The following is a 115,343-nucleotide window of genomic DNA, read 5'->3' as shown; positions in this document are numbered from 1 at the left end:
GTCCTAGAATGCTACGGAGCGCGACAGGGGTGGAACGCGCCTCGCATGCGCCGTCACGGCCATCGACACATCATCAGGGAGAACGCCATGGATTTCGACAGACTACTGACCCGGATCAAGGGCATTTTGCTGCAGCCGAACCGGGAATGGCCCGTCATCGCAGGCGAAGCAGAATCCGTCGCCTCGCTGTACAAGCGCTACATCCTGATTCTGGCCGCCGTGCCGGTGGTCTTCGCGTTCATCAAGTCCAGCCTGATTGGCTATTACGCATTCGGCATGCACGTGCGCGATTCCTTCGGCCACGGGATTTGGCGACTGATGCTCGGCTATGTCCTCAGCCTTGTGCTGGTGTACGTGGTCGCCGCCGTGGTCAATGCGCTGGCGCCGACCTTCGAAGGCCGCAAGGACCCTATCCAGGCGCTGAAACTCACGGCCTATGCCTGGACCGCATCGTGGGTCGCCGGCATGGCCGTGGTCATTCCCTGGATCGGCTGGCTCGTCATGTTCGCCGGCGGCCTGTACGCCATCTACCTGTTCTACCTCGGTCTGCCGCACACCATGCAGTGCCCGGCCGAGAAGCGTCTCGGCTACACCGCACTGAGCGTCTTGATCGCGATCCTCCTCGGCTGGGTGCTCGCCGCGATCCTCGGCGCCGTGACCGGAGCCGGCATCCTGATGCATCGCCTTCACCACCACGCGGACCGCGCCGCGCAGGCGGATGTCGCCAGCGCGATGGCGCAGCTCGAAGACCGGAACAAGCGAGCGGACGACGCGGACAACAGCGACAAGACGGCCGCCGAGCACATCCAATCGATGGCCCCCGACCGCATGCGCGCCCTGCTGCCCGGCGGTCTGGACGACCTGACGCGCAACAACGCCCGCGCCAGCCGCCAGGACGTGATGAACATGCAGATCAGCCAGGCCCGCGCCACCTACCTCGGCGAGAACGGCCAGCGCGTCGATCTGACCATCACCGACACCGGCGGCGCGCGCTCACTGCTCGCGCTCAGCGGCATGATCACGCAAGACATGGAAACCGTCACCGACGACGGCTTCGAGAAAGTCCGCCACGACGGCGACCGCATCGTGCACGAACGCTGGAACGACAAGACCCGAAGCGGCGAATACGCCGTACTGGTCGGCGGCCGCTATGCGGTGCGCGCACAGGGCCATGCAAAGGATTTCGAGGTACTCAAGGATGCCGTCGACGCGGTGAACCTGGATGCGCTGGAAAAGCTGCGCGACGCGGGCGTCGGCGGGAACTGAAACGATAGCGCCCGCCGCCGGCTCACGACGGCGGGCGCCGTGGCAATCACTCGCCCTTCATCATCTTCTGCATCTTGGCGTAGGCTTCCGCGCCCAGCGCCTCGACGGTGATATGCACCTTCACCTCGTCGCTGACCATCGGCGCGTAGGCACCCACGCCGAAGTCGCTGCGCTTAAGCGTGGTGGTGGCGTCGAAGCCGGCCGCCGGCGCCTTCAGCATCGGCTGGATGCCAACCTTGTTGACGGTCACATGCAGCGTCACCGGCTTGGTCACGCCGTGCACGCTGAGGTTACCGTCGACCGTCAGCTTGTCCTTGCCCGCGGGCGTCACCTTGGTGCTGACGAAGTGCGCGGTCGGGAATTTCGCGACGTTGAAGAAATCGGCGCCCTTCAGGTGCTCGTCCAGCTTGGTGACGTGCGTGTCCAGCCCGGACAGCGGAATATCGACCTTCACCGACGACTTCGCCGGATCGGCGGCGTCGTACACCAGCGTGCCGGTGATGTGGGTGAAGTTGGCGTCCGGGTTGGAGAACCCGAAGTGATTCCAGACCACACGGATCTGGGTGTGGTTGGGATCGAGTTTGTAGGTGACCGGCTTGGCCATGACCGGCGCGGCGGATAGCAGACCGATCAGCAGGGTGGCGAAGAAAGTACGCATAGCATCAGACTCCATGAAGGTGAGGACGGGCCGAGGCCGCGCAGTCGATCCGCAACAGCCATGATTCGACATCGGCGTTTCCCAGTGTAGGGGTCCCGTGCGACCCTTCCACCCCCGCCACCGAGAACAGACTGTGCTCGAAAACGACACAAAACCCGTTTCCGGCACCGCACAACGTTGCTGGGTGCTCACCGACGGCGCGGCCGGCAACGAGCGGCAGGCACTGGCCCTGGCGCAGGCGCTGGAACTGCCGGCACGCAATCTCGTGCTGCCGCTGCGGCCACCCTGGTCATGGCTGGCGCCACGCAGGCTGCCCGGCGGCCGTCTCGCTGTGGACGCCGGACACCGGCACCACCTGGCGCCACCCTGGCCGGACCTGGCCATCGGCTGCGGACGCGCCGCGGCCTTGCTGACCCGCCTGCTGCCCGACCTCTCCGGCGGCACCACCCGCTGCGTGCAGATTCTCGATCCGCGCATCGACCCGAAGCACTGGGATGCCGTGATCGCACCGCAGCACGATGGGCTGACCGGCCCCAACGTGCTCAACCCGCTGGGTTCGCTGAATCCCATCGACGATGCCTGGCTGGCGAGTGGCCGCGAAGCCTTCGCCCACCTCGGCGAGCTGCCCGGCCCGCGTCTTGGCGTCCTGCTGGGCGGACCGCGGCGCGGCGCACCGCTCGACGAGGCCTGGACCAACCGCCTGGTCGCCCATCTCCGCGCGCGCCGGCAGCGAGACGGCGGCAGCGTGCTGCTGCTGGCCTCGCGTCGCACGCCGGACGCGCTGTTCGAACGCGTGCGCGACGCACTGGAGGGCGTTCCGGGTCTGCAGTGGCGCAACGTCGCGGACGGCCCCAACCCCTACCCCGGCGTGCTCGGCTGGGCCGACCGCCTGATCGTGACGCCCGACTCCGTCAACATGCTCTCCGAGGCCGCCGCCACCGGCGCGCCCGTGCACACCCTGGCTCCGGAGACGCTGCCGCCGAAGCTGGCGCGCTTCCATGCCGCATTGCGCCAGCGCGGCTTGCTGCACGACCTCGAAGACGAGGCCCCGACCACGACAGCCCCGCTCCGCGAAACCGCCGCCATCGCCGCCGAACTGCGCCGAAGACTCGGGCTCTGAGCATCAAAAGTACGCGCATGCCACGCCGCGGCGTGGCATCCTAGCGGTCCCATGCGTGGCCTGATTCCCGAAAGCTTCATCGACGACCTGCTTACCCGCATCGACATCGTCGAAGTGGTGGAGCGGCGCGTGCCGTTGAAGAAGGCCGGCCGCGAATGGACCGCCTGCTGCCCATTCCACGACGAGCGCACGCCGTCCTTCTACGTCAGCCCGCAGAAGCAGTTCTATCACTGCTTCGGTTGCGGCGCGCACGGCAGCGCGATCAAGTTCCTGATGGAGTACGAGCGCCTGGAGTTCCCCGACGCGGTCGAGGAACTGGCGCAGTCGGTGGGACTGGAAGTGCCGCGCGAGGGCGGCGACAACCGTCCGCGCGAGGACCGCAGCGGCTGGTACGAACTGCTCGACCAGGCCGCGACCTTCTACGAGAAGGCCCTGCGTGAAAATGCACCGGCCCGGGCCTATTGCGATCAGCGCGGTCTCGACGCCGACACCATCGCCCGCTTCCGCATCGGCTGGGCGCCGGGCGGCAGCAGCCTGCTGAACCGACTCGGCACCACGCCCGAGCGCAAGCAGTGGCTGGAGCAGGCCGGCATGATCTCGACCGGCGATCGCGGCAAGTACGACCGCTTCCGCGCGCGCCTGATGTTCCCGATCATGGACCGCCGCGGCCGCGTCATCGCCTTTGGCGGACGCATTCTCGACGGCGACGGTCCGAAATACCTCAACTCGCCCGAGACGCCGCTGTTCCACAAGGGCCGCGAGCTGTTCGGCCTGTGGCAGTGCAAGCAGGCCAACGCCTCGCTGACGCGGCTACTGGTGGTCGAGGGCTATATGGACGCCATCGCCCTGCATCAGGCCGGTCTGCCCATCGCCGTGGCCACGCTGGGCACCGCGACCACGCCCGAGCATACCGAGCGCCTGTTCCGCAGCGCGCCCGACGTGGTGTTCTGCTTCGACGGCGACCGCGCCGGCCGTGCCGCCGCCTGGAAGGCGCTGGAAGCCGCGCTGCCACGCCTGCGCGATGGACGCCAGGCGTTCTTCCTGTTCCTGCCCGAAGGCGAGGACCCGGATTCGCTGATCCGCGCCGAGGGCAAGGACGGCTTCGAGCGCCGTCTAGCCGACGCCACCCCGCTGTCGGAATACTTCTTCGATCACCTCGGCGAGGACATCGACCTGCGCTCCATCGACGGGCGCGCACGCCTGGCCGAACGCGCCCGCCCCCTGATCGCGCGTCTGCCCGACGGCGCGTTCCGCGACCTGATGGGGCAGGAACTGACCGCGCGCACCGGCGCGCAGACACGCTTCGAACCCGACGCGCCACCGCGCGCCGAGCGCCCGATGCAGTCGCGCAGCGTGCGCCGGACCCTGGTGCGCAGCGCCATCGCCCTGCTGCTGGCGCGCCCAAGCCTGGCCGAGGAACTGGAACCCCCGTACGGCTTTTCGCGCCTGGACAGACCAGGCGTACCACTGCTGATCGAACTGATCGAACTGATCCGCACCCGCCCCGGCATCCGCACCGGCGTGCTGCTCGAGCACTTCGCCGAGCGCGAGGAGGCCGCGGCCCTGCAGAAACTGGCCATGGCAGATGTCGTCGGCGACGCCGACATGCAGCGCAATGAATTCCTCGACGCGCTGACGCAGATGGAGCGGCAGGCTGACCTGCAACGCATCGAATTCCTGCAGGCGGCCTTTGCCCAGGGCCGCATCGACGCGGACGGCAAGAGCGAATTGCGCGCCCTGCTCGCTGCCAAGTCGAAGAAGGCCTCCTGACCGTGACGCGCGACCGCAGTCTTCGCTCTGTGATCGCACCGCGATCCATGGGAAGATCGTCGTTTCACGCACCGGACGGCCCCTGACGTCACGAATGGACCTGCTCACCCGCCTCATCACCTTCTTTGCCGAGAACGGCTATCTGGCCGTGTTCATGGCCTTGCTGGTATGCGGCATGGGCGCGCCGATCCCCGAGGACGTGACCCTGGTCGCCGGCGGCGTCATCGCCGGCCTGGGCTACGCCAACGTACACGTGATGTTCGCCGTGACCATGCTCGGTGTGCTGGTGGGCGACGCAGGCATGTTCCTGGCCGGTCACCACTACGGTGTGCGCCTGCTGCACAAGCGTCCGCTGAAATGGGTGCTCACGCCCAAGCGCTACAACGCGGTGCAGAAGCAGTTCGAACGCTACGGCAATCGGCTGCTGTTCACGGCCCGCTTCCTGCCCGGCATGCGCACAGCGGTATTCGTCAGCGCCGGCCTTACCCATCGCGTCTCGTTCACCCGCTTCCTGCTGCTGGACGGACTGGCCGCACTCATCAGCGTGCCGGTGTGGGTCTACCTGGGCTATTTCGGCGCCAACAACCACGAATGGCTGCTGACCTGGATACACCGTGGCCAGACCGGCCTGTGGATCGTGCTCGGCGCGCTGGTCGTCGGCATCGCCATCTACGTCTGGCGACGGCGCAAACGGCGTCATGCCGCTCCCGGAAACGTCGAGGACGAATCGGCCTGAGTTCCACCCGCGCATCAGGCACCTGCGGGTAGACTTCAGACATCGCCATCGCCTTCGCTTCGCACCGCCATCCGTGTGGATCGCGGACCGCCCGGGAACACGCATGTCCCATCCCCTGCTCCGCCGCCTCCGCCCGGACAACTTCTCCCTCGCGCTGATCGCCACCATCGTGCTGGCGTCGCTGCTGCCTTGTCGCGGCGGATTCGCACACTTCATGGATGTGCTCACGGACGCGGCCATCGCGGCACTGTTCTTTCTGCACGGTGCCAAGCTGTCGCGGCAATCCGTACTGGCCGGCGCTACGCACTGGAAACTGCATCTGACGGTGTTCGCCTGTACCTTCGTGCTGTTCCCGGTGCTGGGACTGCTGATCCGACCGCTCGGCGAATGGCTGCTGACACCGGGGCTGTACGCCGGCGTGCTGTTTCTGTGCACCCTGCCCTCGACGGTGCAGTCGTCGATCGCCTTCACCTCGATGGCGGGCGGCAACGTGCCGGCTGCCGTGGTCAGCGCCTCGACGTCGAGTCTGATCGGCGTGTTTCTGACTCCACTGCTGGTCGGACTTCTGCTGGCACAGCATGGTGGCGTGTCGGGGAAGGCCGTGGTCGACATTCTTCTGCTGCTGATGCTGCCGTTCGTGCTCGGCCACCTCTCGCGGCCCTGGACCGGCGTGTTCATGGACCGCCATGCACGCATGCTCAAGCTCAGCGACCACGGCACCATCCTGCTGGTGGTCTACACCTCCTTCAGCGCGGCCGTGGTCGGCGGTTTGTGGCACGAAACACCGACCAGCGCACTGATCGCGACGTTCGCCATCGACGCGGGCCTGCTCACGGCGGTCATGCTCATCAACGTCTTCGCCAGCGGCCGCCTGGGCTTTTCCCGCGAGGATCGCATCGCGATCTTCTTCTGCGGCTCGAAGAAAAGCCTGGCCAGCGGCATGCCCATGGCGCGCGTGCTGTTCGCCGGCCAGGCCGCGAGTTTCGGCGCACTGGTGCTGCCGCTGATGATGTTCCACGTCACGCAGCTGATGGTCTGCGCAGTCATCGCGCAACGGCTGGCGGCACGCGCCCGCGTTCGCTAACCCATCGGAATGCGATGCCGCAGATTGTCGCCATCGTACGGCCCCGGCGCGGCAATCAGCTCGGCGGCCGCATCGGTCTGGCCCCAGACGTTCCACAGCAGCACGCCGCACACGCGGCCGCCGTCCATGTAGTAGGTCACGCCGCGTTTGTAGGGCTCGGCCCAGTGCTCGACCACTTCCAGGTGCCGCGCGTCGAGATCGCCCACGGCCTCGTAGCCGAGATCGAACAGGTCGGAATAGAAAAACGGCTGCGTGGTGTAGGCGCGATCCTCGCCGGCCATGCCACACCCGGCGTGGTGGCCCATGCTGATGGCGGCATTCTCGTGTTCGACGCGGCGACGATGACCCAGCGCCAACGATGGGAAATTCGCCACATCACCGGCGGCCCAGATGGCCGGATCCGCCGTACGCAGGCGCGCGTCGACGATGATGCCGTTCTCGACCTTCAAACCGGACTGCTCGGCCAGTTCGGTCTCCGGTTCCACGCCCAGCCCGGCCGCCACCGCATCGACCTTCAGTTCGCTACCGTCCGACAGCTTCAGGATGACGCTGTCGTCGTCGGCCCGGCCATCCTCGACAGTCCGTCCGGGACGCAGGTCCACGCCGCGCTCACGGTAGTACTCGTTGAGGAAATCGCCCAGGCCGTCGGAAAATCGTCCGGCGCCGATCGCGTCGCCCGGGAAGATCATGCTGACCTTGCAGCCGGCATCGGTCAGCGAGGCCGCCAGTTCGGCGCCGATGAAGCCGCCGCCGACCACGGCGACGTGCGCGCCCTCCACCGCAAAACGACGCAGACGCAGATAGTCGTCCTGGGTGCGGAAATTCACCACTCGCTCGCCGGAAAACGGCAACGTGCGGGCACGCGCGCCGGTCGCCAGCAGCAGCTTCTCGTAGCGGTAGGTGTCGCCCTGGTCGTCGCGCACGACCCGCTCGGCGCGGTCCAGTGCGACCGCGCGACGGCCCAGATGCATATCCAGCGTGTGCCGGCGCGTGTCCAGATCGACAGATGCCACGTTCTTGTCGCCTTTCCACAGCGCCTTGCTCAGCGGCGGGCGCTCGTACGGCGGCTCGCGTTCGGCGCCGATCAGGCCGATGCGCCCCTCGGCGTCACGCTCGCGGATCGCGCTGACCGCGGCGTCCGCGGTCATGCCGCCGCCGATGATGAGGTACTCGTAGCGGTGTTCCATGTCGCCTCCACTGCTCGAAAAGAGATTGATTCATCTACGCTTTATGGTGGCATGTACGTATATCGCGGGGATGAACCCGACGTGGCTGGCCGATCCGGGCTCACCCTTGGCTCAGCATCTGCGACACGGCGTCGTACACTGACGGGCAACGCCCCGGAGTCCTCATGCCCGCTCAAGAAACCCTGCTGATCGTCATCGCCGCCGCACTCGGCCTCGCCGTACTGCTTCTGCTCGTGATCCTGTGGCGCCAGCGCGCTCCGCAGGCGCTGCTGAACCGCCTGGACGCTCTCAAGGGCGACGGCGAGCGGCTGGAACGCGTGCTGCGCGAGGAACAGCGCGGCGGACGCGGCGAGCTGGCACAGGCCTTCGAGCAGTTTCGCGGCCATGTGCAGCAGCAGCTAGACAGCGCGGGCGCGCAGCAGCGCGAGCGCATCGACGGCTTCGGCACCCGCCTGCAGCAGCTGACCGAGCGCACCGACCGCGGCCTGGAAACCCTGCGCAACGGACTCATCGAGGACGCCCGCAAGGCACGCGAGGAAGCCCAGACCGGCCAGCAACGCTTCGGCGAACTGCTGCAGCAGCGCCTGAACGAGCTGACCGAACAGAACGAGAAACGCATGGGCGAGATGCGCGGCACACTGGAAGCACAGATCAAGGCGCTGCAGCAGGACAATGCACAGCAACTGGACAAGATGCGTCAGACCGTCGACGAGAAACTCCAGTCGACCCTGGAAACGCGCCTGGGCCAGTCGTTCAAGCTCGTATCCGAACGCCTCGAAGCGGTTCAGCGCGGTCTCGGTGAGATGCAGAGCCTGGCCGCCGGTGTCGGCGACCTCAAGCGCGTGCTGACCAACGTGAAGACGCGCGGCACGTTCGGCGAAGTGCAACTGGGCATGCTGCTGGAACAGGTCCTGGTGGCCGAACAGTACGCGGCCAACGTCGCCACCGTGCCGGCCTCCAACGAACGCGTGGAATTCGCCATCCGCATGCCCGGCCAGGAAGCCGACAAGCCGGTGTGGCTGCCGATCGACGCCAAGTTCCCGCGCGAGGACTACGAACGCCTGCTTGACGCGCAGGAAAATGCCGACGCCGACGCCGCCAACGCGGCCGCGCTGGCGCTGGAACGTCGCGTGCGCGATGAAGCCAAGACCATCCGCGAGAAATACATCGCGCCGCCGCACACCACCGACTTCGCGATCCTGTTCCTGCCCACCGAGGGACTCTACGCGGAAGTGATCCGCCGCCCCGGCCTGTTCGAGCAGCTGCAGCGCGAACACCGCGTCACCGTGGCCGGACCGACCACGCTCAACGCCCTGCTCAACAGCCTGCAGATGGGCTTCCGCACGCTGGCCATCGAGCAGCGATCCAGCGAGGTCTGGGAACTGCTGGGCGCAGTGAAGAACGAATTCGGCAAGTTCGGCGGCATCCTCGATTCGGCCATCAAGCAAGTCGACACCGTGCGCAATACGCTCAAGCGCGCCACCGGCAAGACCACCACCATCACCCGCAAGTTGCGCGGCGTGGAATCGCTCTCGGGCGAGGACACTCAGCGCCTGCTCGGCGCGTCGCTGGACGCCCCCGAGTCCGATACGGACGACGGCTGAGCCGTCCGAATGCCGGGCACTCCAGCCGGTTCACGGTACACTGTGCGTCTGACCGCAAAGGATTCACCATGAGCGACCCGACCCATTCCGACGTCACCCGCGAACAGGCCGAGGACGCCGTCCGCGTGCTGCTGCGCTGGGCTGGCGAAGACCCTTCGCGCGAAGGCCTGCTGGATACGCCCAAGCGCGTGGTGAAGGCCTATCGCGACTGGTTCTCCGGCTACGAGGAAGATCCCGGCGAGTACCTGCGCCGTACCTTCGAGGAAGTCGAGGGCTACGACGAACTGGTGGTGCTGCGCGGCATCGAATTCGAGAGCCACTGCGAACACCACATGGCGCCGATCATCGGTCGCGCCCACGTTGGCTACCTGCCGGACAAGAAGGTCGTCGGCATCAGCAAACTGGCGCGCGTGGTGGACGGATTCGCGCGTCGCTTCCAGGTGCAGGAAAAGCTCACCGCGCAGATCGCCCACTGCATTCTGGAGACGCTGCAGCCGCGCGGCGTCGGCGTGGTCATCGACGCCAGCCACGAGTGCATGACCACGCGCGGCGTGCACAAGCGCGGCGTGTCCATGGTGACCAGCCAGATGCTCGGCACCTTCCGCGAGGACGCGCGCACCCGCGCCGAGTTCCTGCGCTTCATCGACATCGACGGACACTGATGCGCGGCCTGCGCCTGCTGCTGACGGCGTCGTTGCTGACGCCCGCGCTGGCGTCGGCCAATCCGCCCGCCACGCTCAACGCCTATCTGCGCATCATGGATCGCAACGGCGACGGCCGCGTCAGCCTGGCCGAATACCAGGCGCACATGAGCCAGGGCTTCCGCAGCATGGACCGCAATCACGACGACGTGATCGAGGTCGCCGAGCAGCCGCCCGGTCCGCGTCGCCACGGCGCGATCACGCTGGCGCAGTACCGCCATAATCTCGCCGCGACCTTCCAGCGCCAGGACGCCAACCACGACGGCTTTCTCGACGCGCGCGAACTGGCCGCACCACCACGATGAACACCGATGTCATCGTCATCGGCGGCGGCGCCGCGGGACTCATGTGCGCCCTCGTCGCCGGTCAGCGCGGCCGCCGCGTCACCGTGCTCGACCACGCCAATCGCGTCGGCAAGAAGATCCTCATGTCCGGCGGCGGGCGCTGCAACTTCACCAATCTTGGCGTGACGCCGGACAACTACCTGTCCGCCAATCCGCACTTCGCCAAGTCCGCACTGGCGCGCTACACACCGCACGACTTCATCGCCCTGGTCGAGAAGCACGGCATCGCCTACCACGAGAAGGAACGCGGACAGCTGTTCTGCGACATCTCCTCGAAGCTGATCGTGCGCATGCTGCTGGACGAATGCGCGCAGGCCGGCGTGGACATCCGCACGCGCTGCACCATCGAGAATGTGCAACGCACCGGCGAAGGTTTCGCGCTGCGCACTACGCACGGCCCGATGGCCTGCGCATCGCTGGTGGTCGCCAGCGGCGGACTGTCGATCCCGAGCATGGGCGCCAGCGGCTTCGGCTACGACCTGGCGAGACAGTTCGGGCACACCGTGCTGCCGACGCGAGCCGGTCTGGTGCCGCTGACGCTGAGCGGCAAGCACCTGGATCGCTATCGGGACCTGTCCGGCGTCGCCGTGCCCGAAGTCGAAGCGCGCAGCGAGCGAAAAGCCTTCCGCGCCGGCCTTCTGTTCACGCACCGGGGCGTGAGCGGACCGGCCATCCTGCAGGTGTCCTCGTACTGGCACCCCGGCGAGACTGTGCACCTCGATTTTCTTCCCGGCGAAGATGCTGAAGCCTGGCTCGCCGCCGAGCGCCATGCGCGCCCGGACCGCGAACTCAAGACCACACTGTCCGAACGCCTGCCCAAACGCCTTGCACAACGACTGTGCGAACTCGACTTCGGCAGCCGTCCGCTGCGCCAGTACCCGGCCGCGGACCTGCAGCGCATCGGCCAGCGCCTGCAGGACTGGCCCATCGTGGCCAGCGGCAGTGAGGGCTACCGCACCGCGGAAGTCACGCTCGGCGGCGTCGATACCGACGGTCTCTCGTCGAAAACGATGGCATCGCGCAGTACGCCCGGCCTGTATTTCATCGGCGAAGTCGTGGACGTCACCGGCTGGCTGGGCGGCTACAACTTCCAGTGGGCCTGGGCGTCGGGTCACGCCGCGGGCTTGGCCGTCTAGCGCGAGCTCGACCCGCTAGAGCCATCACTCGATCTTCCGATACACCTTCGGATGCGCAAACGCGTTGTATTCGTGCTTGGACAGCGAACCGTTGCCGTCACGATCGTACTGCCGGAAGTGGCGCCGGAGCCGGTGCATGTCATGCGGCACCTCCGAACGCATCAGACGGCCATCGTGGTTGCGGTCCAGCTGACTGAAGGACGGCGGCGTGGCGTGCTCGGACCGCGACGTTCCCGCACTGTCCAGAACCGGTGCGCTACGCACTGCCGTCGTCGAAAACGCCAACACGCCGAGTGCTGCCGCGACGATGATGCTGATTCGTTCCATTGCCATGGTGTCTCCTTTTTCGTGTAGCAGAATCCTTCAAACGATTCAGCATGAGGATAACGACCGAAAAGGCGACTGACCAATGACGATCACAGGTCGGGCAGATGCATAGCCTCGCCCGCATGCTCATCGGGATCCGAACCGCCGGTATGGTGATGCCACATTTCGTGCGCATCGATGCGCACCCGCGCGACACCCTCCAGCGCGTCGACCGCGGCTCGACGTTCAGCCAGCGCCGCATCGAGCGCCGTGCGACGAGCCGCCAGCAATTCGGCCAGACCGCTCTCACCCAATGCATAGGCGCGCTCCGCCTTGGCCGCACTGTCGTCAGCCGCCTTCAGCGCCTGCTCGCGGCTGCGCCAGACGGCACGCGCCGAGCGTGCGCGCGCCACCGCTTCGCGCGCATCGCGGGAGACATCGCGCTGCACCATGGCCGAGTCAGCCTGGGCGCTGAGCGCATCGGCCTCGGCGGCGGCCGCCTTCGCGCCTCGCTGCCGCACGCCGATGGGCATGCTGAAGACCAGGCCCACCGCACGCTCGCGCCCACCGAGATCATTCAGCACGCGCACCCCCACAGTCGGGTCCGCCAGGCGGTCGGCGCGAGCGCGGCGCGCTTCGGATTCGCGCATGCGCACCACGGCTTCCGCGGCGCCGATCTCATGACTGCGCTGCACGATGAGCTGACTCCAATGCAGATTCGTGCCGCTCAGCTCGGGAGGCATGGCATCCAGTCGGACGCGCGGCGGAAGCGGCAGCCCCGGAAAGGCGCTCTGCAGCATCCGTCGCGCCGAAGCCTCGTCAGCATCGGCTTGAAGCGCCGCGGCACGTGCCTGCGCCAGCGCGGCATCGGCAGCAACGCGGTCGCGCAACGCGGCATCGCCCAGTTCGACACGGCGGGCGATGGCCTTGCGATCGCGCTCCCACACATCAACCTGCAGGTGCTGCTGCCGCGCCGTCACGCTGGCGCGCTGCCACATAGCCCACAGCGCCAGCAACCGACGCGCACCGGCATGATGAGCATCGGCCAGATTCAACTGCGCCGCCTCCACGCCGTACTGACCGATCTCGCGGTCCAGCCGCGCCTTGCCCGGCCAGCGCACGGCACGACTGATTTCGGCTTCCCACTCGTTGAACGTGGGGCCTCCCTCGACACGGCGACGCTGCGGGATCGCGCTGAGCTGGAATTCGTGCGGCCCCACCCTGCGCAGGCGCGCATCGGCTTCCGCACGCGCCAGAGCCGCCGCGGCTAACTGCACTTCGGGCGTCCGTTCGATCGCGCGTAGCGCCAGGGAAGCCGGTGGCAGCGACGAAGGCTTCGCTGCGGACTCCTTATGCTGCGCCCAGGACGACACCGGAATCAGCGCGATCACGAACATCATTGAACACAAAAAGCTGCGCTTCATGCCAGTTTCCCCATCGCATCCACGGGTTCCACCCACCAGATGATGTCCGGATGCGGCATGCTCCGGCTCAACTGCGTGAGCGTGCGTTCCACGTCCTCTTCCGGCAGCACCAGCCAGACCATGCTGCGATCGATGCGCCCGCGCACCTGCTCCTGCGCACGCGCGCCCTCGAAACTCTCCCCGTGCCCGGAGACCGCCAGCGTGGTGAAACCCGGCAGTGCCGGTTGCATCTCCAGCAGCGTCTCCAGTACGGGATCCTCGAGATCCCGCGGCGACAGGATGGTCAAACGTTTCAGTTTCACGTTCATGCGTTCTTCTCCACCCGACGCGCCTCACCGAAGCGGCGGAACAGGGTCGGCAGCAGCAGAAGGGTCAATGCCGTGCAGGTCACCAGGCCGCCGATCACCACGATGGCCAGCGGCTTCTGCACTTCCGAGCCGGGACCGCTGGCGAACAGCAGCGGCACCAGACCGAGCGCGGCGATGGAAGCGGTCATCATCACCGGCCGCAGACGACGCAGCGCACCCTCGCGGACCACCTCGTTCATGGCCATGCCGGTGGCGCGGAGCTGATTGAAATAGGAGACCAGGACCAGACCGTTCAATACCGCAATGCCCAGCAGCGCGATGAATCCGACCGAGGCCGGCACCGAGAGGTACTGCCCCGAAAGCCACAATGCGACGATGCCGCCGACCAGCGCGAACGGCACATTGCAGAGGATCAGCACGGCCTGGCGAATCGAGCCGAACGTGGAGAACAGCACCAGGAAGATCAACGCCAGCGAGACCGGGATCACCAGCGTCAAGCGCGCAGCGGCCCGCTGCTGGTTCTCGAACTGGCCACCCCAGGTCACGCTGTAGCCGGTCGGCAAATGAATATCGCGCTCGACCGCAGCCCGCACTTCGTCGACGAAACCGACCAGATCACGCCCGGCTACATTGGCCTGCACCAGGGCGAAACGCGATCCGTTCTCGCGCCGGATCTGCACCGGACCCGTGGTCGCCTTGAGTGCGGCGATGCGATCCAGCGGCACCTGTCCGCCATCGGGGGTCGCCAGGTTCATGCGCTCGAACAGGGTCGGCGTGTCGGCCATGCGGGCGTCGCCGCGGACCAGAACCGGGACGCGACGCTGCTGTTCCAACACGGTCCCGGCACGCATGCCCTCCAGCTGACCGCGCAATTCGTCCTGGACCGCCGACACATCCAGCCCATGACGACCGGCCGCCTGACGGTCAATGCGCACGCCCAGGTAGCGCACGCCCTCCTGCGTCTGCGCGATCACGTCCTGACCGCCCGGCGTCTTCTGCAGCATCGCGGCAATACGGTTGGCAATCTGGTTGAGCGTGGACAGATCCGGACCGAACACCTTCACCGCAATGTCGCCGCGGCTGCCCGTCAGCATCTCCGAAACACGCATCTGGATCGGCTGGGTGAAACCGTACTCGATGCCGGGAAAATCCTTCATCACCGCGCGCAACTGATCTTCCAGCCAGACCTTGTCGGGCACGCGCCAGCTCGCCTTCGGCTTGAGCTCGAGGAACATGTCGGTCTCATTGAGGCTCATCGGGTCCAGACCCAGCTCGTCCGAACCCAGTCGGGCGACCACGTGCGCGACTTCCGGAATACGCGCCTTGATCGCGCGCTCGATGGCCATGTCCTGATCGCGCGATGCCTGCAGGCTGATCGACGGCTGCTTGGTCAGCTGCATCAGCACGTCGCCTTCGTCCATGGTCGGCATGAAGGTCTTGCCGGTACCGACATAGGCCAGCACACCGAGTACCAGCGCAACGCCGGCGATCGCCCCCATCCAGCGCGTGTGCTTCAGCGACCAGTCGAGCAGCGGCCGATAGCCGCGTTCGATCTGACGCATCAGCCACGGCTCCTTGTGCGGCCGCTCGCGCAGCAGCATCGAGCACAGAACCGGCACCACAGTCATCGACAGCAGCAGCGAAGCGGCCAACGCGAAAATGATGGTCATCGCCACCGGACCGAACAGCTTTCCTTCCAGTCCCTGCAGCGTCAGCAGCGGCATGAACACCAGGCAGATGATGGCAATGCCCGAAACCACCGGGCTCGCCACCTCACCCACCGCGCGATAGATGCGATGCGGTTTTGGCAACTCGCTGGCACTGCGTCCGGGCACCAGGTGGCTGACGGTGTTCTCCACCACCACCACCGCGGCATCAACCAGCAGGCCGATCGCGATGGCCAGGCCACCCAGGCTCATCAGGTTCGCGCTGAGACCGAACACATGCATCATCAGGAACGCGATCAGCACCGCCAGCGGCAGGGTCAGCGACACCACTACCGCAGCGCGGACGTCACCGAGGAACAGCAGAAGCAGGATCACCACCAGCACGGTGGCCTCGATCAGCGCGCTGCGCACGGTGTCCACGGCACGCTCGATCAATGCGCCGCGATCGTAGAACACTTCGATGCGCGCACCCTTCGGCAGGCTCGACTGCAACTGGTCCAGGCGCGCACGCACGGCGTCGACCACCTTCGAGGCATCGGCGCCGCGCAGTCCGACCACCAGTCCTTCCACTGCCTCACCGAGGCCATCGCGAGTGACTGCACCGTATCGGGTTAGACTCCCGTAACTGACGCGGGCCAGATCATCCACGCGCAGCGTCATGCCGTCCCGGGTCGCCACGACCACGCGCCGCAGATCGTCCAGGGTAGAAACCGCGCCCTCGGCACGCACGATCAGCGCATCGTCGCCATCGCGCAGGCGACCGGAACCGTCATTGCGATTGTTGCGTTCGATCGCATCGACCACATCGCGAAAATGCAGGCCGGCGGCGGACAGACGCGCGCGGTCCGGCGTCACCAGGAAGGTGCGCACCTTGCCGCCCAGCGCGTTCAGATCGGCCACACCCGGAATCGTCCGCAGCGCCGGACGGATGGTCCAATCCAGCAGCGTGCGGCGCTCGGCCAGACTCAGGCCACCGCCTTCGATCGTGAACATGAACATGTCCGACAACGGCGTGGCGATCGGTGCCAGACCGCCGCTGACATCGCCGGGAAGCTCTCCGGCCGCGGCCGCGAAACGCTCGGAAACCTGCTGCCGCGCCCAGTAGATGTCGGTGCCTTCGTCGAAATCGAGCGTGACATCGGCGATCGCGTACTTCGACGTCGAACGCAGCATCTGCGCATGCGGGATGCCCAGAAGCTCCATTTCCAGCGGCACCACCACGCGCGTCTCGACTTCCTCCGGCGTCATGCCCGGCGCCTTCAGAATCAGCTTGACCTGCGTGGGGGCGATGTTCGGATAGGCATCGATGGGCAGCTTCAAATAGGCCCACACGCCCGCACCGACGATCGCCAGTGCGCCCAGGAGCACCAGCAGTCGCTGCGACAGAGAGAATCCGATCAGGCGCTGCAGCATGTCACTCTCCCGCCACCAGCATGGCCTTCAGGGCGCCCGCACCCGCGATCACCACGCGGCTGTCCGCAGCCAATGCGCCGGTGACCACGCTGCGGCCCGCTCCAGTCTGTGCCTGCACCGCCACCGGCACGGCCTCGAAACCCGTACCCCTGTCGACGAACACGATCTTGCGGCCGTCGAAGTCGGCCACGGCGTCGGACGCCAGCGTCCAGGCGTGCGCCGGCGGCGGCAGCTGGATCGTGGCGCTGGTCTGCTGGCCGGGCAGCAGCATTTCGCCCTTCACGCTGGCGCGCACCAGCACCGTCTGACTGGCGCGATCGATCGCCGCGCCAATTTCGCTCAGCATGCCGGACGCACCGTCGGCGGTACGCACCGGCAATCCCGGTCGCAGACGCGAGGCGTACCGGGCCGGCACCTGCATTTCCAGCATGCCGCGGCCGGGCTCGGCGACCATGAACGCCTTGTCCAGCGCCGCAACCGGCTCGCCCAGGCGCAGACTGCGCTCGATGACACGCCCCGCCAAGGGCGAACGCAATTCATAGGTGCCCGGCGCCGCTCCGGCCGCCTTCGGCGCCATGGCCCGGGCCGCATTCAATTCCTGCAGGCGCGCCGCGGCCGCATCGCGACGCGCATCCGCGGCCTGCGCACGGCTCGAAGGGATGATGCCCTCGGCCAGCAGCTGGCGATCGCGCTCGGCCTGCGCACGAGCCACGCGATAGTCGCCCTGCGCCGAGGCCAGATCGGCGCCCAGTCGCATCGCCTCGCGGCTCTGAATGCGCGCCAGCGGCTGACCGCGCTCGACCTGCGCGCCCTCGCGCGCCAGCACTGCGACCGTGATGCCGGCATAGGGTGCCGTGACCACGGCACTCTCGTGCAGCGGCGCGCGTACCGTCGCCGGCAGGCCGTCCACCGGCACGTGTCCCGCCGCTTTCACCGCGGCCGTACGAATACCCATGGCCTGACGCTGCGAAGCGGAGACCTTCAACAGCGTCCCGGCCATCACGGGACTCGCGAAAACAGCCAGCAGCAGGCCGGCCAGCAAACCTCGACGCATGACGAACCTCGATATATCCATCCGTATGATCGAGGATCCGGAGATCGGCTTTGAACAAGCTTAAGATGCCGCCAAAGCCCTCAATCGGGCACGTCCAGACGATTCAGACCGCCCAGTTCGGCCCACAGCCAGCCGCCGTCCAGACGAAAATCCAGACGCAGCCCGAGCACCTCGGCCAGACTCTGCGCCAGCGCCAAACCCAGCCCTCCATGACGACTGGCCTCGCGCGCGGGCGACTTGCGCCAGAAGCGTTCGCCGAAACGCTGCAGATCGCCCGGCTCCAGGTCCGGCGCCGGATTGCCGATGCGCACATCGACGTGCGTCCCCGCACATCTCAGTCGCACCAGCACCTCACTGCCTTCCGGGGTGTAATCGGCGGCGTTCAACAACAGATTGTCGATCACGCGCTCGAGCAGCGCCGGGTCGGTCTGCGTCCAGCATTCGGGCGGCGCATCCAGATGCATGCGCACACGCCGCCGTTGCGCCGAGCTGGCGGCCAGTTGCAGGGAACGTTGCACCGACGCCGACAGGTCAACCGGCTCGAGCTGGGCTTCCTGCATGCCCGACTCATAGCGAGACAGGGACAGCAGACCGTCGATGCACCGGCTCATGCGCTCGGTGGAGTCCAGCGCCCCTTCCAACGCCGGCGACGCCTGCGCATCGCGGCGCGCCAGCTCCACCGCGGTACGGATTTCGGCCAGCGGCGTGCGCAGTTCATGCGCCACGTCGCGCGCGAAACGGCGCTCCCGCTGCAGCGCGCGACGCAGACCGCCGAATGCATCGTTCAGCGCATGCGCCAACGGACGCAGTTCGCGCGGCAGCGTGTCCGCCTGCAGGTCCGCCGACTCGGCCCCGTCCCGCGCCGCACCGCCGAACGCGAGCAAAGGGCGCAGGCCGCCGCGAACGGCCAGGAAAGCCAGCACCACGGCCATCAACGATGTCAGCATCACGCCGCTCACCAGCGCGACGTGCACCTGCCGCTCGAGCGCATCGACCTGCTCGCGCTCCTCGGCCACGGCGAGAATGGCGTCGCCGCTGCGCCCCTGCAGCGTCACACGCACAGCGATCGCACGGCCGTGATGCCCATCGGGAAGCACCAGATCGTAGTAATACGGCGCGTTGGCCGGCACCGCATCCGGCGGCGTCAGCTTGGCGTCGCGATTGCTCCCCGACGTCAGCAGCGTGTGTCCCGACGCATCCCACAATTGCAGAAAATCGGTATGCCCGCCGCCGGCGTACTCCGGACTCATCGCCTGCAGCTCCGCCAGCGCCTCCTGGGTCGGGCGCGATTCCAGCAGCACCGCGATCGCATGCGCGCGGGCTTTCAGACCTTCGTCGAGCCGTCCATAGATCTGCCGGTCCAGTCCGCGATCAAGCAACAGGAAAAGTCCGAGCATGACGATGCCCAGACCGGCGAAAAGAAACAGCAGCAGGCGCAGGCGAATCGAAAGCGGGCGCCGTTCACTCGACCACATAGCCGTACCCTCGACGGGTCTGGACCAGGTCGGTCACCCCGGCCTTGGACAGTTTCCCGCGCAGCGTGCTGACCAGCACCTCGATGACCTTGTCCGAGGATTCACTGCGCGCATCGTACAGATGCTCGAACAGCGCCGTCCGCGTCATGACCCGCCCGCGCTCGGTGCTCAGGGTCTCCAGCAAGGCGTATTCCTTCGGCGTCAGTGCCAGCACCTCGCCGTCCACGCGCACCTGCCGCGCGCGCGGATCGATCTCCACCGCGCCCAGGCGCAGCACGGGATCCGACTGCACGCTGCGCCGCGCCAGCGCCTGCAGGCGGGCGGACAGTTCCTCGTAGGAGAACGGCTTGACCATGTAGTCGTCAGCGCCCAGATGCAACGCCTCGATGCGATCCTCGACCTGATCGCGTGCCGACAGCACCAGAACCCGCGGTCGCGGCTCACGGCCGTTCAGCCAGCGCAGCACCCCCCAGCCGTCCACACGCGGCATCATCAGGTCCAGGACCACGGCGTCGTAGGCATAACTGGCCAGAAACTGCTGCGCCTGGGCGCCGTCGGCGGCGAGATCCACGGCATGTCCGTCCCGCGCCAGCGATTCGCGCAGGTCGCGTCCCAGGTTCGGCGAATCCTCGACCACCAGCAGACGCATGCCGTGCCTCCCTCGTTCAGTCCATCCTAGCCGGCCATCGTGCCCAGATGCACCATCGGGTCGACCAGCCAGTGATCGAGCAGCAGGAAGGCGAACAGCGCCATCAGGTAGGTGATCGAGTAGCGGAACACCTTCATCGGATAGAACTCGTCCGGCGGATTCATCAGGCGCACGGCGTAATACAGGAAGCCGCCGCCCAGCACCATCGCGCCGCCCAGGTACAGCACGCCGCTCATGCCGGTCAGCACAGGCAGCAGCGTCGCCACCACCAGCAGGATGGTATAGAACAGCACATGCCAGCGCGTGTAGTGCACGCCGTGCGTGACCGGCAGCATCGGCACCTGCGCGCGCGAGTAGTCTTCGCGGCGGAAGATCGCCAGCGCCCAGAAATGCGGCGGCGTCCACACGAAGATGATCAGCACCAGCAGCAGCGCATAGGCCCAGTCGCGCTCGCCGGTCATGCCGGTGATCGCCGACCAGCCCAGCAACGGCGGTGCGGCGCCGGCGATGCCGCCGATGACGATGTTCTGCGGCGTGGCGCGCTTCAGGAACGCGGTGTAGATCACCGCGTAGCCGATCAGCGAGGCGAAGGTCAGCGCCGCCGTCATCCAGTTGACCAGGAACACCAGGATCAGCATCGACACCACGCCCAGCGCAAACGCGAAGGCGAACACCTGACGCCCCCGCAGCTGGCCAGTCGCCAGCGGACGGTGCGCGGTGCGGCTCATGAGCTTGTCGATGCGCTCGTCGATGAGATGGTTGAAGGCCGCCGCCGACGCCGAGGCCATCCAGATGCCCAGCGAGCCGAACACCAGCGGCTTGAGCGGGGGCAGCCCGGGCACGGCCAGGAACATGCCGATCACGGCGCAGAACACCAGCAACGCGACGACGCGTGGCTTGGTCAGCTCCCAGTATTCGGCGAATGGCATCTTCACGGCGGCTCCGGTCGGCTTGCGGCGCGCGCAGCGGTCAGCGACCGTCACGCGCGAACCGCACAGTCTACACGGCTTCGAGCCGCTTCTGGGTCCGCGCCAGGGTCGCCAACAGGCTGAACAGCAGCAGCGCAGCCATGCCGTTGTGCGCGGTCGCCACCGGCAGCGGCAGACCGAAATGCACATTGCTGATGCCCAGAAGCACCTGCGCAATCAGGGTCGCGCCGATGGCGATGCCGAACCCGCGCAGACCGGCGCGGGCGACCTTGTGCGACAACCAGCCCAGGTACACAAACACCACCAGCGCGCCGATGCGGTGCGCCATCTGGATCGCGGTGCGCGCCGGCCCGTCGAGGATGCCGCCCTCGTAGTTCACCCCGATGCCGCGCCACAGGACGAAGCCCTGGTGGAAATCGGTCGCCGGCCACCACTGCCCCAGGCAATGCGGAAAGGCGCTGTCGCCCACGCCGCACGCCAGTGCCGCGTAGTTGGTGCTGGTCCAGCCGCCAAGGAAGATCTGCGCCGCCAGCAGCACGATGCCGACCGCCACGAACCGGCGCAGCCGCGCATGCTCCTCGCCCACGGCGCCGATCGGCGTCAGTCGAAGGGCGATGTAGCCCAGCAGGGCGAACGTCGCCATGCCGCCGAGCAGATGGCCGGTGACCACTATCGGCTTGAGCAGCAGCGTCACCGTCCACATGCCGAGCATGGCCTGGAAGATCACCAGCGCCAGCGCGACCACGGCGATGCGCCACGGCGGCGCACGGGTCAGCTTCGCCGCCACGAACAGCGGCGCGGCGATGGCGACCGCCGCAAGCACCGACGACACCACATGCTCGCCACCGATGTACATGCCCGTGCCCAGCGCCGCCGCGACAGCGCTGCCGATCACCGCCCAACGCGCCCACCGGCGACGCCAGACGGCCACCAGCGCCAGCGTCAGCACCAGCACGCCGAGCGTGCCGGCGATCATGCGATGGAACTGCTCGCGCCAGGGCTTGCCCGGCTCCACCGGTCGCTGCGGGAAGGCCGCATCGGCCTGCGCGACTTCATGCGCGTGGTGCGGCCAGGCGATCTGGCCATAGCAGGTCGGCCAGTCCGGGCACGACAGGCCGGCGTTGGACAGGCGCACGAAGGCGCCGAACATGACCACGCCGAACGCGAAGATAGCGGCGAACCAGGCCAGCCGCGCCGGCCACGAAAGACGGGAAATGACGCGCAGCATCAACGGATCACCTTCTGCAGATCTTTCTTCAGACCATTCGGATCGAAGCCGGCCCGGTACAGCGTCAATGCCGTGCCGTTGGACTCGACCAGAATCGCGGCCACGCTGTCCGGACCACGCGGGCGGAACGAGGCCAGCTTGTCGCCGACGTCGCTGCCGATCTGCCAGTCCCGCATCACCGCCGCCGCCTTCGGACCGTGCGGCGGCTCGCCCACGTAGAGCAGGCGCAGCCGGTCCGCGTTCTTGTTCAGGGTGATGCGCGCATTGCTCATCAGGTGCAACAGGCGCATACAGTTGTCCATGCAGTCGCTGCCGGGTAGCGCCAGCAATGTCATGCGCGGCTCGCTGTCCTTCCACGGATAGTTCTTGCCGTCGGCGAGACGGATGTCGATCTTGGCGAAGCTGCGCTGCGGCTTAATCGCCGCACCATGGCTGCTCGTACCCGGCTGCCAGCCGACCAGCGTCAGCACCATCGCGACCAGCAACGGTGCGGCGAACACCGACGCCACCAGCAGCAGCTTGATGCGACTCATCTTGCGCGCGTCGGCGCGGGGTTCATTCATCGTCGTCTCCGGTTTCGTCCTTCTTGCGATGAAGGATCACGAAGATCGCCAGCGCCGCGACGGCGAAGGCGAACCACTGGAAGGCATAGCCGTAATGCCGCGCCGGCGGCATGAAGCCCGGCGTCCACTCGCGCACGTAGGCCGCCGCCGGGTCGGGATCGAGCAGCAGCGCACGCGGATACAGTTTGGCGTCGAGATCCGTGGCAATCTGATTCAGGTCGATGTAGGTCGTCAGCTTCGGCCACGTCTGCTGTTTCTTCAACGCGTCGCCACCCAGCTTCAGACCCGCCGCCGGCGGCGGCACATAGATGCCACGCAACGTCGTTTCGCCCGGCTTGATCGGCGGCAGCTGCGGCAGCTTCAGGTCTGGGCCTTCGCGGGGCAGAAAACCCAGGTCGACCAGCACCAGGCGCGCATAGCCGTCGGGGCGGAACGGCGCATAGACCTGCACGCCCGGGCGATGCCCGTGATTCTGGTCGTCCAGCATGTAGCTGCGCCCAGGCACGAAATGCCCTCGTACCTGCAGATGCGGGTAGCGTTCGGGCAACGCCCCGCGCTGCACGGTGGAAAAATCCTGGATCGGTGCGGACGCCGCTGTGGCGAAGCGTCGCAGCAACACTTCCTTCTCGGCGGCGCGATGCAGCTGCCAAATGCCCAGTCGCACGAAAAACATCACACCGACCAGCGTCAGCAGCACGGCGAACCATGAAGGGCGGCGCAGACCCATCATGCAGCGGCCTGCAATCGCGGCGTTATACTGCAGAACTGGAGTCGCACTGGAATCATCCTGTGGAAACCGCAACCAAAGTGGTCATCATGATCGTGGTGGCCATCGTCATCTTCAATCTGGGCCAGGCGCTGTTCTTCATGATGAAAGGGTCCGGTGACAGCGACCGGGTCGTGAAAGCGCTCACCCGCCGCATCGCCCTGTCGCTGCTGGCGATCGTGCTGGTCATCATCAGCATCTGGGCCGGCTGGATCCATCCGCACGGCGTCGGCGGATAAGCCCGACATTCTACCGTCCCGCACGCCCGAACGCTCGCGGGGCGCGACAGTTGGTCGCGTAACCGCGACCGCCTGGCTTTCGCACCTACGAAAAACCCGCCATTCGGCGGGTTTTTCGTAGGTGCGGAAGCGTTCCGCTACATGATGTAGACGAACAGGAACAGGCACAGCCAGACCACATCGACAAAATGCCAGTACCACGCCACGGCCTCGAAGCCGAAGTGGTTCTCCTTGCTGAAGTGGCCCTTGGCGCAGCGGAACCAGATCACGATCAGCATGATCGTGCCCAGGGTCACGTGCAGGCCATGGAAGCCGGTCAGCATGAAGAAGGTCGAGCCGTACACGCCACTGTGCAGCGTCAGGTTCAGATGCTCGTAGGCCTCCATGTACTCATGCGCCTGGAAGTACAGGAAGGTCGCGCCCAGCAGCACAGTCAGCGCCTGAAACACCAGCAGCTGCTTGCGACGACCGGCGCGCAGCGCGTGGTGAGCAATGGTGATGGTCACGCTGGAGGTCAGCAGGATCAGCGTGTTCAGCAGCGGCAGGCCCCACGGCGACACCGTGCTGAACGGACCGCCGACATCGCCCGGGCCGTTGGTCGGCCATGCCGGCGCGTACTGATCCCACAGGTAGTGATGGGTGAAGAGGCCGTGTCCTTCGCCGCCCAGCCACGGCACCGAGAACACGCGGGTATAGAACAACGCGCCGAAGAACGCCGCGAAGAACATCACCTCCGAGAAGATGAACCACATCATGCCCATGCGGAAGGAAACGTCGACCTGGCTGTTGTAGTTGCCCTTGATCGACTCGCGGATCACCGAGCTGAACCAGCCGAACAGCGTGAAGATCACAACGGCCAGACCGATGAAGAACATCGGGCGACCAAGCGCACCCTGGTCGTTCAGCCAGTGCGCGGCGCCGAACATGGTGGTGAACAAGCCGACGGAGCCGACGATAGGCCACACGCTGTGATGCGGTACGTAGTAGGCGCCTTGCTGAGCCATGGTTTCAATTCCCGTGATGAACTTGGGTGGGGCAAGCCCCAATGCACTCGATCCGTTTCAGACGATGAACTGCAGCAGGAACAATCCGAGGATCACGACGATCACCGCGACCAGAATCCCCACCGTGCGGCGCACCGCAGCGCGCCGCTCGGCCGGATCGAACTGTGCCTGCTGCGGACGATTCATGCCGCTCAATGCGTCACGTCGCCGTGGGCCAGCTGGCTGTCATCGATCACCGGCGGCACCGCGAAGGTGTGATGCGGCGCCGGCGACGGCACGGTCCACTCCAGACCCTTGGAGCCTTCCCACACGCGGTCGGTCGCCTTCTTCTTGGCGAAGAACACACAGTGGATGATGACGCCGACGAAGATCAGCTGGGTGGCGCCGAACACGAAGCCGCCAATCGAGCTGATCATGTTGAAATCGGCGAACGCCACGTTGTAGTCCGGGATGCGACGCGGCATGCCGGCCAGACCCAGGAAGTGCTGCGGGAAGAACAGCACGTTGACCGAGACCACGCTCAGCCAGAAGTGGATCTTGCCCCAGCGCTCGGAATACATGTTGCCCGACCACTTCGGCAGCCAGTAGTACACCGCCGCCATGATCGAGAACGCCGCACCGGTCACCAGCACGTAGTGGAAATGCGCCACCACGAAATAGGTGTCCTGGTACTGGAAGTCGGCCGGCACCAACGCCAGCATGATGCCGCTGAAGCCGCCGATGGTGAACAGGATCACGAAGGCCACCGCGAACAGCATCGGGGTCTCGAAGGTCAGCGACCCCTTCCACATCGTGGTGACCCAGTTGAACACCTTCACGCCTGTCGGCACCGCGATCAGCATGGTCGCGTACATGAAGAACAGCTCGGCGCCCAACGGCAGGCCGACCGCGAACATGTGGTGCGCCCACACAATGAACGACAGGAACGCGATCGACGCAGTGGCGTACACCATCGCCTTGTAGCCGAACAGCGGCTTGCGGCTGAAGGTCGGGATGATCTCCGAGATGATGCCGAACGCCGGCAGAATCATGATGTAGACCTCGGGGTGCCCGAAGAACCAGAATACGTGCTGGAACAGCACCGGGTCACCGCCGCCTGCGGCATTGAAGAAGCTGGTGCCGAAGTACTTGTCGGTCAGCAGCATGGTCACCGCGCCGGCCAGCACCGGCATCACCGCGATCAGCAGGAACGCCGTGATCAGCCAGGTCCAGACGAAGATCGGCATCTTCAGCAGATCCATGCCCGGCGCACGCATGTTGAGGATGGTCGCGATGATGTTGATCGCGCCCATGATCGAGCTGATGCCCGACACGTGCACGAAGAAGATCAGGAACGCGATGGAATCGCCGCCCTGGATCGACAGCGGCGGATACATCGTCCAGCCACCGGCGGGCGCGCCGCCCGGCAGGAAGAACGAGGACAGCAGGATGGTGAAGGCGAACGGCAGCAGCCAGAACGACATGTTGTTCATGCGCGGCAGCGCCATGTCGGGGGCGCCCACCATCAACGGGATCATCCAGTTACCCAGACCGACGAAGGCCGGCATGATCGCGCCGAAGATCATCACCAGCGCGTGCATGGTGGTCAGTTCGTTGAAGAAGTACGGCTGGACCAGCTGCAGACCGGGCTCGAACAGCTCGGCGCGGATCAGCATCGCCATCGAACCGCCGATGAAGAACATCAGCAGGGCGAATATCAGGTACAGGGTACCGATGTCCTTGTGGTTGGTGGACATGAACCAGCGACGGAAGAACCCGGAGGGCGCCTCGTGATGGTCGTCGTGGTGGTCCTGGGAGGCTGCGTGCGCCATGACCTTCTACCTCTGCCTAAAGTTTGTCCGGTTAACCCTGGCTGTCGTCGCCGGGCGTGCTGTCGGCCTGCGCAGTGCGCGAAGCCTTGTCGAGCTGCGCGGCGCTCTCCTGAGCGGCCAGCCACTTCTCGAACTGCGCCTTCGGCACAGCCTTGACCACGATCGGCATGAAGCCGTGGTCCTGACCGCACAGTTCGGCGCACTGGCCCCGGTAGATGCCGGGCTTGCTGATCTTGGTCCAGGCGGCGTTGACGATGCCCGGGATGGCGTCCATCTTCCAGCCCAGATCCGGCACCCACCACGAGTGGATGACGTCGCCGCCGGTGATCAGGAAGCGGATCTTCACGCCGGCGGGCACCACCAGCGGATGATCGACATTGAGCAGATAGTCGTTGGTGCCGTTGGCGTCGACGACCGCCTTCGGGTCGAGGCCGGAGTCGAGCTGACGCGTGGCGTCGCTCTTCTTGTCCAGACGCGACATGAAACCGACCTTCTTCACGGTCTTGCCGTCGTAGTCGACGTAGTCGTAGCGCCACTTCCACTGATAGCCGGTGACCTTGACGGTCATCTGGGCGTCGGCGGTGTCGGTGGTCCTGACCAGGATCTTGGTCGCCGGCCAGGCGAGCCCCATCAGGATCAGCACCGGAATGATGGTCCAGACCAGCTCCAGCTTGGTGCTGTGCGACCACTTCTCGGCCACCGCACCCTTGGACTTGCGGAAGCGGAACATGGCGATGATCATCGCGCCGAACACGATCACGCCGATCACGACGCAGACCAGGAACGAAGCCATGTTCAGGTCCCACACCTCATGCGAGGTCTGGGTCACGCCCTTGGTCAGGTTCAGCTGCCACGGATGGGGATTGGCCCACGCCGAGCCACTGAGCAGCGCACTTGCCGCCACCGCCCACGTGGTCGCTCGTCCTCGAATGCCGCCAAATTTCATGTCTTGCACCCTGAAATTGAATTTCCGCCAGGCGAGACCGTGATCGTCTGCCGACCGGTTCGCGACGCAGCGCCGCTTCCCCCGTCCGGACCCGCACCGCTGCATGCTACCCCCGCTGCGCCACGGTCACCGAATCGCCGATTGTTCAGTTGGTGCGCCGCGGCGCGGTCTGTTGCGCCAGCAGCACACGCAATCTGTGCATCGCATCGACCCGTTCCTCTTCCCCCAGGAACGCACCGACTTCCACCTCGCCTCCGTGCGAAGTGAGAACAAGCCGTTGCCTGTTGCCGGACTCCCGCATGCGTACACGCACCCAGTAGGACTGGAACGTCGCGCGGCGATGCCCGGGCAGGCTCTCCACTTCCAGCGAACGTTCATCGATGGTGATGCGTTCGCTGCGACCACCGGCACGCCAGGCCAGCGTCAGGGCGTACACCACGGCGGCTGATTCGACCAGCGCGAACAGCGGGGCGTAGACATTGCCCGCACGCGCGCAGAGTGTCGCGACTGCAACCGTGACCCCCACCAGCACCGCGCTCCAGCGACGCAAACCACGCCGACTGAGCGAGCGATTCGGCCGCAGCCACATCGTGACGCGCGCCGCTTCCCCAGTGGTTGACTCGAGGACAATCATGCGTTCATGCCCTGTCCTGATTCGTCCAAGCATAGTGTGCCCCCTGCACAGGGGCAAGACTGTTTGCCGCACGCGGCATATTGTCGCAGGTCATGCGGCGGCATTCAGCACGGAACCGCTATCAGGCTGCGCCGCAAAGCGATCGGAACGGGGCCGAAAAAAGAGGTTGGATAGCCCCCTCCGCGGGGCATACAATCGCGCAATTCGCCCTCCGCCCTTATTAAGGTACGCGCACGCACGTGAACGCTCAGATCCTCAGCCCCGAACTCGTCGACGTCGATCAACCGGCGCGTCAGCGCATCACCGAAGCCTGGCTGCGCGACGAGTCCGAAACCGTCCAGGCCCTGCTGGCCGAAGCCGAACTGCCCGAAGCCGAGCGCAAGCAGATCATCGAACGCGCCACCAATCTGGTACTCCGCGTGCGCGAGCGGGCGGATGATCAGGACGCGATCGAAGCGTTCATGCGCCAGTACGACCTGTCCAGCGAGGAAGGTGTGCTGCTGATGTGCGTGGCCGAGGCATTGCTGCGCATTCCCGATACCGACACCATCGACATGCTGATCCGCGACAAGCTCGGCGATGCGGACTGGCAGAAGCACCTCGGCGGTAGCCACTCGGTGCTGGTCAATGCGTCTACCTGGGGCCTGATGCTGACCGGTCGCATGGTGCAGATGGCCGAAGACACGCGCACCGATGTGCGCGGCGCCATGCGCCGCCTGGCCGGCCGCGCCGGCGAACCCATGATCCGCGCCGCCGTACATCAGGCCATGCGCATCATGGGCAAGCAGTTCGTGATGGGCCGCCGCATCGACGAGGCCGTCGAGCGCGCGGACAAGAAGGCGAACCGCCCCTACCGCTACTCCTTCGACATGCTCGGCGAAGCGGCCCTGACGCAGCCGGATGCCGAGCGCTACCAGCAGGCCTACCGCAACGCCATCGTCGCACTGGGCAAGGATCCGGACGCCGGCAACCTGATCGAGGCGCCGTCGATCTCGGTCAAGCTGTCCGCCCTGCACCCGCGTTATGAGCACGGCAAGCGCGAGCGCGTGCTCGTGGAACTGACCGAGAAAGTGCTGGAACTGGCGCAGATGGCCAAGGAACAGGGCATCGCCCTGACCATCGACGCCGAGGAAGCCGACCGCCTGGAACTGTCGCTGGATGTCGCCGCCGAGGTCTTCGCGCATCCCTCGCTGGAAGGCTGGGACGGTCTGGGCATGGCCGTGCAGGCCTACCAGAAGCGTGCGCCCGCCGTCATCGACTGGCTGGCCGACATGGCACGCCGGCACAAGCGCCGCTGGTTCGTGCGCCTGGTCAAGGGCGCCTACTGGGACACCGAGATCAAGCGCGCGCAGGAACTGGGCTTCACCGGCTATCCGGTCTACACGCGCAAACCGAACACCGACGTCGCCTACCTGGCCTGCGCCAAGCGGCTGCTGGATGTCGGCGCGGACCTGATCTATCCGCAGTTCGCCACGCACAACGCCCACACCATCGCCTACGTGCACCACATCGCCGAAGGCCGCCCGTACGAATTCCAGCGCCTGCACGGCATGGGCGAGGACCTGTACGCGGAAGTGATCGGCAAGAACAAGCTGAACGTGCCGTGTCGCGTCTACGCGCCGGTCGGCAGCCACGAGGACCTGCTGCCGTACCTGGTGCGCCGCCTGCTCGAGAACGGCGCCAACACCTCGTTCGTCAACCGCATCTTCGACGAGGACGTCAGCATCGACGAGCTGGTGGCCGACCCGTGCGAAACCGTGCGCGGCTTCAAGACCTTCAACCATCCGCGCATTCCGATGCCGGTCGATATCTACGGTGAACAGCGAAAGAACTCCATGGGCGTGAATTTCTCCAACGAAGACGACATCCGGCAGCTGGCCGAGGACATCAACGCGCACAAGGGACCGTGGAAGGCCGCGCCGCTCGTTCCGGGCGCGAAGATCGGCAAGGAAACGGTGAAGGTCACCGACCCGGCCGACCACCGTCGCGTGGTCGGCGAATGGATCGGCGGCGACGAGAGCGTCGTCGACACCGCCATCACCAACGCTGTCGCCGCGCAGCCGGACTGGGACCGCGTGCCCGCCGAAAAGCGCGCGCAGATCGCCGAGCGCGCCGCCGAGATGATCGAGGCCAACCGCGGCGAATTCGTCGCCATGTGTGTGCGCGAAGCCGGCAAGACCCTGCCCGACGCCATCGCCGAAGTACGCGAGGCGGCGGACTTCTGCCGCTACTACGCCGGCATGGCGCGCAAGCTGTTCGGCCAGCCCGAAGACATGCCCAGCCCGACCGGCGAAACCAATCGCCTGTTCCTCAACGGCCGCGGCGTGTTCGTGTGCATCAGCCCGTGGAACTTCCCGCTGGCGATCTTCATGGGCGAAGTGATGGCCGCGGTGCTGGCCGGCAATACCGTCGTCGCCAAGCCCGCCGAGCAGACCTCGCTGATCGGCTACGCCGCCGTGAAGCTGCTGCACGAGGCCGGCATTCCGCAGCACGTGCTGCAGTTCATTCCGGGCGACGGTGCCAGCGTTGGCGCGGCCCTGACCCGTGATCCGCGCATTGCCGGCGTGGCCTTCACCGGCTCGACCGAGACCGCCTGGGTCATCAACAAGACGCTCGCCGCGCGCAAGGGTCCGATCGCCACGCTGATCGCCGAGACCGGCGGCCAGAACGCCATGATCGCCGATTCCTCGTCCCTGCCCGAGCAGCTGGTCAAGGACGTCATGGCCTCGGCCTTCGGATCGGCCGGCCAGCGCTGCTCGGCCGCGCGCATCCTGTTCATCCAGGACGACGTCGCCGATCGCGTGATCGAAATGCTCGGCGGCGCGATCGACGAGCTGAAGGTCGGCGATCCGGGGCTGCTGTCCACCGACGTCGGCCCGGTCATCGACCACGAAGCGTTGGAAGGGCTGCAAAAGCACGTCGACCGCATGAACCGCGAAGCGAAGCTGATCCGCAAAGCGACCGTCGACGCCGAGGTGGCCGAGCACGGCACTTTCCTGGCACCGCACGCCTTCGAGATCCCCTCACTGGACATGCTCGAGCGCGAGGAATTCGGTCCGATCCTGCACGTGGTGCGCTGGAAGGCCGGCGAGCTGGACAAAGTACTGGACCAGATCAACGCCACCGGCTACGGCCTGACCCTGGGCATCCACAGCCGCATCGACGACACCATCGCCTACGTGCAGAAGCACGCCCGCGTGGGCAACTGCTACGCCAACCGCAACCAGGTCGGCGCGGTGGTCGGCGTGCAGCCGTTCGGCGGCGAAGGCCTGTCCGGCACGGGCTTCAAGGCCGGTGGTCCGCACTACATGCTGCGCTTCGCGACCGAGCGCGTGCTGACCGTCAACACCACGGCGGCCGGCGGCAACGCCAGCCTGATGATGCTCGGCGACTGAAGCACGCCGCGGACACCGAGGCACAGCTCAAAGAAAAGCCCCCGCATCGCTGCGGGGGCTTTTTTGTTGCTCGTTGCCGACCGGCCCGCGCAAGGCGGGCCGTCGCGACCGATCAGAAGTGATAGGCCGCCGAGAACGCCAGCAGGTTGCCCTTGTCGCTGAAGTTGCCGACCAGACGGTCGCCCGTCGGGCTGAGGTTGTTGACGTGCGCATCGCTGACGAAGATGTGCGCGTAACCGACGTTCAGGTCCAGCTTCTGCGTGGGCTTGTAGCCCAGACCGACGCTGATCCAGCGACGGGTGCCGTCCGGCACGCGCGGATCACGATGCGCCTGCGAAGTCGGCGAGCCGTCCACGGCCACGCCGCCGCGCAGCGTCAGCTTGTCGTTGACGTAGTACTCGCCGCCGACCGAGACAAACAGGGTGTTCTCCCAGTCGAAGGTTTCCACCGAAGCCGGCTGCGCCGGGTTCGCGTAGTTCACGCGAAGCTCCTTGAAGGTGCTCCACTTGGTCCAGGTCACGTCCGCACCGACACCGTACTTCTCGCCCTGATGCCAGTAGCTCAGGTTGGCGAAAGCAGGCGTGGTGAACGGCGCGGTGCCCGTGGTGTTGCTGAATGGCACGCCGCCGGCACCCGCCAGCAGCGGCGCCACCGTCGGGCTGCTGAGCAGCGCGGCAACGTTGCTGGGCATGGTGAAGCGTGCGTTGCCTTTCAGCGTGTGCGAGATCTTGGAATGGTAGTCCAGCGCCAGACGGTCGCTGTCGGTCAGCTTCCAGAACGCGCCCAGCTGCCAGCCGTAGCCCCAGTCGTCACCCTTGATGCGCGCCTCGCCATCACTGCCCGGCGGCACCACGGCATTGATGGTCGACAGGTAGGTCGGCGCCGCGGCGGCCGGCAGCACGCCACCGGCGACGGCCTGCTGGATCAGTCCCGCGGCCACGCCGTTGTAGTTCACCGCCGAGGTCAGCTCCGCCTTGGTGTGCTGGGCGATGACGCTGGCACCGATGCTGAAGTTGTCAGTCAGGTCGTAGGACGCCGACAGCGTGGCGTCGAGCGACTGGAAATCCGACTTCAGCGCGTGATAGCGACCCACCCAGCCCGGGTTGTAGTTGGTCTTGAAGCCGAACGGCGCGGTGACAGCGAAGCCGATGTGCGTGCGGTCGTTGACCTGCGTGGACAGGAAGAACGCCGGCACCGGGATCGTGGTACCGCCGTCGCCGCCGTTGCCGCCACCCAGCGGACGACCAAAGGCATCGGTGCCCGTGCCGCTGAACTTGGTGCTGAAATTGATGGCCGTGACATCGGCCTGGAACACCGTGCCGGTCAGCATGGTCATCGCGGCCGGATTGTTGACGACGACCGAAGCGTCATCCCCCGCCGTGGCCGAACCCGCGAACGAGCGACCGAGCGCCTTGGCGCTGTTTTCCTTGAGCTGAAACGCGCTGGCGTGGGCCGCCTGCGGCATTCCCAGCGCCGCGGCTACGGCCACCGCCAGCACGGCGAATGCCGTGGGACGGGCAGCTTTGACAAACGAGTTTCTGATGGACATGTATACCTACTCCTGACGTTCGGACGCCTTCGAATCTGCGACCCTGAAACGGGCCCCTCCTCCATTCATACAGACGTTTGAAGCCTGTCGCGGCACTTTGACGAGAGCGCAGCGCGAATGCAAGTGCCTGCTTGCATGCCCGGCACTGACGACCGCGCCCCGAATGCGTATGCTGTGCAGCCCGCACCGTCTACGATCCATCATGCACTGCCACGTCTACGCCAGCCGCCGCAAAACCGAAACCTATCTCTGGCTGCGCGACCCGGAGCAACTCGAACACCTGCCCGAAGCGCTGCAGACGCTGCTGGGCGAACTGCGTTTCGTACTCGAGGTCGAACTGGACGCTGCGCGCAAGCTGCCGCATCAGGATACCGAGCAGGTACTGTGCAATCTCCGCGAGCAGGGCTGGCATCTGCAGCTGCCTCCGGGCGAAAACGCCTGAACGCCCGCTGACGTCCGCCACCCGATCTGTCCTGCCTCGTGCGCCCGAAGGTTTCGGGCGCACCGCACATGCGCGTAGTATCGTGACGCGCAAGCCCAATCCTCGCCCCGACCCGGATCGCACCGCCCGACATGTCGCCGACCAAACCGCGCCGCCGCACACCGCTGCAGACCATCCTGGTCTGGTTCCTGCCTGCTCTGGCCATGATCGCCGCCGCCGTCGTCGTCGCTTCGCCGACCGCCCTGATTCCGCTGCTTCTCGCCAACACGCTGATGCTGGGCGCCATGTGCCACGCCATCGGCTTCGATCCGGAACCCACCTTCACCCGCACGGTGCTGCGCCGCGGCGTGGCGCATCTGATCCTGTTCACGGCCTATACCGCGCTGGTGCTTGTGCTGATCGCATGGCCGCTGGTGATGCTGACGCAGACGCCCTCGCTGGCCAGCAGCATCGTGCTGTCGATCGCACTGGCCCTCGGTGCGGCCCTGCTGTGGCGGGCCTGGCCCGCCTTCGGCCTGGCGTTCCTGTGGGACGACGCGTTTCCGGGCAGCGCCGGCAAAGGTTCGCTGATCCGCGCGGCGCTGTCGCGCAGTCTGCAATTCGCCCGCCACCTGTCCGGCGAGGAACGTTTCTTCAGCCACTTTCTTCCCGTTTCGCTGTGCACGCTGATCGCCGCCTTCGGCGCGCTGGCGCTCAGTGTGCTGGTCGGCGTGGTACCCGATGAGCTGCGCACCGCCGGCGTGCTGTTGTACGGGCTGATCCTGCTGCCATTGTGCTGCCTGGTCATCACCAATCGCACGCTGCGCGCACTGCTCTACGAAGGACAACAGCGAGGCGGTGGTTCATCGACGACCGCCGAGCCGGACCCGGACCGGGAACGAAGCCGCGAACTCGATGAGGCGCCCGCCGCGAGTTCGCCGGAAACCGAAACGGGCGCGGCAAGCGACGATGACCTGCTGGAGGCCGTGCGTGCCGGCCGCATCGATGCAGCGCTGACGCTGCTGGAAGCCGGCGCCGATGCCGACGCCATGGCGCATCCATCGGACCGCGATCAGCGCTCGGCGCTGATTCTCGCCGCCCTGCTTCCGGAAACTCGGCTGCTGCGCGCAATGATCGCGCACGGCGCGGACGTCAACCGCGTCCAGGCCGGCCTGACGCCCTTGCTCGCCGCCACGCGCGACAGCTATCACGGCCGCGCCGAGGCGGTGATGACGCTGCTCGCGAACGGTGCCGACCCGTGCCAGGCCGATGCCGACGGCAACACCCCGCTGCACGGCGCGGCGCTGAGTGCCGAACCGACGGTGGCGGCCATGCTGATCGACGCCGAAGCCGACCCCAACGTACTCAACCGCCAGGGCCTCACGCCGCTCGCCGCTGCCTGCCGCGCCGCCAACTGGCCGCTGGCGCAGTTCCTGCTCGAACACGGCGCCAAGCCGGCGCTGGACAGCGGCGAACCCGCGCTGGTCGCCGCTGCCGGCATCGCCGAGGACGATCCGGAAGGCGTGCGCCTGCTGCTCAAGCACAAGGCCTCCGTGCACGCTGCCAACACGATTGGCCGCACCGCACTGATGGCCGCGGCACTGGAAGGTCACGCCGACATCGCCCGCGCGCTGGTTGGCGCCGGCGCCAAGACCGACGTCGTCGACCACCACCAGACCAGCGCATTGATGGAAGCGTCGCGCTCGGGCGCGCTGGGCGTCGTGAACGTGCTCGCCGCCGCCGGGGCGCGCGTCGACCTGCGCGACAAGCACGGCCGCGACGCGTTGATGCTGGCCTGCCAATCGCCGCGCACACAGGCCGGCATTGTGCGCGCGCTGCTCGATCTCGGCGCCGACCCGCGCGCCGTGGGCAACGACGAACGCAGCGCGCTGGACCACGCCGCCGCCACCGGCCGCTGGGACCTGGTCGCGCTGATGGACCCGCAGACGCCGCTGCCGGCCAATCTCGACATCGGCGCAGAACCGGAAGCCGGCGCGGACACACCCGAACACCTCGCCGACGCCCTGCGCTTCGGCCACTGGGCCATCGCCTCGACCTTTTCTCGACGCGCCCGCGAGTGGCCGCAACGCGATCTGGCGAACATGTATCGGCAACTGGCCGGGGATGCACCGGCCACCGCGCGCCGCTGGCTGCTGGAACATGGCCTGTCGCCACACGCCACGCTCGAGGACGGTCAACCGCTGCTGGATGCCTTGCTCGATGCGCTTCCAGACAGCGCCGATGCCGTTCACGACCTGATGGACGCCGGGGCCAGCTGTGCCGGCGCCGGGCGCATCGCACGCAGTCTGGACAACCTCGACAACGACGCCTGCAGCGAACGCCTCGTGCTGCGCATGCTCGACGCCGGCGGTGACCCGTTCGGCGCGCACCGCGACGGCATCACCCCCCTGCACCACGCGGCCGCCAACGGCCAGCGGACCCTGCTGCAGGTCTTGCTGAACCTGGGCAGCAACCCCAATGCGCAGGATGCCGCCGGACGCACACCGCTGCACGCCGCGCTGGAGCACGCCGATCCACTACCGCAGATTCGCGCCCTGATCCGCGCCGGCGCCGACCCGGAAGCCCCGGCGGCCAACAGCGAAACGCCGCTGGGCAGCGTGCTCGATCAGGCCGACCCGGAACTCACTCGCTGGCTGCGCTGGGACGAGCGCTGGCCGTTGCCGCGCCGGGCACTGCGCCCGCACGACCTTCCCGCCGCCGCGGCGACCGGCGACAACGAAGCCGTCTGCAAGCTGCTCGACCTCGATTTCGCCGTGGACAGCCGCGACAGCCAGGGTGCGAACGCCCTGCTGCGTGCCGCCGGCATGGGGCATACCGAAACCGCGCGACTGTTGATCGAGCACGGCGCCGACCTCACCCTCAGCGCCCGCTCCGGCGTGACCGCGCTGGCCGCCGCCGCCAATGCCGGGCGCAGCGACATGGTGGCGCTGCTGATCGAGAGCGGCACGCCGATCGACCAGCCGCTACCCGGCCAGGCCACCGCACTGATGCTGGCGGTGGCACGTGGACACGTCGATATCGCCGAGCAGATGCTCGAAGCCGGCGCCAACGTCCATGTGCGCGACATGTACGGACGCAGCGTGCTGCACCCCGCCGCGCAGCTGTGTTTCGCCGGCCGCGACAGCCTGCGTGCACGGCGTCTGCTCGATGTGCTGCTGAAACGCGGCGCCGATGCCAACCATGCCGACCAGGACGGTCGCACTCCCTTGCTGCTGCTGCTCGGCTCGCATGCCAAGCCCGGAGCGGACTGCGACAGCACCCACATCGGCGCGCTGCTGCCCGCGCTGCTGGACGCCGGCGCCGATCCCCGCCACGCCGACCGCCGGGGCGTCACGCCGCTGCATGCCTGCGCCATGCATATGCTGACCGCGCCGGCGCGGGTTCTGCTATCGCGCGGCGCGGCGCGCGACGCCGTCGACGAACTCGGTCGCACGCCGGCCGAGCTGGCCCGGGCGCTCGGCTACATCGATGTCGCCGTGGAACTGGAAGCGCGCGGACATGCCGTGCCCGGCGTGCACCAGACGCTGCGCCAGCCCGCGGCCGACTGACACCACCGATCCGCATCCAGCGCGGTGCACGATGGTTTCCTCGACGGCTTCGCCGCCTGCCTGGAAGCCTGGCTCGATGCCGGCCTGACCTCAGCGATCCTGCGCAACGGCGGCATGGCCTCACCCGCACATGCCATCGATGCGCTACACCAGACCGTGTCGAAGCAACAGCTTGCCACGCTGACAACCTGAAGACACCGAGCGAAGGTCGTCTTCAGATACGCTCGCCCTCTTCCTCGCTACCCGCATCGCGCTGCCCGCTGTCGGCCTCGAAGATGCGCTCCAGATCGGCCAGCGCCTCGCGTGAGGACTGTACCAGCGCGGTCTCGTCGTCGTAGACGAGATACTGGGTCTTCAGCAGCGCCTCGTCGTGCTCGCGGAAGCGCTCGACCTGCTGCGCCGCGTCGGCCTCCGACGCACCCAGCGCCGACAGCACCTGTCTGGTCATTTTTAGGCTGGAATCGAAGGTCTCGCGCACCGGCTCGTCGATGCTCAGATCCATCAGGCGGAAGACATGCTGACGGTTGCGCGCCCGTGCCACGATCTTGAGGTGCGGAAACTGCCGCTTGACCACGCGCGCCGTGCGCAGATTGGCCTGCGGATCGTCCGTGGCCAGTACGAAGACCTCGGCCTTGTCGGCCTGTGCCGCGCGCAGCAGTTCCGGACGCGCCGGGTCGCCGAAGAAGATCGACGTGCCGCCGAAGCGGCGCGAGAAATCCACCTGCTCGACCGAGGCCTCCAGCGCCACGAACGGAATGTGCTGGGCGCGCAGCACGCGCGCCACGATCTGACCGACGCGGCCGAACCCGGCGATGATGACCCGCGGCGCATCGGTGTCGATGTGATCGTATTCGCGCGTCTGCGGCGTGTCGCGCTCGCGCAGCAGACGCGCCAGCGCCGTCACCAGCAACGGCATCAGCGCCATCGACAGACTAACCGCCAGCACCAGAAGATCGCGCTGGCGCGGCTCCAGCAGATGCTGACCCAACGCCAGGTTCAGTACCACGAAGGCGAATTCGCCGCCGCTGGCCAGCAATACCGCCATGCGCAATGCATCGGCGCCACTCAAGCTCCCGGACAGGCGCCCCACCGGCCAAAGCAGGACCCCCTTGACCAGCAGCAGACCGAGCACCAGTCCGGCCACGATCCACGGCGCCTGACGCAACAGCGACAGATCCAGCGACATGCCGACGCTGATGAAGAACAGGCCGAGCAGCAGCCCCTTGAACGGTTCGATGTGCGATTCCAGCTCGTGCCGATATTCGGAATCGGCCAGCAGCACGCCGGCAAGGAACGCGCCCAGCGTCGCCGACGCACCCGCCAGCTCCATGACCCAGGCCGTGCCCATCACCACCAGCAGCGCGGTCGCCGTGGACACCTCCTGCATGCGCGTACGCGCGACGATGCGGAACAACGGCCGCAGCAGATAGCGGCCGCCGACCATCACCACCACGATCGTGGCGACCACACGCAGCGCGCCCATCCACATCGGATCGCCCGTTTGCGCGGCGCCGTACCCCAGCAGCGGCACCACCGCAATCAGCGGAATCGCCGCCAGATCCTGGAACAGCAGCACCGCGAAAGCCTGCCGGCCGTACGCGGAACCGGCCTCCTTGCGCTCGGCGAGAATCTGCAGACCGAATGCCGTCGACGACAACGCCAACGCCGCCCCCACCACCACGGCCGCACGCAACGACAAACCGAAACCGTAATAGGCGACGGCCAGCAATGCCGCACCGCACACCAGCACCTGCAGCAGACCGGTGCCGAACACCGCGTGGCGCATCACCTTCAGGCGCGACGGCGAAAGCTCCAGACCGATCACGAACAGCATCAGCACGACGCCCAGTTCCGACACCTGCGCGACGCGGCCGGTATCGCCGACCAGTCCCAGCGCATGCGGCCCGATGGCGATGCCTGCCAGCAGAAAACCCAGCACAGCGGCCAGCCGAAACCGTTTCGCCAGCGGCACCGCCAGCACGGTCGCCAGCAGAAACACCACGGCCATCTGCAGCATGTGTTCGGTATGCACTCGCTTCCCTTGAACGAACCCGCCACGCGCATCGCGTGCGTCCAGAGTACGTCAGGCGGCGAGCGCTGTCCCTCCCGGAACGACATCGGACTGCCATTTCACGAACAGCGCCCGTCATCGCCCCCTGACCGGAATGGGAGACGCAGGCCGAGGATCAGGAATCGATGCATCCCGCATCGGCGGCACCATGTTTCGAATGCACGGCGCGCGAAGACGTGCCGACGCATTCCGGCGCACTTTGTCACCATCGATGTCGACGGGCCGACGCGCTGAACAAGCGTCGTTCAGTGCCGAAAATCCAACGAGGTGGTCATGTGGTCAGTCCGCCTCGCGCAGCCAGCGCGCGGCGTCGAGCGCGAAATAGGTGAGGATGGCGTCGGCGCCGGCGCGCTTCATCGCCACCAGCGACTCCAGCACACAGGCGCGTTCGTCCAGCCAGCCGTTGGCGAAGGCGGCGCGCAGCATCGCGTACTCGCCGCTGACCTGGTAGACGAAGGTCGGCGCGCCGAACGCGTCCTTCACGCGGCGCACGATGTCCAGATACGGCATGCCCGGCTTCACCATCACCGCGTCGGCGCCCTCGGCCAGATCCAGCTCGACCTCGCGCAAGGCCTCGTCGCTGTTGGCCACGTCCATCTGGTAGGTGTGCTTGCCGCCACCGCCCAGACTGGCCGCCGAGCCCACCGCATCGCGGAACGGGCCGTAGAAGCTGGAGGCGTACTTGGCCGCATACGCCAGGATGCGCGTGTGGATGTGCCCGGCGGCTTCCAGCGCGTCGCGGATGGTGCCGATGCGGCCATCCATCATGTCCGACGGCGCAACGAAGTCGGCGCCGGCCTCGGCCTGCGCCAGCGCCTGCTTGACCAGCACCTCGACGGTCGGCTCGTTCATCACGTAGCCGGCGGCGTCGATCAGACCGTCCTGACCGTGCGTGGTGTACGGGTCCAGCGCCACGTCGCAGATCAGACCCAGTTCGGGCAAGGACTGCTTCATGGCGCGAATGGCGCGCTGCATCAGGCCATCGGGGTTGTACGCCTCGGCGGCGTCCTCGCTCTTGGTCGACGCGTCCGGGACCGGGAACGGGGCCAACGCCGGAATGCCCAGACTCAGCGCCTGTTCGCCCACGCGCAGCAATTCGTCGATGGACACGCGCTCCACACCCGGCATCGACGGCACCGGCTCGCGCACGCCCTGCCCCTCGCGCACGAACACCGGAAGGATCAGATCGGCGGGCGTGAGGACGGTCTCGCGCATCAACGCACGGGAAAAAGCGTCACGGCGCATGCGACGCATGCGAACAGCGGGGAAGGTCATGGGCGGAATCCGGTCCAGAGAACAGGTAACGACCGTTCATTGTACGCCGCCCCTCGGCATGCCCCCAGCGGCAAGCCGCCGCGGGCTTCACCAAACGGCCCCATCCCGCCTCGGGAATGCCTCGAATCGACCGAGCACGGCCGCATTCGTCGTGCACCGTTCGAGGCGTGAATCACAGAAAAGCACTTGTTGTTAAAAGAAAATTAATCTACTGTAGATCAAGACGATGCACCCTGATTTGCAGTCCTATCCCAAGAACTGGTTTCAAGTCACGGATTTTACTGACATGTTCTCCTCAGTCGCTCTGACCTTCCTGATCGCCTTCAGCGCACTCACGCTGGGCATGTCCGTCAAGCGCATCCCCGAGGGCCAGGTCTACACGCTGCGCCGCATGGGCCACAGCGCGCCGCGACTGCTGCAACCCGGCACGCACTGGATTTGGCCTGTTCTGGAACACGTCACCCACCGCATCAGTCTGGTCGGCCGCTCGCTGGAGCTGGATGGCGAAGGCCAGGACGCCCTGCACGGCACGGTCTACTGGCAGGTGCTGGAGCCAGAACGCGCCGATGCCGTGATCGAGCGCGCCGAAGCCTTCATCCGCGAACAGGCGCAGCTGGCCGCGCCGCAACTGGCGGTGCTCGACAGTGACGCCGCACGCAATGCCGCGCTGAAGGATCGCCTCAACGCCACCCTGACCCAGCACGGTCTGTTCGTGACGCGCGCACGTCTGCGCGAGCGCGCCTGAGACTGGCATCCGCCCGCCGTCGCGGGGATACTTGTCGGTTCCACTCCACGGAATCACGCATGTCCCGCGCCACGCTGCAAACCCGACTCGACCAGGGCCTCGCCGCCCTCGGCCAGACCCTGGCCGAGGATGTCCGCGCGCGACTGGTCGACTATGTGGAGCTGCTGGCGCGCTGGAACGCGGCCTACAACCTTACCGCCGTGCGCGACCCGCAGGACATGGTGACGCGCCACCTGCTCGACTCGCTGGCCATTGCACCCTTCGTGACTGGCACCACCCTGGCCGATGTCGGCAGCGGCGCCGGCCTGCCCGGCTTGGTGCTGGCCATCATCGCGCCCGAACGCGCGGTCACCCTGATCGACACCAACGGCAAGAAATCCCGCTTCCAGCGCGAAGCGGTGCGCAGCCTGCGTCTGGACAACGTCGAGGTGATCCATGCCCGCGTCGAGCAGGTCGAGGGCACGTTCGACTGCGTCACCGCGCGCGCCTTCGCCAGCCTCGGCGACATGCTGACCTGGGGCGGCCACCTGCTCGCCGCGAACGGCCGCTGGCTGGCCATGAAGGGACGCCGCCCAGACGACGAACTGACGGCGCTACCGGACGGATTCCGGCTCGAACGCGAACACGAAGTGACCGTGCCCGGCCTGGACGCCGAACGCCGCCTTCTGGTGCTGGCGCGGTCGGACGCGCCGTGATGGTACGCTTCCACTCCCTGTCCGTGCCGAACGCCGCCCTGCGCGCGGCGACGGACGCGACGGTCGACGCAGCGAGGGGACCATGACGCGCATCATCGCGATCGCCAATCAGAAGGGTGGTGTCGGCAAGACCACCACCGCCGTGAACCTGGCTTCGGCGCTGGCCGAGGCCCGGCGCAAGGTGCTGCTGGTCGACCTCGATCCGCAGGGCAACGCCACCATGGCCTCGGGCGTCGACAAGGACGACGTCAAGCCGAACGGCTGCGAGGTGCTGCTCGAGGAAGCGCCGATCGAGGACGCCATCCTCACCACCGAGGCCGGCTTCGATCTGCTGCCCGGCAACGGCGACCTGACCGCCGCCGAACTGAAGCTGATGGACGCGCTTGCGCGCGAATCGCGCCTGTCCGAGCAGCTGGGCAAGCTCGGCGACCGCTACCACACCATCCTCATCGACTGCCCGCCGTCGCTGCATCTGCTCACGCTCAACGCACTGACCGCGGCCGACGGCCTGCTGATTCCGGTGCAATGCGAGTACTTCGCGCTGGAAGGCCTGTCGAGCCTGCTCGACACCGTCCGCGCGGTGCAGCAGCGACTCAACCCGAAGCTGGAGATCGAAGGCCTGCTGCGCACCATGTTCGACGTACGCAACAACCTCGGCAACGAAGTCTCGGCCCAGCTGACCAAGCACTTCGGCGACAAGGTGCTGCGCTCGATCATCCCGCGCAACGTGCGCCTGGCCGAAGCCCCCAGCCACGGCCAGCCGATCAACCTCTACGACCGCGGCTCGCGCGGCGCGATCGCCTACCTCGGGCTGGCCGGCGAAATGATCCGCCGCGAGCGCACTGCGGCAGCCGCCACGACGGCAACGAACTAGGAGCACATTCATGGCGGCCAAGAAACGTGGACTCGGACGCGGACTCGACGCCCTGCTGGGCAGCGAAGACGCCGCGGCGACGGGCAAGGACGGCAGCAAGACCGAAGGCGAGCTGCGCACGCTGCCGATCCAGCACATCGGCCCAGGCAAGTACCAGCCGCGCCAGCACTGGAACGAGGAAGCGCTGACCGAACTGGCCGACTCGATCCGCGCCCAGGGCCTGATCCAGCCTGTGGTGGTCCGTTCCATGGGCCGCAACAAGTACGAACTGATCGCCGGCGAGCGCCGCTGGCGCGCCGCGCAGAAGGCCGGCCTGTCCGAGCTGCCGGCGCTGGTGCGCGACGTGCCCGAGCAGTCCGTGCTGGCGATGGCGCTGATCGAGAATATCCAGCGCCAGGAACTGACTCCGCTGGAAGAGGCCCAGGCGCTGGAGCGCCTGATCGACGAATTCAGCCTGACCCACCAGCAGGCCGCGGAGGCTGTGGGCCGCTCGCGCGCCTCGGTGTCCAACCTGCTGCGCCTGCTCGACCTTCCCGACGCCATCCGCGAGCTGCTCGACGAGGGCAAGCTGGAAATGGGCCACGCCCGCGCCCTGCTGACGCTGGACGCCGACATCGCTACGCCGCTGGCGCGCCAGGCCTCGCGCATGGGCTGGTCGGTGCGCGAGCTGGAGGAAGCCGTGCGCCGCGCGCAGAACGGCAGCGGCAAGTCGGGCAAGTCCGCCAAGGGCGCGCCGCGCGATCCCGACGTCGAACGGCTGGAAAATGAGCTGGCCGAGAAATTCGCTACTCGTGTGCAGCTGGCCCACGGTCGCGGCGGCAAGGGCAAGCTGGTCATCCACTATCACAGCCTGGACGAACTGGACGGCATCCTCGGCAAGATGCGCTGAATGCAGCTGCGACGATCTGTCCAAGGCAGGGGTGAAAGATGAAGCCGTCTGACCCGGTCCTACAAGATGTGAATGCCCGACAGCATCAGTTCGAAGCCCTGACCCGCGCCCATGCCGCGGATCTGTTCCGTTTCGCCTGGTGGCTGTGCGGGCAGGAAGCCCTGGCCCACGACCTGGTGCAGGAAACCATGCTTCGCGCCTGGAAGAACATCGACAGCCTGCGTGACGCCGACGCCGCCAAACCCTGGCTGCTGACCATCCTGCGTCGCGAGCACGCGCGTCTGTACGAGCGCAAGCGCCTGGATCTGGTCGAACTGGAGGACAACGTCGCCGAAAACGCGGCATGGGCCGACCCCGAACGGCAAGGACGCACTGCCGAAATACGCCGAGCCATGTGGAAACTGCCGAAAAAATACCGCGAGCCGCTGCTGCTGCAGACCCTGGGCGGCTTCAGCTGCGAGGAAATCGCCAACGAGCTGGGCGAGAAGCCCGGCGCGGTGATGACGCAGCTGTTCCGCGCCCGCCAGCAGCTGAAGGCACTACTCGATGACGACCGGGAGGCCGCGCATGGACTGTCTTGAGTTCCGCCGCATCCTGACCGCGACGCCGCACAGCGACGACCCGGCCTTCATCGCGCATCGCCGCGAGTGCGCCTCCTGCGCCGCAGCCTGGGAACGGGCGCAGGCGTTCGAGAACGAACTGATGCAGGCCCTGAATATGCCGGCCCCCGAGGGGCTGACCGATCGCATCCTGCTGGCGCAAACGACCGGCCGTCGCCAGCGCATCTCGCGCGGCCGCCGCATCGCCCTGTCGCTGGCAGCCTCGGTGCTGGTGGCGCTCGGCGTCGGTGGCGTGGTCTGGCAGCAGGTCGATGCGCATTCGCTGCCGGCGCTCGCCGTGGCGCACATGCCGCCGGAAATCGAATCGCTGAACCTGACCGAGCCGCTCACTACGCAGGCCGTCGCCGCCGGATTCGCCGGCCGAAACCTGGCCCTGCGCGGCCCGGTGCCGACCGGCACCACCTACGTGCACGACTGCGAAGTCGGCCGGTACAAGGCCGTGCATCTGGTCACGCGCCGCGACGGCGAGCCGGTGGTGGTGCTGTACATGCCGGACAAGCGCGTGGCGAAGACCCGCGACTTCGACCGCCACGGCTGGGTCGGTCGCGAGATGCCGATGGGCACCGGCTCGCTGGTGCTGCTGACCAACCGCGGCACGCGCGCCCCGTTCGACGCCGTCGCCGCCGACTGGCGCAAGGCCATCCAGGGACCGGGTGCGGACGCCGGGCATGCACCACTGGCGCCCTGAACGACGCTAACGTTGCGCTGACACTCCCTCTGCTATGACTGCGCCCTCACATACGTGGAGGGCGCGATCATGCACGGCAATCCGGTGGGATGGTTCGAGATCTACGTCCACGACATGGCTCGGGCACGGGCCTTCTACGCCAGCGTCTTCGGCGTCGAATTCGAACGCCTGAACGACCCCAACGACAGTGGCATCGAGATGCAGGCGTTCCCCTCCGACATGGAACGCTACGGCGCCGGCGGCGCGCTGGTGAAGATGGCCGGCGTCGCCGCCGGCGGCAACGGCACAGTGGTGTACTTCGCTTGCGAGGACTGCGCGGTCGAGGAATCCCGCGTAGCCGGGGCCGGCGGCACGGTGCAGCGCACGAAGATGTCGATCGGTCCCTACGGTTTCATCTCGCTGATCGTCGACACCGAAGGTAACCTTTTCGGGCTGCACTCGATGGCCTGATCGCTCCTGCGCCGCAAGCACGCGGACAGAGCAGAAAAAAGCCGGCGCGGAAAATCGCGCCGGCCTCGGACTCTCCGTGCGTCGAGCGAGTCAGGCGTGGGCCGCAGCACGCGACTTCAGCACCCGACTCAGCAACGCATCCAGCGACCAGCGACCCGCTCCCCACGCCACCAGCGCCAGCAGCATCAGGCCCCAGGCCTTGTGATCGGCGAAATCGCTGCCGATCAGGCCATGCCAGAAGCCGTTCGGCCACAGCGCCGGGTACGAGATCACGGCAATGAGGTTGTACACGAACAGAAACGCCGCCATCAGTCGCGTGCCCAGTCCCAGCGCCAGGAACCACGGCACGATCAGCTCGACCCAGGTGCCGAGGAACGCGGCGACCGAGGCCGACAGCAGCGGTACCTGGTATTCCTCCGAGAACAGGTAGTGGGTACCGGTGGGGTCGTCGATCTTGACCACGCCGGCGCGCCAGAAGGCGACGGCGACGAACAGGCGGAACAGCAGAAGAACCAGCGGTGAAAGTCCTTCGAGCAGTCCGGTGGTGCGCGCCCACAAGGGCAGGATGCGTGCATTCATGACAGAGCCTCCGGGGCGGTCGTGTCGGCCGCGTGAACGGTGGATGCGGCGAGCAGGGCGTGCTCGAATACGGGCTGCAACAATGCGGGCAACCGCGCGGGATCGGCGTCCGCGCCGAGCGCTTCGGCCAGCAGACGTCCCTCGCGCAGGGCCTGCAGGAAACGAGCAGCGTCGGGCGTGACCGGCTGCATGACGATCTGCGTCGCGTGGCGCCAGAGCAGCACGCTCTGCGGCGCGCCGCGCGGATCGGGTGCATCGCCCTGCGGGTCGCGCGCCCAGGTCCACAGGTCCAGCGCCGGCACGGCGGCCTGCAGCACACGCACGTGCGGCTGCAGCGGAAGATGCAGTCGCTCGGCGGGCACCTCGTCGAGCGCGCGCAACAGCGCCTCGATATCCGCGACAGGATGCTCGGCGGCCAGTAGCGCCTCCTGGCGCAGCCATTCCAGCTGCGCGACGTCGACCAGCCATGCATACCCGGCCAGTTCCGGCTGCGCGCCGAGGAACGCCGCGAAGTCGCGACCGAAATGCTGCAGGTTGCCGCCGTCGCTTCCGCGACGCGCGGTGTAACGCGTGGCCAGACCGTCGAAGCTTTCTTCGCCAATCAAGGCGCGCACCGCCGGGAATACGGCTTCGAGCGCCTCGACATGGATGGCGTAGCCGGCGTTGCGGTAGATGCGCAGCCGCGCCTGCGGATCGATGCCGCGCGCGGCGACCCACGGCGTCAGCATCGGTGCATCGCCCTCGATCAGACTTGCGGCGAAGGCGCGTTGCAGCTCATGCAGGGACGGCGGCGCGTGCATACAAATGCTCCGTGGCGATGCGGGCCTCGTCCTCGAGCACCGCGAAATCGGGAAGATCCTGATCCCATTCGATCAGGGTCGGTTTCGGACCGAAGCGCCGCACAGCGGAGACGTACAGGTCCCACACCGCATCGTCGACACGGCGGTTGTGCGAATCGATCAGCAGCTCGCCGCCCAGCCCCTGCTTGCGGGTGAAGCCGGCCAGGTGCATCTCGCCGACCCGCTCACCGGGGACGCCATCGAGGAAATCGAGCGGATCGAAGCCGTGGTTCACGCTGTTGACGTAGACGTTGTTGACGTCCAGCAGCAGGCCGCAGCCGCTACGCCGGGAAAGCTCGGCGAGGAATTCCCATTCGCGCAGCGTCGAATGGGTGAAATGGATGTAGCTGGAGACGTTCTCGACCAGGATCGTCCGGCCCAGCATCTCCTGCACCTGCTGCACGCGCTGCGTCATCAGCGCCAGCGCCTCCTCGGTGTACGGCAGCGGCAGCAGGTCGTTGTAGTGGCGACCGTCGATCGCGCCCCAGCACACGTGTTCGGACACCAGCCCCGGCTCGACGTGCGCGACCAGCGCGCGCAACTGCGCCAGGTGATCGGCATCCAGCGCATCGGCCGCGCCCAGCGACAGGCCCACGCCGTGCAGACTCAGCGGGTAGTCCGCGCGCAACGCATCGAGCAACTCGCGATTCGGCCCGCCGGCGGCGAAGAAGTTCTCGCTGTGCAGCTCGAAGAACGGCACCGCCGGCCGCTGCGCCATGACGTGATCGTGATGCGGGGCACGCAGCCCGATCCCGACGGCCGTCGGGACCGGGCGCACGCACGAGGTGTGCGACAGCGGCATGGATCAGCTCTTCTTCATCATGCCGTCGTGTTCCATCATCGCGCCGCCCGGCTTCGTGGAGCCGCCGTCCAGCTTCTCGCACAGCCCGGCCGGCACCGCGACGAAAGCGTGCGGATCGCGTGCCTTGGAATCCTGACCGGCGCAGGAATGACCCGGCGACTGGCAGTCGTTCTTGTTGGCCGCGTTGACGCCATAGCACTTGACCAGCTTGTCGTGGCCCATCTTGTCGCCCGCATGCGCGCTCGCGGCGGTGCCGATGGCGCCGGCGGCCAGCAGGGTCATCAGGGTCGATTTCAGAATGGTGTTGGCTTGCATGGGTCGTCTCCCTTGGCATTTTTGTCGGACGCCGGCACAGCGCCGGCATGCAAGGGGACCCGGACTCGGACGGATTCCTTACACGCATCGGCCGAATGGCCTGCGCCGAAGCCGTGCTTGCGCGATAATGCACAGCCGAACCCTTCGCGGAACAAGCCCATGCCCGATCTGTCCGTGGTCGTGCCCGTCTACAACGAGCGCGACAACATCCCCCCGCTGCTGGCCGAAATCGCCACCGCCCTGCGCGGAAAGGTCGATTACGAGGTGGTCTACGTCGACGACCGCAGCAGCGACGACAGCCGGGACGTACTCCAGGCGCAGAAGGCCGAACACCCGGAACTGCGCGTGCTGCACCACCTGGAACAGAGCGGCCAGAGCACCGCCGTGCGCAACGGCGTGAAGGCCGCGCGCGGCACCTGGATCGCCACGCTGGACGGAGACGGTCAGAACGATCCGGCCGACATTCCCAAGTTGATCGCCGAACGCGATGCGTCCGACCCGAACGTGAAGCTGTTCGCCGGCTGGCGCGTGAACCGCAAGGACACGGCCAGCAAGCGCCTGGGCTCGCGCTTCGCCAACGCCCTGCGCAGCCGTCTGCTGCGCGACGAGACCCCGGACACCGGCTGCGGCATCAAGCTGTTCGAGCGCGCCGCGTTCCTCGACCTGCCCTACTTCGACCACATGCACCGCTACCTGCCCGCACTGATGCAGCGTGCCGGCTGGAAGGTGAAGTCGGTACCGGTCAACCACCGCGCGCGCAACGCCGGCAGCTCCAAGTACACGAATCTGGGCCGCGCCATCGTCGGCATCTCCGACCTGCGCGGCGTGGCCTGGCTGATCAAGCGCTCCAAGCGCACCGGGATCGAGGAACACTGAGTCCCCGCGCGGTCGCGAGACCGTGCGTCAGGTCGATGCGGATTCGTCCGGGTCGGCCTCGGCGTCGTCCACGGATGCGTGGCTGCCGTGCAGATGATGCGGCGTCCAGTTCTGCAGAATGCGGCCGGCGCGCATACGCCCCAGCTCGATCAGTTCGCGTGCGCGATGAAATTCGTAGGCTGTGGACACATTGGCCGGCATCTCGATCAGCAGATCCGGCTGGTAGGCCGCCAGACGCAGCTGCGCCAGATTGGCCTGCATCAGATCCAGCGACAGGCTGAGCAGTTCCAGCGCGCCCTGTTCGCGCGGTTTCTCCTCGCCTTTCGGCATCATCTTGCCGACGAAATCGGCGATGCGCTTGCGGTAGCTGTCGGCGTCCTCGTGTTCCTGTTCGTGCGCATCGATGTCGGCCGTCGACGGCAGCGCTTCGATCGGGCCGTTGACCCCGACCGCGACCATGTAGTCCCAGGACGCACTCAGCAACGGCGTCACCGGCAGCGGGTTGAGCAGGCCACCATCGACCAGCCGCCGACCGTCGATGCGATGCGGGCGGAAAATGGACGGAATCGCGATCGACGCGCGGATGGCATCGAACAGCGGGCCTTCGGTCAGCCACATCTCGCGACGACGGTCGATGTCGGTGGCCACGGCCGTGTAGGCCATCGGCAGATCGCCGATGTCGATCTCGCCGATCAGTTCGCGCAGCGTCTCGATGATGCGCTCGCCCTTGATGAGCCCGCCGCCGGACAGTGTCCAGTCGACCAGTCGCAACACGTCGATGCGCGCCAGCGAGCAGACCCAGTCGCGGTAGACGTCCAGCTTGCCGGCTGCATAGATGCCGCCGATCAGCGCACCCATCGAACTGCCCGCAATGGCCACGATCTCGAAACCGCGACGATCCAGTTCCTCGATGACGCCGATGTAGGTCAGCCCCTTGGCGCCACCGGCGCCCAGCGCCAGTGCGATACGCGTGGGCCGGCCATCCTTGACGGCGGCGAGCGAGGTCGATGCGGTGCCCATAAGAACGCTCTCCGTGTTCAGCGCGGAGGCGACTGGTACACGCCCTGCGCCAGCTGCAGCAGGATTTTCATCTCCTCGCGCAGCGGGGCCGGCGCCACGACCTCGGCGTCGGGGCCGTACTTGAGCATGTCCATCAGCAGTTCGCGCGAATTCGAATACGGCAGTTTCAGCTCGTAGCGCCCGTCCGGCAGCCACTGGCCCTGCTGCTGCGAATGCCAGTGTTCGTCGGCGACCCAGCGCGCCGCATGCGAGGAGAAACGCAGCGTGGCCCAGGCCTTGGGTGTGCCGGCGAATATGCCGTAGCTCGACGCCAGCGTGTCGTTGAGTTCGGATTCCGCGACTTCATGCGCCGGCTCGTCGAGCGCGTGCGCATCGACGATGCGGTCGACGGCGAAGCTGCGCAGCGCCTCGCGATCGTGGTCCCAGGCATCCAGGTACCAGTTGTCGCGGTAGTGCGTCAGGCGCTGCGGCGAGACCAGGCGACGGCTGTCGGCGTCGGTGGTCCGCGCACGGTAGCGGAAACGCAGCTGGCAGCGCTCCAGCACCGCGCCGGCAACGACGCGGAACGCATGCTGATCCAGTTTTCGCGCACCGTAATTGATGACGCGGATGCGCTCGACGGGCAGTTTCTTGCCACCGGCGTGATCGGCCAGAAGCCGCTCGATGCGCGAGGTGATCGGTGCCAGCGCGCCCGACAGCACGCCCGGATCGGAGCGCTGCACCAGCGCCTGCAGCGCCATCAGCGCCGACAGTTCGTCGGAGGTCAGCCACAGGCCGGGCAGTTCGAAGCGGTCGCCCTCGCCCGCCTCGTAGCGGAACGCGGCGTGCTCGCCTCCTGCGCTCTCGACCGGCGCGCCGAGCGCGTCACGCAGAAAGGCAATGTCTCGGTACAGCGTCGCGCGCGAACAGGAGAGCTCGTCCATCAGCCGCGACAGGGTGACCGGATAGCGGGCCGACTTGAGCAGGCGATGCAGCGTGAGAATGCGTTCGTATCGATCCATGGTCGCGTTCCCATCAGTGGACGTGGGGCGTGGGTACACCGGGCCTTCCATGCTCCCACAACCGGCTTCGCGCCGGAAGCACCCGCGCTGCGCATGGCGGACTGTGCGAAAATGCGCCTCCCTATCCGCCCATGCCCGACGCACGGACCGCATGCCGGTGCCGAACGCCGCGCGGTCCGCTAGCATGGTTGCGGCACGACCTCCCTTCGGATCGCCGAGAACGTCGCTTTGAACATCCGTATCGCCATCATGCCTGGCGGTCGCTCCACGACCCCGCACCGGGAGCCACGTCCGTGAGCTGGCAGGCCTGGGCCACCGTCGCCATCATCGTGGTGACCATGGCGCTGTTCGCCAGCGAGCGCGTGCGTATCGACGTGGTCGCGCTGATGGCGCTGGCGGCGCTGGCCGTGCTCGGCATCGTCACGCCGGCGGAAGCGCTGTCCGGCTTCAGCAACGAGGCGACCGTGACCGTGGCAGCGATGTTCGCGCTCAGCCTCGGCATCGAGCGCTCCGGCGTACTCGAACCGCTGGCGCGTCTGCTCACGCGCATCCGAAAACCCTGGCTGCTGACGCTGGCGATCATGCTGGTGATCGCGCCGCTGGGCGCCTTCATCAAGAACATCGCGCTGGTCGCCACCTTCCTGCCGCTGGCGCTGCGCGTGTGCTCGCAGACCCGCACGTCGCCCTCGCGCGTGCTGATGCCGATGGCCTACGCCGCGCAGATGGGCGGCGTATGCACGCTGATCGGCACCTCGTCGAACCTGCTCGCCGACAGCCTGGCGCGCGACGGCGGCCTGCCCGGCTTCAACGTCTTCGAATTCACCGGCCTGGGCGCGCTGCTGGCCGTGGCTGGCATCACCTACATCATGCTGATCGGCCGCTGGATGCTGCCGCGCGAGAGCAACCTGCCGGAGCAGGAGAACGAGGAAATCGGCAAGTACGTCACCGAGCTGCGCGTGACCGAGAAGTCCTCCCTGCTCGACCAGACCATCGCCGAAGCCGTGCTGGGCGAGAACCACGGCGTGTATCCGCTGGAGCTGCTGCGTGGCGAACGACGCATGTGGTCGCCGCGCTCGCAGAAGTTGCAGGTCGACGACGTGCTGCTGGTGCGCGGCAGCTGGGACAAGATCGAGACCTTCCGCAACCGCGCCCACCTGGAGAATGCACCCGAGGCGCGCTATGCGCGGGGTGCCAGCGAGACGCCGCGCGTGGTGGCCGAGGTGATGGTCGCGCCGGCCAGTCCGATCGAAGGCCACCGCCTCGGCGAAACCGCGCTGAACTGGCGCTACGACGCGACGGTGCTGGCCATCCATCGCCGTGGTCACATCCTGCGCGACAAGCTCAGCAACGTGTCGCTGGCGGTCGGCGACGTGCTGATGGTGCTTGTGGACGAAGCCGCCATGCCGCGCCTGCGCGCCGACGAGAATCTCATCGTGCTGAGCCAGCGTGAGAGCGTGCGCCCGATTCCGCGCAAGGCCGTGATCGCCGTGGCCATTCTCGCCGCCGTGGTGCTGGTGTCCGGGCTGAAGCTGCTACCGATCCCGATCGCCGCGGTGTGCGGTGCGGCGGCGATGGCGCTGACCGGCTGCTTCGGCACCAAGGACGTCTACGAAGGCATGGACTGGAAGATCATCGTCCTACTCGGCGCGATCCTTCCGCTGGGCACGGCGATCGAGAAGACCGGCCTGTCGCATACCGTGGTCGAGGGCGCGATGAGCCTGGTCGGCTACCACAGTCCATTGGGCGCGCTGCTGATGGTCTACTTGCTGACCGCGCTGCTGACCGAGTTGATGGGCCACAACCCGGCCGTGGTGCTGATGGTCGGCATCGCCATTTCGGTGGCGCACGCCATCGGCGTCAGCGCACAGCCCTTCGTGGTCGCCGTCGCCTTCGCCGCCGCGACCTCGTTCGCGACGCCTGTGGGCTACCCGACCAACACCATGGTGTACTACGCCGGCGGCTACCGCTTCACCGACTTCATGAAGATGGGCATTCCGCTAATCGGGCTGTTTTGCGCCCTGTCGATGTGGCTGATTCCGCTGTTCTGGCCGTTCCATCCCTGAGCTGAACGGTCGCCCCGGTCATCACTGGAAGGCAGCGACGGCCATGACGTACCCTGCCTGCTGATCTGCGCGGCCCCGGCGGCCGCGGCCCTCATAAAATCCCCCCAACCCCGGAACGGACGACATGAATCACGTTTCACGCCTACTGATCGCCCTGTCCCTGGCACTGCCGCTGACCGCGATGGCGCAGGACAACCCCGCCAGCAGCAATTCCAGCGACGCCACCAACAGCGGCGGCTGGTCCGGCAGCGGCGAACTCGGCTACGCCGCAGCACGCGGCAATTCACGCACCGAGAACCTCAACGCCAAGCTGAGCCTGAAGAAGGAAACCGAGCTCTGGAAGGACAGCTTCTACCTGACCGGCCTGCGCTCGAAAGGCAACGTCACCGTGACCGATGCCAACGGCAACAGCGTGGCGCAATACACCACCACCGCCAACCGCTACGAGGGCGGCGCCTCGGTCGGCTACAAGTTCAGCCCGCGCAGCTACGTGGTGACCGCGGGCCGCTACGAGCACGACGAGTTCGGCTCCAACCTGTGGCAGGGCGTGGTCTCGGTCGGCTACGGCTACATCGCGCTGAAGAATGCGCGCACGGAGTTGTCGTTCGAAGCCGGCCCCGGTTACAAGCGCTACCGCCCCGCCGACAAGACCGTCACCGTCAACGGCCAGAGCATGAAGGTGGCGTCGCCGGTCAAAGACGAAGGCGTGCTGCGCGGTCTGATCAACTGGAAGTACCAGCTGACGGCCAACACCAAGCTCGAGAACACGCTGCTGGTCGAAGCGGGCTCCAGCAACCGTTACTACCAGAACGACGCCGGCCTGTCGGTCAGCATGACCGAGAAGCTCGCGATCAAACTGGGCTACCAGTTGCGCTACAACAGCAACGTCGAGCCTGGCGTGAAGCACAAGGATCAGCTGTACACCACCAACGTGGTCTACAACTTCTGATCGCCTGAGATCACGCGAAAAAACTTCGCCGGAGCGCGCCGCACGCGCTCCGGCGCATGTCCTGGAAGTCGATCAGCGCGGTTCGAGAAACGCCCCGGCGCCCTGATCGAGCAGCATCTGCGCCACGTTTCTGCCCAGCGCGGCAGCACCGTCCAGCTCGGCCTCGGCACGTGCGCGGACCACCTGGCCGCTGGCGACGTCACCGACCAGTCCCATCAGGGTCAGGCCGCGCTCGCCCACCACGCACCAGGCGCCGACGGGCACCGTGCAACTGCCGCCGAGCGCGGCATTCATGGCGCGCTCGGCGCCCACCGCAAGGCGGGTTTCGGCATCGTCCAGCGGCTTCAGCAGCTCGGCGATGCGCCGGTCGCCTTCGCGAAGCTCGACGGCGATCGCCGCCTGCCCCGGCGCAGGCAGCCAGTCCGGCGCATGCAGCCGCGAACGGACACGCTCGCCCAATCCCAATCGATCCAGCCCGGCGCAGGCCAGGATGATCGCGTCGTAGTCGCCGGCATCGAGCTTGCCCAGCCGCGTGTTGACGTTGCCGCGCAGATCGCGAATGTCGAGATCCGACCGCAGGGCGCGCAGCTGCGCAGCGCGGCGCAACGACGAGGTTCCCACACGCGCGCCCTCCGGCAAATCGCCGGGGCGCTCGAAATGTGCGCTGACAAAGGCATCCGCCGCATCGGCGCGCGGCAAGATCGCACCAATGGCGAAGCCCGGCTCCAGCGTAGCCGGCATGTCCTTGAGCGAATGCACGGCAATATCCGCACGCCGCTCCAGCATCGCCACTTCCAGCTCCTTCAGGAACAGGCCCTTGCCGCCAATGCGCGCCAGCGGCTGGTCCAGCACCTGATCGCCGCGCGTGCTCATCGGTACCAGCTCCACATTCAGGCGCGGATGCGCCTTGCGCAGCAGGGCGGCGACGTGTTCGGCCTGCCACAGGGCAAGCGCGCTCTTGCGAGTGGCGATTCGGAGCGTGTGGGCTGTCATCGGGAATCCGGTTGGGGCGATCGCGGTCACGCGATGCAAACCCGCATTCTACGATCCGCGTTCGCATGGCTCCACCGCCATGCGGCGCGCTCAGGTATCGCCACGCACATGGCGGCGCACCGCGGGCAGGCTGCGGCGGCTGACTTCCGGCGTCTGCTCGGTGCCGGCCAGCCGCACCACGCTGCGACCGTCATCGAGCGTGCGGATACCCAGCAGGCGCGCGCTGGCGACCAGGCAGTTTCGATGCACGCGCAGCAGGTGCTCGGGCCAGGCCTGCTCCAGTTGGCGCAGCGAGTCCTCGATCAGCGCCTCACCATGGTCGTGATGCACGGTGACGTACTTCTCGTCGGCGACCAGGAAGATCACCTCGGCCAGCGGAATGCGGCGTTCCTCGTCGCGCGAGCGCGCAGTCAGCGCCGGCGCCGCGCCGGGCGCCGCGTCGATGCGAAGACGCGCCCGTTGCAGCGCCTCGCGCAGCCGTTCCAGGCGCACCGGCTTGAGCAGGTAGTCGACCACACCGAGTTCGAAGGCGCGCGGTGCGAACTGTTCGTAGGCGGTGCAAAACACCACCTGTGGCGGACGCGGCAACCGCGCCAGCCGCTGCGCCAGCGCCGTACCGTCCATGCCGGGCATATTGATGTCCAGCAGCAGCAGATCCGGCTGCGCCTGCATGCAGGTCGCCAGAGCCGCTTCGCCGTCGCTGACGCTGGCAATCACGGCGGCGTCCTCGCACTCGCCCAGCAGCGCCTCCAGGCGCGCGCGCGCCAGCGGTTCGTCGTCGACGATGATGATCTTCATGCCGGACTCCGGGGCAGGATCACGCGCACCGTGTAGCGTCCGTCCGCGTCCTCGACCATCAGCCGCCCGCGCTCGCCGTAATGGTAGGCGATGCGCTGGCGCACGCTGTGCAGGCCGTGACCGTGACCGTGACCGTCCTCGTCCAGCGTGGTGACCGGCTCGCGCGGCACGGAGTTGTCGATGGCCATGCGGACCTCGTGTGCGTCGGCGCTGACCGCGATACGCACCGTGCCACCCTCGCGGCTGGGCTGGATGCCGTGACGTACCGCATTTTCCACCAGTGGCTGCAACAGCAGGCGCGGCAGCGTGAAGTCGGTCGGCGGATCGACGATGTCGCGCTGTACGCGCAGACGGTCGCCGAGGCGGCGCTGTTCGATGTCGAGGTAGCGGTCGACCAGGTCCAGCTCCTCGCCCAACGTGCCTTCGCTGTCGCTGGCCAGCGCCGCGCGGAACAGGTCGGCGAGGTCTTCCACCGTGCGCTCGGCCGCGGCGGGATCGACCCGCACCAGCGCCGCGACCGTGTTCATGCTGTTGAACAGGAAATGCGGCCGGATGCGCGCCTGCAAGGCCTGCACCTGCGCGCGCGATACCGCCGCCAGCCGCGCGCGCCACTGCATCAGCACGTAGAAATAGCGCAGCAGGGCCGCGGCGATCAGCGCCACCAGCGTGCCGTTTATCAGGGTGAAACGCGAGGTCGTCTGATGCGTCAGGCCAAGCTGCAACGCATGATCGATCCAACCGATCGACGCGCTCAGCAACACCGTCATCGCCACCATCCACGACCAGACGGCGAAATACGGCAGCGTCGACGGAAGCCGCTCGAACCAGGGCCGGAGCATGCACACCGAAGCCGCCAGCACGACCGACAGCCACACCGCGAACAGCATGCCGACGCTGAAGGCGCGCCAGCCAGGCCGTGCGCCCGGCGCCAGCTGCATCACCGTGATCGTGATGCCCGCCACCAGCACCAGGGCGAACAGGCCCTGCATGCTGCACAGATCCGGCAGCGGCACACGCGTGTCGTCGCGGTCTCGATGGTCGCGGTTCATGGCTTCATCGTCTGCATGCCGCCCCGGTCGGCGCAGGAGATGGGAGCACTCTACCCGTTTGCGCCGGCGTCCGCCGCCTGCGTCGCGCACAGCCGCTCACCGAGCCAGCCGCGCAGATCGGCGATCTCCTCGACACTGACCTGGTGCGCCATCGGATAGCTGTGCCAGTCCACGCCATAGCCGAGCTGCGCCAACGCATCGCGGGACTGCTCGCCCAGCGCCTGCGGCACCACCGGATCCTGGCTGCCGTGTCCCCAGAAGATCGGCGTGTCGGCGTTGGCCGCGCTGCGTTCGTCGGCCAGCGACTCCGCCAGCGGCAGATAGGTCGACAGCGCGACGATCCCCGCCAGTCGCTGCACATGGCGCAGGCCGGCGTTCAAGGCAATCGCGCCGCCCTGCGAGAAACCCGCCAGCACGATGTGCTCGACCGGCACACCGCGTTCGATCTCGCGCGCGATCAACGCCTCGACCGCCTGCATCGACGCGTGGATGCCCTCCGCATCCTGCTTGTCGGCGATGTCCATGCCCTTGATGTCGTACCAGGCACGCATCGCCATGCCGCCGTTGACGGTCACCGGCCGCACCGGCGCATGCGGGAAGACGAACCGCAACGCGGGCCACTCCGGCGCCGTCAGCACCGGAATGATCGGCATGAAGTCGTTGCCGTCCGCGCCCAGGCCATGCAGCCAGATCACGCTGTGGGTCGGGTTCGGAGCGGTCTCTTTTTCTACGGTTTCAAGCAGCGTCATGACTTCTTTCTTGGCATCACAAAAGCCAAGCGTAGCGTCTTCGGCAGAACTTTTTCAGTGCGTGCGCCGCACCTTGACTGCATGGGCATGATCGGGCCGAAGCGGTTGCCCCGGCCCTTTGTTTGCCATGCGGCGTTCCGACCACGACATGCAATCACGCCGTGGCCGGAGCGTTCCCGGTCAGTGTACGTCCAGCCCCAGCTCGCCGGCGAAGAAGCTCAGCGCCAGCGCGGTGTTGCCCACGCGCTGCGCGAACGGCGCGCCGATGCCGTGACCGGCGTTCATGCGCGTCAGCAACAGGATCGGCTGTCCCGAGTCGCTGGCGTTCTGCAGCGCGGCGGTGAACTTGCGCGACTGCCACGGCGCCACGCGCGGGTCGTTCGCGCCGGTGGTCATCAACACGGCCGGGTAGGCCGTCTTCGGCTTCACGTTCTGCAGCGGTGAATACTTCAGCGTCGCGCGGAACTGCGCCGCATTGGAGACCGAACCGTACTCGCTGACGTTGTACTTGCCGTTAGCGAAGTTGGTCTCGTGGCGGATCATGTCGTAGATGCCGACCATCGACACCACCGCGCGATACGCCTTCGGATGCTGCACGATCTGCGCGCCCATCAGCAGGCCGCCGTTGCTGCCGCCCATGATTCCCAGATGCGCGGTATCGGTCCACTTGGCCTTCTTCAGCGCCTGCCCGGCGGCGTAGAAGTCGTCGAACACGTTCTGCTTGTGCAGCTTCTGGCCCTGCGCATGCCAGGACTCGCCGAACTCGTTGCCACCGCGGATGTTGGCGTAGGCCAGCACGCCGCCATGTTCCAGCCAGGCCATGTACGGACCGATGAAGCGCGGCGCGATGGGAATGTCGAAGCCGCCGTAGCTGTACAGGATGGTCGGCCGCTTGCCGTTCGGCGTCACGCCCGGCATCGACAGCACGGTCACCGGAATGTGCGTGCCGTCCCGGGACACGCCCTCGACGCGCTGCACGCGGACCTTGGCGTAGGCATCGGTCGCCGGCTTCACTTCGAACACGGTCTTCAGCGCACCGGTCTTGGTGTCGTAATCGACCCAGCGCGACGGCAAGCTCCAGCCACCGTAGCTGATCAGCGCGTGATCGCGCCCGTGCTCGGCCGCGATGCCGCCGATGCCGATGCCGCTCTTGGGCAACGGCACGCGGCGCACGAACTTGGCATGGTCGTCGTACTGATCGATCCACCAGTCCGGACCCCAGCTGCGCACCACCGCAAAGCCGTCTCCCATCGGCGTCACGCGCTGCACCGCGCCCTTGCCCGGCTTCAACAGCACGTGCAGTTCGCCGGACGGCTCGCGCACCAGCAGGCGTCCGCGCGACGCGTCGGCGTATTCCAGCAGCACCAGACGCTGGCCGACCCAGGCCGCGCCGCGCACGTTGGAGCGGCGCCCCAGCAGCTTGCTCCAGTGTCCGTCGCGGCGCAGGTACACTTCCGCCGCGCCGCCGTCACCGATGTTGGCCAGCATCGCCAGCCGCTTCGCGCCGGGCGAACTCAACAGGCGATATTCGGCCACCGCCGAATAGCCCTTGCCGAAGACGACCTTGTCCGTGTCGGCCTGGCTACCCAACGCGTGATGCACCAGTTCGGCATTGAACTGCTTCACCTTCTTGCCGGTCGGCGGCACCGGGAAGCGCACATAGACGAAACCGTGCTCGTCCGCGTCCCAGGCCAGCGCCTGCGGCGTGGTGCCGCCACCGGCGTACGGCAGCGTGTCGTCGAGCCGCTTGCCGGTCTTCACGTCGAGTACGTGGATGGTGGTCAGTTCGCTGCCGCCCTTGGCGGTGCCATAAGCCAGATAGCGCCCGCTGGGCGAGGGCCAGTAGGCGGTGATCGCCTCGCCGCCACCGTCCTTATTCAGGTCCACCAGCGCACGCGCCTTGCCGTTCGGCCAGGCCTGCGCCATCAGCACCGGCTGCGGCTGCGGCGGCGTCTCCTGCATGTAGAAAAGCGTGCCGCCGGCCATCTCCGGCGCCGAACGCGTGGTCGAGGTGATCGCCAGTTCGCGCACGCGCTTGCTCAGCGCCGCGTTGCCCGGCATGGCGTCGATGACATGCTCGGTATAGCCGTTCTGCGCCTTGATCCATCGCTGCACCGCCGGATCGCCCGGGTTCTCCAACCAGCGGTACGGGTCCTGCACGACGACGCCGTGCAGCGTGCTGCTGGCGGCATGGCGCGCGGTGTGCGGCGGCGGCACGTCCGGCGGCGGGGCCTTGGTATCGAGCAAGGTCATCTCGGTGGACGAGCGGGTATGCACGGCGCTGTCCTGGGCATGGGCGACGCCCGCCCCCATAGCCAACGCCGCAAGGACGGCAAGCGGAAAGACTCGCATGGTGATGACACCTCCAACGGACTGCACAGGCTCCGAAGCGTAGCGCCATGCGCGCTCCTGCTCGACCCCTGACTTTCGGCACATGGCGCGCGCAACGGCGAATCGAGGCGGTATCCTCGGGGTTTGTTCGCACTGGGGAAACACGCATGCGTCGCATTGCCTTCTTCGCCGCGCTGGCGCTGACCTGCGCGCCCGCGCTGGCCGCACGGCTCACGGTCGACCAGATCATGGCCAATCCGGACTGGATCGGTCCGGCCGTCGAATCGCCGCACTGGAGCGCCGACAGCCAGTTCATCTACTACCGGCTCAAGCGCAAGGGCAGCGACATCCGCGACCTCTATCGCGTCGACCCGGTCAGCGGCCAGAGCGTGAAACTCGATGGCGCGCAGCAGGCCCAGGCCGACGGCGCACCGATCCTCAACCGCCAGCACACGCGCGCTGCCTTCCTGCGCCACGGCGACGTCTTCGTGCGCAATCTGGCCACGCACAAGCTGATCCAGGTCACGCGCACCGCGCAGAAGGAAAGCGGCGTGCAGTGGAGCGCCGACGGCGACACCGTGCAGTACCGCGCCGGCAACGACTGGAGCACCTACGACCTGCGCACTGGCACCACGGCCAGCGTCGCCGTACTGAAAACCGCCGACAACCCGCAGGATGCCAAGCCCGACCAGATGGAGCGCCTGCAGCTGAGCCTGTTCTCGACGCTGCGCCACATGAAGGCCGAAAAGGACGCCGAACGCCAGCGCGACGCGCAACTCGACCGCACCGACGCCACCCGCGCCGCGCAGCCGTTCTGGCTCGGCAAGGGCGTCCAGATCGCCGACACCGAGCTGTCGCCGGACGGCCGCTGGATGATCGTCGTCACCCAGCCCAAGGGCTACGACGCCGGCAAGTCGCCGGTGGTCAACCACTACGTCACCGATTCGGGCTACATCCACCCGGAGAAAGCGCGCACCTATGTCGGCCGCAACGACCCCGCGCCGCAATCGCTGGTGCTGCTCGACCTGAACGCGCACAAGCAGTATGCGCTGCCCCTGAACGCCCTGCCCGGCATCCACGACGACCCGCTGGCCGCGCTGCGCGCCAAGCGCCAGGCCGAACTGCGCAAGCAGGGCCATGATGCCGAGGCCAAGGCGCTCGACGCACCCAAGACCCGCGGCGTGCGCATCGCCGACTACGGCCCGGCCACACTGACCTGGAGCGACGACGGCCGCGCCGCCGCCGTGATGTTCCGTGCTATCGACAACAAGGACCGCTGGATCGCCAGCGTCGACTTCGCCGCGCACAAGCTGGTGCCGCAGCACCGCCTGCACGACAAGGCCTGGATCAACTGGAACTACAACGGCTTCGGCTTCGTCCCGCACAGCCACACGCTGTGGTACGAAAGCGAGCAGAGCGGCTATGCGCAGCTGTACGTGAAGGCCCTGAACGGCCGCGCCAAACAGCTGACCTCGGGCCATTTCGAAGTGCGCACGCCGCAGCCCTCGCCGGACGGCAAGTGGTTCTACGTGCTCGCCAACAAGCAGGCGCCGTACGCCTACGACGTCTACCGCGTGCGCAGCAGCGGCGGCGATCTCGAACGCGTGACCGCCTACGAAGGCATGTACGACGTCGAAACCCCGGTGCCGTTCCGCCTGTCGCCCGACGGCAAGCGCCTGGCCGTGCTGCATTCGTCGGCCTACGTGCCCGACCAGCTCGCCGTCATCAACGTCGATGGCACCGGCGGCCGCGAGCTGACCGACACCCGCACGGCGAAGTACAAGGCCATGCGCTGGATCCAGCCGCAGATCGTGCAGGTGCCGTCCAGCCACGGCGACTTCAAGATCTACGCCAAGCTGTACAAGGCCGCCGACTACGACGCCTCCAAGCCGCACCCGGCCGTGCTGTTCGTGCACGGCGCCGGCTACCTTCAGGACGTCACCAAGGGCTGGTCGTACTACTTCCGCGAGCAGATGTTCCACAACCTGCTCGCGCAGGAAGGCTACGTCGTGCTGGACATGGACTACCGCGGCTCGGAAGGCTACGGCCGCGACTGGCGCACGGCGATCTACCGTCACATGGGCCATCCGGAGCTGGAAGACCTGCTCGACGGCAAGGCCTGGCTGGTCAAGCACTACCACGCCGACCCGCAGCGCGTGGGCATCTACGGCGGCAGCTACGGCGGCTTCATGACCGAGATGGCGCTGCTGCGCGCACCTGGCCAGTTCGCCGCTGGCGCGGCGCTGCGTCCGCCGGCCGACTGGACCAGCTACAACCACGAGTACACCTCGAACATCCTCAACGATCCGCAGCTCGATCCCGAGGCCTACAAGATCAGCTCACCGATCGAATATGCGCAGAACCTGCAGGACCCGCTGCTGATCTGCCACGGCCTGATCGACAACAATGTCATGCCGACCGACTCGATCCGCCTGTACCAGCGCCTCATCGAACTGCACAAGCACAACTTCTGGATTTCGCTGTATCCGATGGAGCGCCACGGTTTCGTCCACGCCGATTCCTGGCGCGACGAATACACGCGCATCCATGACCTGTTCACGCGCTTCGTGCTGAACAAGAAGGACAAGGACACGGCGGCCGCCAAACCCTGACGTCCCGGGTGATTCGGAATCACGGCACGGGCCGGGCTTGCGCATGCGAGCCCGGCCCGTTCTTTTTTCTGGCCCGGCATGCGACGCACCAATGACCGACATGCTCAAATGAAACGCTGCAACGTGCCGAACCGCCCATGACGCGCCAGCCGACCCTCGCCACCGAACGCCTCGTGCTTCGCCCGTTCGCCGCCGCCGATGCGGAAGCGGTGCAGCGACTGGCCGGCGACGCGCGCATCGCCGACACCACCACGCACATTCCGCATCCGTACCCGGATGGCGCGGCCGAAGCCTGGATCGCACAGCACCCGGCCGACTTCGCTGCCCGCCTTCGCGCCGTGTTCGCCGTGACACTGCGCCGCGATGCGCGATTGGTCGGCACGGTTTCGCTGAACGGGATGTCCCGCCCGGATGCCCGCGCCGAGCTGGGCTACTGGATCGGCGTCGAGCACTGGGGCCAGGGCTACGCCACCGAAGCCGCCGCGCGCCTTCTCGCGTTCGGCCACGAAGCGTGGGGGCTGAGCCGGTTCGTCGCCCACTGCCTGGCGCGTAATCCAGGCTCGGCACGGGTCATGGAAAAACTGGGCATGAAACAGGAAGGCCGCCTGCCGCAGCACCTGCGCAAGAACGGGCGCTTCGAGGACATCCTGCTGTACGGGCTGAACCTGCCTTCACGCGGCCGCGACGCACCCAACGGCGCGCGGCCTCGAAGCCGGACGGAGTAGACTCCCCGGCTTGCCCTCGACGTCTGGAGCCCGCCATGCCCATCACGCCCCGCATTCCCCGCCCCTGGGTCGACCGACAGGCGACCGCGCGCACATTGATGGAAACCGAGCTGGAAAAGCTGCCGGCGGACGAGCGCGAGATCGTCGAACGCTTCATCCGCCGCAAGCACATCGCACGCAATGTGCTGAAGGAATTCGATCAGAGCATGAGCTTCGGCGAGCGCCTGTCCGACCGCATCGCCGAAATCGGCGGCAGCTGGACCTTCATCCTGCTGTTCCTGTTCTTCCTCGCCGCATGGATGGTCTTCAACAGCTTCGTGCTGCACAAGCAGGCCTTCGATCCGTATCCGTACATCCTGCTGAACCTGGCGCTGTCGTGCCTGGCTGCGCTGCAGGCGCCGGTCATCATGATGAGCCAGAACCGGCAGGCCGACGCCGACCGCGCGCAGGCCAAGAACGACTACGAGGTCAACGTCCGCGCCGAGCTGGAAATTCTGCAGGTGCATGAAAAGATCAACGCGACCCGCGAAACCGAACTCACCGAACTGCTGGAGATCGCCCGTCGTCAGGAAGAAATGATCGGCGCATTGCAGCAACGGCTTGCCGCAAGCTCTTCCTGACATGCTCTTCCACACCCTCGCACGCACAATCCGACCATGCTTCCCGATATCCGCATCGACACCCGCCTCGGCCCGGACGTGGCTTGCCTCCTCGATGAGCACCTGCGCGACATGCGCGCGGTGTCGCCGCCGGAAAGCAAGCACGCGCTGGATCTGGACAGCCTGCGCGCACCGGACATCACCTTCTGGACCGCCCATCGCAACGGCCGGCTGATCGGTTGCGGCGCATTGAAGGCGCTGGACGCCGAGCACGGAGAGATCAAGTCCATGCGCATCGACGCAGCCTGCCGCGGACAGGGCGTCGGTTCGATGCTGCTGCAGCACATCGAACAGGAAGCCCGGCGCCGCGGCTACACCCGGCTCAGCCTCGAAACCGGCTCGATGGATTTCTTCCTGCCCGCGCGTGCGCTGTACGCACGTCACGGCTTCACGCCCTGCCCGCCATTCGCCGCCTACCGGCCGGACCCGAACAGCGTGTTCATGACCAAACGGCTGTCCGACTCGCGCTGAGCCGTCGCACAGCGGGCTGTTCCGCACACCGATTCCGACTTCCTTGCTAGGCCGCATGGCCGAACGGCCAGCGCTTGCCGCGGCGCACGACACGCTCTATACCTCGATGCGGGGCATGTCCGCGGCATGCATCGCTCGGCTCGACCGCCGCCGCATGCCGGCTGCCGAACCTCCGGTTCGCGCAACTTTGGTCCGATTTCCCGTCGTTCGATCCAACACAGGAGCGCATCATGGCCATCCGCTATCTGAAGCTCGTTCTCGTCGCCTTCGTCGGCCTGCAGGGCTGGCTCTACGTCGCCGGCAATCTGGCCAACTGGCATGCAGGCGTCGGCGCCATCTCCTATGTGATCGGCATGCAGGACCATGCGATCTACCCGCACCACATTGCACCGGTGCTGTCGGGACCGATGTGGGCCAGTCTGGTCTTCGTGCTGATCCTCTGCGGTGAATTCCTGGTCGGTGCGCTCTCGCTGAAGGGAGCATGGGACCTGTGGGCCGCGCGCGGCCAGCCCGCCATCGGCTTCAACAGCGCCAAAAAATACGCCGTGCTGGGACCGGGCATGGCGATGGTGGTCTGGTTCGGTGGCTTCATCGTGCTCGGCGGCGCGTGGTTCCAGATGTGGCAGACCCAGATCGGCGACGGCTCCTTCAAGGACGCCTTCGTGTATGCCGTCACCGCAGGACTCATCCTTCTTTTCGTCCAGCACGCGGACGACTGAACGCACCACCCGATGACTACCAACAAGAACCGTCCCACACACATCCCGGTCGACGATTTCCTCGCTTCCGTGACGGATGAGCACCGCCGCGCGGAATGTCGTGACCTGCTGGCGATCTTCAGCCGCATCACCGGTCACGATCCGGTGATGTGGGGGCCCGGCATGATCGGTTTCGGCAGCTATCACTACCGCTACGCGTCCGGACGCGAAGGCGATTTCCTCGCCACGGGCTTCGCCCCCCGCAAAGATGCAATCAGCATCTATCTGATGGCGGACTTTCCCGGCCAGGAGGCGCTACTCGAACGACTCGGCAGACACCGCCGCGGGAAATCCTGCCTCTACGTCCGCCGCCTCGACCAGGTCGACCTGGCGGCACTCGAGGCCCTGATCGCCGGCGCCTTCACCGAAATCGGCCGGCGTCACGGCGGCATCCGCACCGCGCCCCACGGTTGCTGACGCGCCGAGATACCCGCCACGGCCTGCATAATGTTGACGCAAATCACATTTTGCGTCGCCTTTCGTGCATCCTTGGGACTGCCGGCCGCGTATGGATGCATGTAGGGCCGCACGCATCGCTCGGCACTGCAGTGTCCACCGTCAGGGAAAAGTCGGGAGAGCCGCCATGGATGAGACCACCGCCGCAACGGTCACGAAGACCGAATCGGTCTGGGACTACCCGCGCCCGCCGCGCATCGAGCCGGTGCAGGCGCATCTTCAGGTCGTGTTTGCCGGTGTCGTCATCGCCGACAGCATTCGCGGTTACCGTGTGCTGGAAACCAGTCACCCGCCGACCTACTACCTGCCTGCCGAGGACGTCATCGCCGCCCATATACGTCCCACGCACGGCCAATCGCTTTGCGAGTTCAAGGGGCTGGCGTTCTACTGGAACGTGAAGGTCGGCGACCGTATCGCCGAACACGCGGCATGGAGCTACCCGGAGCCATCACGCGCTTTTCGGACCCTCGCGCATTACCTCGCCTTCTATCCGGGCCGCATGGACGCCTGCTTTGTCGATGGGGAGCAGGTCGAGGCGCAGCCTGGCGATTACTACGGCGGCTGGATCACCGCCGACATCCGCGGACCATTCAAGGGCGGTCCGGACACTGCCGCGTGGTAGCCGGTCCGCGTTGATGCACGCGCTGTTCAGAAGGCCTTGGCGCTCTTCCACAACATCAGGCACGCCACCGCGACAATGGCCACCGCGAAGATCAGATTCAGCGCACCGCGCGTGCGCGCCAGCCGCTTCGCCCCGAGCACGCCGAGCCAGCCGCCGAGGATGCCTCCGGCGATGAACTCCAACGCCACGCCCCACTCGATCATGCCCGATGCCGCGTAGTTGATCGCCGTAGTCAGACCAAATGTGCCCACCGCAAACAGGGACGTGCCCACGGCGTAGATGATCTCCATGCCGCTGGCGAACATCAGACCGGGCACGATCAGGAAGCCGCCGCCGATGCCGAAGAATCCCGACAGCGCGCCCGCGCCGACACCCACGGCGCCCAGACGCGGATACATGTGCGGCTTCGGCTCGGTACCGCCCGCGCCATTGCGCCGACCGCGGATCATCAGGAAGGCCACCACCAGCATCAGCAGGGCGAACAGGAACAGCAGCCGCTGACCGTCCACGACCTTGCCGATGCTCGACCCAAGCACCGCGCCGACCACGCCCGCCGGCGCGAACACGAAGGCCGCCTTCCAGCGCACGTGACCGGCTCGCGCGTGGGGAATCAGATTGGCGAAGGCATTGACCGCCACCGCCAGCGCGCTGGTGCCGATGGCCAGATGCGCATCACGCACGCCGACCACGTACAACAGCAGCGGCACGGCCAGAATCGAGCCGCCGCCGCCGATCAGCGCCAGCGAGAAGCCCACCAGAGTGCCGCAGAGCACGGCAACGATATCCACGGAAGGGATCATGTTCGGTTTCCTTTTTCACGTCGTCCACGGCGCACTGCACCCGCGGATGACGTCGCACGCTCGCCCGCTGTTCGCTTGCTGGACGGCAAGTCTTCGATGAACCGTCGCACCCACGACGGAGAGATGCCCCGCCGGCGCGCCCGAATCGCCCTCATGCGATCCGCCTCGACACCGACGATTTCGTATCGACCGCGCTCAACCGGAAAACTGGTTGAGCGGGATCTTCAGGTAACGCACACCGTTGTCCTCGGCCGGCGGAAGCTGCCCCGCGCGCATGTTCACCTGCACGGAAGGAAGGATCAGCGTCGGCATGGAAAGCTTCGCATCGCGCGCCTCGCGCATGGTCACGAACGCGTCCTCGGACACCCCCGTGTGTACATGCACATTGGCGCGCTTCTGCTCGCCGATGCTGGTCTCGTATACGAATTCCTCGCGTCCTGGGGCCTTGTAGTCGTGGCACAGAAACACGCGCGTGGCATCCGGCAATGCGAACAGGCGCTGGATCGAGTGGTAGAGCGTGTGCGCATCGCCACCGGGAAAATCGCAGCGCGCCGTGCCGTAGTCCGGCATGAAGATGGTGTCGCCCACGAACGCCGCGTCGCCGATCACATGCGTCATGCAGGCCGGCGTGTGACCCGGCGTGTGCATGGCGACGGCCTCGATGTTGCCGACACGGTAGGTCTCGCCGTCGCGGAACAGATGGTCGAACTGGCTGCCGTCGCGCGCGAACGCCGTGCCGGCGTTGAACAGCTTGCCGAAAGTGTTCTGCACCGTGGTGATGTGCTCGCCGATGCCGAGCTTGCCGCCCAGCGCCTCCTTCAGGTACGGAGCGGCGGACAGATGATCGGCATGCACGTGGGTATCGATGATCCACTCGCACTCCAGGCCCTTCTCGCGCACGAACGCGATGATGCGGTCGGCGCCATCGCAACGGGTCGTACCGGATGCGGGATCGTAGTCCAGCACGCTGTCGATGATGGCCGCACGCAAGGTGTCCGGATCCCACACCACGTAGCTGAACGTGTTGCTGGGGTCATCGAAAAAGGCCTTCACCTCGGGATGCTTGCTCATGCGCCTGCCTCCTCATTGTTGATAACGGCAACGCGGGACGAAACTTCGCCACCGAATCTGCCGCACGATACGCGGAACGACGGGACCCGTCGTTATATTCAATAGTTCTAATATAAAGTCCTGTCCCCATCATCGCAAGCCCGCATCTCGCATCGTGCCGTTCGATGCGACCCGGCATATAGCTGCCACCCATATAGTTGCCTTGACAATTATAAATGCGACTATATTATGTGCGGCATGGAAAAGCCCACGAACCCAGCCGAAACGCACGATCTCAGCTTCGGCCTGCTGATCAGCATGATCCGCACCGAGCTGGTCCGCGCGCTCGAAGCCGAACTGCAAACCGAAGGCGTGGACCTGCGCTTCACCCAGTTCCTGGCCCTCAAGCGCCTGGCCCTGGACGGCCCGATGTGCGCCGGCGAACTGGCCCGCGCCGTCGATCACGACGCCGGCGCCATGACCCGCGTGATCGATCAGCTGGAAACCAAGGGCTATGTGCGCCGGCAACCGCATGAACAGGATCGACGTTCGATGCGCATCGCCGTCACCGACGCCGGCATGGCCACCTGGCGACACATCGCCAAGGCGCACGAACGCACGCTGGAGCGCGCCCAACAGGAACTCTCGCCGGACGAGCGTGCGCAATTGATGGACTCCCTCGAACGCGTTCTTGCGGCCCTGCGCGCCGCGGAATGAATCAAATTCTGCCCAGGCAATGAAATTCATGCGACGCACCCCCCTACTGCTCACCGCTGCCCTGACCGCCGTCCTCGCCGGCTGCGCCAGCACCGGTGGCCTGCATTCGGACGCCAAGACGCTGCAGGCCGACCAGCTGGCCGCTTCGCGCAGCCTCGGTCATGCCGACGTCTCCCACGACTGGCCCGCCACCGACTGGTGGACCGCGCTGGGCGACAAGCAACTGGACGGCCTGATCGACGAAGCGCTGAAGAACAACCCGGACCTGGCCATCGCCCGCGCCCGCGCCCGTGCCGCCGAAGCCCAGGCCGGTGCCGCCGAGGCCGCCACCAAGCCGACCCTGAACGCCGGCGCCAGCGTGGCCGGCGCGCGCCTGCCCTCGACGCTGGTGCCCGCGCCGATCGGCGGTCACTTCAGCTGGATCAAGTACGGCTACCTCAGCTTCAATTGGGACATCGACCTGTGGGGCGGCGAACGCGCCGCCTGGGAAGCCGCCGTGGGCCGCGCCCGCGCCGCCGCCATCGACACCCAGACCGCGCGCCTGGAGCTGTCGGCGAACGTGGCCCGCGCCTACGCCCAGTTCGGCTATGCCTGCAGGCAACAGGACCTGGCCCGCGAGCAGCTCGCACGCGCCACCCATGTGCGCAAACTGACCGACCAGCGCGTGCAGGCCGGCATCGACAGCCGCCTGCAGCTGCAGCAGTCCACCGCCGAGCAGGCCACGACCGAACAACAGCTGGCTGCCGCCGACCGTCGCGTGACGTCCGCCCGCAACGCGCTGTCCGTGCTGCTGGGCAAAGGGCCGGACCGCGGTCTTGACATCGCACGCCCGCAGCCGCTGTCCCCGGCGTCCGTAGCGCTGCCCTCGACGCTGCCGGCCCAGTTGCTGGGGCGCCGTCCGGACGTGATCGCCGCGAAGCTGCGCGTGGAAGCGGCCAGCAAGGACATCCAGTCCGCCAAGACGCGCTTCCTGCCCAACCTGAGCCTGGGCGCACTGGCCGGACTGGCCGCCGGCGGCGGCGACAACCTGTTCCAGCTGCCCGCACGGTTCTATCAGGTCGCCCCGGCCGTGAGCCTGCCGATCTTCGAGGGAGGCCGCCTGCGCGCCAACCTCGCCGGCCGCGATGCCGCACGCGACCTGGCTGTGGCGCAGTACAACAAGACCCTGATCGGCGCGCTCGACGCCATCGCCGACAAGCTCGATGGCGTCAAGGCGCTCAAGCAGCAGGCCGCCGCGCAGCAGCGCGCCCTGGATGCCGCGCGCGAGGCCTGGAAGCTGGCCATGGACCGCTACAAGTCCGGCATCGGCAGCTACCTGCAGGCGCTGACCGTGCAGCGTCAGCTGCTGGCGGCCGAGCAGAGCGCCGCCGCGCTGCATGCCGAGCAGGTCGACCTCTCCGTACAGCTGATTGAGGCCCTGGGCGGCGGCTACCGCCCGGCCGATGATCCCTCCAACGTCTCCCCCACCGCGACCGCGGCGAACACCGACTCCTCCCGAGGCACCCCATGAGCAACGAGCAGAACATCGCCGAAACCAAGAACGCAGAAGCACCCAAGAAGGGCCGCCGCGGCTTCCTGCTGCGCGCGCTGCTGATCGTCATCGTACTGGCCGCCATCGGCTGGACGCTGTGGTATGTCTTCGAGGGCCGCTGGTACGCCGACACCGATGACGCCTACGTCAACGGCAACGTCGTGCAGATCACGCCGCGCGAACCCGGCACCGTAGTCAGCATCGGCGCCGACGACGGCGACCTGGTCCACGCCGGCCAGGTACTGGTCAAGCTGGATCCGAGCGACGCCGAAGTCGCGCTGGAAGCCGCCGAAGCCAACCTCGCCCGCACCGTGCGCCACGTTCGCGGCCTGTACAGCAACGTCCAAGGCGCGCAGGCCGACATGGAGGCGCGGCAGGTCGCGCTGGCCAAGGCGAAGGCCGACTACAAGCGGCGTGAGAGCCTGGCCAAGACCGGCGCCATCTCCAGCGAGGAACTGGCCCACGCCCGCGACGCGCTGGACGCCGCCCGCAGCGCGCTGAGCGCATCCGAGCAGCAGTACAACAGCAGCAAGGTGCTGGTCGACGACACCGTGGTTGCCTCGCAACCGGACGTGAAGGCCGCCGCCGCCAAACTGCGCGCGGCCTACCTCGAAAAGGCCCGCACCACACTGGTCGCGCCGGTCACCGGCTACGTCGCCAAGCGCACCGTGCAGGTCGGTCAGCGCGTGCAGCCGAGCGTGCCGCTGATGGCCGTGGTGCCGCTGCACCAGGTCTGGGTCGACGCCAACTTCAAGGAAACCCAGCTGGGCAAGATGCGTCTGGGCCAGCCGGTCGAACTGGAGTCGGATCTCTACGGCAGCGGCGTGACCTTCCACGGCAAGATCGTCAGCCTCGGCATCGGTACCGGCAGCGCGTTCTCCCTGCTTCCGGCGCAGAACGCCACCGGCAACTGGATCAAGATCGTGCAGCGCATTCCGGTGCGCATCGACCTCGATCCGAAGGACGTGGCCAGGCATCCGCTGCGCATCGGCCTGTCGATGGCCGCGTCGGTGAACCTGCACGACCAGACCGGTCCCGTGCTGCCGAAGCAGGCGCCGACCAAGCCGCTGTTCACCACCAACGTCTATCAGAAGCAGATGAACGCGGCGAACACGCTGATCGAGCAGATCATCCACCGCAACATGGGACACGCCGCCAAGCACGGCTGAGCGCCCCGACCGAAACAGGAAACCTCCGGCCGCCCGCGCGGCCGGAGACAGGGAAGGTGCACTCGCACGCACGTCTCCGTCGGGCCTGATGCCCGCGACGCCCCCTCACCGATCCCCGGACATGCCCGCCATGGAAACGCATTTTCGCCCCCCCAATCTGGCACTGACCACGATCGGCCTGTCCCTGGCCACGTTCATGCAGGTGCTGGATACAACCATCGCCAACGTGTCGCTGCCGACCATCGCCGGCAACCTCGGCGTCAGCAACGACCAGAGCACCTGGGTCATCACCTCGTTCGCCGTCAGCATGGCCATCTCGCTGCCGCTGACCGGCTTCCTCACACGCCGCTTCGGCGAGACCAAGCTGTTCGTGTGGTCCACGCTGCTGTTTTCGCTGGCTTCGTTCATGTGCGGCGTCTCGCAGAGCATGGGCATGCTGCTGCTGTTCCGCACCATCCAGGGCGCGGTCGCCGGACCGATGTACCCGATCACGCAGAGCCTGCTGATCGGTGTCTATCCACCGGAAAAACGCGGCATGGCGCTGGCCCTGCTGGCCATGGTCACCGTCGTCGCGCCCATCGCCGGACCGATCCTCGGCGGCTGGATCACCGACAGCTATTCATGGCCGTGGATCTTTTTCATCAACGTGCCCATCGGCATCTTCGCCAGCGTGGTGATCGCCAACCAGCTGCGCGCCAAGGTCGAGCAGACCCAGCGACCCAAGATCGACTACGTTGGCCTGATCACGCTCATCATCGGCGTTGGTGCGCTGCAAATCGTGCTCGACAAGGGCAACGACGCGGACTGGTTCCACTCCACGTTCATCATCGTGATGACCATCGTCTCGGTGGTCGCGCTGGCCATCTTCCTGATCTGGGAACTGACCGACGACGACCCCATCGTCGACCTGAAACTGTTCCGCCACCGCAACTTCGCCGCCGGCACGCTGGCGCTGGTACTGGCCTACGCCGCGTTCTTCGCCATCGCCCTGCTGGTGCCACTCTGGCTGCAGCAGAACCTGGGCTACACCGCGACCTGGGCCGGCTACGCCACTGCTCCGCTGGGCGTGATCCCGGTGCTGCTGACCTTCTTCGTCGGCAAGTACGCCACGCGCATGGACCTGCGCATTCTCGCCGGCATCTCGTTCCTGGTCATGGGCGCAACCTGCTTCATGCGTTCGAGCTTCAATCTCGACGTCGACTTCGGCAGCGTGGCGATGGTGCAGTTGTGGCAGGGCCTCGGCGTGGCGCTGTTCTTCATGCCGGTGCTGACCATCCTGCTGTCGGACCTCAAGCAGAACGAGATTGCCGCCGGCTCCGGCCTGGCCACCTTCCTGCGCACCCTAGGCGGCAGCTTCGCGGCCTCCATCACCACCCTCGCCTGGACCCGCCGCGCGGTGGATCACCACGCCCAGCTGACCGAACACATCACCGCCTACAACCCGCAAGCGCGCGAAGCCATGCAGGCCCTCGGCCACGGCAACCCCGAACTCGGCGGCCGCATCATCAACGGCATGATCACCCAGCAGAGCTTCCAGATCTCCTTCAACGAGGTCTTCCACGTGCTGGGCTGGATCTTCATCGCCCTAATCGCCGTGATCTGGTTTGCCAAGCCGCCGTTCGGGGCCAAGGGTTCCAAGCCTGCGGGCGGTGGCGCGCACTGAGTTCCACTACTGAACCGGAAACACACAAAAGGCCGCCCCATGGGCGGCCTTTTCTTTACATGCCACCTATCTCTCCCTGGAAAGCCCGCCGCAAATTCGACAGAACGCATACCGCGAACTCGTCATGGAAGTGATCGATCCTGCAGACACGGAAGCTATCCGTCTGCATCGACAAAGGGGCTACGCTTTCGGCTCAGATCATTTCAGAAAGACCATCGAAGCCCAATTCAACCGCCGTGCCGCCCCCCGCAAAAATCGGTCGCCCTCGCAAGCAAATCAGGAACGGAGAAAGTGCACTCTGGCCCCTGTTTTGTTTTGGCCCCTATTCTGCGGAGAACATTTATTCTGACCACTTCCTTTTATTTTTGACAGCACCCCATTCCTTCATGACTAAGGGCGAGGAAAAATCAGGTCGCCGGATGATTCATGCTCGGCGAACAATTTATGATATGCGCATCATCTTTCAGGTAGCGCACGTTTTCGCAAAAAATACTCTGCATCTGCTTGGTCAATGTTCCATCTCGAACCATGCCTCGCAACACATAGTTACTGTGATCCCGATCTGCGAACCTTATCGAAATTGCACGCAAAAAATTTGCAGACGCCTGATCAATTAAATTTGTCTCTCCTGAGAAATCTGCAACTTCGTACAAAAGTACCGAGTCGAATCTTCGATGCACAGATAAATACGCTTCCATAACACCCTTCAAGAAACCATTAACGCACTTATTGATTGAAACACCCATTTTCTTGCACTGACCATCGACGTATGTTTTAGCAACCGTAGGATTATATAAATAAACTTTGGCAAAACCTTTTGCCAAAACGAAGCTCATCAAGTGTTCACCGCCATCGTTAGCAGGCACCTTATCTAATTTTCTCAAGGACTCTTTGATCGCATACATGTCCCGCCCATGCTGCATGGCTCCGTAAACCATGAATTGGCTATACAAGTACGACCCACTGGACTCAGTGTAACCTTCCAATATCTTGGCTTTGATTAATGCACCAGCATAATCGCCCGACTCAAATTTATTCATGGCGGATGACCATATCTTATCAATTTTTTCATGACTAGCCGAGCAGCCGCACAATACTGCACAAGTCAAGAGCAAAAAAAGCTTCAAAATAAAATCCACTTTCATCGATGAATACCTTGCTGAACCATCTTGAACAGATCATTCTGTTGGCTAACCGTCTGGTAAGTCCAACCGACTGGTGTAAAGTGATACTTTTGGACCACAACTTGATATTGCTTCACGGTCGAATTGTAGAACACTTGAACTCGTCCAGCGGTGGTTCCTTGGTAAACTTTTGCAAAGTAATTAATGCCGGCCACCACCGCCTGCACCCGACCATTATACTTACCTAGCATCTCGCTTCTTGATTGCATGCCTTCAGGGAACTCCCCGCCCCCCTCATAATCTTCAGGAGCAAGACCTGGAACAGGATTTTTGCTGACGCCATCCCAACTCATGTCAACATAAGACTTAAACGCAGAATTCCACACGGATCGATTAATAGTCACGGCCCCAACGAGAACAAGACTAGGATTATCGGGAGCAGCAAATTCCCCGTCCGGACCGCTCACCTTCTGGCCACCAAAACTATATGGGTTAGCGTAAAGCAGGTTTGAACCGCCAGGAATCATTCCAGCAATGACTTTACCGGCACTTTCGGGGCTACTCGATACCAAAAAATTGTTTTCGTCGCCAGGGTAGACGAACCCGGCGGAGGCGTAGGCTTGGTTGGTCGCATTAAGAAGGTGCTCAAAGCCACTATTGCTATATGGAATCCCCGCTTGACTGAATTGAGCTTGCATGCGCCCTGCATACCCGGACGCTTCTATTGCCTTCTCCCTATAGCTAAGGTCAGACCTCGAAGCTTCAGCGCTCATGTATTGCTTAGCATGCCTCGACGCCTGATTGTAGGCAGTAACTGAGAAAGAGTTCTTAATATTGTCAATAACGACATTAGACGCACCGCTCTTCTTGAGGGACGACAGCACAAACTTCATGCCCGAAGCCAAGCCATTCAAGCCACTGAACCAATCATTATTATAACTCTCCCCCGGCGTACCACCGTAGGCCGACAAAGTATCCGCAGCCGATACGCTAGCGCTAACAGTGACAGCAGACATATTTGTTACAGGCACAGGGAGAAATGGCGGCTGTACGATAGAAGCGGCCTCACCCGGCAGATTATTCAGCGAGGCGTAGACCGGGAGCGGCGTCTGCCAGTCGTATCGATCCGGCGACAGCAGATCGTATTCATTCTCGTAGTTGCTGTTCGAGGTGTTCGTGTTGCTGGCACCTGATACTCTCGGAACAGCGGACGGATTCGCTGGCTCTGGACCAGCGCCGTTCACGCCGGCATAAGTTGATGTTGTATCGGTACTCGCCAGCATCGGATAATCCGATGGGTTGTAGCTGGCAAGTGGATCGGTCGCACCATAGATGTTGAGCGATCGATATGGAGCGAGCGAATCCTGCTTGTTCCCGTAGTAGGACATCGCCGCCGCAATCTTCCTCTGCTCCTTCAACCTCCGTTCTTCGCTGACCTGAGTGAGCTTATGTACCGCGGCATTGCCCAATGCGTTGCCGAAGGCATCCTCCCCGATCTGCTCCCAACTCGGGACCCGTCCATCGCCCAGCGCGATGGACGCCTCACGATCGATGGCGCCCGACAAGAATCCGCTGGCGATATTGCTTTCAAACGTACCCGAACTCTGGGTCGTTACCGTGCCCGCCATGCTGCTGCTTGCGGATGTCGTTGTGGCATTGTCCGTACCACCCAACCGGTTCACGCCGCTGGCGTTTGTCAGTCCAGCCGCCACGCCAGAGGCCACCAACCCAGCCCAACTGAAATGCGTCGGTTGATGGAGCAACTTGCTTGCCGTCGCATTGCTCGCATAGCTGCTTGCACCCAATAGAGCGGCTCCCGCTGGGCGCAGAGCGCCGTTGGCCTTTGCCAAGGCGGATGTCGCACTACCACTCCCGCTGATTGCCTCGCCAATACCTGCTCCCGCAGCAGTCGTCAGACCACCAACCAAGGCTTCGCCGAAAGAAAACCCGTGATGCGTACCAAGAGCATCACCCGCAAGCTGTCCGGCGATATTTCCGACAAAGCCACCGATCGCGGCGGCCGCGATCGCTTCGCCAGCAGTGATTCCAGCCACACTTCCGGCGAGGGCTGCGCCTCCCGCGGCGAACACGCCCTCCGTGGCCCCCATAGCCACAGCTGCAGCGCCAGCGGTGACGATGGTGGCCACGACGACAATGGCAATCACAACGATCGCCGCGACCGCGTTGCAGTGATGACTCGGCGGTGGTGGCGGCGGGGCGATGGTGGGCAGGCTCGGGGTGGTGCTGCCCTGGATCTCCGACGGGTTGTACGGTTTGAACGTGGTGGCGTCGTTGCTGTGGGTGGTGACTTCCGGGATCTGGAGCGTCTGGCCCAGGGCCAGATCGTCGTCGCCGCCCAGCGCGTTGGCGTCGGCGATGACGTACCACAGACTGGCGTTGCCGTAGATGGACTGCGCGATGCTCTTGAGACTGTCGCCGGCCTGCACCACATAGCCGCCTGTGCCGCGATCGGTGTTGCTGAATGCGGTCACCTGGTCGAGCACGTTGAGCGTGGCGCCCTCGTCGAAACTGGCCACCTGCTGACCGTTGGCGTAGACGTAGTGCTGCTGGGCGTGACTGCCGTCGTCGCCCGAGTCAATCGCCGAGCCGTCTGCCGTGCCATCGCGACGGGTGATGATCTGGCCCGCGCCGTCGTAGGCGAACACGCGTACGACATCCTTCACCGCACCGTCCTGGTACTGCACCTGCTGCGCAATGGCGACACGCTCACCGCGATCGTTGTAGACGCTCTGGTCGGTGGTCGGTCGCACATTGGCCGTGCCGGTGATGTTGACGCCGGCCGTGGCCTTCTCCAGATAGGCGTCCTTCTTGACGTAGCTGACGGTGTAGGCGTCCACGCGGCCCGCTGCGTCACGGTACTGGTAGTTCAGCACGTGACCCATGGCGTCGTACCCCGCCTGACCTTCCGGCCCGCGGTAGACGACCCGGTTCTGCAGAGTCATGCCGCCCCAATCCAGCGCATTGGCGCCGGGAAGGTCCGTCGGCACGTTCGACTGGCCGCCGGCGCCGGTCCACTGCGACGCATGACCGAAGTTCTGCTCCTCGATCAGATGACCCGCAGGATCGTAGTGATCGATTGTCGCACTGGACAGCTCGCCGCCAACCAGCGTGTCGCCCAGGTCGTCCCCGAAGTCCTCGAAGTCGTCGGGGGTGTACTTCCGGTACGGCAGGCGCGGATTCAGACGTGTGCCCATCGCATAGAAATGCTCGCTGGCGATGACCCGGCCGTTGGCGTCGTACTGACGCTGCTCCTCGAAGCCGCGATAGTTGCCGCCCGTATCGAGGTCCACGGTGTAGTCGGCCTGCACCAGCTCGCCGCGCAGATTGAAATGACTGCGCTGGACCAGCGTGTGGCCGTCGGCGTTCTTCGTCGTCCGCGCCACGGCGTGACCGGCCGCGTCGTAGTTCAACCCGTACGAAGCCGCGCCGGATGAGATCAGGATGGAGCCGTTGACGAGCTTGCCGGCGGAAACCAGCACGCGATTGTCGCCATCGTAGGTGTACCAGGCCTCACTGTGCGCGGTGGCCGTCGAACCGCCCGTGCCGCCATCGCCACTGCCGCCCGTTCCGGTGCCGCCACCGGAATAATCGCCGCCGCCCCAGTCGATCGGAACCAGTTGCGTCGTCACGCCGGAACCGGAACCGCTGGATTCGCTGGCGATCACGGCACGCCGGTTGCCGACCGCGTCGTAGCGGTAGGTGAGGTTCATGGTGCTGGTGACCACCGCCCAGCTGTCCGGGACCGGGTCATTCGTGCTTCCACCACTGCCGCCCGTACCGCCGTAGCCGCCACCACCGTCGCCGTCGATCGGCACCAGGTTTTCCTGCAGTTGCGTCGACGCCGATGCCTCGCGCGTGCCGCCGTCGGTGCGCGTCTCGGTCACGTGCGTCAGCCGGTTGTGGCTGTCGTAGGTCATCTCGGTGACGGCACGAACCGGCTTGCCGTTGCCGTCGACTGCGTACGACTCCTTGCGGACCATATTGCCGTTGGCGTCGTAGAAGTAGGCGTCGTGGGAACCGTCCGCATACCGCAGCGTCGCCAACTGGCCGTTGGCGTAGTAGGTCCGCGTGGCGCTATCGGCCGCCGTGTCCATGACGTACGGCGGGTCGGCCTGACCCTGGGCCGATGCGGACCAGTTGTCGTCGGTGTGCACCAGTTGCCCGCTCGCCGCGTCGTACTCGTAGTGGTACTTGGCGCCGCTCAGATCGGTGTGCGCGGTCAGGCGCCCATAGGCGTCGTACGTCCAGCTCTGGCTGTCGCCGTCGGCATTGGTCTCATGGACCTTGTGGCCGTAGGCATCGTACGCGTAGGTCGTGCGGATATTCGTGGCACCGGCCGGGACACGAATGTCGGGGCCGTCCTTCACGTCGATCTGCGGGACGTAGTTCCAGCTGATGTCATCCACCCAGAGCGGGTCCAGACTGATATTCCAGCCATTGACCGCCACAGCGGCGTACGCCGCGCCGGATGGCGCCGTGGCATCGAGCGAGCTGCTGTGCCACTCGCCGTGCCGGCCGTCGACGATGTAGTTGCCGGTGGAATAGCCCAGCCGGGAACCGTCGGCGGCGTACCACATGATGCGGACGGCTGCGCCGGTGTGCCCCACATCGGAAGCACCCTGCTGGACCATGGCCGAAGCGTGGATGGCCTGGCCGGGGCGCACCGGAACACGGTCCTGGTTGATCAGCGTCGAACCGGGCGAGACGGCATTGGAGGCGCCGAAGTTGTCCAGCCTGGCCGACCAGCTTCCGCTGTAATGCGAGCTGTTCACCATGGACCAGCCATCCCCCTTGACCCAACCCACGTCGCCCTCTTCGAAACCCGGGTTGTAGGGCCTGGCCGTCCAGGTCGAGGACGACTGTGAGGAACCGCTCGAATCAGCCGTCGCCGCATGCTGCGCCGGATCCTGGCTCCACAAGATCCGGCCCTGGCTGTCGTAGCCGTAGTAATTCGCGTGGTCGGCAGCTTCCTCGGTTTGCCCTTTCTGCAGAAGGCTGCTGCCGATGCCGTCATAGGCCACCAGGCGATCGCCGTTCTCGTCCAGCACGTAGGCCTGCTGCCACACGGCATGGCGTCCACTGCCATCCACCACGAAGTCGCCCTGCTGCACCGTGCGTCCCAGCGCATCCAGGTTCTTGAACGTGATATGGCCATTGCCGTCTTCGTCGGCCACCTCGCGGCCCAGTCCGTCGAAGGCGGTGTACTGGGTGGCGTTGGCGCCGTCGACGGTCTTCACCGCGCGTCCGAGCGCATCGCGTGTGATGTGCGTGGTATGACCATTCTCGTCGGTGCTGGCGACCACGTTGCCGTCGATGTCGTACACCGTCGACTTGGTCGTGGTGGTGGTGTGGGTCTGACCGTTCTCGCCGGTCACGGCCACCGCCGCACCCGTTTCCTGCACGACCTGGCTGCGATCGTTGTAGCGATACAGCGTGGTGTTGCCGTTGAAGTCGGTGGACGAAAGCACATTGCCCCAGCGGTCGTACTCGGCCGCGAGCATGCTGCCGCCCTCGCCGGATGCAGCCTGGCCACTCGGCGCTTCCACGCCGGTGACGCGGCCATCCCGATCCAGCACGTGGCGCGTCGACACCGAACCACCGACATCGGCCGCCAGGGCATGCGTATCGAGCACCATCCGGCCGGCCAGATCGTAGCCGTAGCTGTGGACCACACCGGTCGTCGGATCGGTGGCGCGAATGCGCCGTCCGGCGGCGTCGTACACGGCAATCTGCTCATCGGCGGACAGCACGCCGCTTCCGGTCTGCTCGCCGAAGGCGTTGTAGCGCATCACCGAGGCCTTGTCCGGAGCGGACTGTCCCGCACGATGCGTCGCGCTGTCGACCAGACGATTGTCGGCATCGTAGTTGCTGGTCGTCGTCACCTTGACGGTGTTGCCATCGAGGCCGGTCAGGTAGGTGTCGACCTCGATCTGGTTGCCCGCGTTGTCGTAACGCATCCGCTTGACGTAGGACGAGGACCAGTCCGCCGTACCATCCGGCGTGGAGACGCTGGCGATGGCGCGTCCGCCGCCGTCGTAGCGGGTATAGGTGCGCTGCGCGAGTGAAGAGCCCGTCGAACCGTGGGTCTCCACGACGCGCTCGCCGAAACTGTCGTAGACGTAGCTGACCGTCTCCGAGGTCTGCACGTAGAGGCCGCTGCTGGAAAGATCCCAGTCCGGGTGCGCCTGCAACAGCGCGTGCCAATCGTTGCGAAGCACACGCTCACCAGGACCGGTGACGCGCACGACACGCCCCATGGCGTCGTAGTCGGTGGTCACGCGCTTGCCGTCGGTGTCGACCGCGATGATGCGGCCTTCACCGTCGTAGGTGTAGTGCGTGGTGGCCCATTGCAGGGTCTGCGTGCCCTCGGCATCCGCCGCATAGCGACGACTGGACTCGGTCACCTTGCGACCGGCCTGATCCCAGGTGTACCGGGTGATTCGATCGAAACCGGTGGAGAGATCGCCCGCATCGGGCGTGGCCGGCGGCGTGCCACCCGCGCTCAGCTTGTCCGTGGAGACCGGGCGCGCCCACTCGGTCATGCTGGCGATGTTTCCGAAGCCGTCGTAGGTCCACGTGGTGACGTAACCCATCGGATCGACCGTCTCGGTCTTTCGGCCGTCTGCATCGTAGTAATGGAACGTCGTCGCCCATACGGCCGGGGAGCGTCCCTCGGCCCCCTCGATCAGTACCGACTCGCTGCTGAGATGACCGTAGGCATCGTAGGTATAGCGAGTCGTCGGATGACCGGTCCCAGTGCTGCCATCGGCATGCACGTAGGACACATTCGCCTGCATGACGCTGAGCTTGTTGCCGCGCTGATCGTAGGTCGTCGTGAGCGTACGGTCCTGCCCGCTCGAAGCGACCAGCCCCTTCTGGATCAGCGCGTCGGTGATCGCGTCGCCTGCTTTCCAGCCGCTCGCGGTCAACTTGCCGAAATTCAGCCCCTGCGCGTAGCGCGTGACCTGGACCTGATCGCCATAGGCGTCGTAGACGTAATGGGTGACATAGCCGTCCGCACCGACGTCGTAGGCCACGCGCCCGGCGGCGTCGTAGACCTTGTAGCTGTAGTGCCCGCGCACATCACGCGAGACCACAGCCTGATCGAGTGCGTTGTACGTGACCCGGGTCCCCGCCGCAAAGGACGAGCCGGCGGCATTTCGGTCACCCTCGACAAAGGTCGCGATCTGATTGCCGCGTGCGTCGTAGGTGTAGCTGACGCGCATGTTGCCGTCACGCTGCTGCTGGGTACGCGACAGCAGACGGCCTTCGTTGTCGTACTCGAAGTGCGTATGCACCCGATCCTTGACCGTCCCGTTGTAGGCACCCTCGCTGTTGTACGTCGCCACGTCGATCTCGGGGCCGGTCTCGTCGCTGACCAGACCCTGGGCGTTGTACGCGTACGTGGTGGTGTGCCCGTCACGATCGGTCGAGGCGATTTTCTGCCCCGCGTTGTTGTAGCGAATGCGGGTGGCTGGCGCCGGGAGGCCGTCGTAGGTCGCCACGACTCGGCCAGCGGCGTCGTAGGTCTGCCCGGTGACGCGCACATCGCCGGCCTGTGGGTTCGCAGCGGAAAGGGCCGCCGCCACCTCATCCTGGCTGGGTGTATCCGACACGTCGACCGCATGGACATAGGTCCGCGTCAGCGTCGTGCGACCGGCCGCGTCGTAGCACTGCTCCTGCACGAGACCGGCGGCATCGATCGTGTAGACCAGCCGACCCGCCGCATCGTAGACACTGCGAACGCGATGCGCGTCCCGCCCAGCCACGGCATCGGCAATGCTGGCCGTGGTGGCTCCCTCGCCATAGTCGGCCGGAGCCAGCAGACTGCCGTAATGCAGCGTGGCGATGACGTGACCGGCTGCGTCGTAACGCATTTCGGTCACGGCGCCGCCCGCAACGCCTTCGGCCTGCGTCGGCTGGACCTGGAACCGGATGCGGCCCGCCGCATCGTAGTAGGTGAAGGTCTGCCGCGCCGTCGTCGCGCTGTCGCCAACCGCCGAAAGCGCACTCTGAATCGTGGCCACGTTTGCCGTGCCCGACTGCAATGCGCCGGCCAACGCTGCATCAATCTGGACCGGTGCAGCGTAGGCCAACGTCTGCGCCACTTGCCCCAGTGTGTTGTAGCGCGTCTCCGTCACGCGACCGCCCGACTGGACCACGAAGCGCAATCGGCCGTCGCCGTCGTAGACACGGAAGCTCTGCTGGTCCGCACTGTCCTGGACCGCGGCTGTAGCCGCTGCCACTTCCGATTCCGCGAAGAATCCGCCGACGGTCGCGGACGACTGCAGCGCCGAGGACAGGTCCACGGTACGCGCGTAATCGTGGGTGCCGACCTGGCGTCCATCCGCATCGTAGAACTGCTGACTCACCGCGCATGCGGAAAGTCCGCCATCCAGCTCCTGGATCGTGAAGATCTTTTCGCCGGCTTCGTTGTAGACGAAGTAGGTCGCCTTGCCGTTGGCGTCGACCTGGTGGATCAGATTGCCGTTGGCGTCATAGTCGTACGTCCGCTGATGACCGGCCCCGTCCGTTTCGCTGACCAGTCGTCCCAGCCCGTCGTACGCGTAGGTGTTCGTCTGCGCATCACTGCCCGTGCCATACGTGACCGAGAGCTTGTGGCCCTGCGCGTCCCAGTTGTACCGGGTCAACAGATTCAGATGCGTGTCGTCGCCGGCATCCTCGACCTGTGTCAGCAGGTTTCCGTTGCCGTCGTAGGTGTAGTCCGTCACCACCTGCGACGGATCGGTCATGCTGAGTCGATGTCCGGCGGCGTCGTAGGTGTACTGCGTGACCAGTGCCGCACCATCCGGGTCCACCGTCTGCGTGAGCACGCGTCCGGCGGCATCGTAGTCGTAGCGGATCACACGGCCGTCGGCATCGACGGTCTCGTGCAGGTGACCGGTGGCATCGTACGCCCGGATCTCGCGGGCGCCGTTGGCGTCATCGATTTCGACCCGCTGCCCGGCACCGTCGTAGCGATAACGGGTCGTCTGGCCGTTCGCATCCGTGACGGCGATCGTCTGGCCTTCCCGATTGTGCTGGGTGATCGTGACGACGCCTTCCGGCGTGGTCACCGTGAGGCTGCGCTGCGCATCGTCGTAGGCGAGACGGGTCACGCGACCCAACGCATCGGCTCGCGTGACCACGCGCCCGAATGCGTCATACGTCGAGGACTGCGTGCGTTCGCTGCCCTGTACCGACAGCGCCTGCGCGACCCGATGACCGAGGTGATCGTAGGCGTATATGGTGCGGGAACCGCGGGCATCGGTTCGTGCCGACACTTCGCCGAAGGCATCGAACTCGCTGCGAATCACCTGCAGAGGGACGGAAAGCTTGCCCGACTGCTGCAGGACCAACGCAGGGTCGAGTGCGCTGCCAGCGACCACGCCTCGACGCGTTTCGGTGACACGACCGTCGGCGTCGTAGGCATAGTTCTCGACACTCACCCGCTGCCCGTCGGCGTCGAGCAGGCTCGCCTGGCTCGTCTTCTCGCCGAAGATGTCGTACGCGTAAGCCGTGATCTGACCTTTGCCGTCCGTCTTCGCAATCAGGTCGCCCACGCTGTCGTAGGCGTAAGTGGCGGCCACGTCGTAACTGCTGTCGCTGCCCGAGGCCGCGTATGGCTGGGCCAACGTTGCCACCTGCGCGGAGAGATCGGCGACATCGAATGCCGGATCCGCATCCAAGGCGAGGCGGCGCGCATAGGTCACGGAGCGCGTCGTCTGGCCGAAGGCATCGAGATCGACTTGCGTGATCTCGCCCCAGGCATTGGCGCGACCCGAATCATCGGCCATGCCGCGCACGGTGAAGGCCAGCTGGCCGCGAAGGTCATAGACGAACCAGGTTCGGTTGCCCAGAGCATCCGTCATGCTCGTGCGACGGCCGGCGGCATCGTAGGTGTAGCGCGTGGTGTGCTGGTTGCTATCCGTGCTCGCCACGACTTCGCCGAACGCATCGAAGCGCTGCTGAGTGACGCGGCTGTCGGAGGTGCCCGCCGCCTCATCGGTGGAAAGCAGCCATCCGTTGGCGTCGTAGGCGTATTTGGTATGCGTGCCTTCCGCATTCACCGTTTCCACCAGCCGGCCTTGTGCATCGTAGTTGCGCTGCGTCTGGCGCGCCGCGCCCTTGGCAGCCAGGGCCTGCAGCGCCGCGAAGTCTTCCGTCTCGTGGCCTGTCAGCTCATTGGCATAACGCGTCTGGCTCACTTCCCGGCCATCACCGTCATAGGCATAGGCCGTGAGATAGCCTTCCGCATCCAGCATTCCGATGCGCTGGCCCAGACCGTCGTAGTAATAGCGCGTGGTGCGATCCGCAGCATGGGTCTGCGGGCGCAGTTGCGCCAGGGGGAAAGTGGTCGGATCGGCACCGTCCGGCAACGCCACCGCCTGCGCATAAGCCACCGTGCGCTGCACGCGGCCGGCGCTGTCGTAGACGGTCTCGGTCAGATAACCCGATGCATCGAGCTGCGCCACGCGACGTCCATCGGCGTCGTACAGCCACGACGTCGTGCGCGACGTTCCGGTCAATGCCGAGGCCACAGTCTCGGCCACCTGCCGCGAAGCCGCGTCGTACCGATAGATGGTGACGCGCTCGTCCCACATCAACTTCGCGGCGCTTCCACTGGCGTCGAGACCGCGCACACTATCCACAATCTCGCGCTTCTGGGTCAGGCGACCCAATGCATCGTAGGTGTAGCGTGTCGTGCGGTCGTGGCCACCGGTCGCAACGGCGCTTCCCGGCGTACCGGCCGGATGCGCGCTCGGAAGCGGACAGTCGGCGGGCACCACGGCGTCGCCGTCGACCCATCCCTGCGTGGACACCTGCGTGACGAACGCGGTGCGCGACACCATACGGCCCGCCGAGTCATAGTCGAACGCGACCACGGCGCCGTCGGCATCGACCGTGGCGGTCACCCGCCCCGCGGCATCGTAGAAGCGGAATGTCGTGGCCCCGTCCGCGCCGATCACGGCACGTTGCCGTCCCGCCTGGTCGTACAGATAGCGCGTCGTTCGCGCCGCACCGTCGTCGGCCGTCTGCGCGGCGAGCGAGTCGGTGGTCGCTGCATCGATGCCGGCGAGCGACAAGGTCGTCCCGTGCTGAACGGTCGCGATGACCTGACCGGTCGCGTCGTATCGCGTTTCGCTGATCACGCCCTGGACGGTGTCGCCCACCTGGTCCAACACCACGCGAAAACGCACGCGGTCGAGAGCGTCGTAGTAGTAGCGCGTCGTGCCCGCATGCGTATCGGTAACGCCCTGCCCGGCGAGCCAGGTCGATATGGCGGCATCGTCGGCATCGCCGGATTGGATGGCCGCTGCCAGGTTCGCTGGCACGGCATGGAAACCGGCGTAAGACAAGGTCGCCGAGCGCTCGCCGAGCGCGTTGTAGCGCGTCTCGACCACGGCACCCGCACCGTCAAGGGTGAAGCGAAGATGCCCGTCATGATCGTAGACCCGATACGCTACATGATCGGACTGCGGATCGGCCGCCTGTGCGGCAAGACCGGCCATGTAGGTTCGCGCGTCCGACGGCGAGGCCGAAATCAGAGCATCGGCGCCCGTAGCATCGACGGATGCGGCGAAGCCCGTGACCGACGTCACGCGGCCGTCCGCGTCGTAGGTGGTTCGCGTCAGCGTCCCCTTTCCGCTTCCCGGCGCTCCGGTCGGCGCCAGCGTGTAGGTGCGCTCACCGGCTTCGTCATAGGCGTAATAGGTCTTCGCACCCGCTGGATCGGTGACGCGAACCAGATGTCCCTCGGCATCGTAGGCGTAGTCCGTGGTCAGATCGAGTGTCCCCGCCGCGACGACCTGGCGGGTCTCGCGGCCGAGCGCGTCGTAGGTGTAGCTCGTGGTGCTCGCCTGCGCCGTGCCGCTGCCTCGCGTCACGCTCAGCTGACGACCCTGGGCATCCCAGGTATACGTCGTGGTCAGATTACGGTGCGAGGCGTCGCCTGCATCCTCCACCTGCGTCATCACGTTGCCGTCGGCATCATGGTCGTAGGTCGTGACCATGCCGTCCGGTGCGGTGACCGACAGTTTCTGCCCCCGGCCGTCGTAGACATAGCGCGTCGTCAGCGCGAGGCCGTCCGGATCCGTGGTCCGGCTCAGGACGCGGCCCGCGGCATCGTAGGTGTACACGACGCTACGGCCATCGCCGTCGACGGTGCGAATGCGATGACCGTCCGCGTCGTAGCTTGCCTGCTCCACCGAGCCATCGGCGCGCTCGGTCTGCACAAGACGACCATCGGCATCGTAGCGGTACTTCGTGGCATGGCCCGCGGCATCGGTGACCGCGATCGTCTGCCCTTCGCGATTGTGCTGCGTGGAGAGCGTCACGCCCTCGGGCGAGGTGACGGTGACCGTGCGGTTGGCCTCGTCGTAGGCGTAGTGCGTGCTTTGACCCAGCGCATCGGTATGCACCAGGACCCGGCCGTAGGCATCGTACTGGGTACGAACCACACGGGCCGTGCCGTCCACCGTGAGCGCACGCGACGTTTCGCGATCCAGTCCGTCGTACCGGTAATGGGTGACGACGCCGCGGCCGTCGGTGGTCGAGCTCAGATGGCCGAGCGCATCGTAGGTCGCGGACGTGACGCGATGCACGCCAGCGACATCTTCGACACTCGAGATCCGACGACCCAGGGCATCGAAGGTGTAGCGATTGGTGCTGGTGTGCGTGGCGTCCTGCGGTACCGTCTCGCTGGTCCGGTCGCCGAAAGCGTCGTAGCCATAGCGCGTGACGTAACCGTCTCCGTCGACATGCTCGATCAGGCGACCATCGGTGTCGTAGCGGTACACGTCATGGCCATCGTGTGTCGCGTCAGTCAGGGTGGCGGCCCCCTGCTCCATCCCCGCTTCGGTCGGGGCGAAACCCGAAGGCAACGCCAGGCGATGTGCGTAGGCCAGGGTTTGCGTCACGTCGCCGAACGCGTCGTACCGGTATTCGACGACCTCTCCCTGCGCATTCAGCGTTCCCGAGGCATCGGCCATGCCACGGATGCGGTAACGCACGCGCCCATCGGCGTCGTAGACCGTCCACGTGGTCTGACCGAGCGGATCGGTGACGCTCAGCGGGCGGCCTTCGGCGTCATACGTGTAATACGTGACCTTGCCGTTGCCGTCGGTCTCGCTGATCCGGTTGCCGAATACGTCGTACGTCTCCTTGGTGACGCGACTGTCCTGGGTCCCAACGGCCTGCTCGGTGCGCACCAGACGACCGAAGCCGTCATAGGTGTAGGTCGTGGTCGTGCCTTCGGCATTCGTTTCGGCGATCTTGCGACCGTCGGCGTCGTACTGGCACGTACTGACCTGGGTATCCTGACCGGCAACCGCGTCGAGAACGTCCTGCAGCGACGGATCGCTTCCCGTCGATATGGCCTGCGCGTAGCGGGTCGTCGTACGCTGATGCGTAGCTTCATCGTAGTCGTAACGCGTCACGTAGCCGGCAGCATCCAGGCTGGCGACTTCCTCGCCACGCCCGTCGTAGTAGTGCCGCGTAACTTGATCACCCGCGCTCGCGGCCGGACGCAGTTGCGCCAACGTGCCGTCGGCACGCAGAGCCACATCGGTGACGGTCGCGTAGGCCACATCACGCACGCGACGCCCGGCTTCGTCATAGACGACTTCGCTCAGATCGCCGGCGGCATCCAGCGTGGCGATGCGTCGTCCGTCCGCATCGTAAAAATAGCGCGTGACGCGGCTTTCGCCGCCATCGCCACCGATGACCGTGGTGCGTACGAGATGCGACTCTCCGTCGTAGGCATAGTGCGTCACGGTGCCGACTGCATCGGTGTTCGTGGCGATGCGACCCGTCGCATCGTAAGTCGTGGCCGTGGCGCGATCTTCCGCGCTCGCGGCCGGCCGGATCGCATCGACGTCCTGCGGCACCACGTCGCCATCGACCAGCCAGGCACGGGTATCGACCCGGTTGGCGTACATCACCGTGCCAACGACGCGTCCATCGGCGTCGCGCTGATATTCGGTCACCGCGCCGGTCGCATCGACGCGCGCGGACACTCGACCGTCCGCGTCGTAGAACGTGTAGCTGATGCCGCCATCGGGCGCGCGCACGGCACGAAGCCGTCCGGCTGCATCGTAGATGTTGTCGGTGACATGCGTCGCATCACCCGCGGTGTCGGACACCGTGACCGCCACGACCTCGCCGCTGCTGTTGCGCTGCTCCGTGCGCACGCGTGTCGTGCCGGGCTGACTGGCCGACGAGGCGTCGACGGTGATACTGGTGACGCTGCCGTCCGCGGCATAGCTCCATGTGGTCTGCGCGCCGGTCGCACTGGTGCGTCCGATCAGACGCCCCATACCATCGTAAGCATAGGAGGTCAGATCGGCTGACTGGCTGCCGCGCACGATCGCCTGCTGACGCAGCAACCCCTGCGCGTCGTACACGAAATGCGTCACGGCGGTGGCCGCATCCTGCACGCCGATGCCGTTCGCATCGACCGCAGCCCAGTCCGTCTGCATGGCGAGCAGGCCGCGCGCGTCGTATGCGAAGTCGCTGCGCGTGGTATTCGCCATGTCCTGCCGCGCGGACCATGTAGTCATGCTGCGCAGGCTCGGACTCTCATCGTCACGAAGATGACCGATGTCGAACGTGGCGCCCAGATAATGACGCACGGTCTGCAGCAGGCCGTCGCCGTTGTAGACGCGCTCGGTCACGGCGCCCGTCGCGTCAATCGTGAAGCGCAGACGACCCGTATCGTCGTACACGTAGCGCGTGGTATCGGCGGTGGCCGCATCCGGCGTGCCCGTGCTCGCCGTAGCGCGGTAGTAGGTCTGCGTCAGCAGGTAGTGGTTGTCGTCGAACGTGCGCGTGATGGTGTTGCCGGAAGCATCGCGCTCGCCGATCCGGTTTCCGTAGGCATCGTAGGTATAGGTCGTGGTGTGGCCAAGCGCATCCGTGGCCTGCAGAACATTGCCCGCGGCATCGTAGGTGTACTGCGTGACTGGCCGCTGACCATCGATCGCCGGTTCCGACAGCGAAAGCAGATCGCCGCGCGCATCGCTGACGTAGGTCCAAGTCTGACCCGACGCATCGCTGACCTGCGTGCTGTGCTGGGCACCGCCGCCGTCGTAGGCGAAATGCACCGTGCGCGCCGCATCACCCGTTCCCGTGGTCACGCTCGATACCACGAACTCGCCGGAGTTCAGCTCGGTATAGCTGTACTGCGCGACCACGCCGTCGCTCTGCGTCACACTGCGGATACGCAGGCTGTCGCCCTCGTAGGTGTAGCGCGTCGTAAACAGCGCATCCGTGGCCTGGCTGTCCGAAGCCAGTGCGGTGCTGACCTGGACCAGGCGATCCGCATCGTCGTAGGCATAGCGCACCACGGTGCGCGTGACCGCAGCCGTCGCGCCCGGCGGCACTTCGGTCATATCCACTTGCGTCAGCAGACCGTGCTTGCCGTACTGGAACGACAGCACATCGCCGTCGTCGGCGGTGATGCTGGACAGATGCCCGTGGTCATAGCTCAGCATGTACCGCGCGCTGGTGCGCGGATCGAAGATGCTGACCAGCTTGCCGCTGCCGTCGTAGGTCTCTTCGCGGTGGGTCGCGCCGTCCGTCCACAGCCATCCGGCATTGCGGCCATTCAGGCGCAGCAGGGTGTCCTGCGGTCCGTTGGCGTCTTCCGAGACATACAGCCCCCGTGCGCGGTCGTACACGTACGTGACGACGCTGCCGTCATCGGCCTCGCGCTCCACCGTGCTGCCCGGGGCGCCCGGCCGTATGTTGCGGCTGAAGCCCCACAGCCAGCCCTGATCCGGCTTCGTTCCGAGGCTGTTGTAGGTGCGCAGATTGGCGATTGACAGACCATCGAAATCGAGGCCCGCATCCTGACCCTGCAGGACCAGATTGCCATTGGCGACATTGACGTACTGCCGGTTCCGTCCCAGCCCTAGATCCGCCGAGCCGCCTGTCCCTTGTCCCAGCTGCGACAACGAACCCTGCAGCAAACCCAAACCATTCCCTGAAATCACAGCAACCAATGGAGTGCCCCCTGTTAGCACCAAACAACGACCACTGTTTCGTGGCCTCTTATGTGTACTGGTCGGCAGAACTCAGAAAAAGTTTAGGGTGGATCCGCTCATGGGCGAGCGGATCATCAGGATGATGTCATTGGGCTGCCAGGGCTGATGCCTCTGGCCGGGATATCACACGAATCAGGTTCGCTTGCATCGAACATCGTTGAACTCTTGCAAGGGACCCCAGTAGTAACTTGAAAGGCGGCGCCTATGGCGCATACCGGCCAGCTGACCCTTCACACCACCGCTTACGAATTACAACTCACACACAGGGTATTAACGCGCAATGCCCCACAGACGTTGGGTATATGGTCGATGAATTACACGCTGTGCGAGATACAACGCACATATGCTTGCGCGGATATGGTTCCAGGCACACTCTGCTCTCGACTATTTCCCCGACTTACCGAATCCGCGCAGCCATCCGTTCATGTCCGATCAGATGCGCCCAGCGAAGCCCGATGTCGATCCACATCAGATAACCCGACTCCAGCACCATGCGCAGCCGGTAGCGTGCGTGGCCGGGGAGGCGGTCTTCCGCGGCGACGGGCTGGGCGTCGAAACCGAGGCGGCGCGCGAGCAGCAGGCAGCGGGCGAGGTGGTAGCGGCTGGTGATGAGGGCGACTGAAGGCAGCTCTTCGTGTTTCAGCAGTTCGCGTGCGTGGCGAAGGTTTTCCAGGGAATCGGTGGAGGCCTGTTCCAGAATCAGCGGGACGTGCCCGGGAAATCCCTGCGCGCGCAGCCAGTCGGCGCCGGCTTTCGCTTCGGTCATGTGGCTGCCGCTGTTTCCGCCGAGCACCAGCATGCGTTCGACATCTTCCATGCGCGCCAGGGTCAGGCCGCGCTGCAGGCGATGAATGTAGTCCTGTTCCGGACGTTCGTCTTCCAACTTGCGGCCGAAGATCAGCAGCACGCGCGCGCAGTCGGGTTTCAGCGGGCTGCGCGCCGCCGTGCGCCAGACGTGGATCAGATAGGCCAGCCAGACCAGCCCGCCGCTGAGCACCATCACCAGGAGCGCCACGCACAGGGAATGCAGCACGTCGGCATCGCGCAGATAGCGCCAGGGACCGCGTCGCAGGGGGGCCAGGGGGTCGCTCATGAAGGCTTCGGCTGATCGGGAAATGGGCAGCCTACCCCATCGTCACAGGGATTGAGCGCCGGGACCACGCATGCGCGGCCGAATCGCCGCCCCGGTCACACGGCACGAGAAAATTCAGCCGGGAAAAGCTACCCTGCACCGGATGCCCGACACGATGCCCGCGCTGGCCGTCAGCGCCCACACCGCCACCTCCGCGCTCGGACGCGGACTGGACGCCCACGAGGACGCGCTGCGCCGCATGCGCGGCGGGCTGGCGCACAACAATTTCAGCAGCGCGCCGCTCGATTGCTGGATCGGTCGCGTGGCCGGACTGGAAGCCGCGACGCTGCCCGCGACACTGAACGAGTGGGAATGCCGCAACAACCGCCTGGCGTGGATGGGCCTGCAGCAGGACCGCTTCATGGATGCGGTGCACCGTGCCGCGTCGCGCTACGGCAGCGACCGTATCGCCGTGCTGCTGGGCACCTCCACCGGCAGCATCGCCAGCACCGAACAGGGCTATCGCCATCTCGACGTCGACGGCCGCCTGCCCGCCGAAGTGCGCCGTCCGATCATCCACTGTCTGCATTCGCTGAGCGCGTTCGCCCGGACCGCGCTGGAGCTGTCCGGCCCGTGCCTGACCGTGTCCACGGCGTGCTCGTCCAGCGCCAAGGTCTACGCCATGGCCACGCGCATGATGCAGGCGGACCTGATCGATGCGGCTGTGGTCGGCGGCACCGACACGCTGTGCGACAGCGTGCTGTTCGGCTTCAATTCGCTGGGACTGGTCTCGCAGCAGGCCTGCCGCCCGTTCGATATCGAGCGCGACGGCATTTCCATCGGCGAGGCCGCCGGCTTCGCCCTGCTGGAGCGCGCCGAACGAGCGCCGGACGCCACGCGACTGGCCGGCTACGGCGAGTCCAGCGACGCGCACCACATGTCCACGCCGCACCCGGAAGGACTCGGCGCCGAACGGGCGATGCGCGATGCGCTGGCGCGTGCCGGGCTGCGTCCCGAACAGGTCGACTACATCAATCTGCACGGCACTTCGACGCGCAAGAACGACGAGGTCGAGGCAGCGCTCATCGCCCGCCTGTTCCCCGACACCACGCGCAGCAGCTCGACCAAGGGCTACACCGGCCATACCCTCGGCGCGGCCGGCGCGCTGGAAGCCAGCATCGCCCTGCTCGCGCTCGAACGCAGCCTGCTGCCGGGCAACCTGGGCTGCGACACGCCCGACCCGCTGTGCGAAGGCCGCCTGCAGCAGGAAACGCGTGCGCGTAACGTGCGTGTGGCGCTGAGCAATTCCTTCGGCTTCGGCGGCAACAACGCCTGCCTGGCGTTCGTGCGCGCGGAGGAGGCCGCATGAACGGCGATCTGAACCTGTGGGTGGAAGGCATCGGCATCTGGACGCCCGGCCTGCCCGACTGGAATCACTTCATTGCCCACCTGGACGGCCAGCCTGCCGCCGAGGACGCCCCGGCGCGACCGGGCGCCAGCTTGCTGCCGCCCGCCGAACGACGCCGCGCACCGGACAGCGTGCGCCTGGCCGTCGAGACCGCCACGCAAGCCGTGGCGATGAGCGAGCGCGACGCCGCGCACCTGTCCAGCGTGTTCGCCTCGGCGCACGGCGATGCCATCATCATGGACTACATGTGCGCGACCCTGGCCGATACGCCACTGGACATGTCACCGACGCGTTTCCACAATTCCGTACACAACGCCGCCGCCGGCTACTGGACCATCGCCACCGGCTGCCATCGCAGCTCCAACGCGGTGTGCGCCAGCGAGGCCAGTTTCGGCGCGGGCCTGCTGGAAGCGGCCACGCTGGCCGTAAGCGAGAACGAGCCGGTGCTGCTGTCCGCTTTCGATGTGCCCGGCAAGGGTCCGCTGGTGGAAATGCTGAGCACGCACGTGCCGTTCGGCTGCGCCCTGGTGCTCAGCCCCGAGCGCGGAACGCATGCGCGCGCTGCCCTGCGCCTGCGATTGCATGCATCGAGCCAGCCGCAACAACCGCCCTCGGACCCGCACCTGCGCCGCCTGGCGCGGCAGAACGCCTGCGGCGATGCACTGACGCTGCTGGAAGCCCTGGCCACACCGCGCCCCGGCAGCACATGCATTGCGGCGGGCGACGGGCTGACCCTGCACATCGAAACGGATGTTCCCGCGTGAGCGCCGTCCCCGAGACCATGACCGAACCCGCTGCCTGCTGCGTGCTGATTCCCTGCCTCAACGAGGCGCTCGCCATCCGCGGCGTGATCGAATCGGTGCTGGCGCTGAACCTGCCGGTGATGGTGGTCGACGACGGTTCCGACGACGGCACGCCGGAGATCGTGTCCAGGCTCCCGGTGACGCTGATCCGCCACCCCGAACGGCGAGGCAAGGGCGAAGCGCTGCGCACCGGTTTCCGCGCCGCGCTCGAACACGGCTATTCGGCGGTCATCAGCATGGACGGCGACGGCCAACACGTCGCCGAGGACATCCCCCGTCTGCTGGCGGCGGCGCAGCGCTACCCGAACCACATCATCAGCGGCGCGCGCATCCGCCATCGCGAACGCCAGCCGAACTACCGCCGCCGCGCCAACGACTTCGCCGACTGGGGCATTTCCTGGGCCGCCGGGCAGCGCCTGATCGATACCCAGTGCGGCCAGCGCTACTACCCGCGCGCAGCGCTGGAACTGGCCGACATCAAGAGTGGCGGTTTCGCCTTCGAGACCGACATCCTGATCGAGGCCGCGCTGCAACGTGACGTGCGCGTGGCCTCGGTGCCGATCGAATCGCGCTACCAGGGCGACATGCGCCTGAGCCACTTCCGGCCGGTGCGGGACTTTTCACGCATCACCGCGCGGGTGGTCTGGCGCATCCTGCGCGCCGGCCTGATGCGCGACCACCTGCGCCAGATCCGAAACCAGCAACCGTTGATCGTCGATCCGTAACCCTGCCCCGGCAGACGCGCGCCGTACCGTGCGCACATCCACGACCCGCGCACGAATCCCGCAACAGCGGATGACGCGGCCCGAGCACTTCGGGCATCATCGAAACACGAGCTTCGGCGAGGAAGGAACGCATGGCGAGCACCACCACGCACGACGCAATCATCCTGGGCGGCGGTCTGGCCGGACTGACCCTGGCGCTGCACCTGCGCGCCGATCATCCGGATCTGGACATCCTGGTCATCGAGCGCCGCCGGCATCCGCTGCCTGCCGCCGCGCACAAGGTCGGCGAATCCACGGTCGAGATCGGCGCGCACTACTTCGCCGAGACGCTCGGGCTGCGCGAACACCTCGAACACGACCACATCCGCAAGTTCGGCTTCCGCTTCTTCTTCTCCGATGGCCGCGACGACCTGGAGAACGTCACCGAACTGGGCGTCAGCAAGGTGCTGCCGACGCCGAGCTACCAGATCGATCGCGGCATTCTGGAAAATTTCCTCACCGACGAGGCGCGCCGGCGCGGCATCGACGTACGCGACGGCGCCACCATCAGCGGCCTGAGCATGGGCGAACACGGCGCGCTGCACACCGTGCGCTACCGCGACGAGGACGGACAGCACACGCGGCAGACGCGCTGGGTGCTGGACGCATCCGGACGCGCCGGCATGCTGCGCCGTCATTTCAAGCTGACCCGCGACAACGGCCACCGCGGCAACGCGGTGTGGTTCCGTCTCGACGACCGCATCGACATCGACGGCTGGTGTGCCGACGCCGACTGGAGCGACCGCTGCTCGCCGCCGGAACGCTGGCGCTCGACCAATCATCTGGTCGGCCCCGGCTACTGGTCCTGGCTGATCCCGCTGTCCTCGGGCGCGCACTCAGTCGGCATCGTCGCCGACGCCGGCATGCATCCGCTGGAATCGATGCGCGACTTCGACCGCACCGTGCAGTGGCTGGGGCAGCGCCAACCGGCGCTGGCGCGGGCCGTGGCCGAACGCCGCGACGCGCTGCTCGATTTCAGCTTCCTGCGCGACTATTCCTACGGCTGCGCACAGCTATTCTCCGCCGACCGCTGGGCGCTGACCGGCGAGGCCGGCGCGTTTCTTGATCCGTTTTATTCGCCCGGCAGCGACTTCATCGCCATCGGCAACACCTACATCTCCGCGCTGATCGGCCAGGACCGCGCCGGCCGCAACCTGGCGCCGCACGCGACCATGTACGACCAGCTGTACCAGTCGTTCTACGCCAACAGCCTGCCGCTGTTCCGCAAGCAGTACGCGCTGCTGGGCGATGCCGAGGTGCTGCCGGTGAAGGTGACCTGGGACTACAGCTACTACTGGGGCGTGCTGTGTCCGCTGGTGTTCCAGAAAGGCCTGACCGACCTGGAACTGCTGGGGCGCGTGCGCGCCGACCTGGAACGCGCGCAGGCGCTGAACCTGCGCATGCAGGACCTGTTCCTGCGCTGGCACGCCGCCAGCGCCAATCGCAACCCGCGCGCCATGCTCGATCAATACGAACTGCGCTGGTTCGCCGACCTCAATGGCCACCTGCACGACGAACTGGACCGCGACGCCACCGTCGCGCGCCTGCGCACCCACGTCGATCTACTCGAAGCGCTGGCCGACGCCATCGTGCTGCAGGCCACCGGCAGCGACCCGGCGCTGCAGGCGCCACTGTCCGGACGGCAGCGACCACCGCTGTTCGCCGCGGCGGCCTGAGGCGTTCAATCAGCTCAATTCTGACCCGCTAACAGCTTGTCGATGACGGGGCCTATCTTGGCCTCCGTGCCTTGCCATTTGGTCAACGCCAACCCGCCCTTGCCACGCAAATGATAGTCGGAAGAGGCCACTCCACGTCCATCTTTTTGCAGCCACAAGTGGGCGACAGAGAGGTACGGCGAAAAGTCCCATGAACGGCGAGCTGTATACGTCAGGACATAATGACAATCATCGGGCTTCGTGCCATCGAACACGCGACTCGCGATGCCGTGCGCATCGATATGCCGCTGCAGGACCATGACAAAGTCATCCACTTTGACTGCGGGATTTCGTTGAATGCAGATCAAATCCACCTTGTCTTTAGTTACTAGCGGCCTGACCTGTACCGACGTGCACGAAGCCAACATCAGGCCCGTGAATGACAAAAGTAAAAGCGACGTCACTAAGCGCATGATCCCCCCTCATTGATGCAGCTCACCCATCGAATGAGTATGTCGGATCATTGCAGAGCCTGCATCAACCCATCCCGCCATTGACGCCGATCACCTGTCCGTTGACGTAGCCGGCCGATTCCGAGCACAGAAAGGCGACCAGCGCGGCGACATCCTCCGGCGCGCCAACGCGTCCGGCCGGCACCATCGCCTTGATCTGCTCCGGTGCGAACAGGGTTTCGGTCATGCGCCCGGCGATCAGCCCCGGCGCAACCACGTTCGCGGTGATGCCGCGCGAGGCCATCTCGCGCGCCAGCGATTTCACCGCTCCGTGCAGGCCGGCCTTGGCCGCCGCATAGTTGGTCTGACCGCGATTGCCGAGCACACCGGCCACCGACCCGATCGCCACCACGCGACCAAAACGCGCGCGCGCCATCGGCAGCAGCAGCGGCTGCACCAGATGGAAGAAGCCGTGCAGCGAGACGTCGATCACCCGCTTCCACTGCGCTTCCTGCATGCCCGCCATCGGCGCGTCGTCATGGATGCCGGCGTTGCTGACCGCGCAATGGATCGGCCCGGTCTCGAGCAGCGCCTCCAGCGCGGCCGCGCTGGCCTGTGCATCGGCGACATCGAACGCCACCGCCTCGGCACTGCCTCCCTCGGCCCGGATCGTCTCGACGACTTCCTGCGCGCGCTCGATGCGCGTGTTGGAGTGCACGATCACATGCTGGCCGGCGGCGGCCAGCGCCTTGCAGATCGCCGCGCCAATGTCGCCGCTGCCGCCACTGACCAGGGCACGACGCGGGTCGCTGGATGCCTTCATACCGAACGCTCCGAATGCAAAGAGGGAAAGTCTAGCAAGCGTGCCGGTGCGGCACGTTTTCAGCCCGCGGCAGGAGCCAGGTCATCGCCGCCGTGGATCACGGCGCAGCGCCCCTGCGCCAGCAGCACGCCGTCGTGCTCGATGCGGAAGGCGTACTGGGTGCCCGCGTCGTCGGCATACAGGCACTCGGCGTGAACCTGCAGCACACCGGGCAGATCGTCGACGTATTCGCACGCCAGGCGCACATCGCGCAGCGCCACCAGCATGCCCGGACGCGGCGCACCGGCGCCGGCCTCGCGCGCCCGCAGCGCGCCGTGCACGGCAGCGGCCTGCGCGCCGTATTCGGCCAGATGCAGCGCATGCAGGCGACCGTCCCGGCGTAGCGGGTTCGCGGGATCGCGATGCCCCTCGCTGCACGCGTGGATGGCGGTGTCATCCCAGGCCTCGACCACGTCCAGCAGGCACATGCCGCCAGCGTGCGGGATCAGGTGCGCCCAGTCACTCTTCGGCAGCACGGTCGCTCTCCGCATGCGGCGCCATCAGGATCGACAGGCAGAAATGGAAGGCCACGCCCAGACTCACGGTCAGGCCGATGGCGCGCAGCACCGGAATCGACGACCACGCCAGCATGCCGAACACCAGCAGCGCCGAGAGCACGCAGACCACCGTCGCATGCAGGGTGCGTCGCTGTTCCGCCGGATCGCCGGTCTCGCGCTCGAAGAACAGCGCATAGTGCAGACCCAGGCCAGCGGCGAGAATCAGCGCGACCAGATGGAACAGGGAAATCTCGATGCCGGCCATGCGCTCGACCGCCAGCACCAGGAACGTCGCCAGCGTCATCGGACCCAGCACGTGCCAGGCACGACGCAGACTGCGCAGAGCCACGCTGACGGTGACGATCAGCAGCAGGATCGCCACGCCCAGCGCCTTCAGGATGCGCGAGCGGTAGGCGGCAACCAGCGACTCCGAAGCCTGCTTGATGTCCAGCAGGCGTACCTTGCCGTCGGTCTGCGCCGACAATGCGGCCAGCGCCGCCGGATCGTGCACGCCGCTCAGCGTGGCCAGGCCGACCCAGGACGTGGATGACGCCGTGACAGGCGTTCCGCTGGCACCCTGCCCCCGGACCTGCGGGTTGCCGCCACGCCTCACCAGCATCGAAGCCAGCCGCTGACCCAGCGGCGAACGCTCGAACATCGCCGGCGTCAGCAGCGGCAGTGCGCGGGCCTTGTCCACATCGCGCACGAACGGCGCGAAGACATCCTCGCGGAACGGCATGCCGGCGGTGGCCTGCTTCAACGCGGCCACCAGCGCGTCGTGATCGGGCAGCTTCCGCTGCCGCGCACGCTGCACCGCCCGCGGCGGCAGGTAGCGCGACGGCAGCTCGACGCCGTCCAGCGCGCCCTGCTTCACCAGCGCATCCAGTTTCGGTCGCACCTGCTCGGAAAGCGCCAACACGCCGTCCGCCGTCGGCGCATCCAGCACCAGCAGGTAGCGCACATCGGGCGCGCCCAGGGCGGCGCGCAGACGGGCGTCGGTCTTCAGCAGCTTCGCCGGCAGCGGCGTCAGCTTGGCCAGATTGTTCTGCCAGAACGTGCCGGGCGCGAAGATCAGCATGACCGCGACGCCCGCCGTGACCAGCACGGGAATCCAGCGCGGGCGCGGCAGATTGTCGAGGAACCGGCGGAAGCGCGCCAGACCGGGCGTGTCGGCCACGTCAACGAAGCGCTGCGGCAACACGCGCGGCAACGCGTAACGCGTGGTCAGGCCCGCGCCGAGCAGACCGCAGATCGTGAACACTGCCAGTTGCTGCAGTCCCGGCACGCCCGAGGCGTAGAACGCCAGATAGGCGATGCAGGCCGAGGCAATGGCCGTCATCAGCAGCGGCCACAATCCGCGCACGCTCTGCAGGTTCGACGCACCGCCGCGGCGATGGCTGAGCAGGCGGATCGGATATTCCTGCGCCACGCCGAGCAGCGTGAAGCCGAACGCCAGGGTGATGCCGTGCACCTGCGGGTAGAAGGTCACCAGCGCGGCGAGACCAGCCAGCGCGCCGCTGGCAATGGGCAGCGCGCCCAGCACCAGCGCGCTCGGACTGCGGTAGGCCAGCAGCAGCAGCAGGATGAAGCCGATGGTGGAGATGTAGCCGATCCAGTCGGCCTGATGCCGGGTCTGTTTGTTGATGACCACGCTGAAATAGCCCGGCCCGCTCAGCGTCAGCGTCGCCGCCTCGTGCCCCGGCAACCCGTCGAAGGCCTTGCGCAGGGCCGCGATGGCCTCCTGCTGCGCGCCCGGGTCGAAACCGGCGGCGCGAGTCTGCACTAGCAGCAGCGCCTCGCCCTGCTTGTCGATCCACACGCCGTCGCGCACAGTCGGCGCATGCGGCGGCGACCAACGTTGCGCCAGCTTCAGCACTTCCAGAGTCGGATCGCGCGGCAGCCAGGTCTCCAGAAGGCCACCGGCCGGCGAGGCCAGATCCTCCAGCCGCTGTTGCAATTGATCGTGCAGATAGGCCGCATCGAGACGATGCGTATCCAGCGTCGGCGAGAGCAGGTAGCGGTAGGGCAGCAGCGAGGACGGCAGGCTGTCGGGCCGGAAGTCGCCGTTGACGACCTGACTGAAGCGCGCATCCTGCTTCAGCGCATCGGCCAGGCCGCGACTGAGGTCGGCGAGCTTCTCCGGCTGGGCGCCACCAAGGGCGACCAGCAACAGTCGCGAACCCGGACCGCTGCCGATCTGGTCCATCAGCAACCGCTGGTCGGCCGTGGCGGGCGGCGGCATGAAGCTGCGCAAATCGGTGCTGACGCGCAGCGTGCGCATCACGTACAGCCCCAGCAGCGCCAGGACCAGCAGCCAGACGCTCAGCAGCGCGACGCGTGCGCGCAGGGAACTATTCGGCATGCCGGCACAGCGCCGTCAGGTTGGCGCGGGTCGGCTGCGTCGGCATGCGCGCGGCCAGCGGGCCGAGCAGATCGACGCTCAGCGTGCCGTTGGCCTCGGTGATCAGCATGCAACGCAGCCCCCGATCGTCGCCGTCCAGGCGGATGTGCGCGAGGCTGCGCGCCAGACGCGGCGATTTCGGCTTTAGCGTCAGGGTCCAGCCCTGACCGCCGCCGTCTTCGTCCAGTCGCGGCGTGAACACCTTCGACAAGCGCGCGCGATCGCCCGACAGCACCGCGACCAGGCTATCGAGCAGCGCCTTGAGCGGCGGCGCGCGATCCAGCGAGAAATGCCGCGTGCCGCGCCCGGCCCGGTGCATGCTGACCTCACCGTCGACGATGCGGGTGGTTTCCACGTAGGGCGAATCGACATGCCTTTGCAGACGGTCGCCGCCTTCCCACGACAACTGACCCGACACCACCAGCGGGCGGCTCAGCAGGGCCGAGAAACGCGCCTCGGCGAAGGCCACCTGCGTCGGCGGCTGCTGCGCGAGCTTGGCGATCGGCGCCAGCGCGTCGGGCTTGTCGACGACGGCGGTCTCAGGCGCGCGCGCCCACGTCGCGGCCGACGCCAGCGCCAGCATCATTCCCAACGACCTGCGTAGTGTCATGCCAGAAATCATAGAAATTAAACCAGTTGTAGGGATGCGTGCGCGCAAGACTCTCCAGGCGCGCCGCGTACTCGCGCACGTAGCCGCGCACGGCCTTGCGCCGACCTTCGCGCGGAAGCTCGCGGGTATCCGCGAACGGCTCGAACACCAGCTTATAGCGATTGCCGCCAAGGTACAGTCCGAAACACAACACCACCGGAATGCGCAGGCTGGCCGCCAGCAGCCAGGGTCCCACCGGGAAGGCGGCGTCCTCGCCCAGGAACGGCACCCGCAGCATCGCCTCGTCCTGCCGCCCGCGATCGGCCAGCAGCGCCACCATGTGGCCCTGCCGCGCGGCCTCGCCCAGCGCCAGCACCACGGAGGCCGGATCCTGCGCGCCGTCGATGACGCGCTCGCCGATGTCCGGCGCCAGCGCCTCCAGCAGCGCCGTCATCGCCGGCGTCTGCTGCTTGTTCAGCACGATCCGCAGAGGCGCTTTCTGGTAGCGCTGCGAAAGCATGCGCAGGGCCTCGAAACTGCCGTGGTGCGAGCCCATCAGCATCGCGCCGCGGCCTTCGTCGATGGCGTCGTGCAGGTAATCCAGCCCTTCGACTTCGAGCCGGAATCCGCGTTCGCCGCGCGCCAGCATGAACACGCGGTCCAACGTGATCGAGGCGAAACTGTGGATGTGACGCAGGATCTGCCACACCGTCGCGCGCTGCCCCAGCGCACGCGTCAGGAACTGGCGCGACGCGCGACGCTCGGGACCGCGACGGAAGAAGAAATACAGGGTGATCGGGTACAGCACCACGCGCGCCGCCGGACGACCGCAGCGCAGAGCGATGGTGCGGATCAGCCACAACGCGAAGAAACCGCCGCCCTCGGGGCGCTGACGCCAGTGCGCGCTCATGCCCGCACCTCCACCCGGCCCCGCGCCAGCACGCCGGCCTCGCCATGAATCTCGAAGCGCAACCGCGGCGCGGCACCCTGCACGCGGATCTCCGCCTCGGTCTCGGGCCACACGGGCGCGACGAACTTGGCGTCGATGATGCGGGTCAACTGCCAGCCATGCTCGCGCCGCAGCAAGGCGGCGAGCTCATCCAGTAGCACTACGCCCGGCACCAGGGGCCGGCCGGGGAAATGCCCCGGCAGGCACGGATGGTCCGCACCAATGCGGAATCGGTGCGCGGATGCCATGGGTTCGGACGGGCCGGTCATGAATGCACCGTATCGCGGGCGTCCCGCACGATGCGAGGCCAGCTGCGCACCAGGCGATGAATGAACTCGTGCGGACGCGGATGCGGCAGATCCCTGAATCGCCAGCGGCGCACAGCGTATTCAGCCGCCATGGCCAGCACCGGCAGGATATAACCGCCCACATGCAGCCAGCCGCGCGCCCACGCCTGCATTGGACCGTCGGCGATCAGCAACGCCCAGCAGGCCGCCAGCAGCAGACATTGCAGCGCCATCAGTATCGCCCAGTACCAGGTCACCTGGCGGGTGTAGCGCAGGACGCGCGCGTCCTGCAGCCGCTCCTCGCCTTCGACCGCACGCACCACGCGGCGAACCAGCGGCTCGCGACCGGCACGCAGCGTGCGGCCGAACAGCCAGGCCAGGCCGGCCGTGATCAACATCGGCACCAGATTCAGCACCCAGTGCGCATGGCCGCGCGCATCAAGCCAGAGCATCACCGCCGCCAGCAGCAGCCAGAGCGCCAGCACGGGCGCACGCCGCAACGGCAGCACCGCGGCCAGCACGAGAACCAACACCGGCACCGCAAGACGATAGGCCCATTCGCCGCCGCCCAGCGCACCGGTGAAGACCAGTGCCGCATAGCCGAGCAGCAACCCGGGAAGCAGGCTGCGGAAAAAACCGGATTTCATCGTGGACACGGCGAATACCGCGTCGTCAGGCTTGCGGGCGATGCTGCTCGATATGGGCCGAGAGCGCGCGCAGGCTGGCGAAGATCTGTTTGTTGTCGGGATTGTCCGAGCGCAGCTGGAAGCCGTAGTGCTTCGACACCGCCAGGGCGATTTCCAGGGCGTCGATCGAGTCCAGGCCCAGGTCGCCACCGAACAGGGGCGCTTCCGGATCCATGTCCGCAGGCGCGACATCCTCGAGATTTAGATTTTCGACGATCAGTGCGGCCAGCTCGCGCTCGGCCTCGGTTTGCTTGCTCATGCTCGGTTTCCCACTCCCCCAAGAGACTGCCCGCTCCCGGTGCAGCGGGCGCGGAGTGTACCATAGGACACTTTGCCGACTGCTGGAAATGCCGCTGCGCCGGCACGGCCCCGAAGGACCCTGCATGAACCAAGCAAGCTCGCCGATCCGAACCACCGCCCATGTCCGCCCCCGCGTGTCCTATCGCCCGGCCGACACGGCGCGGGCCTTGCTGCAGGCATCGGGCACGCTGGCTCTGTTCGATTTCGGCGCCGCCGCGACCAGCGACGATCCGCGCTGGCTGCATGTCCCGCTGCATGCCCCCGGCGCCCAGCCCGCGCCGCTGGAACTCTGGCAGGTCGATGCCGCCGTCGAATACGGCCGCGAAGGCGACGTGCAGTGGTCCTGCGGCGGAGGCTGGCTGTTCGCCGCGCTGACCATCGACGAACGCGATCACGGCGGCCCGCAACCCGCCGCCGAGCACGCCTACACGCAGCTGTGCGCATTCCTGGAAACGCGCCCGCAGCGGCACGTGCAGCGTCTGTGGAACTACCTGGCGCAGATCAACGAAGGCGAAGGCGACGCCGAGCGCTACAAGCAATTCTGCGCCGGCCGCCTGCAGGGCATGCGCGATTTCTTCCAGCAGGGCTTCCCCGCAGCCACGGCGATCGGCCATCGTTCGGACAGACCGCTGCTGCAGGTCTACTGCCTGGCTGCCGCGGAACCCGGCGAGCGCGTGGAGAACCCGCGCCAGATGAGCGCCTGGCGCTATCCCCGCCAGTACGGACCGACGCCGCCCAGCTTCGCCCGCGCGATGCGCCTGCAGGGCGATACGTCACTGGCGATTTCCGGCACCGCGTCCATCACCGGACACGCCTCGCAGCATCACGGAGACCTCGAGGCGCAGCTGACCGAAACGCTGACCAACCTGCGTACGCTGCTGCGCCACAGTGCGCTGCCGGAATGTTTCGGCCAGAACGACCCGCTCAAGATCTACGTGCGTCATGCCGAGGACGCGGAGGCTGTCGAGGACTTCCTGCAGCGCCACGTCCCCGATGCACCGCACCTGCTGCTGCTCGGCGACGTCTGCCGCCGCGAACTGCTGGTCGAGATCGACGGCTGGCGCTTTGCGTGATGATCGAAAACCGGGAAGCTTCCTGAAACCGCAATCCTGGCGAAGCCGGGCAAGCGCCTGACACACAGCACATCCACGAGATGGGACCGAGGGGCGAACCCAGCGCCCAGCGGCTTTCATCGCGACCAGGGACGACTCTCCGGCTTCCCAGGAGTCCGATACGGAATGACTCGGAAATCGGGCCGAACAGCCCCGCGTTCGCCTATTCGCTGGGCTTCTTCGTCGGACGCTTCCAGCCCTTCAGCGTGACCTGACGGGCGCGCGCGACAGTGAGTTGCCCGTCCGGCGCGTCACTGCCGATGACCGAACCGGCGCCGATGGTCGCCTGCGCACCGATGGTCACGGGCGCGACCAGCGCCGCGTTGGAACCGATGAATGCACCGTCGCCGATCCGGGTCAGGTGCTTGTTCACGCCGTCGTAATTGCAGGTGATGGTGCCGGCGCCGATATTCACGCCCGCGCCGATCTCGGCATCGCCGAGATAGGTGAGATGGTTGGCCTTGCTGCCCCGCCCCAAATGGGCTTTCTTCATCTCCACGAAATTGCCGACATGCGCGTCGGCAGCGAGCCGTGCGCCAGGACGCAGGCGCGCATACGGGCCGATGGTGCAGGCTCCCTCGGTTGCCGCGCCTTCCAGGTCGCAGTGCGCGCGCACCTCGGTGCCTGCCGCCAACTCGACATCGCGCAGCCGGCAGAACGGCCCGATGCGCACGCCGTCGCCCAGCGTCACCTCGCCTTCGAGGATCACGTCGACATCGATCTCCACGTCGCGCCCGACCGTGATGTTCCCGCGCGCATCGAAACGCGCCGGATCGGCAATACGCACGCCGGCTTCGGCCAGCTCGCGCGCGCGACGCTGCCGGTATTGCGCCTCCAGTTCGGCCAGCTGCCAGGGATTGTTCGCTCCCGCCGCTTCGCGTGCATCCGCCAGCCGCACGCACAGCGCGGGATCGCCGTCCGCGGCGGACAGGCCGAACACGTCGGTCAGATAGTACTCGCTCTGCGCGTTGGCATTGCCCAGCTGCGCCACCCATGCGCGCAGCGGCGTGGCGTCCGCGGCGATGATGCCGGTGTTGGTCAGACGCACCGCACGCTGCTCCGGCGTGGCGTCCTTTTCCTCGACAATGGCTTCCACGCGCTGCTGCGCATCCAGCATCACGCGGCCGTAGCCGGTCGGATCCGGCTGTTCCGCCGCCAGCACGGCCAGCGGCGCGTCGGCTTCAGCCAGCGCGCGCAGCGAATCCGCACGCAGCAGCGGCACGTCCCCGTACAGCACCAGCACGCGGGCGTCGTCGGGGACATTCTCCATCGCCAGACGCACAGCATGCCCGGTGCCCAACTGTTCGGCCTGCTCGACCCAGACCAGTCCCGCCCGCTCCGCGAACGCTTTGCGCACCTGCTCTCCGTGATGACCATGCACGACATGCACGCACGCCGGCGCGAGTTCCTGCGCGGCATCCAGCACATGCGCCAGCAGCGGACGGCCGGCCAGCGGCAGCAGCACCTTGGCGGTGGACGATTTCATGCGCTTGCCTTCGCCGGCGGCAAGCACGATGACATGGAGGGAGGTGGTCATGGCAATCGGTTCCCACAAATCTCAGGGCGCCACTTTGCCGTAAAGCTGGGAGTTTGCCTACCCGAGCCACCGTAGAAACGCAGGTGCAACGAATCGAAGAATATACGGAAAACATGAAGCAAGCATTATCGATACGACACAATTCCCGCACATGGAGCACCAATAAAGAATGCGCTACCGGATTATCTATTCGCCCCTATATATAACCCGTAAAAAGCCAAAGCAAAGAGGCCGCGCAAACACGCGACCCCTCGCTCGATCGGCACGATTATTTTGCGCTTGCGTGGTCGCGCCGACGGTCCTTGGCGCGCGTTGCAAGCGCGTGATCCTTGGCAGCCGGCTTGTCTTTCGCGCTCAGCGGCGGCGGACAGGTTGGATTGTTGCAGGTCCAGCAAGTCGTGCTGCTGCCACCGCTTGCAATACAGAATTGGTACTGCTCATTGCACATTTGACAGGTCTGCATGGCGCTTGCCGTGGTCGTGAACCCCATCATCACGAATGCGATGGCAAGCGCACCGGAGAAACCCAAACAACCCATTAGCCCTGACTTTTTCATGCCGAATCTCCTTATCCAAATCATCCAAAAATAAACTATTCGAATCAATCATTGCCCAAATATCAGAGGGTCTTTTGAAGGTACGCCCGGCAAATATTTTATGTCAAGGCCGATATAACAACGTTGTGAGAATCTACTCACAGATCGTGACCAGACAACGCATCGCGACGTCCATGATCATCTGGCTGGAATTGCAAACGGGACATTCAGGCTTTGTCGGAAACCCGGTGATTTGCTGCGGCGCGGTGCACGCCAGCGATGGCCCGGCCGGACGGATCGGCGTTGCCCGCGAACGCCTGCGACCAGCGGTACGCCGTCGGCGTCGAGCAGGCGATACTCGGGCCGCCCGGCACGGTGCGCGCGGCGGCGTCGCCGGGATAGTGCTGCTCGAACAGCACGCGATAGAAATAGGCTTCCTTGCTTTCCGGCGGATTCACCGCGAAGCGCTGCGAGGCCAGCAACATCTGCGCGCCGCTGACCTGCGCGGCGGCGTAGTCCTTGAGCGCGTCGATCCAGCCATAGCCGACGCCGTCGGAGAACTGTTCTTTCTGACGCCACAGGATGGCCTCCGGCAGTAGTCCTTTGCCGGCCTCGCGCAGAATGTGCTTCTCGATGCGTCCGTCCGCCGGACGCTTGGCCGAAGGCGCGGTCCGCATCGCGGCATCGAGGAAATCGCGGTCCAGGAACGGCACGCGTGCCTCCACACCCCAGGCCGCCATCGCCTTGTTCGCGCGCAGGCAGTCATATTGATGCAGCGCGTCGAGCTTGCGCACCAGCTCCTCGTGAAACTCGCGATCGTTCGGCGCCATGTGGAAATACAGGTAGCCGCCGAAGAGTTCGTCCGCACCCTCGCCCGACAGCACCATCTTGATGCCCATCGCCCGGATGCGTCGCGCCAGCAGATACATGGGCGTGGACGCGCGGATGGTGGTGACGTCGTAGGTCTCGATGTGGCGAATGACGTCGGACAGCGCGTCCAGGCCCTCCTGCACGGTGAAGTGGAACTCGTGGTGCACGCTGTCGATGGCCTTGGCCACAGTCTGCGCGGCGGCGAGATCCGGCGAGCCCTCCAGACCGATGGAGAAGGTGTGCAGCCGCGGCCACCAGGCGGCACTGCGGTCGTCGTCTTCAGTGCGGCGCGCGGCGTAGCGCGCGGTGATCGCGGCGATCAGCGAGGAATCCAGTCCGCCCGACAGCAGCACGCCGTAAGGCACGTCGCTCATCATGTGGCCGTGCACGGAACGTTCCAGCGCGGCGCGCAGCGCGGGCGCATTGGCCGGACCGTTCTCCACCGTCTCGTAGGCGCGCCACGACGGCTGATAGTAGCGCTGTGGCGCATCCATGTCCGAGGTTTGCACGCAGCCGGGCGGGAACACCTCGACGCTGACGCAGACTCCGCTCAGCGCTTTCATCTCCGAAGCCACGTACAGTCGGCCGCGGGCGTCACGACCGGTGTACAGCGGAACGATGCCGATCGGATCGCGCGCGATGAGCCAGCGACCGCGCGCCCGATCCCACAGCACGAACGCGAACATGCCTTGCAGGCGACCGACGAAATCGGCGCCGTGCGCGCGGTAGAGCGGCAGGATCACCTCGCAGTCCGAATCGGTGCGGAAGGGATAGTCGGGAAAATCCACGCGCAGCGCGCGGTGATTGTAGATCTCGCCGTTGACCGCCAGCACCTGCTGCTCGTCGCCGGCCAGCAGCGGCTGCGCGCCGTGGATCAGATCGACGATGGCCAGACGCTCGTGCGCCAGGATGGCGTGCGCGTCGGCGTAGACGCCGCTCCAGTCCGGACCGCGATGACGCAGACTGCGCGCTTGCTCCAACAACGCCGGACGCAACGCGCTGACGTCGCCGGACGGATCCAGTACCGCCACAAAACCACACATATCGGTTCTCCCTCGCGAACCGCCATGCTCGCACGCGCCTGCCGCGAACGGATATGAACTTTGGTCAGATGTCGGCCCATCCATATGGCCGACTCATGGCGTTCATGCCACAGATACGTGGCTCGGCGTACGGTGGAACGCATGTCTCGACGGCACGACCCCGTCCCCGATGCCACCGACCGTCCCGCACGGTTCGCGCAATTGCTGCGCCAAGGTGCGGGGTTCGGCGCTGTGGGCGGCCTGCAACTGCTGCTGGACTGGGGCGTGATGATCGCGCTCAGTGCCGCCGGTCTGCCGCTTCCCGCTGCCAACGTGGCCGGACGCGCAGCAGGGGCCTGCCTGGGCTTCTGGGCCAACCGGCACATCACCTTCCAGGGCCACGAGCACGCCCCCATGCCGCAGCTCGTTCGTTTTCTGGTGCTATGGTCCGTACTGACCGTGGTCAGCACTCTGTCCCTCATCCTGGTCGCCCAACACGGCAGTCTCGCCGGCGCCTGGGCACTGAAACCGCTCATCGAGGCCAGCCTGGCTGTCGTCAGCTTCTTCAGTTGCCGACAGTGGGTCTATCGCTGAGTCGCTCGATACCCTGCGTGCGCGGTGGTGCCCCGGCGCTGACCACAGGCTTGCCGTCGCGAATCTCGAACTGGAAGCGATAGCGCTGACTGAATGGCTTGGCGGCGGCCGTTTCACGGTGGGAGTTGCCCTGCGCATCCTCGACCCAGGTGGCAATACGCAATGGCGTGAACCGCCATTGCATCGCCGCGGCGCGGACCGCGGCATCGAATTCCCGCTGTTCGGGATCGTCGCTGGCTTCCGACGCGATGCGCACGTCCTCGACGCGCCCCTCCGCATCGACGATCAGCAACGCCGAAACCTGGACCGGCGGCAACTTGCGCGCCACCAGAGATGCCGGATAGACCGGAGCCGGATTATCCGGGCGTTGCGCCGGTGCCACGGTCGTCTGCCCGGAAGACAGCGTGTAGTGCTTCAGATGCTTATCGACCACGGCTTCGTAACGCACCTGACCGTGCGCAGCCGGTTTCTGCGGCAGCGGTCGCGGCTGGGAAGTACTGCACGCCGCCAGCACCGAGGCCACCCCCAACATCGCCCCCATCGAATAGATCACATTCATTCGTTCTCCCCTTCACCCTGCCCGCGGCATTGTCGACACCCGCAGGATGCCCCAGATATAGCATTCAATCCTCACTCCAAAAACCCGTTCCGTGCTCCCAATCATGAATCCATCGATGGCGCCCCCTGCCTATATCTTATGGTCTATGTCCTATGCACGATTCTGACGTGAAATTCATGTTCGGCTAACTTTCGATCTGGGATAGTGGCGAAGTCAGCGCAAGTCAGATGATTGATTTGACTTAACATTTATCGAGACGCCTTCTATATGGGAGGGGACGTTCCCACACCGGGTTCCGCACACCGGAACTGGTCGAACGTCATAGACCGTGTACCGATCGCTGACCGTGACCTCCGCCCGGCCCTGACCGGCGTGCAGGTTCTCGTAGGGACGAACTTTCATCACGTGCCCGGAAAGGCACTTCCAGCTCACGACGTCGCGTTGTCGCGACGCCGACGCTGCCGTTCGGCCCGCGGCGGACCGCCGCGCGCCTTCCCGAATCGGGCCAGGACGGCCCACCCAAGCTCGAAGGTCTATCGATCATGCATTCCGCACTACCGAGAAAAACATTTCTACCCTTCCTGGCCAGCGCTGCCCTGCTCGCGTTCTGCAGCCTGTTCGCTACTTCCGCCAGCGCCGCGCCCGTGCCGCTGAAGACGCCGATCTACGGCGTGACGCTCGACACCATGTCGCATTTCCACAAGACGCTCGTGTCGCTGGAAAACCTGCCATACAAGCCCACCGTCCGCGTGGTGTTCGACATGGGCACGCCTGCCTCCGACTATCGCCGCAAGCTGGTCAAGCTGCACAAGCACGCCTACGTGATGGGCGAAGTGATGGATTCGTACTACTTCCCGACCGACCTGGCGACCTACAAGGCGCGCACCCAGGAGCTGGTCAACGAACTCGGCGATGTCGTCGACGTGTGGGAAATCGCCAATGAGATCAACGGCGAATGGCTGCGCGCCAATCCGAACGGCAGCAACGCCACCGTCAACGCCGAAGAGGCCGAAATCGGCCAGATGGTCGACGCCGCCAACACCATCGTCAAGAACGCCGGTGGCAAGACCGCCATCACGCTGTACTACAACGACGATGGCAAGGGCACCAACTGCTGGGAGAAGCCGGTCGACGACTGGCACACCTGGCCGGCCTCGTTCCTGTCCGCCACAGTGCGCAACCAGGCCGACTATGCCTTCTTCAGCTACTACCCGTACAAGGACTGCCCCAACCTGAACCCGTCGTGGAACACCGATTTCGACACCCTGGGCAACCTGTTCCCGAATGCCAAGCTGGGCTTCGGCGAGATGGGCACTTCGCAGAAGAAGGCCGCCTGGTCGATCCAGTCGAATCTGCTGACGACGTACTACACGATGCTCGGCAAGATCCAGAATCCGCGCTACGTCGGCGGCGTGTTCTGGTGGTACTACGCCGAGGAGATGGTGCCGTACACCGGCAAGTACTGGCAGCTGCTGGACCAGACCATCTCGACGCTACCGGCGCCGCAGTAAACCACTGCTCCGGTCAGTAACCCCTCGGAAAAGCCCCTTCTCGGGGCTTTTCCTTTTTCCGTGCGGCACGAATTCGCTTCTTCTCCGCACGCGCACTAGCATGAGTGGCCTGCGCACATTGTGCCGATGCTGACCGGAGGCGCCTCATGAAACGTCTGTTGATTGTTCTCGTCGCCGTGGTTCTCGGTGTCCTGATACTCGGCGCTGGAGCGCTGCTGCTGGTCGACGCCAATCACTTCCGCCCGCAGATCCAGGCCTCGCTCAGCCAGGCGATGGGGCGCAAAGTGACGCTGGGCAAGCTGCATGTCTCGGTGCTGTCCGGCTCGCTCGACGCCGACGACATCACCATCGGCGACGATCCCGCCTTCGGCAAGCAGCCGTTCGTCAGTGCGAAATCGCTGGCCGTGGGTGTGCGCCTGTGGCCGCTGATCGTCCATCGCGACCTCCACATCACTTCGCTGACGCTGGACCGCCCCTACGTGCACCTGCGCGAGAACCGCGCAGGGCGATGGAATTTCGCCAGCCTCGGTGCCGGCGATGCCTCGCCGCCGAAAGACACCGCTACCTCCGACAGCGTGCCGGCGTTGCGCGTGGACAGCCTGCGCATCCGCGACGGCCGCATCGAACTGATTCGCGCCGTTGGCGACTCGCGCACCTACAGTCACGTCCAGCTTAGCGCCGACCGCATTGCCACTGACGCCGCCTTTCCGTTCTCGATGCGCGCCGACATCGCCGGTGGCGGAACGCTGCAACTGGACGGCGATCTCGGCCCCTGGAACGCCGGCAACGCAGCGCAGACGCCGCTCAAGGCGCACCTGGTCATGAAACAACTCGACCTGGTCGCCGCCGGTATCATGAGCAAGAGCGATGGCGTCGGCGGCATCCTCGACCTCGACACGCAGATCGCCTCGCGCCAGGGCGTGCTGCATTCGAAAGGCCGCATCGACGCCCGCAAGCTGCAGCTGGTCGCGTCCGGATCACCCGCCCCACGTCCGATCCGCCTCGACTACGAAGCGAACTACAAACTCGCCGGCGGAACCGGCACCATCAGCAACACGACGCTCGGCACGGGCAAGGCCCGACTCGCCCTGGACGGCCGCTTCGACAGCCGCGGCAAGGTCATGCAAGTCAATCTGCGCATGCGCGGCAGCAAACTGCCCATCGATGACCTGCAACCGCTGCTACCGGCTTTCGGCGTCGTGCTGCCGAAGGATTCGCGTCTGAGTGGCGGCACGCTGAACCTGGATCTGCGTGTGCGCGGCCCGATCGACGCCCTGGTCATCAGCGGCCCGGTCCGCGCCGACAACACGCGTCTGGCCGGCTACAGCCTTGGCCGCAAGCTCGGCGGTGCGCTGTCGCTGGCCGGCATCAATGCACCACAGGACACGGTGATCGAGCAGGCTGAAGCCAGCCTGGTGATTGCCCCGAGCGGCATTCGCGCCGACCCGGCCAAGGCCACGATCCAGGGGCTGGGCAATATGGCCGGGAAAGGTCGCATGGCAGCCAGTGGCGCGCTCGATTTCGACATGCTGGTGAAGCTGGATCAGAACCTGGCCAGCAACGCCGCATCCGGCAAGCTGCTCAGCCAGTCGAAGGCCGGGCGTGTGCTCGGCGGCCTTCTCGGCGGCAGCAGCCAGAGTGGCATCGGTGTGCATGTCGGCGGCACCGCCAGCGACCCGAAGTTCCGGCTCGATCCCAGCGCCGTCGCCGGCCTGCTCCGCTCGGGTCTGGGAGGCGGCACGACGCAAGGCAGCAAGACATCCCCGCAGCCGGCCTCCAAACCAAGCACCAAGGATGTGCTCGACAATCTGCTGCGCGGCGCGCTGGACAAGCAGAAGGACGGCAAGAACCCATAACAGCCACCCGTTTGGTTGCCTCACCTCGGCAACCAAACGGACGATCTGCCTGCCTACATGCGTTCGCGCGCTGGCGCATCGCGATCGTCCTATACTGGTTTCCGCTGCCGCTTCGGCGCCGCGATCTGTCCCGAGCGGCCGCACTGCATCCATCGTGCGAGGTCCCGCCATGTACGCCTTCCGCATCGCTTTCGCTGCTGCGCTTCTGCTGATTTCCTCCGCTTCGCTCGCGTCGCCAACGCAGAACACACCGTCCGTGCAGGTCCGCTACGACGATCCGGCACACTTCACCGAAGCCCGCACGACACCGCCATCCGAACGTACCGGTGCCGACGATTACCTGGTCTCGCTCAAGCGCTACATCGAACACCGCGCCGCGCGCATACTCGCGCCTGGACAGCATCTGTCCATCGTCATCACGGATATCGACCGCGCCGGCTCCTTCGAACCGCGCATGAGCACCGCTGGCCACTGGATCCGCGTCATCCGACGCACCTATCCGCCCCGCATCGACCTCCGTTTCACGTTGACCGATACCAACGGCAAGGTATTGCGCGAGGGTACGCGCAAGCTGACCTCGCCCAATTTCATGACCCTCGTGAGCCCGACCGACACCGACAACCTGCGTTATGAGAAGCTGTTGATCGATCGCTGGCTGCGCAAGGGTACGCAGGGGCTCTGAGCCTCGCGCCGCTACTGTCGCTGCACACATGGCCAGATGCCATGTGCGCGGCATGGCGGTTCTCACGCAGATGGCATCCATGACGCGATCTTCGCGGAGCGCGTCATCATCGCTCAACAATCCGCGGGCATGCTCCAGGCACATTGCCGCTATGGAGAGACCGCATGAAATGCCTCGCATGGACCCTGCTAGGATGCCTCGCACTGGGCGCCGCCGCCCACGCCGCCGCGCCGCGATCGAACTACGTCATCCAGGACATCTACCACGTCAATCATCCCTATGCGGCACAATCGCCGCAGGAACTGGCGACCAAGATGCGGAAGATGAGCGCGGATCCGTTCGCCTTTTATCGCGGCACGGCCGACCTGTTCTATCGCGATGTCGCCTCGCACAGCTCGGCCTTCGTCAACACGGCAACCTCGCGCGTGTGGCTGGACGGCGATGCGCATCTGCAGAATTTCGGCGCGTTCCGCGACTCGCACGGCAACGACGTGTTCGCGCTCGACGATTTCGATGAAGGCTACTTCGGACCGTATGTCTGGGACGTGTGGCGCGAAGCCGTCGGCATCCAGCTTGCCGCCGAGCAGATGGGCATCGGCGCCAGCGACCGCGACGCCATCGTCGATACCTTCGTCGAGGCATATCTCGACAAGATGACCGACTTCAAGGGCAACGACGACGAATTGGACTACCGTCTGACAACCTCCGACACCAGCGGCGCCGTGAAGGACCTGATCCAAGCCGTCGGCGACGACACGCGTAGCCACCAGCTCGACAAGTACACCGAAATCGACAACGGCGCACGCCGTTTCCAGAACACTGCCAAGCTGGCTACCGTCGACAGCACGCGCTACGCGGCCATCGCGGCATCGATGACCGCCTACGTCGAGTCGATCCCGAGTTCGCGTCGCTATGCGAGCAGCTACTACACGGTCAAGGACATCCGCGCCAAGCTCGGCTCCGGCATCGGCAGCCTGGGACGCTATCGCTACTGGGTGCTGATCGAGGGACCGAGCAGCAGCAACGACGACGATGTGATTCTGGAGATGAAGCAGGCCGCGCCCAGCGACGTCGCCCTGGCCAATCCGGGCGGCATGCCCGGCAGCGCCTACGACAACCAGCAGGGCTACCGCGTCGTGCGCACGCTGAAGGCGCAGCTGACTCATGCCGACGTGCTCGCCGGCTACACCACCATCGGTGGCGATCCGTTCTTCGTGCACGAGAAGTCACCGTTCCAGGAAGACTTCGACTACACCCAGCTCACCAGCGTCGGCAAATGGGAGACCGCTGCTGAGTACATGGGCAAGGCACTGGCCAGCGCGCACGCGCTGTCCGACAAGGATTACGACGACACACTGATCCCGTACAGCGAGGACAAGGAAGTCGCCGATATCACCGACCACCACCACGACGCATTCCGCGCCGAAGTGCGCGCCTTCGCCGACGACTACGCGCAGCAGGTCAAGGACGACTACCAGTCATTCGTCGCTGCTTACGACAGCGGCGCCACGCTGTATTGATCGAGCATCCGGCCCCGCGGCGCTCCATCACGAAGCGCCACAAGGTCGAATCGGCCGCCAGGTCGCCGACGTGGTGAGTGTTTGGCATCCCACCCATGAAAAAACCGCCAGCTCCCTGCGGAGACTGGCGGTTTTCATTCGGCACCCGGCATTGAATCGCCGGCGCCGGGTCTTCAGTGCTTGAGGTTACGGCGCATGCGCTCCAGCGCCTGCAACTGCGCCATGGCCTCGGCCAGCTTGGCCTGCGCCTCGGCCACTTCCATGGCGTCGGTGCGGTCGGCCAGCGCCTTCTCGGCCTCTTCCTTGGCGGCCTGTGCCGCCGCCTCGTCGAGGTCGTCGGCGCGTGCGGCCGCATCGGCCAGCACCGTGACCACCTGCGGCTGCACCTCAAGGATGCCGCCAGAGACGTAGAACGACTGACGTTCGCCGTTTTCCTGGATCACTTCGACGTGCCCGGCCTTGAGACGGGTGATCAGCGGCGCATGACGCGGCGCGATACCCAGCTCGCCCTGCTCGCCGGTGGCGATCACCAGGGTCGCCTCGCCGTGAAAGATCTCGGCTTCGGCGCTGACGATGTCGCAACGGATGGTGGTCATCTAGCTTCTCCCGTGCGGGTTCAGGCCGCCTTCTTGGCGCCCATCTCCTCGCCCTTCTTGATCGCGTCTTCGATGCCGCCGACCATGTAGAAGGCCTGCTCGGGCAAGTAGTCCACCTCGCCCTCGACGATCATCTTGAAGCCGCGGATGGTCTCGCTCAGCGGCACGTACTT

General features: G+C 66.2%; 97 protein-coding genes (1 of these 97 running past the window's edge). 45 read left to right on the top strand and 52 right to left on the bottom strand.

Going from position 1 to position 115,343, the window contains the following annotated elements; all coding sequences use genetic code 11:
• The first annotated feature begins 87 nt into the window (after positions 1-87).
• A complete protein-coding gene (locus HF690_RS13380; RefSeq protein ID WP_168609785.1) occupies positions 88-1,266 on the top strand; it encodes a Yip1 family protein in 1,179 nt (392 codons plus the stop codon).
• Positions 1,267-1,312: 46 nt separating this feature from the next.
• Here the strand turns inward: HF690_RS13380 and HF690_RS13375 are convergent, their stop codons facing one another.
• Complete coding sequence (locus HF690_RS13375) at positions 1,313-1,870, bottom strand: YceI family protein (protein ID WP_240151780.1); 558 nt, start codon at positions 1,868-1,870, stop codon at positions 1,313-1,315.
• A gap of 187 nt (positions 1,871-2,057) precedes the next feature.
• On the opposite strand from HF690_RS13375, the gene HF690_RS13370 reads away from it, so the two are divergent.
• The 4 genes from HF690_RS13370 (at position 2,058) to HF690_RS13355 (ending at position 6,634) form a co-directional block, all read left to right on the top strand.
• Complete coding sequence (locus HF690_RS13370; RefSeq protein WP_168609784.1) at positions 2,058-3,044, top strand: ELM1/GtrOC1 family putative glycosyltransferase; 987 nt, start codon at positions 2,058-2,060, stop codon at positions 3,042-3,044.
• Positions 3,045-3,095: 51 nt separating this feature from the next.
• The gene (gene dnaG / locus HF690_RS13365; protein WP_113065758.1) at positions 3,096-4,814 is read left to right on the top strand and encodes a DNA primase; all 1,719 of its coding nucleotides are present in this window, start codon (positions 3,096-3,098) and stop codon (positions 4,812-4,814) included.
• Positions 4,815-4,908: 94 nt separating this feature from the next.
• Positions 4,909-5,550, top strand: coding sequence for a DedA family protein (locus HF690_RS13360; protein ID WP_113065757.1), 642 nt, complete (start codon positions 4,909-4,911; stop codon positions 5,548-5,550).
• A gap of 103 nt (positions 5,551-5,653) precedes the next feature.
• A complete protein-coding gene (locus HF690_RS13355; RefSeq protein WP_168609783.1) occupies positions 5,654-6,634 on the top strand; it encodes a bile acid:sodium symporter family protein in 981 nt (326 codons plus the stop codon).
• Here HF690_RS13355 and HF690_RS13350 read toward each other — a convergent pair.
• The gene (locus tag HF690_RS13350) at positions 6,631-7,821 is read right to left on the bottom strand and encodes an NAD(P)/FAD-dependent oxidoreductase (protein WP_168609782.1); all 1,191 of its coding nucleotides are present in this window, start codon (positions 7,819-7,821) and stop codon (positions 6,631-6,633) included. The two genes, HF690_RS13355 and HF690_RS13350, sit on opposite strands and share 4 nt — an antisense overlap.
• A gap of 164 nt (positions 7,822-7,985) precedes the next feature.
• On the opposite strand from HF690_RS13350, the gene HF690_RS13345 reads away from it, so the two are divergent.
• From HF690_RS13345 to HF690_RS13330, 4 genes are all read left to right on the top strand, one after another.
• Positions 7,986-9,425 carry a DNA recombination protein RmuC gene (locus HF690_RS13345; RefSeq protein ID WP_168609781.1) on the top strand — a complete coding sequence of 480 codons (1,440 nt, stop codon included), beginning with the start codon at positions 7,986-7,988 and terminating at the stop codon, positions 9,423-9,425.
• Between the two features lie 68 nt (positions 9,426-9,493).
• Entirely contained in the window at positions 9,494-10,087 is a 594-nt protein-coding gene (gene folE / locus HF690_RS13340; protein ID WP_113065753.1) for a GTP cyclohydrolase I FolE, read from the top strand.
• Positions 10,087-10,431, top strand: coding sequence for an EF-hand domain-containing protein (locus HF690_RS13335; RefSeq protein ID WP_240151769.1), 345 nt, complete (start codon positions 10,087-10,089; stop codon positions 10,429-10,431). Before folE ends, HF690_RS13335 begins: the two co-directional genes overlap by 1 nt.
• Positions 10,428-11,606, top strand: a complete 1,179-nt coding sequence (locus tag HF690_RS13330; protein WP_168609780.1) for a BaiN/RdsA family NAD(P)/FAD-dependent oxidoreductase — start codon at positions 10,428-10,430, stop codon at positions 11,604-11,606. Before HF690_RS13335 ends, HF690_RS13330 begins: the two co-directional genes overlap by 4 nt.
• A gap of 24 nt (positions 11,607-11,630) precedes the next feature.
• Here the strand turns inward: HF690_RS13330 and HF690_RS13325 are convergent, their stop codons facing one another.
• The 11 genes from HF690_RS13325 to HF690_RS13275 all read right to left on the bottom strand — a co-directional run bounded on the left by HF690_RS13325 (position 11,631) and on the right by HF690_RS13275 (position 23,352).
• A complete protein-coding gene (locus HF690_RS13325) occupies positions 11,631-11,939 on the bottom strand; it encodes an EF-hand domain-containing protein (protein ID WP_113065751.1) in 309 nt (102 codons plus the stop codon).
• An 83-nt stretch (positions 11,940-12,022) separates the two neighbouring features.
• On the bottom strand, positions 12,023-13,336 hold the full coding sequence (locus tag HF690_RS13320; RefSeq protein WP_168609779.1) for a TolC family protein: 1,314 nt from the start codon (positions 13,334-13,336) through the stop codon (positions 12,023-12,025).
• Complete coding sequence (locus tag HF690_RS13315; RefSeq protein WP_113065749.1) at positions 13,333-13,644, bottom strand: DUF3240 family protein; 312 nt, start codon at positions 13,642-13,644, stop codon at positions 13,333-13,335. Before HF690_RS13315 ends, HF690_RS13320 begins: the two co-directional genes overlap by 4 nt.
• Entirely contained in the window at positions 13,641-16,724 is a 3,084-nt protein-coding gene (locus HF690_RS13310; protein WP_113065748.1) for an efflux RND transporter permease subunit, read from the bottom strand. The genes HF690_RS13315 and HF690_RS13310 overlap by 4 nt, the downstream gene beginning before the upstream one ends.
• A gap of 1 nt (position 16,725) precedes the next feature.
• Positions 16,726-17,778: an efflux RND transporter periplasmic adaptor subunit gene (locus tag HF690_RS13305; RefSeq protein ID WP_168609778.1), complete on the bottom strand. Its 1,053-nt coding sequence runs from the start codon at positions 17,776-17,778 to the stop codon at positions 16,726-16,728.
• 80 nt (positions 17,779-17,858) lie between these two features.
• Positions 17,859-19,253, bottom strand: coding sequence for a sensor histidine kinase (locus HF690_RS13300; RefSeq protein ID WP_168609777.1), 1,395 nt, complete (start codon positions 19,251-19,253; stop codon positions 17,859-17,861).
• Positions 19,240-19,902: a response regulator transcription factor gene (locus HF690_RS13295; protein ID WP_168609776.1), complete on the bottom strand. Its 663-nt coding sequence runs from the start codon at positions 19,900-19,902 to the stop codon at positions 19,240-19,242. The genes HF690_RS13300 and HF690_RS13295 overlap by 14 nt, the downstream gene beginning before the upstream one ends.
• A gap of 26 nt (positions 19,903-19,928) precedes the next feature.
• A complete protein-coding gene (locus HF690_RS13290) occupies positions 19,929-20,837 on the bottom strand; it encodes a heme o synthase (RefSeq protein ID WP_255420388.1) in 909 nt (302 codons plus the stop codon).
• Positions 20,838-20,901: 64 nt separating this feature from the next.
• A complete protein-coding gene (locus tag HF690_RS13285) occupies positions 20,902-22,059 on the bottom strand; it encodes a COX15/CtaA family protein (protein ID WP_168609775.1) in 1,158 nt (385 codons plus the stop codon).
• On the bottom strand, positions 22,059-22,622 hold the full coding sequence (locus HF690_RS13280) for a hypothetical protein (protein ID WP_113065743.1): 564 nt from the start codon (positions 22,620-22,622) through the stop codon (positions 22,059-22,061). Before HF690_RS13280 ends, HF690_RS13285 begins: the two co-directional genes overlap by 1 nt.
• The gene (locus HF690_RS13275) at positions 22,615-23,352 is read right to left on the bottom strand and encodes an SURF1 family protein (protein ID WP_113065742.1); all 738 of its coding nucleotides are present in this window, start codon (positions 23,350-23,352) and stop codon (positions 22,615-22,617) included. Before HF690_RS13275 ends, HF690_RS13280 begins: the two co-directional genes overlap by 8 nt.
• 59 nt (positions 23,353-23,411) lie before the next feature.
• On the opposite strand from HF690_RS13275, the gene HF690_RS15160 reads away from it, so the two are divergent.
• Positions 23,412-23,627 (top strand): twin transmembrane helix small protein, encoded by a 216-nt coding sequence (locus tag HF690_RS15160; protein ID WP_206098413.1) that lies wholly within the window; start codon positions 23,412-23,414, stop codon positions 23,625-23,627.
• 137 nt (positions 23,628-23,764) lie between these two features.
• On the opposite strand, the gene HF690_RS13265 is transcribed toward HF690_RS15160, so the two are convergent.
• The 5 genes from HF690_RS13265 to HF690_RS13250 all read right to left on the bottom strand — a co-directional run bounded on the left by HF690_RS13265 (position 23,765) and on the right by HF690_RS13250 (position 28,022).
• Entirely contained in the window at positions 23,765-24,631 is an 867-nt protein-coding gene (locus HF690_RS13265; protein WP_113065740.1) for a cytochrome c oxidase subunit 3, read from the bottom strand.
• A gap of 57 nt (positions 24,632-24,688) precedes the next feature.
• Entirely contained in the window at positions 24,689-24,817 is a 129-nt protein-coding gene (locus HF690_RS15200; protein ID WP_255420387.1) for a hypothetical protein, read from the bottom strand.
• A gap of 5 nt (positions 24,818-24,822) precedes the next feature.
• The gene (gene ctaD / locus HF690_RS13260; protein ID WP_113065739.1) at positions 24,823-26,442 is read right to left on the bottom strand and encodes a cytochrome c oxidase subunit I; all 1,620 of its coding nucleotides are present in this window, start codon (positions 26,440-26,442) and stop codon (positions 24,823-24,825) included.
• A gap of 31 nt (positions 26,443-26,473) precedes the next feature.
• Complete coding sequence (gene coxB, locus HF690_RS13255) at positions 26,474-27,388, bottom strand: cytochrome c oxidase subunit II (RefSeq protein WP_168609774.1); 915 nt, start codon at positions 27,386-27,388, stop codon at positions 26,474-26,476.
• A 145-nt stretch (positions 27,389-27,533) separates the two neighbouring features.
• Entirely contained in the window at positions 27,534-28,022 is a 489-nt protein-coding gene (locus HF690_RS13250) for a DUF2244 domain-containing protein (protein ID WP_240151768.1), read from the bottom strand.
• Positions 28,023-28,261: 239 nt separating this feature from the next.
• Between HF690_RS13250 and putA the strand changes: the two genes are divergently transcribed.
• Positions 28,262-31,417, top strand: coding sequence for a bifunctional proline dehydrogenase/L-glutamate gamma-semialdehyde dehydrogenase PutA (putA, locus tag HF690_RS13245; protein WP_338042923.1), 3,156 nt, complete (start codon positions 28,262-28,264; stop codon positions 31,415-31,417).
• Between the two features lie 112 nt (positions 31,418-31,529).
• Here the strand turns inward: putA and HF690_RS13240 are convergent, their stop codons facing one another.
• Positions 31,530-32,966 carry an OmpP1/FadL family transporter gene (locus HF690_RS13240; RefSeq protein ID WP_168609773.1) on the bottom strand — a complete coding sequence of 479 codons (1,437 nt, stop codon included), beginning with the start codon at positions 32,964-32,966 and terminating at the stop codon, positions 31,530-31,532.
• Positions 32,967-33,168: 202 nt separating this feature from the next.
• Here HF690_RS13240 and HF690_RS13235 point away from each other — a divergent pair, with 202 nt between their 5' ends.
• The 3 genes from HF690_RS13235 to HF690_RS13225 all read left to right on the top strand — a co-directional run bounded on the left by HF690_RS13235 (position 33,169) and on the right by HF690_RS13225 (position 37,148).
• Complete coding sequence (locus tag HF690_RS13235) at positions 33,169-33,408, top strand: YcgL domain-containing protein (protein WP_113065817.1); 240 nt, start codon at positions 33,169-33,171, stop codon at positions 33,406-33,408.
• Between the two features lie 131 nt (positions 33,409-33,539).
• Positions 33,540-36,956: an ankyrin repeat domain-containing protein gene (locus HF690_RS13230; protein WP_168609772.1), complete on the top strand. Its 3,417-nt coding sequence runs from the start codon at positions 33,540-33,542 to the stop codon at positions 36,954-36,956.
• 24 nt (positions 36,957-36,980) lie between these two features.
• Entirely contained in the window at positions 36,981-37,148 is a 168-nt protein-coding gene (locus HF690_RS13225) for a hypothetical protein (RefSeq protein ID WP_168609771.1), read from the top strand.
• Between the two features lie 22 nt (positions 37,149-37,170).
• Here HF690_RS13225 and HF690_RS13220 read toward each other — a convergent pair whose 3' ends face one another.
• Both HF690_RS13220 and hemB read right to left on the bottom strand, forming a co-directional pair.
• Positions 37,171-38,988 carry a monovalent cation:proton antiporter-2 (CPA2) family protein gene (locus tag HF690_RS13220; protein WP_338042922.1) on the bottom strand — a complete coding sequence of 606 codons (1,818 nt, stop codon included), beginning with the start codon at positions 38,986-38,988 and terminating at the stop codon, positions 37,171-37,173.
• A 318-nt stretch (positions 38,989-39,306) separates the two neighbouring features.
• Positions 39,307-40,302: a porphobilinogen synthase gene (gene hemB / locus HF690_RS13215; protein WP_168609770.1), complete on the bottom strand. Its 996-nt coding sequence runs from the start codon at positions 40,300-40,302 to the stop codon at positions 39,307-39,309.
• Positions 40,303-40,588: 286 nt separating this feature from the next.
• On the opposite strand from hemB, the gene HF690_RS13210 reads away from it, so the two are divergent.
• The 7 genes from HF690_RS13210 to HF690_RS13180 all read left to right on the top strand — a co-directional run bounded on the left by HF690_RS13210 (position 40,589) and on the right by HF690_RS13180 (position 45,263).
• On the top strand, positions 40,589-41,047 hold the full coding sequence (locus tag HF690_RS13210; protein ID WP_240151767.1) for an SPFH domain-containing protein: 459 nt from the start codon (positions 40,589-40,591) through the stop codon (positions 41,045-41,047).
• 59 nt (positions 41,048-41,106) lie between these two features.
• Positions 41,107-41,742, top strand: coding sequence for a 16S rRNA (guanine(527)-N(7))-methyltransferase RsmG (gene rsmG, locus HF690_RS13205; RefSeq protein ID WP_113065733.1), 636 nt, complete (start codon positions 41,107-41,109; stop codon positions 41,740-41,742).
• 82 nt (positions 41,743-41,824) lie between these two features.
• On the top strand, positions 41,825-42,616 hold the full coding sequence (locus tag HF690_RS13200; RefSeq protein ID WP_113065732.1) for a ParA family protein: 792 nt from the start codon (positions 41,825-41,827) through the stop codon (positions 42,614-42,616).
• Between the two features lie 10 nt (positions 42,617-42,626).
• Complete coding sequence (locus HF690_RS13195; RefSeq protein WP_168609769.1) at positions 42,627-43,505, top strand: ParB/RepB/Spo0J family partition protein; 879 nt, start codon at positions 42,627-42,629, stop codon at positions 43,503-43,505.
• A 68-nt stretch (positions 43,506-43,573) separates the two neighbouring features.
• Positions 43,574-44,086 carry a sigma-70 family RNA polymerase sigma factor gene (locus tag HF690_RS13190; RefSeq protein WP_240601827.1) on the top strand — a complete coding sequence of 171 codons (513 nt, stop codon included), beginning with the start codon at positions 43,574-43,576 and terminating at the stop codon, positions 44,084-44,086.
• Positions 44,073-44,813 carry a DUF3379 family protein gene (locus HF690_RS13185; RefSeq protein WP_168609768.1) on the top strand — a complete coding sequence of 247 codons (741 nt, stop codon included), beginning with the start codon at positions 44,073-44,075 and terminating at the stop codon, positions 44,811-44,813. Before HF690_RS13190 ends, HF690_RS13185 begins: the two co-directional genes overlap by 14 nt.
• 69 nt (positions 44,814-44,882) lie before the next feature.
• The gene (locus tag HF690_RS13180; protein ID WP_113065815.1) at positions 44,883-45,263 is read left to right on the top strand and encodes a VOC family protein; all 381 of its coding nucleotides are present in this window, start codon (positions 44,883-44,885) and stop codon (positions 45,261-45,263) included.
• A gap of 90 nt (positions 45,264-45,353) precedes the next feature.
• On the opposite strand, the gene HF690_RS13175 is transcribed toward HF690_RS13180, so the two are convergent.
• The 4 genes from HF690_RS13175 to HF690_RS13160 are packed head-to-tail and all read right to left on the bottom strand — an operon-like array spanning position 45,354 to position 47,798.
• Positions 45,354-45,842, bottom strand: coding sequence for a DoxX family protein (locus HF690_RS13175; RefSeq protein ID WP_168609767.1), 489 nt, complete (start codon positions 45,840-45,842; stop codon positions 45,354-45,356).
• Positions 45,839-46,642 carry an HvfC/BufC family peptide modification chaperone gene (locus HF690_RS13170; RefSeq protein ID WP_168609766.1) on the bottom strand — a complete coding sequence of 268 codons (804 nt, stop codon included), beginning with the start codon at positions 46,640-46,642 and terminating at the stop codon, positions 45,839-45,841. Before HF690_RS13170 ends, HF690_RS13175 begins: the two co-directional genes overlap by 4 nt.
• Complete coding sequence (gene bufB, locus HF690_RS13165; protein ID WP_168609765.1) at positions 46,617-47,483, bottom strand: MNIO family bufferin maturase; 867 nt, start codon at positions 47,481-47,483, stop codon at positions 46,617-46,619. Before bufB ends, HF690_RS13170 begins: the two co-directional genes overlap by 26 nt.
• A gap of 3 nt (positions 47,484-47,486) precedes the next feature.
• Positions 47,487-47,798: a BufA1 family periplasmic bufferin-type metallophore gene (locus HF690_RS13160; RefSeq protein ID WP_113065725.1), complete on the bottom strand. Its 312-nt coding sequence runs from the start codon at positions 47,796-47,798 to the stop codon at positions 47,487-47,489.
• 159 nt (positions 47,799-47,957) lie between these two features.
• On the opposite strand from HF690_RS13160, the gene HF690_RS13155 reads away from it, so the two are divergent.
• Positions 47,958-48,674 carry a glycosyltransferase family 2 protein gene (locus HF690_RS13155; protein WP_168609764.1) on the top strand — a complete coding sequence of 239 codons (717 nt, stop codon included), beginning with the start codon at positions 47,958-47,960 and terminating at the stop codon, positions 48,672-48,674.
• Positions 48,675-48,701: 27 nt separating this feature from the next.
• On the opposite strand, the gene HF690_RS13150 is transcribed toward HF690_RS13155, so the two are convergent.
• Together HF690_RS13150 and HF690_RS13145 are read right to left on the bottom strand one after the other, a co-directional pair.
• Positions 48,702-49,694 carry a patatin-like phospholipase family protein gene (locus HF690_RS13150; RefSeq protein WP_113065723.1) on the bottom strand — a complete coding sequence of 331 codons (993 nt, stop codon included), beginning with the start codon at positions 49,692-49,694 and terminating at the stop codon, positions 48,702-48,704.
• Positions 49,695-49,711: 17 nt separating this feature from the next.
• Positions 49,712-50,695 carry a helix-turn-helix transcriptional regulator gene (locus HF690_RS13145; RefSeq protein WP_113065722.1) on the bottom strand — a complete coding sequence of 328 codons (984 nt, stop codon included), beginning with the start codon at positions 50,693-50,695 and terminating at the stop codon, positions 49,712-49,714.
• A gap of 131 nt (positions 50,696-50,826) precedes the next feature.
• On the opposite strand from HF690_RS13145, the gene HF690_RS13140 reads away from it, so the two are divergent.
• Positions 50,827-52,758 (top strand): SLC13 family permease, encoded by a 1,932-nt coding sequence (locus tag HF690_RS13140; RefSeq protein ID WP_193568507.1) that lies wholly within the window; start codon positions 50,827-50,829, stop codon positions 52,756-52,758.
• A 124-nt stretch (positions 52,759-52,882) separates the two neighbouring features.
• Positions 52,883-53,707 carry a DUF481 domain-containing protein gene (locus HF690_RS13135; RefSeq protein ID WP_338042921.1) on the top strand — a complete coding sequence of 275 codons (825 nt, stop codon included), beginning with the start codon at positions 52,883-52,885 and terminating at the stop codon, positions 53,705-53,707.
• A 72-nt stretch (positions 53,708-53,779) separates the two neighbouring features.
• On the opposite strand, the gene hemC is transcribed toward HF690_RS13135, so the two are convergent.
• The 5 genes from hemC to HF690_RS13110 all read right to left on the bottom strand — a co-directional run bounded on the left by hemC (position 53,780) and on the right by HF690_RS13110 (position 59,648).
• A complete protein-coding gene (gene hemC, locus HF690_RS13130; protein WP_168609762.1) occupies positions 53,780-54,700 on the bottom strand; it encodes a hydroxymethylbilane synthase in 921 nt (306 codons plus the stop codon).
• A gap of 90 nt (positions 54,701-54,790) precedes the next feature.
• Entirely contained in the window at positions 54,791-55,498 is a 708-nt protein-coding gene (locus tag HF690_RS13125) for a LytR/AlgR family response regulator transcription factor (protein WP_168609761.1), read from the bottom strand.
• Positions 55,495-56,547: a sensor histidine kinase gene (locus tag HF690_RS13120; protein ID WP_168609760.1), complete on the bottom strand. Its 1,053-nt coding sequence runs from the start codon at positions 56,545-56,547 to the stop codon at positions 55,495-55,497. The genes HF690_RS13125 and HF690_RS13120 overlap by 4 nt, the downstream gene beginning before the upstream one ends.
• A 50-nt stretch (positions 56,548-56,597) precedes the next feature.
• Positions 56,598-57,296: an alpha/beta hydrolase gene (locus tag HF690_RS13115; RefSeq protein ID WP_168609759.1), complete on the bottom strand. Its 699-nt coding sequence runs from the start codon at positions 57,294-57,296 to the stop codon at positions 56,598-56,600.
• Between the two features lie 180 nt (positions 57,297-57,476).
• On the bottom strand, positions 57,477-59,648 hold the full coding sequence (locus HF690_RS13110) for a prolyl oligopeptidase family serine peptidase (protein ID WP_240151766.1): 2,172 nt from the start codon (positions 59,646-59,648) through the stop codon (positions 57,477-57,479).
• Between the two features lie 146 nt (positions 59,649-59,794).
• On the opposite strand from HF690_RS13110, the gene HF690_RS13105 reads away from it, so the two are divergent.
• The 7 genes from HF690_RS13105 to HF690_RS13075 all read left to right on the top strand — a co-directional run bounded on the left by HF690_RS13105 (position 59,795) and on the right by HF690_RS13075 (position 65,930).
• Positions 59,795-62,239 carry a S9 family peptidase gene (locus HF690_RS13105; protein ID WP_168609758.1) on the top strand — a complete coding sequence of 815 codons (2,445 nt, stop codon included), beginning with the start codon at positions 59,795-59,797 and terminating at the stop codon, positions 62,237-62,239.
• 137 nt (positions 62,240-62,376) lie between these two features.
• On the top strand, positions 62,377-62,964 hold the full coding sequence (locus tag HF690_RS13100; RefSeq protein WP_168609757.1) for a GNAT family N-acetyltransferase: 588 nt from the start codon (positions 62,377-62,379) through the stop codon (positions 62,962-62,964).
• Between the two features lie 35 nt (positions 62,965-62,999).
• Entirely contained in the window at positions 63,000-63,584 is a 585-nt protein-coding gene (locus HF690_RS13095; RefSeq protein WP_113065713.1) for a DUF1003 domain-containing protein, read from the top strand.
• A gap of 36 nt (positions 63,585-63,620) precedes the next feature.
• Positions 63,621-64,094, top strand: coding sequence for a GNAT family N-acetyltransferase (locus tag HF690_RS13090; protein WP_113065712.1), 474 nt, complete (start codon positions 63,621-63,623; stop codon positions 64,092-64,094).
• 230 nt (positions 64,095-64,324) lie between these two features.
• Positions 64,325-64,813, top strand: coding sequence for a DUF2165 family protein (locus tag HF690_RS13085; RefSeq protein WP_113065711.1), 489 nt, complete (start codon positions 64,325-64,327; stop codon positions 64,811-64,813).
• Between the two features lie 12 nt (positions 64,814-64,825).
• Positions 64,826-65,269, top strand: a complete 444-nt coding sequence (locus HF690_RS13080; RefSeq protein ID WP_168609756.1) for a DUF1801 domain-containing protein — start codon at positions 64,826-64,828, stop codon at positions 65,267-65,269.
• A gap of 166 nt (positions 65,270-65,435) precedes the next feature.
• The gene (locus tag HF690_RS13075; RefSeq protein ID WP_113065709.1) at positions 65,436-65,930 is read left to right on the top strand and encodes a DUF427 domain-containing protein; all 495 of its coding nucleotides are present in this window, start codon (positions 65,436-65,438) and stop codon (positions 65,928-65,930) included.
• 26 nt (positions 65,931-65,956) lie between these two features.
• Here HF690_RS13075 and HF690_RS13070 read toward each other — a convergent pair whose 3' ends face one another.
• Together HF690_RS13070 and HF690_RS13065 are read right to left on the bottom strand one after the other, a co-directional pair.
• Complete coding sequence (locus HF690_RS13070) at positions 65,957-66,730, bottom strand: sulfite exporter TauE/SafE family protein (protein WP_113065708.1); 774 nt, start codon at positions 66,728-66,730, stop codon at positions 65,957-65,959.
• A gap of 195 nt (positions 66,731-66,925) precedes the next feature.
• The gene (locus tag HF690_RS13065; RefSeq protein WP_168609755.1) at positions 66,926-67,801 is read right to left on the bottom strand and encodes an MBL fold metallo-hydrolase; all 876 of its coding nucleotides are present in this window, start codon (positions 67,799-67,801) and stop codon (positions 66,926-66,928) included.
• Between the two features lie 237 nt (positions 67,802-68,038).
• Between HF690_RS13065 and HF690_RS13060 the strand changes: the two genes are divergently transcribed.
• The 4 genes from HF690_RS13060 to HF690_RS13045 all read left to right on the top strand — a co-directional run bounded on the left by HF690_RS13060 (position 68,039) and on the right by HF690_RS13045 (position 72,860).
• Positions 68,039-68,497 (top strand): MarR family winged helix-turn-helix transcriptional regulator, encoded by a 459-nt coding sequence (locus HF690_RS13060; RefSeq protein WP_113065813.1) that lies wholly within the window; start codon positions 68,039-68,041, stop codon positions 68,495-68,497.
• 28 nt (positions 68,498-68,525) lie between these two features.
• A complete protein-coding gene (locus HF690_RS13055) occupies positions 68,526-70,007 on the top strand; it encodes an efflux transporter outer membrane subunit (protein ID WP_168609754.1) in 1,482 nt (493 codons plus the stop codon).
• A complete protein-coding gene (locus HF690_RS13050; RefSeq protein ID WP_168609753.1) occupies positions 70,004-71,197 on the top strand; it encodes an HlyD/EmrA/EmrK family protein in 1,194 nt (397 codons plus the stop codon). Before HF690_RS13055 ends, HF690_RS13050 begins: the two co-directional genes overlap by 4 nt.
• Before the next feature lie 130 nt (positions 71,198-71,327).
• Positions 71,328-72,860, top strand: a complete 1,533-nt coding sequence (locus HF690_RS13045; protein ID WP_168609817.1) for a DHA2 family efflux MFS transporter permease subunit — start codon at positions 71,328-71,330, stop codon at positions 72,858-72,860.
• Between the two features lie 407 nt (positions 72,861-73,267).
• Here the strand turns inward: HF690_RS13045 and HF690_RS13040 are convergent, their stop codons facing one another.
• From HF690_RS13040 to HF690_RS13030, 3 genes are all read right to left on the bottom strand, one after another.
• On the bottom strand, positions 73,268-74,005 hold the full coding sequence (locus tag HF690_RS13040) for a hypothetical protein (RefSeq protein ID WP_168609752.1): 738 nt from the start codon (positions 74,003-74,005) through the stop codon (positions 73,268-73,270).
• Positions 74,002-89,976 (bottom strand): LysM peptidoglycan-binding domain-containing protein, encoded by a 15,975-nt coding sequence (locus tag HF690_RS13035; protein WP_168609751.1) that lies wholly within the window; start codon positions 89,974-89,976, stop codon positions 74,002-74,004. The genes HF690_RS13040 and HF690_RS13035 overlap by 4 nt, the downstream gene beginning before the upstream one ends.
• Positions 89,977-90,448: 472 nt before the next feature.
• Positions 90,449-91,144: a YdcF family protein gene (locus tag HF690_RS13030; RefSeq protein WP_168609750.1), complete on the bottom strand. Its 696-nt coding sequence runs from the start codon at positions 91,142-91,144 to the stop codon at positions 90,449-90,451.
• A gap of 154 nt (positions 91,145-91,298) precedes the next feature.
• On the opposite strand from HF690_RS13030, the gene HF690_RS13025 reads away from it, so the two are divergent.
• The 4 genes from HF690_RS13025 (at position 91,299) to HF690_RS13010 (ending at position 95,774) form a co-directional block, all read left to right on the top strand.
• The gene (locus HF690_RS13025) at positions 91,299-92,492 is read left to right on the top strand and encodes a beta-ketoacyl-[acyl-carrier-protein] synthase family protein (RefSeq protein WP_168609749.1); all 1,194 of its coding nucleotides are present in this window, start codon (positions 91,299-91,301) and stop codon (positions 92,490-92,492) included.
• Positions 92,489-93,295, top strand: a complete 807-nt coding sequence (locus HF690_RS13020; protein WP_168609748.1) for a beta-ketoacyl synthase chain length factor — start codon at positions 92,489-92,491, stop codon at positions 93,293-93,295. Before HF690_RS13025 ends, HF690_RS13020 begins: the two co-directional genes overlap by 4 nt.
• Positions 93,292-94,059: a glycosyltransferase family 2 protein gene (locus tag HF690_RS13015; RefSeq protein ID WP_338042919.1), complete on the top strand. Its 768-nt coding sequence runs from the start codon at positions 93,292-93,294 to the stop codon at positions 94,057-94,059. Before HF690_RS13020 ends, HF690_RS13015 begins: the two co-directional genes overlap by 4 nt.
• 131 nt (positions 94,060-94,190) lie before the next feature.
• On the top strand, positions 94,191-95,774 hold the full coding sequence (locus tag HF690_RS13010) for an NAD(P)/FAD-dependent oxidoreductase (protein WP_168609747.1): 1,584 nt from the start codon (positions 94,191-94,193) through the stop codon (positions 95,772-95,774).
• Between the two features lie 14 nt (positions 95,775-95,788).
• Here HF690_RS13010 and HF690_RS13005 read toward each other — a convergent pair whose 3' ends face one another.
• The 9 genes from HF690_RS13005 to HF690_RS12965 all read right to left on the bottom strand — a co-directional run bounded on the left by HF690_RS13005 (position 95,789) and on the right by HF690_RS12965 (position 102,735).
• Positions 95,789-96,226 (bottom strand): Sbal_3080 family lipoprotein, encoded by a 438-nt coding sequence (locus HF690_RS13005; RefSeq protein WP_168609746.1) that lies wholly within the window; start codon positions 96,224-96,226, stop codon positions 95,789-95,791.
• Between the two features lie 64 nt (positions 96,227-96,290).
• A complete protein-coding gene (gene fabG, locus HF690_RS13000) occupies positions 96,291-97,028 on the bottom strand; it encodes a 3-oxoacyl-ACP reductase FabG (RefSeq protein WP_168609745.1) in 738 nt (245 codons plus the stop codon).
• 59 nt (positions 97,029-97,087) lie between these two features.
• Positions 97,088-97,543: an ApeP family dehydratase gene (locus HF690_RS12995; protein ID WP_168609744.1), complete on the bottom strand. Its 456-nt coding sequence runs from the start codon at positions 97,541-97,543 to the stop codon at positions 97,088-97,090.
• Positions 97,527-99,926, bottom strand: coding sequence for an MMPL family transporter (locus HF690_RS12990; protein WP_168609743.1), 2,400 nt, complete (start codon positions 99,924-99,926; stop codon positions 97,527-97,529). Before HF690_RS12990 ends, HF690_RS12995 begins: the two co-directional genes overlap by 17 nt.
• Positions 99,916-100,551 (bottom strand): outer membrane lipoprotein carrier protein LolA, encoded by a 636-nt coding sequence (locus HF690_RS12985; RefSeq protein WP_240151765.1) that lies wholly within the window; start codon positions 100,549-100,551, stop codon positions 99,916-99,918. Before HF690_RS12985 ends, HF690_RS12990 begins: the two co-directional genes overlap by 11 nt.
• Entirely contained in the window at positions 100,505-101,464 is a 960-nt protein-coding gene (locus tag HF690_RS12980; RefSeq protein ID WP_113065695.1) for a lysophospholipid acyltransferase family protein, read from the bottom strand. The genes HF690_RS12985 and HF690_RS12980 overlap by 47 nt, the downstream gene beginning before the upstream one ends.
• Entirely contained in the window at positions 101,461-101,772 is a 312-nt protein-coding gene (locus tag HF690_RS12975; RefSeq protein ID WP_240151764.1) for an ApeI family dehydratase, read from the bottom strand. The genes HF690_RS12980 and HF690_RS12975 overlap by 4 nt, the downstream gene beginning before the upstream one ends.
• Positions 101,769-102,437: a COG4648 family protein gene (locus HF690_RS12970; protein WP_168609742.1), complete on the bottom strand. Its 669-nt coding sequence runs from the start codon at positions 102,435-102,437 to the stop codon at positions 101,769-101,771. Before HF690_RS12970 ends, HF690_RS12975 begins: the two co-directional genes overlap by 4 nt.
• A 25-nt stretch (positions 102,438-102,462) precedes the next feature.
• On the bottom strand, positions 102,463-102,735 hold the full coding sequence (locus tag HF690_RS12965) for a phosphopantetheine-binding protein (RefSeq protein ID WP_113065693.1): 273 nt from the start codon (positions 102,733-102,735) through the stop codon (positions 102,463-102,465).
• Between the two features lie 124 nt (positions 102,736-102,859).
• On the opposite strand from HF690_RS12965, the gene HF690_RS12960 reads away from it, so the two are divergent.
• Positions 102,860-103,849, top strand: a complete 990-nt coding sequence (locus tag HF690_RS12960) for a chorismate transformation FkbO/Hyg5 family protein (RefSeq protein WP_168609741.1) — start codon at positions 102,860-102,862, stop codon at positions 103,847-103,849.
• Between the two features lie 202 nt (positions 103,850-104,051).
• Here the strand turns inward: HF690_RS12960 and glmU are convergent, their stop codons facing one another.
• The 3 genes from glmU to asnB form a co-directional block, all read right to left on the bottom strand.
• On the bottom strand, positions 104,052-105,425 hold the full coding sequence (glmU, locus tag HF690_RS12955; RefSeq protein WP_168609740.1) for a bifunctional UDP-N-acetylglucosamine diphosphorylase/glucosamine-1-phosphate N-acetyltransferase GlmU: 1,374 nt from the start codon (positions 105,423-105,425) through the stop codon (positions 104,052-104,054).
• 268 nt (positions 105,426-105,693) lie between these two features.
• Positions 105,694-105,981, bottom strand: coding sequence for a hypothetical protein (locus tag HF690_RS12950; protein ID WP_168609739.1), 288 nt, complete (start codon positions 105,979-105,981; stop codon positions 105,694-105,696).
• Between the two features lie 206 nt (positions 105,982-106,187).
• The gene (gene asnB / locus HF690_RS12945) at positions 106,188-107,873 is read right to left on the bottom strand and encodes an asparagine synthase B (protein WP_168609738.1); all 1,686 of its coding nucleotides are present in this window, start codon (positions 107,871-107,873) and stop codon (positions 106,188-106,190) included.
• Positions 107,874-108,014: 141 nt separating this feature from the next.
• Between asnB and HF690_RS12940 the strand changes: the two genes are divergently transcribed.
• Complete coding sequence (locus tag HF690_RS12940; RefSeq protein ID WP_113065805.1) at positions 108,015-108,446, top strand: GtrA family protein; 432 nt, start codon at positions 108,015-108,017, stop codon at positions 108,444-108,446.
• Here the strand turns inward: HF690_RS12940 and HF690_RS12935 are convergent.
• Positions 108,418-109,005 carry a TonB family protein gene (locus HF690_RS12935; protein ID WP_113065691.1) on the bottom strand — a complete coding sequence of 196 codons (588 nt, stop codon included), beginning with the start codon at positions 109,003-109,005 and terminating at the stop codon, positions 108,418-108,420. The genes HF690_RS12940 and HF690_RS12935 overlap by 29 nt on opposite strands.
• Positions 109,006-109,547: 542 nt before the next feature.
• Here HF690_RS12935 and HF690_RS12930 point away from each other — a divergent pair.
• The 4 genes from HF690_RS12930 to HF690_RS12915 all read left to right on the top strand — a co-directional run bounded on the left by HF690_RS12930 (position 109,548) and on the right by HF690_RS12915 (position 114,574).
• A complete protein-coding gene (locus HF690_RS12930; RefSeq protein WP_205300839.1) occupies positions 109,548-110,516 on the top strand; it encodes a hypothetical protein in 969 nt (322 codons plus the stop codon).
• 104 nt (positions 110,517-110,620) lie between these two features.
• Entirely contained in the window at positions 110,621-112,372 is a 1,752-nt protein-coding gene (locus tag HF690_RS12925; protein WP_460930369.1) for an AsmA family protein, read from the top strand.
• A 169-nt stretch (positions 112,373-112,541) separates the two neighbouring features.
• Entirely contained in the window at positions 112,542-113,054 is a 513-nt protein-coding gene (locus HF690_RS12920) for a DUF3016 domain-containing protein (RefSeq protein ID WP_168184736.1), read from the top strand.
• 164 nt (positions 113,055-113,218) lie between these two features.
• Complete coding sequence (locus tag HF690_RS12915) at positions 113,219-114,574, top strand: DUF2252 domain-containing protein (protein WP_168609736.1); 1,356 nt, start codon at positions 113,219-113,221, stop codon at positions 114,572-114,574.
• 173 nt (positions 114,575-114,747) lie between these two features.
• Here the strand turns inward: HF690_RS12915 and HF690_RS12910 are convergent, their stop codons facing one another.
• Positions 114,748-115,170, bottom strand: coding sequence for a F0F1 ATP synthase subunit epsilon (locus HF690_RS12910; RefSeq protein WP_113065687.1), 423 nt, complete (start codon positions 115,168-115,170; stop codon positions 114,748-114,750).
• A gap of 20 nt (positions 115,171-115,190) precedes the next feature.
• Positions 115,191-115,343, bottom strand: the 3' portion of a protein-coding gene (atpD, locus tag HF690_RS12905) for a F0F1 ATP synthase subunit beta (RefSeq protein WP_168609735.1). 1,284 nt of this gene lie beyond the right edge of the window; 153 of the gene's 1,437 nt are visible here — the last part of the coding sequence; the start codon falls outside the window, past its right edge; its stop codon occupies positions 115,191-115,193.

Source organism: Oleiagrimonas citrea (assembly GCF_012395255.1).
Taxonomy (GTDB): Bacteria; Pseudomonadota; Gammaproteobacteria; order Xanthomonadales; family Rhodanobacteraceae; genus Oleiagrimonas; species Oleiagrimonas citrea.
The sequence above is the reverse complement of the archived record's forward strand: the minus strand, read 5'-3'. Positions and strand labels throughout refer to the sequence as shown.

Coding starts and splice junctions, on each gene's coding strand:
- HF690_RS13380 (WP_168609785.1), top strand. CDS start 88: ATGGATTTCGACAGACTACTGACCCGGATCAAGGGCATTTTGCTGCAG.
- HF690_RS13375 (WP_240151780.1), bottom strand. CDS start 1,870: ATGGCCAAGCCGGTCACCTACAAACTCGATCCCAACCACACCCAGATC.
- dnaG (WP_113065758.1), top strand. CDS start 3,096: ATGCGTGGCCTGATTCCCGAAAGCTTCATCGACGACCTGCTTACCCGC.
- HF690_RS13360 (WP_113065757.1), top strand. CDS start 4,909: ATGGACCTGCTCACCCGCCTCATCACCTTCTTTGCCGAGAACGGCTAT.
- HF690_RS13355 (WP_168609783.1), top strand. CDS start 5,654: ATGTCCCATCCCCTGCTCCGCCGCCTCCGCCCGGACAACTTCTCCCTC.
- HF690_RS13350 (WP_168609782.1), bottom strand. CDS start 7,821: ATGGAACACCGCTACGAGTACCTCATCATCGGCGGCGGCATGACCGCG.
- HF690_RS13345 (WP_168609781.1), top strand. CDS start 7,986: ATGCCCGCTCAAGAAACCCTGCTGATCGTCATCGCCGCCGCACTCGGC.
- folE (WP_113065753.1), top strand. CDS start 9,494: ATGAGCGACCCGACCCATTCCGACGTCACCCGCGAACAGGCCGAGGAC.
- HF690_RS13335 (WP_240151769.1), top strand. CDS start 10,087: ATGCGCGGCCTGCGCCTGCTGCTGACGGCGTCGTTGCTGACGCCCGCG.
- HF690_RS13330 (WP_168609780.1), top strand. CDS start 10,428: ATGAACACCGATGTCATCGTCATCGGCGGCGGCGCCGCGGGACTCATG.
- HF690_RS13325 (WP_113065751.1), bottom strand. CDS start 11,939: ATGGCAATGGAACGAATCAGCATCATCGTCGCGGCAGCACTCGGCGTG.
- HF690_RS13320 (WP_168609779.1), bottom strand. CDS start 13,336: ATGAAGCGCAGCTTTTTGTGTTCAATGATGTTCGTGATCGCGCTGATT.
- HF690_RS13315 (WP_113065749.1), bottom strand. CDS start 13,644: ATGAACGTGAAACTGAAACGTTTGACCATCCTGTCGCCGCGGGATCTC.
- HF690_RS13310 (WP_113065748.1), bottom strand. CDS start 16,724: ATGCTGCAGCGCCTGATCGGATTCTCTCTGTCGCAGCGACTGCTGGTG.
- HF690_RS13305 (WP_168609778.1), bottom strand. CDS start 17,778: ATGCGTCGAGGTTTGCTGGCCGGCCTGCTGCTGGCTGTTTTCGCGAGT.
- HF690_RS13300 (WP_168609777.1), bottom strand. CDS start 19,253: ATGTGGTCGAGTGAACGGCGCCCGCTTTCGATTCGCCTGCGCCTGCTG.
- HF690_RS13295 (WP_168609776.1), bottom strand. CDS start 19,902: ATGCGTCTGCTGGTGGTCGAGGATTCGCCGAACCTGGGACGCGACCTG.
- HF690_RS13285 (WP_168609775.1), bottom strand. CDS start 22,059: ATGCTGCGCGTCATTTCCCGTCTTTCGTGGCCGGCGCGGCTGGCCTGG.
- HF690_RS13280 (WP_113065743.1), bottom strand. CDS start 22,622: ATGAATGAACCCCGCGCCGACGCGCGCAAGATGAGTCGCATCAAGCTG.
- HF690_RS13275 (WP_113065742.1), bottom strand. CDS start 23,352: ATGATGGGTCTGCGCCGCCCTTCATGGTTCGCCGTGCTGCTGACGCTG.
- HF690_RS13265 (WP_113065740.1), bottom strand. CDS start 24,631: ATGGCTCAGCAAGGCGCCTACTACGTACCGCATCACAGCGTGTGGCCT.
- HF690_RS15200 (WP_255420387.1), bottom strand. CDS start 24,817: ATGAATCGTCCGCAGCAGGCACAGTTCGATCCGGCCGAGCGGCGCGCT.
- ctaD (WP_113065739.1), bottom strand. CDS start 26,442: ATGGCGCACGCAGCCTCCCAGGACCACCACGACGACCATCACGAGGCG.
- coxB (WP_168609774.1), bottom strand. CDS start 27,388: ATGAAATTTGGCGGCATTCGAGGACGAGCGACCACGTGGGCGGTGGCG.
- HF690_RS13250 (WP_240151768.1), bottom strand. CDS start 28,022: ATGATTGTCCTCGAGTCAACCACTGGGGAAGCGGCGCGCGTCACGATG.
- HF690_RS13240 (WP_168609773.1), bottom strand. CDS start 32,966: ATGTCCATCAGAAACTCGTTTGTCAAAGCTGCCCGTCCCACGGCATTC.
- HF690_RS13235 (WP_113065817.1), top strand. CDS start 33,169: ATGCACTGCCACGTCTACGCCAGCCGCCGCAAAACCGAAACCTATCTC.
- HF690_RS13230 (WP_168609772.1), top strand. CDS start 33,540: ATGTCGCCGACCAAACCGCGCCGCCGCACACCGCTGCAGACCATCCTG.
- hemB (WP_168609770.1), bottom strand. CDS start 40,302: ATGACCTTCCCCGCTGTTCGCATGCGTCGCATGCGCCGTGACGCTTTT.
- HF690_RS13210 (WP_240151767.1), top strand. CDS start 40,589: ATGTTCTCCTCAGTCGCTCTGACCTTCCTGATCGCCTTCAGCGCACTC.
- rsmG (WP_113065733.1), top strand. CDS start 41,107: ATGTCCCGCGCCACGCTGCAAACCCGACTCGACCAGGGCCTCGCCGCC.
- HF690_RS13200 (WP_113065732.1), top strand. CDS start 41,825: ATGACGCGCATCATCGCGATCGCCAATCAGAAGGGTGGTGTCGGCAAG.
- HF690_RS13195 (WP_168609769.1), top strand. CDS start 42,627: ATGGCGGCCAAGAAACGTGGACTCGGACGCGGACTCGACGCCCTGCTG.
- HF690_RS13185 (WP_168609768.1), top strand. CDS start 44,073: ATGGACTGTCTTGAGTTCCGCCGCATCCTGACCGCGACGCCGCACAGC.
- HF690_RS13180 (WP_113065815.1), top strand. CDS start 44,883: ATGCACGGCAATCCGGTGGGATGGTTCGAGATCTACGTCCACGACATG.
- HF690_RS13175 (WP_168609767.1), bottom strand. CDS start 45,842: ATGAATGCACGCATCCTGCCCTTGTGGGCGCGCACCACCGGACTGCTC.
- HF690_RS13170 (WP_168609766.1), bottom strand. CDS start 46,642: ATGCACGCGCCGCCGTCCCTGCATGAGCTGCAACGCGCCTTCGCCGCA.
- bufB (WP_168609765.1), bottom strand. CDS start 47,483: ATGCCGCTGTCGCACACCTCGTGCGTGCGCCCGGTCCCGACGGCCGTC.
- HF690_RS13160 (WP_113065725.1), bottom strand. CDS start 47,798: ATGCAAGCCAACACCATTCTGAAATCGACCCTGATGACCCTGCTGGCC.
- HF690_RS13155 (WP_168609764.1), top strand. CDS start 47,958: ATGCCCGATCTGTCCGTGGTCGTGCCCGTCTACAACGAGCGCGACAAC.
- HF690_RS13150 (WP_113065723.1), bottom strand. CDS start 49,694: ATGGGCACCGCATCGACCTCGCTCGCCGCCGTCAAGGATGGCCGGCCC.
- HF690_RS13145 (WP_113065722.1), bottom strand. CDS start 50,695: ATGGATCGATACGAACGCATTCTCACGCTGCATCGCCTGCTCAAGTCG.
- HF690_RS13140 (WP_193568507.1), top strand. CDS start 50,827: ATGCCCGACGCACGGACCGCATGCCGGTGCCGAACGCCGCGCGGTCCG.
- HF690_RS13135 (WP_338042921.1), top strand. CDS start 52,883: ATGAATCACGTTTCACGCCTACTGATCGCCCTGTCCCTGGCACTGCCG.
- hemC (WP_168609762.1), bottom strand. CDS start 54,700: ATGACAGCCCACACGCTCCGAATCGCCACTCGCAAGAGCGCGCTTGCC.
- HF690_RS13125 (WP_168609761.1), bottom strand. CDS start 55,498: ATGAAGATCATCATCGTCGACGACGAACCGCTGGCGCGCGCGCGCCTG.
- HF690_RS13120 (WP_168609760.1), bottom strand. CDS start 56,547: ATGAACCGCGACCATCGAGACCGCGACGACACGCGTGTGCCGCTGCCG.
- HF690_RS13115 (WP_168609759.1), bottom strand. CDS start 57,296: ATGACGCTGCTTGAAACCGTAGAAAAAGAGACCGCTCCGAACCCGACC.
- HF690_RS13110 (WP_240151766.1), bottom strand. CDS start 59,648: ATGCGAGTCTTTCCGCTTGCCGTCCTTGCGGCGTTGGCTATGGGGGCG.
- HF690_RS13105 (WP_168609758.1), top strand. CDS start 59,795: ATGCGTCGCATTGCCTTCTTCGCCGCGCTGGCGCTGACCTGCGCGCCC.
- HF690_RS13100 (WP_168609757.1), top strand. CDS start 62,377: ATGACGCGCCAGCCGACCCTCGCCACCGAACGCCTCGTGCTTCGCCCG.
- HF690_RS13095 (WP_113065713.1), top strand. CDS start 63,000: ATGCCCATCACGCCCCGCATTCCCCGCCCCTGGGTCGACCGACAGGCG.
- HF690_RS13090 (WP_113065712.1), top strand. CDS start 63,621: ATGCTTCCCGATATCCGCATCGACACCCGCCTCGGCCCGGACGTGGCT.
- HF690_RS13085 (WP_113065711.1), top strand. CDS start 64,325: ATGGCCATCCGCTATCTGAAGCTCGTTCTCGTCGCCTTCGTCGGCCTG.
- HF690_RS13080 (WP_168609756.1), top strand. CDS start 64,826: ATGACTACCAACAAGAACCGTCCCACACACATCCCGGTCGACGATTTC.
- HF690_RS13075 (WP_113065709.1), top strand. CDS start 65,436: ATGGATGAGACCACCGCCGCAACGGTCACGAAGACCGAATCGGTCTGG.
- HF690_RS13070 (WP_113065708.1), bottom strand. CDS start 66,730: ATGATCCCTTCCGTGGATATCGTTGCCGTGCTCTGCGGCACTCTGGTG.
- HF690_RS13065 (WP_168609755.1), bottom strand. CDS start 67,801: ATGAGCAAGCATCCCGAGGTGAAGGCCTTTTTCGATGACCCCAGCAAC.
- HF690_RS13060 (WP_113065813.1), top strand. CDS start 68,039: ATGGAAAAGCCCACGAACCCAGCCGAAACGCACGATCTCAGCTTCGGC.
- HF690_RS13055 (WP_168609754.1), top strand. CDS start 68,526: ATGCGACGCACCCCCCTACTGCTCACCGCTGCCCTGACCGCCGTCCTC.
- HF690_RS13050 (WP_168609753.1), top strand. CDS start 70,004: ATGAGCAACGAGCAGAACATCGCCGAAACCAAGAACGCAGAAGCACCC.
- HF690_RS13045 (WP_168609817.1), top strand. CDS start 71,328: ATGGAAACGCATTTTCGCCCCCCCAATCTGGCACTGACCACGATCGGC.
- HF690_RS13040 (WP_168609752.1), bottom strand. CDS start 74,005: ATGAAAGTGGATTTTATTTTGAAGCTTTTTTTGCTCTTGACTTGTGCA.
- HF690_RS13030 (WP_168609750.1), bottom strand. CDS start 91,144: ATGAGCGACCCCCTGGCCCCCCTGCGACGCGGTCCCTGGCGCTATCTG.
- HF690_RS13025 (WP_168609749.1), top strand. CDS start 91,299: ATGCCCGCGCTGGCCGTCAGCGCCCACACCGCCACCTCCGCGCTCGGA.
- HF690_RS13020 (WP_168609748.1), top strand. CDS start 92,489: ATGAACGGCGATCTGAACCTGTGGGTGGAAGGCATCGGCATCTGGACG.
- HF690_RS13010 (WP_168609747.1), top strand. CDS start 94,191: ATGGCGAGCACCACCACGCACGACGCAATCATCCTGGGCGGCGGTCTG.
- HF690_RS13005 (WP_168609746.1), bottom strand. CDS start 96,226: ATGCGCTTAGTGACGTCGCTTTTACTTTTGTCATTCACGGGCCTGATG.
- fabG (WP_168609745.1), bottom strand. CDS start 97,028: ATGAAGGCATCCAGCGACCCGCGTCGTGCCCTGGTCAGTGGCGGCAGC.
- HF690_RS12990 (WP_168609743.1), bottom strand. CDS start 99,926: ATGCCGAATAGTTCCCTGCGCGCACGCGTCGCGCTGCTGAGCGTCTGG.
- HF690_RS12985 (WP_240151765.1), bottom strand. CDS start 100,551: ATGATGCTGGCGCTGGCGTCGGCCGCGACGTGGGCGCGCGCGCCTGAG.
- HF690_RS12980 (WP_113065695.1), bottom strand. CDS start 101,464: ATGAGCGCGCACTGGCGTCAGCGCCCCGAGGGCGGCGGTTTCTTCGCG.
- HF690_RS12975 (WP_240151764.1), bottom strand. CDS start 101,772: ATGACCGGCCCGTCCGAACCCATGGCATCCGCGCACCGATTCCGCATT.
- HF690_RS12970 (WP_168609742.1), bottom strand. CDS start 102,437: ATGAAATCCGGTTTTTTCCGCAGCCTGCTTCCCGGGTTGCTGCTCGGC.
- HF690_RS12965 (WP_113065693.1), bottom strand. CDS start 102,735: ATGAGCAAGCAAACCGAGGCCGAGCGCGAGCTGGCCGCACTGATCGTC.
- HF690_RS12960 (WP_168609741.1), top strand. CDS start 102,860: ATGAACCAAGCAAGCTCGCCGATCCGAACCACCGCCCATGTCCGCCCC.
- glmU (WP_168609740.1), bottom strand. CDS start 105,425: ATGACCACCTCCCTCCATGTCATCGTGCTTGCCGCCGGCGAAGGCAAG.
- HF690_RS12950 (WP_168609739.1), bottom strand. CDS start 105,981: ATGAAAAAGTCAGGGCTAATGGGTTGTTTGGGTTTCTCCGGTGCGCTT.
- asnB (WP_168609738.1), bottom strand. CDS start 107,873: ATGTGTGGTTTTGTGGCGGTACTGGATCCGTCCGGCGACGTCAGCGCG.
- HF690_RS12940 (WP_113065805.1), top strand. CDS start 108,015: ATGTCTCGACGGCACGACCCCGTCCCCGATGCCACCGACCGTCCCGCA.
- HF690_RS12935 (WP_113065691.1), bottom strand. CDS start 109,005: ATGAATGTGATCTATTCGATGGGGGCGATGTTGGGGGTGGCCTCGGTG.
- HF690_RS12930 (WP_205300839.1), top strand. CDS start 109,548: ATGCATTCCGCACTACCGAGAAAAACATTTCTACCCTTCCTGGCCAGC.
- HF690_RS12920 (WP_168184736.1), top strand. CDS start 112,542: ATGTACGCCTTCCGCATCGCTTTCGCTGCTGCGCTTCTGCTGATTTCC.
- HF690_RS12915 (WP_168609736.1), top strand. CDS start 113,219: ATGAAATGCCTCGCATGGACCCTGCTAGGATGCCTCGCACTGGGCGCC.
- HF690_RS12910 (WP_113065687.1), bottom strand. CDS start 115,170: ATGACCACCATCCGTTGCGACATCGTCAGCGCCGAAGCCGAGATCTTT.